Origin of the sequence: Brevundimonas vitisensis, assembly GCF_016656965.1 — a bacterium.
Lineage (GTDB): Bacteria > Pseudomonadota > Alphaproteobacteria > Caulobacterales > Caulobacteraceae > Brevundimonas > Brevundimonas vitisensis.
The window spans coordinates 2647501-2760148 of the sequence record NZ_CP067977.1 but is presented as its reverse complement, the minus strand read 5'-3'; the positions used below and the strand labels follow the sequence as shown (position 1 = coordinate 2760148).

Sequence of the window (112648 nt, the reverse complement as noted above, 5' to 3'; positions counted from 1 at the left end):
CCGAGCGTCAGAGCGAAACCGCTGCCGGACAGAGGGTGTCGTTCTCGTTCGACGCCAGGCGGATTTCGGAAACCGACAGCGTCACGGCATCCTCGGCTCGCAGTTGGAACGGGATTTCGACGGCATTCAAGCTGGCCCCGGCATCGGCGAAGCAGGACAGCCGGACTTTGACCGTTTGCCATTCGCCCAACGGGGCGCCCTTCAGCAGGTCGGTGATGTCGACGCCGCCGCCATTCAGCGCCAGGACGACACGGCCCTGCGGCGTTTGATCGACGCGATAGCGGAAGCTCAGCGCCATTTCGCCGTTCGCCTGCCGCGTCAGGTCCACCCCGGTGCCCCAGATCTCGATGGTCGCAGGACCATTGCCCGAGAAGGCAAACTGACGCCCGCTTTCCTGGGCCAGGTCATCGATGACCCGCATCGTCACACCACCGCGCGGACTGACGGCCGAGGCCTCGGTGTTGGGCTTGTTCTGACCACCCGCATCGTTGAGCATCAGAGCCCAGGGCGCGACGAAGCGCCCGTCCACGAAATACCGGTCCACATTGGAGCCCATGTCGGTGACGCCGCTCTCTTCGGAGAGCACCGCCACTGTGCCGGGGCGCGCATAGCTCAGGCCATATCCATAGGCGAACTGGGGATCGTATCCCTCCTGCCCTCGGTTCAGCGGGGTGCCGGTCGCATCCTTGGGCCAGCTGAAGGAGAGGGTGCCCGTGAAGTCGTGACGCGGGCGTCCGTCGGCATCGCCGATCAGCACATCGGCCACGCCGCCGCCTTCACTGCCCGGCAGCCAGGCCGCGACGAAGGCGTCCGACTGGTTGATCTCGGGATTGGTCCACATCGGACGTCCGGACAGGAAGACCGCCACGGTGGGAATGCCCGCCGCACGCAGCTGCCGAAGCTGTTCCAATGGGCCGGTCGGCACAAAGTCCAGGGTGTCGATGTCGCCCTGGAACTCGGCATAGGGCGTCTCGCCAAATACGACGATGGCCACGTCGGGCTTTTCGGTGAAGCTGCCGTCGGGGCTCAGGGTCGCTTGACCACCGCCGGCCTCGACAGCCTCTTCGATACCGCCCCAGATCGACTGACCGTTGGGGAAGTCGGCATTGCTGTTGCCCGTCCCCTGCCAGGTCAGCGTCCATCCGCCCGAAGCCTGGCCGATGTCATCAGCGGCTGTTCCAACCACCAGGACCCGCGCGCCCGCGCGGATGGGCAGAACCTCGCCCTCGTTTTTGATCAGGACGAGCGACTTGCGCACCGCCTCGCGCGCCAGGGCGCGGTGCTCGGGCGAACCCAGATGCTGCAGTTGGCCCTCGACCGGACGGGCCTCCTCGAACAGGCCCGCCTTGACCTTGGCGCGCAGGATGCGGCGCACGGCCTCGTCGACCCGCGCCATCGGGATCTCGCCCGACCGCACCTGGGCCAGGGTGTTTTCATAGAGCGGCTTCCAGCTGTCGGGAGCCATCAGCATGTCGATGCCCGCGTTGATCGCCTGCGGGCAGCTTTCGTTCGAGCACCCCGCCAGCTGGCCGTGGGCGTTCCAGTCCGACACCACGAAACCATCGAAGCCCAGCGGGCCGCGCAGCACATCGGTCAGGATGGTGGCATTGCCCGAATGCTTGACCCCGTTCCAGCTGGAGAAGCTGGCCATGATCGACAGCACCCCCGCATCGATCGCTGCCGGATAGCCGCCCAGATGCACGTCGATCAGCTCACGCTCGCTGCCGACGAAGTTCCCCTGGTCCTTGCCGTCCTGCGTGCCACCATCGGCCAGGAAATGCTTGGCCGAGCCGGGGATGTGTCCAGGAGCCAGCGGCCCGTCGGCGCGCAGTTCGCCTTGCAGGCCCAGCGTCATCGGTCCGGCATAGGCCCGCGCGATCTCCGGATCCTCGCCATAGCCCTCATAGGCCCGGCCCCAGCGATCATCGCGCGGCACAGCCAGGGTCGGGCCAAAGGTCCAGTCGGCCCCCGTCACCGCGACTTCCAGAGCCGTCGCTACGCCGATGCGCCGGATCAGGTCCGGATCACGCGCGGCCCCCAGGCCGATGTTGTGCGGGAAGATGGTCGCGCCCACGACATTGTTGTGCCCGTGTACGGCGTCGATGCCATAGATCAGCGGCACCTGGGCCCCAGGACGGGCGGCGGCTGCGGCACGGAACTCGCGGGCCAGGTCGACCCAGTCCTGAGCCGAGGCGCGTTCATTGCCACCGGGCGAGGAGTTTCCACCCGCCAGGATCGAACCCAGCGGATAGGTCAGCAGGTCCTCGGGTTTGATCGAGGCAATATCGGCCTGAATGAGCTGGCCAACCTTTTCCTCGACCGTCATCCGGCTCATCAGCTCGGTGACAAAGGCTTCGGTTGCCGGGTCGCTCATGGCGTCGGGAGAGGAGGCTGTCGGCCATTGACTGACGTCGGCGCGGGCCGCCGGATCCTGTGCGGGCATGCTCTGCGCCGTGACCGGGCCTGCGGACCATGACGCGCAGGCTCCTCCGGACAGGGCGAAGGCGAGGACCAGCATGGATGACGTGCGACGCATGGGGGCAGCCTCATGAGAAAAAAAGCGCCGCTGCGGGGTGAGCGCGGCGGCATAAAGTTTAGTCAGGAGTTAGATCAAGGAGAGACGACACGAATGGGATCTTCGATCGTAACCATGCAGGACGACCGCTCTCGCACCAAGGCGAATTCCGGCCGTTCACACCATTCCGATCGCGTTTCCTAGGCGTGTCAGCCCGCCCTCACCCGGACTATTCCCCGTCAATGACAGCGCTGTCAAGTCAACGACATCAGATTGGGGCGTTCGGTCATTCGGCTGGCGGAGTGCCCGTCGAGGCCCGGACAATCAGAGCATAGGGTACCACGACAGCTTCGGCGGCCTCCCCTTGCGCCAGCGCCGCCCGCAAGGACGGGACCAGCCGCCGTGTAGCGGCCGCGGCCATCTCTGCTACGGGTTGCCGGATCGTGGTCAGGGACGGCGTGCTGAAAAGCGCGCTGGGCGTGTCGTCGAACCCAGCCACCGAAAGGTCGCCAGGAACACTGAGCCCCATGGCCGCCGCGCCTTGCAGGACGCCCAGGGCCATGTCGTCGTTCGCAGCAAAGATGGCGGTCACGCGCGGCTCGGCGGCCAACAGCCGTTCCGCCCCCGCCAGGCCCGATTGGAAGGTGAAGTCGCCATCGACCACCATCCCAGGCGCGATCGTCAGGCCCCGCCCCTTCATCGCAGCTTCGAACCCTGCCAGTCGCAGTCGGCTGGCTGAATAGCCCAGCGGCCCGGTGATCATGCCGATCCGGCGATGACCCAGGTCGATCAGGTGATCGGTGATGTCTGCCGCGGCCTGTTGCTCATCCATCGACACCCGGATGCCGCGATGGAAGTCGCTCTCGGGCCCGATCCGCGCATAGGGGATACCGGCTTCGTCCAGCACGTCCAGGACCACCGGATGGTCCGAGTTGGGCGGCGTCAGCATGACACCCGCGGGCCGGATCGAGGCCAGCAGCGACATCAGATCGCGTCGCAAATCCGGCGAGCCGTGATCCACCAGCTCGACCATCAGGTGAAAGTCCGCCTGACGGCACTCCATCAGCGCGCCCAGCTCCAGCCGGCTGAGATAGTCGTTTCCTCGGCCGCTGCGCCAATGCTCGATGGTCAGTTGGGCATCCACCAGGGCCGCGATCAGCGACGACGACGCTCCCGCCAGGGTCCGCGCCGACAGACTGCGGCGATAGCCCAGAGCCGCGACAGCCTTGTCGACCTTGTCCCGAAGTGCCTGGCTGACATTTGGCTCAGCGTTGAGGACGCGCGAGACCGACTTGATCGACACGCCTGCATGCGCCGCCACGTCATAGATGGTCGCCGTCGCCATTCTGTCCGATCGCCCCCCGGTTTTCCCCGCTGCGGTTGCTCCGACGCAACGGGCTCAATCGCCTGTCGCATCTTGCGAGGACCATCGCAACGCAGCGGCTGCGATTAGCGGGGCCGCAGCTCGACGCGGCGTGCCCCGACCGGAATCCGCAGTTCGCCCTCTGTCCAGTCCGCAGCGCGGCCGTCGATGCGGATACGTGCAGGCATCGTCTCCCCTTGCGGCCACTGGAGGACATAGCCGCCCGGCGGCGTCGCCCCGTCCCCCAAGGTCAGGACATAGGCCCCGCCTTCCCACCGGAAGCGATAGGTCAGAAGGCCGTGCGCGGTCCTCAAGTCCGTCACCCCGACGCCCGTTTCAGTCTCCAGCCAGGCCGTCGGCACGCCAGCGGCCAGCATGATCGCGCCGTCGGCATCACGCTCATAGGCGAACAGGTCCAGCGCCGAGCGGATATAATCCGAGCTGATCCAGGCATGAGGCATGTCGCCGATGAAGCGCGGCTCACGCTCGTCCCGGCCCACCACCTCGGCCCAGCCGTTCCACGCATAGGGCCGCATGTCGGCGAAGTAGAAGTCCAGAGCCCGCAGGGCCTCCTGCCGCCGCCCAAGACGGACCATGGCCCCGACATTCCGCAGTTCGTATGGCGTGTAGTCGCGCCAGCCCTGGCGGTTCTCCTGACGCGCCGTGAAATTCTGCCACCATTTCTCGAAGGTGCTGTTCAGAAGCTCCTCCGGCAGTTCGTCGATCAGACCGGCGGGCGACAGGGCGATGGTCGTCGAGGTGGCATCGAAATCGCCCCGGTCCGCCGCCCCCGCGATCCAGTCGATCCGGTGGAAGCTCGCGGTGGCCTCGATCGAGGCCATCAGGTCGTCGGCGAACTGCTCGCCCGCCGCCGCGATCCGCTCTTGCGCTTCGGTCTCGCCCAGCACCCCAGCGATGAAGGCAGCGTCGCGATAGCCCAGCAGCCCCCAGAAATCGTCCCAGTAGGAATAGGCGATCTTGTCCGAATAACCCTCGTGGCTGATCGTCGGCGGCAGCAGGCCATACAGATGGCGGGTCTGCGGCGTCTGGAACGCGGCCGTGCGCGTCTCGGCCCGCAATCCGTCCATGTAGCCGATGGCCCCCAGCACCTGGGGCCAGACCGATCGCAGCAGCGTCAGGTCACCGTTGTGGCGATAGGTTTCTGCCGCCAGGAAGATGAACTCCCCATGGCTGTCGTTCTCGGGCACCGGATCCGAGCCCCGGCTGTCGACGCAGCAGGGCACCTTGCCGTTCTCGAACACATAGGGGGCGTACCAGCGCAGATAATCCGCCGACAGGGCGACATGGCCCAAACGGTTCAGACCCTCGGCCATCATGGCCCCGTCCCGAATCCACGAGCGGTTATAGCTGCGCGTACCCGGCTGCAGGATCGGTCCCTGCCGCGACATCAGCATATGGGCCAGGGAAGCGCGCATCACGTCCTCGATCCGCTGCGCCTGGGGCGGCAGGATCAGGTCGACCCGGTCCACCTTGGCCCGCCAGTCGGCGGCGACGGCGGCCTCGGCCGTATCCAGCACGGCCTCGACAGCTCCGACCACAGGCAGATCTTGAGTCGCGCCTGCCAGCCTGGTCGCCACGCCGAAGGTGCGGGTCTGCCCCGGTTGCAGGGTCACATCATACAGCAGGGCCCCGGCCATCAGGGACGTTGCATCGGATTCCACCACCCGCTGATCGGCCGGTCGGCGATGCGCCGCCACGGCCAGCAGGCTCTGCGGATCGGCACCGCCGTCAAAGCCCGATACCGCCAGGCCGTCCGGCTGGACCAGGGCACTGATGCGGATCGCGTCGTTCAGGACCAGGGTCGACCCGTTCCAGTCGATCTGCTCGATCGGCCCGACACCGCCGGGCGTGGTCAGGAACTGCGACGGGCCGTTCACCTGAAATGGCCGTGCCATCAGGGCCAGCGTCAGGGTACGCGGCCTGTTCGAGGTATTGGTCAGGACATAGCGCCCCCATAGACGCGCCTGCTCGGGCGTGCCGTCGGCAAAGGCGGTGACGGCCAGCGTCCAGTCGTCGCTGGTCCAGGTCACTGTCGGGATCGGCAGGTCACCATCCTTCAGGCTCTGGGTCACGCTCACGTCGGCCCAGGTCACCAGTCGCCCGTTGTCGATCACGAACGGCTCGATCGACGGTCCGCCGCGCCGCAGCTCGATGGCACCGTCTTCACCGATCAGGCCGCTTTCGCCACCACCGTCGACCCCGACCAGGGTCCAATAGGGCTGCTCGCCCACGAAACCGCGCGGATAGAGGCCCCGCCGGCTCTCGCCCGCCACCGCAGTCACGAAGGTCGTCGCCGTATCGCCGAAGGACAGAGGCTCGATCTCGACCTCCGAAAGGCCATAGGCCCCCGTCGCCGCCGCGCCCAGCCGCTGGCCCGCGCCCGCCTGGCCAACCACCCCGCCCTCGTCCAGAGGCGCGATCATTTCGAGCCTCAGCCAGCGGGCCGAAGCCTCGGGCGTCCTCAGCCAGTCCACACCCCCATTGCCGCCGCTGACAGCGGTCAAGGCGCGCCAGTCGGTTCCGTTGGACGACACCGACAGCCGATAGTCGCGCGCCGCCATCCGCTCGGCCCAGCGCAGGGTCACCCCGCCAAACTCGCGCTCATAGCCCAGATCCAGTGTCAGGCTCTGTCCGCCTGCTCCTGCGCTGCGCCATGCGGTGGCGGGATCACCGTCCACGGCCCGCGCGGCGACATTGGTGCTGTCCGTGGTGCTGGCGTCGGCCACCGGGCGCGGCGGTACCGAGGGTTCGGGCGGCAGGGCGCGCAGCTCCAGCTGGTCCACCTCGATCCAGCCCTTGCCGCCCTGACCGGCGGTGATGACGAACTCGATCCGCTGGGCCCCGCGGAACTGCCGGTCCGGATTGGGGCCCCACGCCCAGACGATTTGGCGCGGCTTGATGACATAGCGAGTCCAGCCGCCGGGTGCCTGAAAGCGCTCGATCCGCCGCCAGTGGACGTTCTCGCCCGTGGCATCGGTCAGTTTGATCTCCAGCGTGTTGGGGTCCATCTCGCCCCGCAGCCAGAAGCTGATCTCATAGTTTTCCGGAACGCTCAGATCGATCGAGCGCGCGGCAAAGGCGTATCCGGACCGGCCGTTGAAGTCATAGTCCAGCCGCATCGCCCGGCCGTCCTGCCCGGCCACCGCCGACACTGCCGACGACACATCCGTAGAGGCCGCCGCCGACCAGGGGGCCAGGTCCTCGAACCTGTCCAGCACCTGCACGGACTGGGCCTGGGCAGGGACCGACACCAGGCCGATCAGAGCCGCGATGATGACTGCAAGTCTGCGCATGGCATCTCTTTCCGTTCGTCATCCTCGGGCTTGACCCGAGGATCAGATGTGGTGTCGCGAAGTCTATGGACCGGACCCGGCTACGGGGGTCATCCCGCGAACATCGGTGCCGGAACGTCCGATCCTCGGGTCAGGCCGAAGGTGATCAACTGCCGAGCGATCCAGGCCATACCCCTACCCCTTCACGCTCCCCGCCAGCATGCCGCGGATGTAGTAGCGTTGCAGCGCCAGGAAGAGGATCAGCACGGGCGCGACCGTGATCACGGCCCCGGCCATCATCATCTCCACATCCTGCACATGCTCGCGCGACAGGGCCGCCAGCGCTACCGGCAGGGTATAGTTGGACTGATCCGTCAGCACGATCAGCGGCCAGAGGAAGTCGTTCCAGCTGCCCAGGAAGACGAACAGGGCCAGGGTCACGATGATCGGCTGCAAGGCCGGCAGCACGATCCGGCGAAAGATCTGCCCCTCTGACGCCCCGTCCATTCGGGCGGCCTCCAGCATCTCGTCCGGGATCGACAGCGCATACTGGCGCACCAGAAACAGGCCAAAGATCGATGCCAGCCAAGGCACCAACGCCCCGGCGTAGGTGTTCACCAGCCCCATCGACTTCAGCATCAGGAACAGCGGCAGGGTGCCGATCTGGGCCGGTACCACCAGGGCCCCGACCAGGATCTGGAAAACCCGGTCCCGCCCCCGGAACGCCAGCTTGGCGAAGGCATAGCCCGCCGGAACGGTGAACAGCAGGGCCAGGATGGTCGCCAGCGTAGCCAGGGCCAGGCTGTTCCACATATACCGGCCCATGCCCTGGGTCACGAACAGGTCGCGGTAATGCTCCAGCGTAAAGGTCCGGGGCAGCAGCGGCGGCGGAAAGGTCGAGGCCTCACCCGTCGACATGAAGCTGACGGACACCATCCAGGCCAGCGGAAACAGCACGATCAGGGCGATGACCGCGACGCCCAGATTCAGAAGGACGGCGCGCAGCTTCATTCGTATGCCCCCATCCGTTTGGCCACGGCCAGCTGAACCAGGGTGATGGCCAGGATGCACAGGAACAGCACAAAGGCTACGGCCGAGGCGGAGCCCAGGTTCCACCATTTGAAGCCTTCCTCGTACATGAAATACAGCACCGTCACAGTCGACTGCGCCGGCCCGCCCTGGGTCATCACATAGGGTTCGGCGAACAGCTGGAAGAAGCTCGCCACCGAGATGATCGATACCAGCAGCAGCGTGGGCGCGATGGCCGGCAGGGTCACATGGCGAAACTGCTTCCAGACCCCGGCCCCGTCGATGCGCGCCGCTTCGTACAGGTCATCAGGCACGGTCTGAAGGACGGCCAGGAAGATCAGCATATTATAGCCGAACGTCTTCCACACCACGAACATCAGGATGGCCGGGATGGAGGTCGAGGGCTGGCCCAGCCAGTCCACGGCCGGCAGGCCGACCGAGGTGATGGCCCAGTTGATCACGCCGTATTTGGTGTGCAGCAGATAGTTCCACAGCACCGCCGTGGCGACCAGGGTGGTGACGAACGGCGCAAAGAACATGACCCGCCACAGCGCCCGCCATTTCACCACCCGCGCGTTCAGTATCACCGCCGCCGCCAGTGACGCCGCGATCGACAGCGGGACCCCCAGCAGGGCGAACAGGCCGGTGTTGCGCATCGCCCCCCAGAACAGCGGATTGCCGAACAGCCGCTCATAGTTCTGCAGGCCCACGAACCGCACATTGCCGATGTCGGCCAGGGCATAGATGTCGAAGTCGGTGAGACTGAGCAGAAGGGCCGCGAACACCGGCACGGCAAAGAAGACGGCGATCGCGATCAGGGCCGGAGCGACGAAGCCCCAGGCGGCGCGCTCGCGGCGGGTGATACCGACACTCATCCCGCCCTCCCCTGTTCGATCATCCAGCGGCGCTTTTCCAGCAGGCGGTCGGCGCGGCGGTCGATCTCGGCGGCAGCCGCCTTGGGCGTGAACTGGCCACGCACCATGCGCTCGGCCACGATCTGCATCTCGGTTACGATCCGCTCCCACTCCGGCACCTTCGGCACGGCCCTGGCCCGCGCCAGCTGGCCCTTGAAGGCGGCGATATAGGGGTCGCCCGACACGGCCGGGGCGGCCCAGGCGCTTTCGCGTGCCGGCAGGTTTCCGGTGATGCTGTTGAACCGCGCCTGCACGCCCGGCTCGGACAGATAGCGCACCAGCTTCCAGGCCGCCTCCTGATGCGGGGAATGGCGATAGACCACCAGCGACGATCCTCCCGGCGCCGAGGCTCCCGGTCCGGTCGGCCCCGGCACGCCCGCCGTCATCCAGCGCGTCGTCGGGGCCAGCCGCTGGCGGAAGTCGCCGATGCTCCAGGGCCCCGAGAAATAGAAGCTGAAATAGCCGCGCTCGAACTCGGTCCAGACGTTGGAAATCTGCGTCGAGGACGCCAGCGGTGCCAGCCCTTCGTCAAACAGACTCTTGTAGAATTCCAGCGCGGCGATGAACGACGGACTGGAGAAATTGCCCCGCGTGTCGCGATCCTTCAGCAGGGCCTCCTCGCCCTGAAGTCCGAAGGTCAGCAACTGCTCGAACTCGTTGACCGGCAGCAGGATGGCAAAGTTGCCCGGCCCCGCCACGCGCTTGACCGCATGCATGGCCGTCTTCCATCCATCCCAGGTCTGAGGGACGGCCTCAAATCCCGCCCGCTCCAGCAGGTCGGAGCGATAGAAGACCAGGCGGGTATCGACATACCAGGGGGTCGCCATCGGCTGGCCGCCGACCCGGTTCGTCTCCAGCACCGCCGGGAACTGGTCGGTCAGCAGGTCGGAGGCAGAGGCCGGCATGGGGCTGATCGCCCCGATGGCCGTCATCTCCGACACCCAGGTATTGCCGACCTGGCTGAGGTCCGGCAGCGACGACCCGGCATAGGCGGTCAGCAGCTTCTGGTGCGCGGCACTCCAGGGCAGGGCCTGGACGATCACCTTGATGCCCGGATTCAGCCGCTCGAACTCGGGCAGGATCTGCGGGACGTTGGACGCTTCCGACCCCATGGCCCAGAACCGCAGACGCGTCACGCCGTCGTTCCGGGGGCTGCACCCGGCCACGCCCGCCATCGCACCGCCGGCCAGCAGGGCGAGGGTCGCGCGGCGATCGGGTCCGGCTGGAATCATACGCTCGCGCCGCCCCAATCGTCAGGAGCCGCGTCCAGCCATCCGCCGGTGAAGCCCGCGCGGCGCAGGCCCCGGATGATGTTCGGCTCTCGCTGCATCGCCTTCCAGATCAGTTCGGACCGGTGGTTCTCGATCATCATCACGATCGGCCCCTGGTCGATGCCCAGATAGTCGCCGTCGACCCAGCCGATGCCCGGCACGATCTGCCCGTGCTGCAAGCGGCCGTCGAATGCCGTCAGCGTCGGGTTGAACGCATCCAGGAAACCGAAGCGGGTATAGATGGCCGAACCGTACCGGTCCTTCATCGCCTTCAGACAGGCGGTCACCGCATCCGGCGCAAACGGCATGGAGGCCAGGGCCGCCGTCGGCGCGATCGTACCGTCGTCCCGGTCGCCCGGCCCGCGCGCGGAATAGCTGAAGAACTCCCGCTCACGCCCGTCGATGACGACCCGTGCATCCACCGGTCCGTCACAGGCCGTCAGGCCCCAGACATCGGCCGAATAGCCGACCCAGCCCTGGGTGTTGTCGATGGCGTGCTTGCGCTGGGCCTCCACCGCTCGGACGCTGTTCTGGAAATAGTCGAAACCGGGAATTTCGGCCTGAACGCTGCGCATCCACGGGTCACGGATGCCGCGATAGTCGACAAAGGCGTGGCTGTACTGGTGCACAAACAGGGCGGCGTAGTGCAGGTATTTCGGGCCGAACCGGTCGGTGAAATTCTCCGGATATCCCGCGCACCACTCGGTCCATGCCGAGGGCGCGATCGGATGGGTCGGGCTGCCCATCGCCAGATGAAGCAGCAGCATCCCCTCGTTGTAGAAATGCCAGTCTGCGGCGATGAAGCCGGTCTCGGGATGCCAGCCCATGGACACCCGGTCGGGCCGGATCACGACCCAGTCCCACTCGATCCGCTCATAGATGGTCTGGGCCAGGCGGCGGATCTCCGCCTCCTCCTCATGGTCGCCGTCGAACCATTGGGCGGCGAACAGCATGCCCGCGACCAGCAGGGTGGTGTCGATGGTCGACAGCTCGACCCGTCCATGCCGATGGCCGGTCTGCATGTTCAGGAAATGGTAGAAGAAGCCCTTGTAGCCCCCGGTGCCGGAGGCTTCCGGCCCCTGCGGCAGGTCATGGAAGAAGCGCAGGGTGATCAGGGTACGTTCGCGCGCCTCGGCCCGGCTCATCCATCCCCGCTCGACCCCGATGGGCCAGACGGTCAACGCAAAGCCGACGGCGGCGACAGAGGCGAAAGACGGCGAGGGCCAGCGGTCGGGCGTCAGGCCGTTCTCGCGATTGGTGACATGGACGAACCAGTCGAACGTCCGCTTCTGCACCTCGTGCACAGCCGGATCGACATCGGTCGGGCCACCAAAGGCAGGCATTTCGAACCCTTGCAGAGGACCTGTGGAACAGGCCCCCAGGGTCAGCGCTGCGGCCCCGCTGGTGGACCCCATCAGAAACCGTCGACGATCCATGGGCTCCATCACTAAGGCAGTTTTACTGGGTAGGCGAAAAGAAATGGCCGCCCCCCGGGGGTCCGGAAGGCGGCCAAGGTCAGGAGGTCATCAGAACGAGTAGCGCATGCCGACCTGGAAGGTCCGCGGCGTGCCGATCACAGAGTTCGGGTTGCCGAAGTTCAGGTTGGTGCCGGTTTCCGGGATGAAACCGTCGTAACCGTTGAAGTTGTCGTAGTCGAAGACGTTGAACACTTCGCCGATCAGCTGCAGGTCGCCACCCGGAACCGCGATCGTCTTGGTCAGGCGCAGATCCAGCGACCGATAGGCGAAGGCGTTCGGAATGATGAAGCTGTAGCGTTCCGGCTGGCCGAAATTCCCCTGGCGGAAGTTCTGGAAGAACTCGGGGCCTTCATCGATCCGGCTGAAGTCGTTGACCCCGAACGGATTGCCCGAAGACAGCGTCAGGAAGCCCGACAGCTGCAGCTGCCACGGCAGGTCAACGATACCGCTGGCCACGATCTGATGCTCGACGTCCGCACCGTTCGGAACGAAGGGACGCTCCGAAGCCAGCGGGAAGTCGAAGTTGAACTCGTTGCGGTTCGTCTCCGCATCCGAGCCCGTATAGGAGAAGGTCACGCCCCACCCGCTCTGCGAGGTGTAGGGCTTCTCAGCCGTGACATAGAGACCGGTGAAGCGGGTCTCGCGGTTGTTCTCGGCCGCCACGATCGTGCCGAAGCCCGGAACGGTGAAGGCCACCATCCGCCCTTGGGCGTTCAGGGCGACGTTCCGGTTGATCGGATAGTAAGCGATCTCGTTCTTGCCGATCTGACGGATGATCGACACCGAGGTGTTCCAGTCGCCGAACTTCTGGCGCAGGCCGATCGAGAACTGATCCGTATAGGGCGGCTCCAGATCGTTCGGGATGACGCGCAGTTCCGAGTTGGGCGCGACACCAGAGGCAATCAGGCCGTCCAGACCGGCGCGGCTACGATAGCTCTCGTTCCACAGGATGGTCGCCTGACCGTTGCGCGGCAGACCATCCCGCGAGAACAGGAAGGTCCGGTTGGCGAACTGACGGAAGAGGCTTTCCTCGGCGGCATTACGGAACAGGGTCCGGTCATAGAAGCGACCGGCACCACCGAACACCACCGTCTGCTGGTCGGCGAAGACGTCATAGGAGAAGCCAACGCGCGGACCGAAGGCATTTTTGAAGCCGTCGCGGTTGTTACCCGTGGAAATGTAGCGGTCCGCTTCGAAATGCGTGCCGCCCTGGGCGCGAATGGTGTCTTCGGCAAACTGCAGGGCCGCAGCCGCAGCCGGCGAGGTCACGAACTTGTCGTTCTTGGCGTTGGTCTCATAGTCCCAACGAATGCCCAGGTTCAGGGTCAGGTGGTCGTTGACCTCCCAGTCGTCCTGGATGAACAGGCCGATCTGGGTGTTCTCGGCCGTCACCGTCGGCGCACCGACACCGTACACCGCCTGGCTGGGGAAGCTGTAGTCCAGGTTCTGCGACGGGGTCAGATTATAGGTGAAGGTCGGGTTGGTGTTCTGGCCGTTGAAGACGGTGAAGTCGGCGAACGACACCTTGCCGCCGAACTTGATCAGGTGCGACCCGCCCAGTTCGAACGGCTCGATCGTGACGTTGTTGCGGACCGTCAGGATCTCTTCGCGCACTTCCTGCGAGGTCGAGCGGCCACCGATCTGGATGATGCCGTTGAAGTTCTCGCCGACCAGATCGGGGTTCAGGATCGAGGGCCGGAACGAGGATTCACGATAATCGACCGACAGTTCGTTGAAGAACAGGTCGCTCTGGAAATCCCACTGTCCCTTGACGCTCAGGACTTCGTTGATGACGTTCTCGGCCCGCTCGAACGAGGTCTGGCCGCCGAAGCCGCGCACATCGTCTTCGTCACGATAGCTGACCTGCAGTTCCAGGGTCGAGGCGTCATTGGCCCGGAACGTCAGCTTGCCGAAGTAGATGTCCTGACGGAAGGGGCTGGCGAAGCTGCCCTCGTAGCTGGCGACGTTGACGCGCGCCGGCAGGGTGGTGCGATCGCCACCGCCCGCAACGACGTCGTTGTTGCGGACCTGGTCGTTGACCTCATAGGCCAGGAAGAAGTGCAGGCGATCCTGGATGATCGGGCCACCCAGCGACGCGCCGTACTGCTGGCGCTCCAGGGCCGGCGTTTCCTGACCGCGCAGGCGCTGGAAGTAGTTCCGCTTGGTGAAGTCCTCGTTCTGATAGAAGCCGAACACTTCGCCGGTGAACTCGTTGGTGCCCGAGCGGGTGATGGCGGTGATGATCGCCGTACCGGCCTGCTCGTACTCGGCCTTGAAGTTCGAGGTCGAGACGCGGAATTCCTGCACCGCCAGCTGGCTGAACGGGTTACCGCGGCTGGCGTCCTGACCGATCAGGCCGCCCTGGTTGACGTTGGATTTCAGGCTGACGCCGTCGATGAAGACGTTGACCTGGTTGGAGCTCAGGCCGCCACCGGCGTTGCCGCCCGAGGAGAAGTCACGGCGGAACTCGTCGGGGTTCAGTCGGATGCCGGGGGCCAGGGCCGCAAAGTTCAGGAAGTTGCGGTTGCTCTGCGGCAGGGTCGAGATCTGCAGCGCCGAGACGTTGGTGGCGATCTCCGAGGTGCGGACCTCGATGGCATTGCGGTTGCCGACGACGATCAGGTCCTCGACGTCCGTGGCACTGGGATCGCCGGCCGAGACGGTGGCGCCGACTTCCAGCGGCAGATAGGCCTGCTGGCCGACCTGAAGGACAACGGTCTGCTCATAGGTGTCGCCGTCCGCGGTCGAGACGTTCAGGCGATAGGTGCCGGGCCGCAGGTTCGGCAGGGCATAGTTGCCGTTGGCATTGGCCGTGGCGCGCGACACGAAGCCGGTGTTCACGTCGGTGGCGACGATGCTGGCTCCGGCCTCGGCCGTGCCGCCGTCGGTGACGACGCCGCGCACGGTGGCCGTGCTGGTCTGCGCCGAGGCCGCGCCTGCGGCTCCCAGCGACAGAACTATAGCGAGAGCGGAGGCCGCTCCCAGATAGCGTGAGTTCATCTTAGACATCCCTGACTTCCCCCAGTTGAGACGATCCCGTGGCGGTCGGCGCTCTGTTGGCCGCCGCCCTTCGGTCCGGTGTTGCCGCCTGCCCGGAGGACTGGCGGATGACGAGTTCCGGCCGCACGACGTCGCACGCGACATCGGCACCGGTGTTGGCTTCAATCAGCCCGACGAGGCGCTTCAGCGCACTGCGGCCGGTCTCGGCGATACGAATTCTCATGGTGGTCAGGGACGGCCGCACCAGTCCGGCGATCGGCACGTCGTCGAACCCGACCACGGCGATGTCTTCGGGACAGCGCAGACCCGCCTCCTGAAAGGCCAGCAGGGCTCCGACCGCCATCATGTCATTGCCGGCGAACAGTCCGTCCAGCGACTGTCCATCGGCGATCAGACGCGCCGCCGCCCGGTGGCCCGACGCCTGGGTGAAGTCGCCCTCGACGACGGTCGTCTCCAGGCCCGCGCGCGCCATGGCCTCGCCATATCCAGCCAGACGCGACTCAGCCTCAAGGTTGCCCGCGGGGCCCGCGATATGGGCGATCCGGGTCCGGCCGGTGTCCAGCAGATGCTTGACCGCCGTGACCGCGCCGCCGTGATTGTCCACCACGATCGAGGGCCGCCCTGCGTCCGTTGCCCCGCCGTTCATCAGCAGCACCGGCAGGCGCCCGGCCAGGCTGGCAGCCAGATTGGCGGCATCCATGTGCGGCGACAGCACGATCAGCCCGTCCACACGCCCGCGCATCGAGCGGATGGCGGCCGAAGCCTCGTCCGCGTCGTCGTGAGAGCTGGAGACGATCAGGTGATAGCCGTGTTCACGCGCCGCCACGTCCAGGCCGCGGATCAGCTCCGAGAAGAACTCCCCGAACAGGTCCGGCAGGATGACGCCGACGGTGTTGGTCTTGCTGGTCGACAGGCTGCGGGCCCCGCTGTGCGGCACATATTGCAGCGCCTCTACAGCCTCCAGGACCCGGCGGCGCGTCGGCTCCGCGACCGGTCCGGCTCCGTTCAGGACGCGCGAGACCGACGCGACGGACACCGTCGCGCGCAGGGCCACGTCACGGATGGTCGCGGCCTTCATCAGGCCGTGCCCTTCGTGCGCAGGAGGCTCCCGCAGATGATCAAAGCTGTTTCTCCCAGACCGGTCGCCGGTGCCGGCCCCCTTGCCGAGGGTCCGTCCATGCCATGGATCACTCGATCCCTGTAATCGGTTACATGACACACTAGCAATATGCCCCGCAAGTGCCGTAGTTTGGCCACACGACAACGGCCTCGGGGCTTTACTCCGCCCTCTCCGGCTGTAAGACGCCCGCTACACCCCTTCTCCCCCGCACGATCAGGGTCCGCCTCAATGACCGCTAACTATACGTTTCCAGAAGGTTTTCTGTGGGGCGCCGCGACGGCCGCCTATCAGATCGAGGGATCGTCGATGGCCGACGGCGCGGGCGAATCCATCTGGGACCGATTCAGCCACACCCCTGGCAATATGAAGGATGGCGACACCGGCGACGTCGCCTGCGACCATTACAACCGCTGGCGCGAAGACATCGAGATCATGAAGCGGCTGGGGCTGAAAGCCTACCGATTCTCGGTGAGCTGGAGCCGGGTCATGCCGGACGGCACCGGCCGTCTGAACGAGGCGGGCCTGCAGTTCTACGACAATCTGATCGACGGCCTGATCGAGGCGGGCATCGAGCCGCTCTGCACCCTCTATCACTGGGACCTGCCCGCCGCTCTGGACGACCGCGGCGGCTGGCTGAACCCCGACATCGCCGACTGGTTCGCCGACTATGGCCAGGTGCTGTTCGAGCGGTTCAAGGGCCGGGTCAAGACTTGGGGCACCATCAACGAGCCCTGGGTGATCGTCGACGGCGGCTATCTGCACGGGGCCCTGGCCCCCGGTCACCGATCGGCTTTCGAGGCGATGATCGCCGGCCACAACGTCTTGCGCGCCCACGGGGCTGCCGTCCGCCGTTTCCGGGAAGTCGGCGAGGGCCAGATCGGCATCGTCTTGAACATCGAGCCGAAATACCCCGCCAGCGACAAGCCCGAGGACGAGGCCGCCCGCAAGCGCGCCGAAGCCCAGATGAACCGCTGGTTCCTCGACCCCCTTATGGGCCGCGGCTATCCCGAGGAACTCAAGGACGTCTATGGCGAGGCCTACCGCGAGTTCCCCCAGAAAGACTTCGACCTGATCGCCACCCCCACGGACTGGATGGGGCTGAACTGGTACACCCGTTCGGTGCCCGAGAACGCGCCCGACGCCTGGCCGACCCGCTCGCGCCCCGTCAAGCAAGTCCAGCACGCCCACACCGAGACCGGTTGGGAAGTCTATCCCCCCGCACTGACCGACACCCTGGTGTGGCTGCACGAGCAGACGGGCGGCCTGCCGCTGATGATTACCGAGAACGGATCCGCCTGGTACGACCCGCCTCACGCCATCGATGGCCGGATCCATGATCCGATGCGGGTCCAGTATCTGAAAACCCACCTGCGCGCGGCCCATGACGCCATCGGCAAGGGCGTTGACCTGCGCGGCTATATGGCCTGGTCCCTGCTGGACAATCTGGAATGGTCGCTGGGCTATTCGAAGCGGTTCGGCATCACCCACGTCAATTTCGCGACCCAGGAACGCACGATCAAGGATTCGGGCCTGTTGTACGCCGACATCATCGCCTCGAACGGCGCCATCCTGTCGGAATAGATCAGGTTTTCAGGGATTGCGTGCGGTCGCGGCGGCCCATACCGTCAAGCCATGACACGCGCCCTGACTGCCCTCGCCGCTGCCGCCCTGACCCTGTTCGCCTCTGCCGCTGCAGCTCAGGAAGCGCGCCCCCATTCCACCCCGGCGGAGTGGGAGGCGGGCCAGGCCGCCTATCTGGCCTGGAGCGGGGCCCGGCGCGGCTGGACGACCACGGACTCTGGTCTGCAATACCGCCGCGAAGGACGCGCCAATCCGTCCGGTCGCCAGCCCGCGGCCACCGACACGGTCAAGGTCCACTATCAAGGCACGTTCATCGACGGGACTGAGTTTGACAGTTCCTATGGCCGTGGCGAACCGGCCGAGTTTCCGCTGAACCGGGTCATCAAGGGCTGGACCGAAGGGGTGGCCCTGATGCGCGAGGGCGAGACCTTCTGGTTCGTCATCCCCGCCGACCTGGCCTATGGCTCACGCTGGGTCGGAGGCGAGATCCCGCCGAACTCCACCCTCATCTTCAAGGTGGAACTGCTGGAGGTCAGGCCCGCCCGGTGATTCCGGTCACGGCCTCGGCCAGCTCGCCATAGGCATCGATCACACAGGTCCCGCCCAACTCACCGGCGGGCCGGTCGGTATAGCCGAAGCTGACCATCACACAGGGCACGCCCGCATTGAGGGCCGCCGCCGTGTCCGTGATGCTGTCGCCCACCATGATGGCGCGGGCCGGATCGCCCCCGGCCAAGGTCACCGCCTCGCGGATATGGGCCCCGTCGGGCTTGCGCGCGCTGACCGCATCGGGCCCCACGATGGCCGCGAAATGCCGTGTCAGACCCAAGGCCTCGATCAGGGCCACCGACAGATCCGTCCGCTTGTTCGTCGCCACGCACAGGATCGCCCCGCGCGCGCTTAGCGCGTCCAGGGCCGCCGCCACCCCGTCGAAGGCGTGGCTGTGATCAGCAAGATGCAGCCGATAGTCGGCGATGAACGCGTCCAGCAACTCAGGCGCCCGCGCCGCGTCCCATTCGGCCCCCGCCTCGCGGAACCCGTCCTTCAGCAGGGCCATCGCTCCATGGCCGACGAGATGGCGCGCCGCCTCCACAGGCCGCGTCGGCAATCCTTCCAGGACCAGTAGCCGGTTCAGCGTCCCGATCAGGTCCGGCGCGCTCTCGACCAGGGTCCCGTCCAGGTCGAAGGCGATGGTCCAGCCTTCCAGATCGCGCGTGACCATACCCATCTCCCGTTCGCCCCGCCGATGGGCTAGACCGCGCCGGAGCCCTAGCCGTCGGATCGATTCATGACCAGCCATAGCGCCCCCCGCGCCGCCATCATCCTTGCCGCCGGACAGGGCACGCGGATGAAGTCGCCCCTGCCCAAGGTTCTGCATCCGGTCGGGCGCCGTGCCATGCTGGACCACGCCATCGACGCGGCCCAGGCGCTGGGCTGCGACCCCATCATCGTCGTGGTGGGCGAGCATTCGCCGCAGGTTCGCGCCCATGTCGTGGCCCGGCTGGGTGAAGCGGCCATCGCCGTTCAGGACCCGCCCCAGGGCACCGGCCACGCCGTCCGCTGCGCGCAAGCGGCCCTGGCCGGGTTCGAAGGTCAGGTCGTGGTCACCTATGGCGACGTTCCGCTGCTGAAGGCTGCAGACATCGAGCCGGTCTTCGCCTCGGCCGACGGCGTCACCGTGATCGGCTTCGAGGCCCGGGACCCCGGTGCCTATGGCCGACTGGTCATGGAGGGCGACACCCTGGCCGCCATCACCGAGGCCAAGGAGGCCAGCCCCGAGGTCCTGGCCCTGACCGCCTGCAACTCTGGCGTCATGGCCGCCCCCGCCGCCCTGCTGTTCGACCTGCTGGGCGAGGTGCGCAACGACAATGCAAAGGGGGAATATTACCTGACTGACGTCGTCGCCCTGGCGCGTCAGCGCGGGGCCCCTACCCGCGCCGTCTTCGCCGCCGAAGACTCGGTCATGGGCGTCAATGCCCAGGCCGAACTGGCACAGGCCGAGGCCCTGTTCCAGTCGGTGCAGCGCGACGCCTTCCTGGCCGCCGGCGTCACCATGAGCGCCCCGGACACCGTCCATTTCGCCTGGGACACCCAGGTCGGTCCCGGCACGGTGATCGAGCCCTATGTCGTCTTTGGCCCCGGCGCGGTGATCGCGGCCAACGCCCGCATCCGCTCCTTCAGCCATATCGAGGGGGCCACCGTCGCCTCCGGCGCCGAGGTCGGCCCCTATGCCCGGCTGCGCCCCGGCGCGGCCCTTGGCGAAGACGTCAAGGTCGGCAATTTCGTCGAGGTGAAGAACGTCGCCATGGCGAAGGGGTCAAAGGCCAACCACCTGGCCTATCTGGGCGACGGCACGGTCGGGGCGGCGGCCAACATCGGCGCGGGCACCATCTTCTGCAACTACGACGGCGTGTTCAAACACCGCACGACGGTCGAGGACGGGGCCTTTGTCGGTTCCAACAGCGCCCTGGTCGCGCCGGTCACGATCGGGGCCGGAGCCATGGTCGGGTCCGGCTCGGTCATCACCCGCGACGTCCCCCCAGGCGACCTCGCCCTGGCCCGCGCCCCCCAGACCACCAAGCCCGGCTGGGCCACCCGCTTCATGGCGACGATGCGGGCGAAGAAGGCGGAGAAGTCCCGATGAGCGCCGACGATCAGAAACGCCGTGCTGGCGAAGCCGCCGCCCTGCATGTCGAACCGGGCATGGTCGTGGGCCTGGGTACCGGCTCAACAGCGGCCTGGTTCGTCAAGGCGCTGGCGGCGCGGGACCTGGCTGGCCTGCGCTGCGTCCCCACGTCGGAGGCGACGGCCGACCTGGCCCGCGAGCTTGGCCTGACCCTGTCGACGCTGGAGGACACGCCTCGCATCGACCTGACCGTCGACGGAGCCGACGAGATCGGGCCGGGTCTGGCCCTGATCAAGGGTGGCGGCGCGGCCCTGTTGCGCGAGAAACTGGTGTGGGAGGCGTCCAGCCGCTGCATCGTCATCGCCGACGCGGCCAAGGTGGTGCCGGTGCTGGGGGCCTTCCCCCTGCCGATCGAGGTCGTCGCCTTCGGCCACAAGACCACCGGCAACCGCATCGCCGACGTCCTGATCGACCACGACATCAGCCAGCCCGCCCGCCTGCGTCAGGCCGAGCGCGGCGTGGTGCGCACCGACGGCGGCAATGTCATCTATGACGCCCGCTGCCTGGCCATCCACGACCCCGCCCGCCTGGCCGACGACCTGAAGCTGATTACCGGCGTGGTCGAACACGGCCTGTTTCTTGATCTGGCGGATGAGGCGATCGTCGGCACCGACGACAACGGTGTGGAGCGGTTGCTGCCTTAAGGCCCCTCCCCTTCCCCACGCAGGCGGGGCCCAGTCCCGCTACCGTGAGATGCCCGCCCAGAAAGGTCTTGAACGCCTGCTGATTTTCGATCTGGAATAGAAGTCTCGCGCGCGCCTGCTCTTGCCGCGAAGCGAAGCGGCCCCTACCTCGCGGGTCACCCCACGCAGCCGGCTGACCTCCGCAAGCGGACTCAGTGGACTCAGTGGACTGTGTTTTTCACCGGACCCGCCATGACCACCTACGACTACGACCTCTTCGTCATCGGTGCGGGCTCGGGCGGGGTGCGGGCGGCGCGGCTGACGGCGCTGGACGGCAAGCGCGTGGCCATCGCCGAGGAGCACCGCGTGGGCGGCACCTGCGTGATCCGCGGCTGCGTACCCAAGAAATTCATGGTCATGGCCTCCGAGGTCAGCCACGCCCTGCATATCGCCGAAGGCTATGGCTGGTCGTTCGACAACGCCCGCTTTGACTGGCCCACCTTCCTCCAGGCCAAGGACGTCGAGATTGCTCGCCTGTCCGGCATCTATGCCGCCAATCTGGGCAAGGCGGGGGTCGAGCTGATCCACGGCCGCGCCGTGCTTCGCGATGCCCACACCATCGAGATCCTGGGCAAGGATCAGACGATCACCGCCGAACGCATCCTGATCGCCACCGGCGGCCGTCCCTGGGTGCCCGACAACCTGCCCGGCATCGAACACGCCATTACCTCGGAAGAGGCCTTCCACCTGCCCGAACTGCCCAAGCGGATCCTGATCGCGGGCGGCGGCTACATCGCGGTGGAGTTCGCGGGCATCTTCGCCGGCCTAGGCGTCGAGACCACCCTGATCTATCGCGGGCCCAACATCCTGCGCGGTTTCGACGACGACGTGCGTGCCCATCTGGCCGGCGAGATCGAGAAGCGCGGCGTCAAGGTCATCCTGGGCTGCCAGCACGAGAAGCTGGAAAAGACCGAAACCGGCATCGTCAACCACCTGGAAAACGGCATGGCGATCGAGACCGACGTGGTCATGTTCGCCACTGGGCGTGTGCCGCACGTCAAGGATCTGGGCCTAGAAACCGCCGGAGTGGCGCTGAACGACAAGGGCGCGATCCAGGTCGATACTTATTCAAGGACGACCGCCGACAATATCTGGGCCATCGGCGACGTCACCGACCGGATCAACCTGACCCCCGTCGCCATCCGAGAGGCGGTCGCCTTCCACCAGACCGTGTATCGCGACACCCCCACCGCCTTCGACTATGAGGCTGTGGCCAGCGCGGTCTTCAGCCAGCCGCCCGTCGGCGTAGTCGGCCTGACCGAGGCCGAGGCCAGGCACACCTGCGCCAAGGGCGTCGACGTCTATCTGACCCGGTTCCGCCCGATGAAATACGCCTTCACCGGCTCGGACGAGCGGGTGTTGATGAAGCTGGTGGTCGATGCCGAGACCCAGCGCGTGGTCGGGGTCCACATCGTCGGCCCGGAAAGCCCCGAGATGATCCAGCTGGCCGCCATCGCGGTGAAGGCCGGACTGACCAAGGCCCAGTGGGATGCGACGTGCGCCGTCCACCCGACCATGGCCGAGGAACTGGTCACCTTGAAGGACAAGCAGACCCCCGCCAGCATGTCGGCGGGTTGACGGGAGCGGTCGGGGCGATTTTGCCTCTTCGCCCGCCCCTTCCGACCTGCTAACCCCCGCCCTGCATGAAACCTGTCGCCAACATCCCCCGCATCGCCTGGGCCGCCTATGGCTTTGCCCTGGCCATCATCGTGATCGATCAACTGACCAAGGCCTGGGTCCTGGCAGGCGTCGATGCCAGCGTCAGCCAGATTCCCGACGGCTATCTACTGCACGAGGTGGCCCCGCCCCTGTTCAACCTGACTTTCGTGCTGAACGACGGCGTCAGTTTCGGACTGTTCGGCGGTGGTTCGGCACGCTGGGTGCTCAGCGTCTTTTCCCTGATCGTGGCCGGCGTCCTGGCCGTGTGGGCGACCCGCACCGATCGCCGCCTGCTGATCAGCGCCATCGGCCTGGTCATGGGCGGGGCTCTGGGCAATGTCATCGACCGCATCCGGTTTGGTGGCGTGGTCGACTTCCTCGATTTTTCGGGAACGGGTCTGTTCCCGTGGATCTTCAACGTCGCCGACAGCGCCATCACCGTCGGCGTGGTGCTGCTCATCCTGGACAGCCTTCTCTCGGAACGAGCGGCTAAGGTTGGCGCAGCCGTCGAAAAGTCGTAATCACCCTTTCCCATCCGTGTGTGCCCACCCTGCCGCACGTTCTCGGAGCCGACCGATCCCATGCGAATTCGCAGCCTTGCCACCCTGTCCCTGCTGACCCTGTCCAGCGCGTCTCTGGCGGCCTGTGGCGGCGGCTTTGGCCAAAGCATCGGCCTCAGCAAGATCACGCCGGATGAGTTCCTGACCGTATCCACCGCCCCGCTGTCGCTGCCGCCGGAATACGGCCTGCGTCCGCCGGCCCCCGGCCAGCCCCGGCCCCAGGAACTGGCCCCCGAAAGCGCCGCCCGCCAGATTCTGCTGGGTCAGCGCCAAGCCGTCACGCGCACGCCGGGCGAACAGGCTCTGGTGGCTCAGGCCGGTGCCGAACGCGCCGATCCTCTGGCCCGCTATGTCATCGACGACGAATTCGGTGACCTGGCGCACAAGGATGAGAACTGGGCTGATCGGGTCATGTTCTGGCGGCGCGACGACAGCGCCAGCCAGGCGGCCACGACGACGCCGGGTGCACAGGGTGCCGTCACCATCGACGCCACCACCGAGGCCGAACGTCTGCGCGCCCTGACCGGTGCCGAGACGGCCATCGTCATCGCCCCGCGCCGCTCGGGCGGTATCAAGCTCCCGGGTCTCTGAAGCCCGCAGGCCTTCGGGCGGTGGTGCGAGCGGCGGGGATCGAACCCGCATGACCGAGGCCGAGGGATTTTAAGTCCCTTGCGTCTACCAGTTTCGCCACGCTCGCGGCTGCACCAGACCTAAAGCGGTGCGCCGCCGCGTGCTAGAGGCTGCGCTGAACCAGCAGCAATTTCAGGGGTTCAATCCGCTCAAGGAGACGCCCAATGCGACATATTGCGATGACCGTTGCCGCCTTGGCGGCCCTGACCGCCTGCACGACAAACCCGGCAATCCGGTCGGATGTAGTGGTTCCAAGCGGCTTTACCCAGGCCAATGGCGAGACGTTCCGATGGCTGGCCACCCCCGGCGGTCGCGATCTTCTGGACGTCTATCCGCCTGCCGCCATGCAACAGGAACTTGAGGGGTATGCCGTCCTGGACTGCGTCTTCCTGGACACCGGCCGCATAGGCGATTGCCAGATCATTCAGGAAAGCCCGGTTGGGTCCGGCTTTGGGGCGGCCGCCCTGCGCCTGGTGGACCGCTACCGCTATGATCCGGTGCTGCACGCCGACATGATCGGCGCGCGTGGCCGCCAGACGGTGCGCTTCGTGCTGGGCTAGGGCGGGCTGGGCTATTCGGCCGGTCGCATAGCCCGGAAATCCACCTCAGAATCGGCGATCAGCCAGATCAGCCCAGCCCAGGCCGCGACGTTCTGGGTCAGCTGATCCGGGTCGATCTTGTCCAGGGTATCGTTGGCTGTGTGGTGCAGATCAAAATACCGCGTCCCGTCCTGCGCCAGGGTGAATACCGGAACACCGGCCCGGGCCAGAGGGCCGATGTCGACGCCGCCGCTCAGTTCGGGCGTGTTGGAGGCCAGAACGCCGATCGGGTACAGCACCCGGGTGGCCGCCTGCTGGAACGCCGATCCTTGCGCACCGGGCGGCAGACGTAGCGCATACACCCGGTCCGCGCCGAAATCGCTTTCGCCCGCCACCACATGGTCGGCCACCGCCTCGCCCAGGTTGCGCACATAGACACCGCCGCCGTCGCCGGTCGCAGCCGTGGGCTGGGCCACCTCCTCTGATCCGTACAGGATGACGCGAAGGGTGCGCGCAGGTCGACGTCCGCCCGCCTGGATCGTCAGGGCCGCCGCAAGGGTGATGGCCCCGCCCGCCGCGTCGTCGACCGCGCCGGTACCCAGATCCCAGCTGTCCAGATGCGAGCCCAGCACGATGATCTCGTTCGGCCGCGTCCGACCCGGCAGATCGCCCATCACATTCTGCGACGTCGTCTCATAGGTCCGGGCGCTCGAAAACAGCCGCACCGTGACCGGTTCTCCCATGACGATCAGTCGGCTGAGCTGATCCGCATCCGGGGCCGACAACGCAAAGGATGGCAGGGTCGGTCGCCCCTCGACATAACGCGTGGTGCCGGTATGCGGCATTCGGTCTTCATCGGTCCCGGCCGAGCGCATGATGAAGGCCACAGCCCCCTTGGCCGCCGCCACGGCGGGGGCCCCGCCCCGCACGCGGGTCTGAGGACCATAGCCCGAGCCGTCCTGCATGGGACGCATCTGGCCCATGTCGATGAAGACGATCTTGCCGCGAACCGCCGTCTCTGGTGCCGCCTGAAGGGCCTCCAGCGACGTAAACCGCACGACCTGGGCCTCCACACCTTCTGCGGGGGTGGCTGGAGAGTGGCCAAGAGCCGCCACGACCAGCGGCTGCGGCCGGGGTCCTGTGATGGCTCCGCCCTGCTCGCCGCGCTCCCAGCCGATCAGCGGGAAGGTCTCGATGCGGACGTTCTGGAACCCGTTGGCCCGCATATAGTCCGCAGCCCAGGCGGCGGCGGCCTGCTCGGCCTCCGACCCCGCCGGACGCGGACCGAACCGGGTGGTAATGTCGGTGACGATGGCCAGGGCCTGGTTTCCGGCCATGGCCCGGTCACGCAGCGCCTCGGCATGGACGATCGTCGCCTCGTCCTGCGCCCAGGCCGGCGCTGACATCAGGAACGCCATGGCCAAGGCACTCACGGCAAGGCGGCTCGCCGACGGACGCAGCAGGGACAAGGCGATCACTCCGATAGATTGTCGATTCCGTTCGGCAGAACGGACAGAGCCGTTCAGCCCTGTTTGAAGTAGGGCTCCACCGTCCCCTGCAGCTTAACCGTCAGGGCCTTGCCGCGACGGTCCACCCGCTTGCCGACCGCCAGCCGAACCCAGCCTTCGGAGACGCAGTACTCCTCGACATTGGTCTTTTCCTCGCCCTTGAACCGCACGCCGATATCGCGGGCCAGCACCTCGGCATCGTGGAAGGGGCTGTCGGGATCGACCGACAGGCGGTCTGGCAGAGTATCGGTCATGAGCAGGGCACTTCGAGACGAAACAGAAGGAGGCGGTGATACCTGTCCGCGTCGCCCCTGCCAATGGTGGGCGGCGCTTGGCTACTGCACCGACTGGCGAGGCTGGCTGGATGCCGGCCGGGGGGCCGATGCCGGCGGGGTGGCCGAGGGGGCCGGGGTCTGTGCCGTGGGCGTGGCTGGACGGGGCGTCTGAGCGGCCGGGCGGGCGGCGGGGCGGGCTGCCGGACGGGCCGCAGGCCGAGCAGCGGGGCGGCTTGCCGCCGGCCGGTTCGCTGCGGGTGTCGCCGTCGCCGCGCCAGCAGCAGGGGTCGCCGCAGCCGTGCTGGTCGGTGCCGGTGCCGGTGCCGGGGCATCACCCCCGGCGACGGCGGCACGTGCTGCCAGGGCTTGCGCCTGATACCGGCTTGCCAGTTTCTCGGTCAGTTCGCGCGCGGCGGCCGGGGGCATCTGAGCCAGGATGGCGGCCAGGGCGCGGGGCCGCATGGCCGCCGCCACCGGCAGGCGCACCGAATCGTCCAGGGTCACAAAGACTGCCGCAGCCTCGCGGGGCCGCATCGCCGAATAGACGGACACCAGCCGGTCAATCTCGGCCTGCTCGCGTTCGTCGACCTGACCCAGAAGGGTTTCCACCTCGCCCTTTATCGCGGCGAGGGCTGCGATCTTGGCGTCCAGTTTTTGTTCGGCCGCGACCATGAGCGGCAGCATGGTTGCGAAATCGGCGTCACGTGCGTCCAGCTCACCGCGACGCGAGGACAGCGACTGGATGATCTGCAGTTCCGCAGGCGAGATCCCGGCCTGATCCGCCAACTGCTCGGGCGTCAGGGCACAGACCGCTGCGGCAGCGGGCGTCGCGGCGGCTTCGGCCGGGACCGCCTCCTCGGCCCAGGCCACCGCGCCCTGGAACAGACCCGGTGCCACACCGACAGCACGAACCAGGACCACCCCGCCGATGGCGATGGCGATCAGGGGCAGAAGGCGGGGCAGCTTGCTCATCGTCTCATCAGTCCAGTGTCAGCTTGAGGGCCGAACGTCAGGCCGCAAAAAGGTCGGCATCCAGATTGCGCCGCGCCCGGCTAAGGCTCTCTTGCGCAGCTTGGTTAGCAGCCCGCAGTTGAGGGAAGGCCGATTGCGACGCCGGCGCAGCGGCCACCGGTGCGGACGGCTTCAAATCGCCCTGGATCCGCGCCGCCAGGGCCGCCATCCGCAGGGCCCGCTCCGCGTCTTCATCCTCCCTCCCCGTCATGGGGAGAATCGGCTGACGCGAAGCGTCGGCCGGGGTGGAATACAAAGGTCCAGACTCCGTCTTACGGACTTCCCCACCCGGATCGCTGCGCGATCGTCCCTCCCCCTGATGGGAAGGAAGAGAGGGAGCGCGCGCGATCAGCATCTCCAGCTCCTGCTTGACGGCACGAGCCTTCAGGATGCGGTCGTGCAGCATGTCGGTCTCGCCGCTGGCCGCACGCAGCGATCCCAGCGCAGCCTCGGCCCGGCCGGCTGCAGCGTTCAGTTCATTGACCGCACCGGCGAAGGCCAGTTGCCCCTCGCGCAGGGTTCGCAAACGCCGGTCCAGCCGAATCCCATAGGCCAGGGCCGCGACCAGCAGCAGCATAAGCACGGCATCGAGCACCACACCCGTCATCAGCGTTTCCCCCGAGCGACGCGCGTGGCGGCGTCAATGTTGATCGGCTCTTCGACCCGCACAGCGATATGCTGGCCCCGTCGTCCCATCTTTCCTGTCGTCAGCGGGATCGCGCCTGCCCGGATGGACACATTTGAGTCCGGCGTCGCATTCAGCATCAGGGTGTCGCCGACCTTGAGGTTCAGCACCGTGGACAGCGGCGCCTGCTGCTCATCCAGGACGGCCCGGACCTCGGTATCGGTGGTCCAGAGCTCGGTGGCCAGGTGGCCTTCCCAGATGTTGTCGCGCCCGAACTTCTCGCCCATGAACTGCTGCAGCAGCATCTTGCGGATCGGCTCCAGCGTCGCATAGGGCAGCAGCAGCTCGATGCGCCCACCCCGGTCTTCCATATCGATCCGCAGCTTCACCAGGATGGCCGCGTTGGCCGGGCGCGCGATGGCGGCAAAGCGTGGATTGGTTTCCAGCCGGTCCAAGTTGAAATGGACAGGAGTCAGCGGCTCGAACGCCTGACGGGCGTCGTTCAGCACCACCTCGACCATCCGCTGGACCAGCACCCGCTCGATCGTGGTATAGGGCCGACCCTCGATCCGCAGCGCCGCCGTGCCGCGCCGTCCGCCCAGCAGCACATCAACGATCGAGTAGATCAGGTTGGAATCGACCGTGAGCAGGCCATAGTTGTCCAGCTCCTCAGCTCGAAACACCGCCAGGATCGCCGGCAGGGGGATCGAGTTCAGATAGTCGCCGAACCGGATCGAAGAGATGTTGTCCAGGCTCACCTCGACATTGTCCGAGGTGAAGTTGCGCAGGCTGGTCGTCATCAACCGCACCAGGCGGTCGAATACGATTTCCAGCATGGGCAGTCGCTCGTACGACACCAGCGCCGAGTTGATGATGGCGCGGATGCCACTGCGCTCCGACCCGTCGTCGTCCCCCAGGTCAAAGCCCAGCAGACTGTCGATCTCGTCCTGGTTCAGGACCCGCTCGGGCATGGCCGAGCCGCGATCCTCGCTCAGGGCGCCGAACGGATCGGCCTCACCATCGGCAAAGGCGGCATCGGTCATTACTGAACCAGCATTTCTTCGATCAGCACCGCATCCACCTTGCCGGGGGCTGCGATCAGATTGACCCGGCGCAGGATTTCGGCCCGCAGCTGGAAGGTGGAGGCGGACCCGGTCAGTTCTTCAGGCCGAAGCTCGCGCAGGAAGCCCTGGAACATGTCGCGCATGCGCGGCATCTCGGCCTGCAGGTGATGCGCGACATCGGCGTCGTGCGTTTCCAGCGTCAGCCGCAGCTTCAGGTGCGTCGGTCGCCCGTCCCCGGCCTGCAGGTTCACCACCATGTCCGGCAGGGTGTAGAAGGTGACGCCGTCGGGGCCCTCGCTGATCTTGCCCAGGGTGGGGTCTTCCTCCCCCTCCTTGGCCCCGTGACCGCCGCCGCCCTTTTTGTCTTCCTTGCCGTGGCCGCCGGCCTTTTCCTCGCCGTGCTCACCGTCTGCGCCTTCGGCTGCGGCGGACTTGGGCTGCATCAGGAAGAAGGCTGCCCCGCCTCCCCCGCCCAGAACAAGCAGGGCCGCCGGGATGACGATGAACAGCAGCGGCAGTTTTTTCTTCGCGGGCGCGGCCTCGCCTTCGGCGCCTTCGGCCACCACGGGAAGACCTGCTTCCCCGTCCTTCGATTTTTTCTTGCCCAGCTTCAGCATGGTCGCACGCCCCGGAATCGACAACATCCACAAGAGCCGGGTTTGGTTAACGCCGCGTTTAGAACCGGCAAATCCTGCCGGGTCCAAAGGGGGTTCGCCCCCCTGAAACCCCCGCCGCACGGGGATTAACCCTGTTGGCACGGTCGTTGCGAAGACGGGTTGGACCAAGGAGCCCGCCGACCGTGGAAAACGCCGCCTACATCGGACTGTCCCGCCAGATGACCCTGCGCCGCGAGCTGGACATCGTGGCGAACAACATCGCCAATGCCGACACGACCGGATTCAAGGTCGAGCAGCTGATGGTCGGCACGGAGGTCGGGGCGCGCGCTCGAAACGACAACGTGCGCCCCAGCGTCAGCTTCGTCATGGATACGGGGGTCGGTCGCGACTACGGCCAAGGCGCGCTGCAGCAAACGGGGCGCACCCTGGACTTTGCCATCGAGGGCGAAGGGGCGTTCTTCAGCCTTCAGGACGGTGCGGGCGAAGCCTATACGCGCGACGGGGCCTTCACCCTGGATCCTGAAGGCCGGCTGACGACCCAGGGCGGCCTGCCGGTGCTGGCCGATGGCGGCGAGATCATCCTCGACCCTGCCCTGGGCGCCGTCTCGGTCTCTCCGGACGGCTCGATCAGCCAGAACGGCCAACCCGTCGGCCGCCTCAGCGTCGTGCGCTTTGAGACCCTGTCCGTGCTCGAGAAGGGCGGCGACGGCCTCTACCGCAACACCTCCAACGCTCAGCCGATGGAGGCCACCGACGCCCGCGTGCGTCAGGGCATGCTGGAGGGGTCCAACGTCAATCCGATCCTGGAGATCACCAATCTGATCGAGATCTCCCGTGCCTATGAGCGGATCACCAAGCTGATCGAACAATCGACCGACCTGTCCAAGCGCGCCGTCGAGCGCCTCGGGCGGGTGAACTAAGGGAGCACAGACTCATGCGCGCACTTCGTACGGCCGCCTCCGGCATGGCTGCCCAGCAGCTGAACGTCGAGGTTATCTCGAACAACATCGCCAACATGAACACGGTCGGGTTCAAGCGGCAGCGGGCCGAGTTCCAGGACCTGCTGTACCAGAACGTCGAACGCATGGGGGCCCAGTCGTCCAGCCAGGGCACGGTGGTGCCGACCGGCATCCAGATCGGTGCGGGCGTCAAGGCAGGCAGCGTCTATCGCATTACCGAACAGGGCACCCCGACCCAGACCGGCAACCGGCTGGACCTGGCCGTCGACGGCAAGGGCTATTTCCAGATCACCCTGCCGTCCGGCGAGCTGGGATACACTCGCGCGGGCAATTTCTCGGTCAATGGCGAAGGGACCCTGGTCACCGAGGACGGCTATGCGATCGAGCCGGCCATCACCATCCCGCAGGACGCCGTCGACGTCTCCATCTCCAAGTCGGGTCAGGTTCAGGTGATCACCGACGGCGCGACCGAGCCGGCCGTGGTCGGACAGCTGGAAATCGCCACCTTCTTCAATGAGGCGGGCTTGGAAGCCATCGGCGACAACCTGTTGCTGGAAACCGCAGCGTCCGGCCCGGCCAGCGTTGCCGCCCCCGGCGAGCCCGGCTTCGGCCAGCTGCTGCAAGGCTATACCGAAGCGTCCAACGTCGACGCCGTGGCCGAGATCAGCGCCCTGATCATCGCCCAGCGTGCCTATGAAATGAACTCCAAGGTGATCAGCACCGCCGACGAAATGCTGTCGGTTTCGGCCCAGGTGAAAGGCTGATGCGCGCGCTTCTGCTGGCAGCCCTGGCCGCCTTTGCCACCCCGGTCCTGGCCGATCCGGTCACCTTGTTTGCGGCCCCGATGGACGACGACGGCCGGGTCACACTGGGCGAGTTGTTCGAAGGCGCGGGATCCGCATCGGGCGTGGTGGTCGCCACCCGCACCGGCCCGACCGTGGTGCTGGATGCCGGCCTGCTCCAGGCAGCGGCGCGCCAGTCCGGGCTCGTCTGGTCCAATCCGCAGGGCCTGCGCCGTGTCATCGTGCGTCAGGGCGTCAGTTCGGGCGGCGCGTCCGCTGCGTCGCCCGCGGCTGCTGCCCGACGCGGCCAGACGGTCGAGGTCCTGACCTACGCTCGCAGCCTGGCCGCCGGCGAGGTGGTCCAGCCCGAAGACGTCGTCTGGACTACGGTCCAGGCCCATCAGGCGGCAGGGGCCGGACCCCAGGATGCCGAGACAGTCATCGGCCTGTCTGCACGGCGGGCCCTGCGCGCCGGAACCCCTGTGGCCATCCGCGACCTGACCGCGCCCCAGGTGATCGCACGAAACGACATGGTGCAGGTGTCCTTCATCGCCGATGGCGTGACCCTGACCGTGACCGGCCGCGCCACTCGCGACGCCGCTGCCGGTGAGCCTCTTCCCGTCCTGAATCTTCAGTCGGGCCGCACCATCGACGCGGTCGCGGTCGGTCCGGGCGAAGCCGTCACCGGCCCTGGTGCCGCCGCCGCCCGAGCCAACCCCAGTCTTTTCGCATCACGCTAGGATCCAGTTCCCATGCGCCCTGTCATCCAGAACGTCTCCATCCTGCTGATTTCCGCCATTTCGCTGGGGGCCTGTTCCACCGCGCTGGAGACCGTCCGCGGGCCCGAGCTGGCCCCGATCGGCTATCCGGCGGCACTGGTCCCGGTGCAGCAGACCTATCTGCCCGCGCCCGAGGATCGCCCGGCCAGCGCCAACAGCCTGTGGCGCACCGGAGCCCGCAGCTTCTTCGGCGACCAGCGCGCCCGCCGCGTCGGTGACATCCTGACCGTCAATATCGACATCGACGACCGCGCCCAGACCTCGAACTCGACCCAGCGCGCCCGCACCAACGAAATGTCAGGCGGCGTCACCAACTTCTTCGGACTTGAAAACAGCCTGGGGCAAGCCTTTCCGGGCGGCTTCGACCCGGCCAATCTGGTTGGACTGGAAGGCCAGTCCAATGCCGCCGGATCGGGCAGCGTCAGCCGGTCGGAGCGGGTCAGCCTGACCATCGCCGCCGTGGTCACCGCCGTGCTGCCCAACGGCAATCTGGTGATCCAGGGTCGGCAAGAAGTGCGCACCAACCGCGAAATCCGCGAGCTGACCGTCGCGGGCATCGTGCGGCCTGAGGACATCTCGTCGGGCAACACCGTCTCCCACACCCAGATCGCCGAAGCTCGCATCAGCTACGGCGGCCGCGGCGACATCAGCCGGATGCAGGCCACTCCCGCCGCCCAGTCCCTGGTGGAGCGCTTCAGCCCGTTCTGACGGGGGTGGCACGTCTCCTCCCCATCAGCGATGGGGAGGGGGACCACGAAGTGGTGGAGGGGTCCTTTCCCCAGCACTGGCACTGAAGACCCCCCTCCCCATCGCTACGCGACAGGGAGGAGACAGGGTCAGCGGGCGGCGTAGGCGTCGATCTCGGCCAGGCGAGCGATCTTTTCGCCGGGGCTCAGGAAGGCCCCTTCGAAACTGTTGCGGGCCAGCTGGGTCACCTGTTCGCGCGTCAGGCCGACCGCCGCCGCCAGGGCCCGGTAGTTGTCGTTCACATAGCCGCCGAAATAGGCCGGATCGTCCGAATTCAGCGTCACGTGCAGGCCCCGGCGCAGCATCTCCGGCACCGGGTGTTTGGCCAGGTCATCGACCACGCACAGTTTCAGGTTCGACAGCGGACAGACGGTCAGCGTCATGCCAGAGGCCGCCAGCCGCTGGATCAGGGCCTCGTCCTCCATGGAACGATTGCCGTGGTCCATCCGGTCGATCTTGAGCAGATCCAGCGCCTCCCACACATAGGCAGGCGGGCCCTCCTCTCCCGCATGGGCGACGCGCTTCAGACCCATGGCCCCGGCCCGATCGAAGACGCGCTGGAATTTGGAGGGCGGATGACCCACTTCGGACGAGTCCAGTCCAACCCCGGCAATCCGGTCCAGCCAGGGCTCGGCGGCACTCAAGGTGGCCTGGGCCGCGTCTTCGTCCAGGTGGCGCAGGAAGCACAGGATCAGCTGCGACGAGACATCCAGCTCGGTCCTGGCCGCGGCCATGCCTGAGGTCAGACCCTCGATCACCACCTGAAACGGAATGCCACGGTCAGTGTGGGTCTGGGGGTCAAAGAAGATCTCCGCATGGCGCACCCGGTCCGCCGCCGCGCGCCGGAAATAGGCCAGGGCCAGATCTTGGAAATCCTGTTCCGTCCGCAGGACCTCGGCCCCCGCATAATAGATGTCGAGGAAGTCCTGAAGGTTGGAGAAATCATAGGCGGCACGCACCGCCTCGACGGTGTCGAACGGGATGGCGACGCGATTACGCCGCGCCAGCTCGAACATCAGCTCGGGCTCCAGACTGCCTTCGATATGCAGGTGCAGCTCGGCCTTGGGCAGGTCGGCGATATAGGCGTCCATGGTCATCGGGGGCTCTTTCGTTCGGGCCCCTAATTGGACACCACCAGTCGTAGATGTCGAGGCTTGGACCCCGCAGGTGGCGGGCTGGGCGGCGGGGCGTCCAGGATCGGATCGCGCGGTCGCCAACTTTGGGGCCGCTCGACCCAGATGCGGCCGGACTTCACGCGGTCCGGCAGGGCGGCGCGTTCCAGCATGCGTCGCTCGATCGAAATCCTGTCGTCACACCACGGCAGGATCTGGCGGTTGTGATGACGGCCGGGCGGAGCGACGGTGATGACCCGCTTGTGCGGATACCCCTCCTTCAGGAACCGGGCGGTGGCGGCATGGTCGCCGTCCGTCGTCAGAATGTAGGCCACATCGAAGCGATCGGCGGCGGCGTCTGCGGCGACGGCCAGGGCCAGGTTCACGTCGCTCTGCTTTTCGGTGGCGTCCATCCACTGATGCCCGCAGGCATGGCAATGATCGCCGTGCAGGACGAAATGGCCCATCAGGCAGCGCACCCCCCGCCCCCGCAGCGCCTGCTCATAGGCGTATAGGGCGGTCATCCGGTCCCGCTTCTGGGGTCTGTGGGCACTGACCCAGACCGTGCCGACCAGCCGCTCGTTGCGCGCGATCAGCAACCGGCCCAGCGCCGACAGATCCAGCCACAGCAGCTCGCGCTGGCCCAGGTCCAGGATCGAATGATGCAGGTTGAACCCGTCGATATAGAAGGCGGCCCGCTTCTTCAGGAACGGCGGCGTCAGATCGGCCAGGACGAAGCCGTCCCGCCCGTCGCGCTTCTGCCCCGAACCCTTGACCGCCATGCCCAGCCCCTCTGCCCAAGGCAAAGGTTAACCAGACCTTGCGGCCGGAGTCCGTGACGCAAAAGCTACATCCGGTCGGGCACCGTGATCCCCAGCAGGTCCAGCGCCGTCTCCAACTGATGCAGCGCCGCCGCCGCAAGGGCCAGGCGGGAGGCTTTCACGGCCGCATCCGGCGCGACCAGGATCGGGCAGGCCGCATAGAATTTCGAAAAGGACTGGGCCAGCCGATAGGCATGCTCGGCGATCAGATGCGGGCTGCGCTTCTCATAGGCATCGGCGACCGCGGCATCGAAGGCATCCAGCGTCAGGGCCAGATCACGCTCGGCCGCCTCGGCTACGACGATCGGTCCGGGCGACAGACCCTGCTCCGAGGCCTTGCGCAGCAGGGATTTAATGCGCACCGCCTGGTACAGCAGATAGGGTCCGGTCCGCCCCTCGAAGCTCATGAACCGGTCCAGGTCGAAGACATAGCTGGTGGTTCGGCTGTTCGACAGCTCGGCGAACTTCAGCGCGGCCACGGCGACCTGATGGGCGATCGCCTCGAAAGCCTCGGGCGTCAGATCGGTGCCCAGCTGCGCTTCGGTCAGCCGTTCGCGGGCCTTTTCCAGAGCCTGGGTGATCAGGTCATGCAGTTTCAGCACGCCGCCCGCCCGGGTCTTGAACGGCTTGCCGTCGGCACCGTTCATCGTGCCGTTGGCCGCATGCTCCAACTGCCCCGGCTGGGCATAGCCGGCCAGATAGGCAGCGCGGAACACCTGTTCGAAATGGTCGCCCTGACGCTGATCGACGCAATACAGGATCAAGTCGAAATCGAACTGTCGGCGCCGGTCCAGGATGGTCGCTAGATCCGTCGTGCCATACATGGCCGACCCTTCAGACGACACGACCAGCAAGGGGTCGGGGCTGGGCCGCACCACAACGGTGCCGTCGTCCAGCTTCTTCTTCTTGGTCTCGCCTTCGCGCGCGACGTGGATCACCCGAGCGCCCTGGTCCTCGACCAGCAGGCCCTTGGCCTCCAGCTCGGCGACCATTTCAGGGATCAGGGGGTCGGCATCCGACTCGCCGTTCCACAGGTCGAAGGTTACACCCAGAGCCCCGAACTCGCGCTCCAGGGCCGTGCGGCTGACGGCCACGAAATGGGTCCACAACGCCCGATAGCCGGGACGCCCGGATTGCAGTTCTGCCGTCGCCTTGCGGGCGCGGTCACGGAATGCCGGGTCTTCCTTGGCGCGCGCGGCGGTCAGCGGATAGAGCCGCTCCAGATCGTCCAGGCTGACCGGGCTTTCGGCCGGGAAAGGGCCATCGCCTTCGACGGTGAAACCATCGGCCAGGCCTTCGTCGGCGCAGGCCACGATCAGCAGGCCCATCTGGAAGCCCCAGTCGCCGAAGTGGGCATCACCCCAGACGGTATCGCCACGGAACCGGAACAGCCGCTTCAGGCTCTCGCCGATGATGGACGACCGCAGATGGCCGACGTGCATCGGCTTGGCCACATTCGGCCCCGCATAGTCGATCACCACCCGGCGCGGCGTCTCGACCGCCGAGGCTCCTGCCAGGGCGGTGTCTTGCGCCACCTCGGCCGCCCGCGCCGACAGGGCGGTATCGGCGACCTTCATATTGATGAAGCCCGGTCCGGCGATCTCGACCGAAACCAGTTGCGGATCGCCTGCCAGTCGCTCGGCGATCTTTCCAGCCAGCTCACGCGGATTGGTGCCCAGGGCCTTGGCGGCGGCCAGGGCCCCGTTGGATTGAAAATCGGCCAGGTCCGGACGGTCGGATGCGCTCACGCGCGCCAGCGCCGTGGCCACGCCTTCGGCGGCGAAGGCGGCGCTGACCGCTTCGCTCAGAGACGATCGCAGGTCGGTCATTGGGCCGGGGGCGTGGCGGCGGGCGCGGGGCTTTGACCGGCGGTCACACGGAAGCGGCTGCCGCTGCGGTTGAACTCGGCCATTTCAGGCGTCACGTCGAAACCGACCAGAACTTCGAAATTCGCGCCGCTGGTCTCGATGCCGGCGCGAGGGATCACGATCACCCGCTCTTCGGTGACGGAGGTGCGGTCCGCACCTTCGAAAGTCACGGGCAGATCGAAATATTCCTTGGCGAGGACAGCGCGGTTCCGCTCCGTCACGGCGATCCAGTAGCGATAGGTCCGGCTGTCACCCTGAGCCTGCGGTCCGCGGCCCAGATTGAACAGCAGATCGACGTGCACGGTGATCGGCTCGTCGGACTGATAGGCGCAGCCGGACGACAGACCCTCGATCTCGCCGGTGTAGCCGATGTTCGAGGCCGCAGCGCGGCCATCGCCTGCGATCTCCACGAAGCGTGCCGCGTCGTACAGGATTTTGACATAGGGGCACGGCCCCGCGTTCGGCTGTCGGCGCAGCGGCGCGATACGGGGGGCCCGCGACCGCTCGGCGGGCTCGGCGTCCTGGGTGGGCCGGCCACGCTGGTCCGGCGTCTGGCCAGGGACCTGGGCCTGGGCAGCAGCAGGCAGGGCGGCCGCCACAGTCATCACGGCGAGGGAGGCGAAAAGGGCGCGACGCATCAAATCAGAATTCCGACAGCCAGGGACACGCGCACGGGGGTCGTCACGCCGTCCATACGCTCGCCGCTGATAGCGGCTAAAGCGAGGCGCGGCAAACACGCAGAACCTCATCTTGCACGCGCGTGAGCGGTGGCGATCGCCCGGCACAGCGACTAGGTTGTCGCCATGACCCTCCATGCACCGGCCTCCGTCTTTCCCAAGCGCAGCCTTACCGTGCGTCTGGCCACGCCGCGCGGCTTCTGTGCCGGGGTCGATCGCGCCATTCAGATCGTGGAGCGGGCGATCGCGAAATACGGCGCGCCGGTCTATGTGCGCCATGAGATCGTCCACAATCGCCATGTCGTGGAGCGGCTCAAATCGCTGGGGGCCGTCTTCGTGCGCGAGCTGGACCAGTGCCCCGATGATCGTCCGGTCGTCTTTTCGGCCCACGGCGTGCCCAAGTCGGTGCCCGATACAGCGCGTGCGCGCGACATGTTCTTTCTGGACGCCACCTGCCCCCTCGTGTCGAAAGTGCATGTCGAATGCGAGCGCCGTCATGCCGAGGGACGCCACATCATCCTGATCGGCCACGCTGGCCATCCGGAAGTGGTCGGGACCATGGGCCAGTTGCCGGCGGGGGCGATCACACTGGTCGAAACCGTGGAAGATGCCCAGACCTTCCAGCGCCCGGGCGATGCGCCCCTGGCCTATGCCACCCAGACCACCCTGTCGGTCGATGACACCGCCGAAATTCTGTCGGTCCTGCGCGCCCGGTTCCCCGAACTGCCCGAGCCGCACAAGGAGGACATCTGCTATGCCACCACCAATCGGCAGGAAGCGGTCAAGCGCCTGGCCGATGGCAGCGACCTGGTGCTCGTCATTGGATCGCAGAATTCCTCCAACTCGGTCCGCCTGGTCGAGGTGGCGCTGAAGGCCGGCGCGCGCGACGCCCGACTGATCGACGATGCCAGTCACATCGACTGGTCCTGGTTCGACGGTGTGGAAACCGTGGGTGTCACGGCCGGAGCCTCGGCCCCGGAGCGACTGATCGAAGATCTGATCGCCGCGATCCATACCCGGTTCGACGCCGAAGTGACCGAAGACGACGGCGCACGCGAGGCCGTCACCTTCAAACTGCCGCGCGTCCTGACGAACTGATCCTCGGGCGTTCCACCTGCGTCACTTCGTGTTTCGCCTCTGGAGGGTGCCCTTACCCGGCCGCTCAATCGTTGGCACAACGGCGGCTCGCATCACCTTGCCTTAACGGACCCGATCATGATCAGAGCCCGGCGCGCCCGCATCGTCGCCACACTGGGACCCGCCAGCCGGGCCCCCGGCATGGTCAAGGCCCTGGCCGAGGCCGGGGTGGATGTCTTTCGCCTGAACTTCAGCCACGGCAGCCACGATGACCATGCGGCCGCCCTGAAGGCTGTGCGGGGAGCCGAGATGGCCCTGCAGCGTCCGCTGGGCGTGCTGGCCGATCTGCAGGGGCCGAAACTGCGCCTGGGCCGGTTCGCCAACGTCGAGATCGACGTGAAGCCGGGCCACAAGATGCGCTTCGACCTGGACCCGACCCCGGGCGACGAGACACGCGTTCAGATGCCGCATCCGGAGATTTTCCGGGCTCTGCGGCCCGGCATGCTGCTGTTGCTGGACGACGGGCGTGTGCGGCTGCGCGTCGGCGAGCGGACCGACGAATGGGCAGACGTCACGATCGAGAGCGGCTCCAAGCTGAGCGACCGCAAGGGCGTGGCCGTGCCGGAAGCCGTCGTGCCGGTTTCGGCCCTGACCCCCAAGGACCGCGAGGACCTGGCCTTTGCCCTGCGGATCGGCGTGGACTGGGTCGCGCTCAGCTTCGTCCAGAAGGCCGAGGACATGGCCGAGCTGAAGCAGATCGTGAAGGGTCGCGCCGCCTGCCTGGCCAAGATCGAAAAGCCCCAGGCTCTGGCCGACCTGAACAGCATTCTGGACTATTGCGACGGGGTCATGGTCGCGCGCGGCGATCTGGGCGTGGAAATGAACCCGGAGGACGTCCCCGTCGCGCAGAAGGCCATCATCCGCGCGGCCCGCCAGCGCGGCGTGCCGGTGATCGTCGCCACCCAGATGCTGGAATCGATGACGGCGGCACCGGCGCCGACCCGGGCAGAGGCCTCGGACGTTGCCAATGCCGTCTATGAAGGCGCCGACGCCCTGATGCTGTCGGCCGAGACGGCGTCCGGCGACTATCCGCTGGAAGCGGTCGGCATCATGAACCGGATCATGGAGCGGGTCGAAGCTGACCCGCTGTGGCCCAGTCTGATGGATGCCGAGCATGCCGGCATGGATGACATCGACGCCGACGCCCTGGTCGCGGCAGCGCGCAAGGCGGGCGAGGCTCAGTCGACGGCCTGTATCGTCGTGTTCACCACCTTGGGCGGGACGGCGCGACGGATGTCACGCGAGCGACCGCTGCAGCCCATGCTGGCCCTGACACCCAAGCCGGAAACCGCGCGCCGACTGGCCCTCGTCTGGGGTCTGGAACCTCGTCTGGGCAAGGAGCCTGCCAGCCTGGAAGACGTCACTGATGACGCCGTCAGCGGGGCCATGACGTTTGGCCTGGCCCAACCGGGTCAGCGCATCCTGATCCTGGCCGGTACGCCTTTCGGGGCACCGGGGGCTGCGAATCTGCTGCGATTGGCTCATGCTCCGTCAAAGGCGAAGGGCGCCCGCAAAAGCTAACGGCACCGGATGATCAAATACATCGGCTCCAAGCGCGCCTTGCTGGGCCATGTCACAGGTGCGGTTCGCGACGTCCTGCCCGCGGGTGGCAGGGTCTGCGATCTCTTTTCCGGAACAGCTCGCGTCGGCCATGCGATGAAGGCGCAGGGTTATCGGGTGTGGTCGAACGACCACAATGCCTATGCCCACACCCTGGCCACGGCCTATGTCCAGGCCGATCGCGACATCTGGCTGGAACGCGCAGAGGCGGTGCTGGCCGAGTTGCGGCAGGTGCGCCCACAGGCGGGCTGGTTTACCAAGGCCTTCTGCGAGGACGCCCGATACTTCCATCCCGACAACGGAGCCCGCATCGATGCCATGCGTGACCGGATCGAGACGCTGGCACTGGAGCCTGAGCTGGAAGCGATCGCCTTGGTCAGTCTGATGGAGGCAGCCGATCGGGTCGACTCCACGGCCGGTGTCCAGATGGCCTATATGAAGACCTGGGCCGCGCGGGCTTTGAAGCCTTTGGAACTGCGCTTGCCCGAGCTACTGCCCGGCGTGACGACTGGGCCTTGCGTCGCGACCCAAGGCGATGCGGTCGATATGGCGGCACAGGTCGAGGCCGACCTTGTCTATCTGGACCCGCCCTACAACCAGCACTCCTATCTGGGCAACTATCACTGCTGGGAGAGCCTGGTCCTGTGGGACAAACCCGAGACCTATGGCATCGCCAACAAGCGTGTGGACGTCAGGACGCGCAAAAGCGCCTTTAATTCTCGGCGCGGCATCGGACCGGCTCTGCAGTCTGTCATTGATCGGCTGAAAGCCCCCAATCTGATCGTCTCATTCAACGACGAGGGCTATCTGGACCGTGAGACCTTGGTTCAGATGCTGGGCGCACGCGGCCATGTTCAGGTCGTCGAGATCGCCCGCCCCCGCTATGTCGGGGCCCGGATCGGCATTCATAATCCGAAGGGCGAAAAGGTCGGAGCGGTGGGTCGGCTGCGCAATGTCGAATATCTGTTTGTGGTGACGGACCGGCCTGTCGACTTGGCCGCCGCGGCCTGACGGGAACGACCCTGCGGCGATCGCCGTTAGGTCGTCATGTCAATGTCATCATCCACGCCCCACCGGCCCTCCTTGTCCGCGGCCAATGCCTTTGACGCCATCGCCTGGCGGTCGTCCCCGAGCCGCCAGTTCGAAACGATGACCCCGGTCGAGATGCCCCTGCCCCGTTGGGTCGTCGTCGTGGGTGGCGGCGTGATGGCCGCCCTGATGGGAGCCATGGTGGGCGGCGGACTGGCGATTTGATCTATTCCGGGATGTCCTGGAAGTTGCCGTAGCGGCCGTCGCGAGCCAGGTTACCGAAGCGGGTCGTGTTGTCGTCGAAGGCCAGTTTGACGATTCCGATGGGACCGTGGCGCTGCTTGCCGATGACGACCTCGGCCTGACCGTGGATTTCGCCCATCCTCTCGGCCCAGGTCACATATTCCTCCTTCTTCTCGTCGGAGGGCTTCAGGCGTTCGTGGTAGTAGCTCTCACGGTAGACGAACATCACGCAGTCGGCGTCCTGCTCGATCGAGCCGGATTCGCGCAGGTCCGATAGCTGGGGCCGTTTATCCTCCCGGTTCTCGACCTGACGGGACAGCTGCGACAGCGCCAGGATCGGCACGTCCAGTTCCTTGGCCAACGCCTTCAGACCGCCGGTGATTTCCGACACTTCCTGCACGCGGTTTTTCTGGCTGTTGGATTCGCCGGTCGTGATGAGCTGCAGATAGTCGACCACGATCAGGTCCAGCCCCTGCTCCTGCCGTTTCAGGCGCCGGGCGCGGGCGGCCAGCTTGGCGATCGACAGTCCGCCGGTGGCGTCGATGTACAAGGGACTGGCGGCGATCTCGTCCGCAGCCTCGCGGATCTGGCCATAGTCGGTGGCGTTCAGGTCGCCCTTTCGCATCTTGTCCGACGACACATTGGAGGCGTCTGCCAGGATACGCATCGCCAGCTGTTCGGCGCTCATTTCCAGCGAGAAGAAGGCGACGACGCCGCCGTTGACGGTCTTGCGGCCCTCCGGTGTCGGCTCCCACTGGTACCGGCGGGCGACGTTGAAGGCGATGTTGGTGGCCAGGGCCGTCTTTCCCATCGACGGACGTCCTGCCAGGATCAGCAGGTCGGACGGGTGAAGCCCGCCCAGCATGTGGTCCAGGTCGATCAGGTGCGTTTCCAGCCCCGCAATCTTGCCCTCTCGGCGATAGGCTTCCTCCGCCATTTCCAGGGCGCCGGCGACAGCGGTGGAAAAGGGCACGAAGCCCGATGAGGCCTTTCCGGTCTCAGCCAGATTATACAGCTGCTGTTCGGCCTGTTCGATCTGATCGATGGCCTTGGTCTCGGGATCGGGCGCAGCCTTGGCGATCTCGCCGCCGATGCGGATCAGATCGCGGCGCAGGGCCAGGTCATAGACGACGCGGGCATAATCCGGCGCATTGGCAGCTGGCGGGGCACGGTCGACCAGATCGGCCAGATAGCGCAGACCGCCGAACTCCTCGAACGCCGGATCCTGTTTGAACCGCTCCATCAGGATGGTCGGCTCAGCCAGCAGGCCCTGCCGGATGTGATCTTCGATCGCCGTATAGAGCCGCTGGTGGAACGGCTCGTAGAAGTGGATGCCACTCAGCCGGTCGCTGATCCGCTCGAAGACGGCATTATCGAACATCAGCGCGCCCAGCAGCGCCTGCTCGGCCTCCAGATTGTGGGGCATCGAGGTGATCGCGCCGGGGTCGAGGGGCGACGGAAAGGTCACAGGGGCATAGGCGTTCATTGCAGGAGGTCTAACCTTGAAGGCCCCCTGCGACACCTGCGGTCGTCCCATTCGCGGGGGACAAGACGTTAACGCTGTGGAACGCTGTCAATTCCGCAACGGCATCAAGCCGGGCAAGGATGCTGCGCTCGAAACCATTCGCGCACACCGTCGGCCACGGTCATGCGCTGACGTCGGCTCTGGGGGATGGCGTTCAGAAACCCGAGGAACTGGCGCGCATCCAGTGAGATCCGTTCGGGCGGGCAGGCCAAGAGCGTCCGGCCCGCGGCACGGGCCTCGCGGATTTCCCCCCTGACGGTGACGAAGGCTCGCTCGGCCTCGGTCTTCAGACGATGGGCGTCCGGCATCAGCATGGCGGTCGGGTTCAGCGGAATACGATTGGCCCGATTGACGAAGGCCTCCAGGGTCATGGGCGACTGGGCCTGAACAGCCCCGGCCATGATCGTCAGCGTGAGCCCAAGAGCCAGGGTTGCAGATCGCATGTCATCCCTCCTGAAAGGCTCAGCTTAGGCGTTCGTTTGCGGCCGTTTCAGGGAAGGATCGCAGCCGGATAAAGAAAGGGCGCGTCCGTTGCCGAACGCGCCCCACCTTGTTGATCTGACCCGGAGGACAGGATCAGTCTTCGCTGCCCAGTCCGTCCTGGCGACCGGCACCGCCCTCGAACATGTCGCGGGCCTGTTCCTCGGCAGCCTGGCGGTCGTCGTCATAGGCCGCCTTGATGACGTCCTCGCCGCGCGCCTGACGTTCGGCTTCTTCAGCCGAGCGGGCGACGTTGATCTTGACGGTGACCATGACCTCGGCGTGCAGGCGAACCGGCACGTCGTGGACGCCCAGCGTCTTGATCGGCACATTCAGGACGACCTGGCTGCGCTCGACCTTGCCGCCTTCAGCCTGAACGGCCTCAGCCACGTCGCGGGCGGCAACCGAACCATAGAGCTGGCCCGTTTCGCCGGCCTGACGGATCAGGACGTAGGTCTGGCCGTCGATCTTGTCGCCAACCTTGGCCGCATCGGCCTTGTTCTTCTCGTTGCGCGCCTCGATGGCAGCGCGCTCGACTTCGAAGGCCTTCAGGTTGTTGGCGGTGGCCCGGCGGGCCTTGTCGCGCGGCAGAAGGAAGTTGCGGGCGAAGCCGTCCTTAACGGTAACGACATCGCCGATGGCGCCGAGATTATCGACGCGTTCAAGCAGAACGACCTTCATATCACTTCACCACATAGGGCAGGAGGGCCAGATAGCGGGCACGCTTGATGGCCTGGGCCAGCAGGCGCTGCTTCTTCTGGGAAACGGCGGTGATGCGCGACGGGACGATCTTGCCACGCTCGCTGATGTAGCGTTGCAGCAGCTTGACGTCCTTGTAGTCGATCTTCGGCGCATTGGCACCCGAGAACGGGCACACCTTGCGACGACGATAGAAGGGACGGCGTCCGGCGGAGCCGGAGCCCGCGGGGGTCCCCGGAGTGTTGGCGCCCGAAGGGGCGGATGTGGTGTCAGTCATGATCCGGTTCCCTTAGACGGCTTCGACTTCATCGGCGCGGGGGGCACGATCGCGTTCGCGCTCACGTTCGCGCTCACGACGAGCCAGCAGGGGCGACAGTTCCAGGTCAAGTTCCTCGACCCGGACGGTCAGCCAGCGAAGGACGTCTTCGTTGATGCCCAGCTGACGCTCGACCTCGGCCATGGCGGCCGGCGGAGTGTCGATGGCGAGCAGAGAATAGTGTGCCTTGCGGTTCTTCTTGACCCGATAGGTCAGGTTGCGCAGACCCCAGTATTCGATCTTGGCGACGGATCCGCCGCCGGCCTCGATGATCGCCTTGATGGTGTCGTTCAGCGCTTCGGCCTGTTGCGCGCTGATATCCTGGCGCGTCATGACCGTGTGCTCGTAAAGAGCCATTCGGTAGTCTCCCTTGATGGACGTCGGCGCGGGCGGACCGGGTTAGAAGTCCTGTCCCACGATGGCTCCTGACGCGGCGGCCGGGATGGCTTCCCGAACCCTTTGATACTCCGCGCCAGGACCGAAGCCCTGGAAAGCCGGGCCGTATAGGGGAAAAGCCTCCCTCGGGCAAGCCGGAGCGCCTACCGGCTTTGGGAATGAGCATGTTTGCGCCGCTCAGCACGGCCGCGCGCGCTCCTACGCCCTCGACGGCAGGCATTTCTCCTCCCCATCCGGAATGGGGAGGAGATGGCACCTTTCGATAGGAAGGATGGCAGTCTAGATAGGAAGAATGGCAGTGCCGAAGGCACGCTTCAGTTCGTGGGCGGCAAACGTCTGGGCGGCTGCCGCATCCGGCACGACCAGAGCCATGCCGAAGAACTCGTGCGTGGAGCCGTGGAAGGTCTTGTGACGCACATCCACACCGGACTGTTCCAACCGCTCGGCCAGCAGTTCTCCCTCTGACCGCAGGGGATCGATCTCGGCCAAGATGATGGTAGCAGACGGCAGGCCGATCAGGTCCGCCTCGACAACATTGACGCGTGTGTCGGCAGTCTGGGCTTGGCTGTCGAAGGTTTGTTCAACAAACCATTCGATCATCGCCTTATTGAGTGGCTTAGCGAACTCGTTCTCGACATATGACGGCGTGTTCAGGTCGTTGCCGACCAGGGGATAGACCAGCACCTGATGCAGCGGAGCCTGCAGCCCTTGGTCGCGCGCGGCGATGGCGACATTGATGGCCAAGTTACCGCCTGCGCTTTCTCCCATCACTGCTACCTTCTGGGGGTCGCCATTGAAGGTCTGGGCATTGTCGAGCACCCATTTGTAGGCCGCGACCGCATCTTCGTGGGCGGCGGGGAATTTGTGCTCCGGTGCTTGGCGATAATGGACGGAGACCACGATGACATCGGCCATCTTCGAGACGCCGCGCGGGCCACCGTCATAGACGTCCAGATCGGCGATAACGAAGCCGCCGCCATGGAAATAGACCACAACCGGATGCAGCCGATCCTCGGAATGCTCATGCGGCTTGTAGATGCGGGCCTGGATGGGGCCGGCGGCGCCGGGAATGGTGATGTCGGCGGTTCTGACTCCCAGGTCGGCGGCCGGGTCCTTACCCGACTTGCGCAGCAGGGATTTGACCGCATCGGTCGGGGTCGGCTGAAGGCGGGCCTGCTCGGCGCCCAGGTTTTCGATCGGCTTGCCGCCGAGAGACGCCAGTTCGTCGAGGACCTTCTGCATCGGGCCATCGGCCTTGGCCGGAGAGGTGCGCGGCGCTTCGTCCTTACCGAGGATTTTGTCGAGGATAGACATGAGTATTCCTGAATGAGGTGACAGTGCGACGAGAACCCGCCGCCGCGGCAGGATGTTCCGTTTGGTCACGCTTGACTCAGGGCCTGACTCGGGGCCTTTGGACCTTGCTCTCGCGGGAGAGATCGGGGCCGTTTCGGCGGACCTCGGAGCCGAAGGCGCAACCGCCCCGGAAACGCTCAGGCAAACGGACCGCGAGGACATACGGACGCTGGAAAGTCGATCCAGGATCTTCGGATCTGGGGATCGCGCCGACGGAGCAAGGCCCGGATCGGATCCGAGCCGGAATCTCTCAGGCCTCACGGACAGCGGGGGCGCGAGGACGGCGGGCATCACCCGCTTCAACACGCGACTCTGAAAGTCTGGCCCGCATGACCGATCAAGCCTTGAAGACCACGCCGCTGAATGCCGCGCACCGCGCCCTGGGGGCCCGCATGGTCGGGTTCGGCGGCTATGACATGCCTGTGCAGTATGAGGGCGTCCTGGCCGAGCATCGCTGGACCCGCGAACACGCTGGCCTGTTTGATGTCTCGCACATGGGCCAGTGCAAGATCACGGGCGCGGACGCCATTACCCAGTTCCAGCGCTTCGTGCCCGGCGACTATGAAGCCCTGAAAGCCGGCAAACAGAAATACAGCCTGCTGCTGAATACCGAAGGCGGCATCATGGACGATCTGATGGCCGGAAAGCCCGACCACGACGGCCTTTATGTCGTGGTCAATGCCGGCAATAAGGATGCGGACTTCGCCTATCTGGACGCGCATCTGCAGGGCGACGCGACCCTGACCGTCCTGTCCGACCGCGCGCTGATCGCCATCCAGGGGCCCGAGGCGGCCGAGGTGATGGCGGCGCACGAGCCGGTCCTGGCCGAGTTCGGCTTCATGGACTGTGCGCGGCTGATGCTGTTCGGCGTCGACTGCTATGTCTCGCGCTCGGGCTACACGGGCGAAGACGGCTACGAAATTTCCGTGCCGAACGCGGATGCCGAGCGGATCTGGAACACCATCCTGGAGGACGCGCGGGTCAAGCCGATCGGCCTGGGCGCGCGTGACAGCCTGCGGCTGGAAGCCGGACTGCCGCTGCATGGCCACGACATCGATGCGACGACGTCACCGGTCGAGGCGGCCCTGACCTTTGCCCTGTCCAAGTCGCGCAAGGAAGCGGCCGACTTCAATGGTGCCGAGCGGATCCTGAAGGAACTGGCGGAAGGCACCGGTCGGGTACGCGTGGGACTGAGCGTCAAGGAAGGTGCCCCGGCGCGCGAGGGCGCAGAGATCGCGGATGAGGACGGCACGGTCATCGGCGCGGTGACCTCCGGCGGCCCCTCCCCTACCCTGGGTCGGAACATCGCCATGGGTTATGTGCCCGCCTCGCACGCGGCCCTGGGCACTGAGCTGAAAGTCATCGTGCGCGGCAAGGCCGCAGCCGCCGAAGTCATCGCCATGCCCTTCGTGGCACAGCGCTATCACCGCAAACCAAAAGCCTGAGGGATCGTCCGATGAAGTTCACCAAGGATCACGAGTGGGTCAGCCTGGACGGCGACATCGCCACCGTGGGCATTACCAAACACGCCGCCGACCAACTGGGCGATGTCGTGTTCGTCGAGGTTCCGCAGGTCGGCAAGACCGTGACCAAGGGCGACAGCTTTGCCGTCGTCGAGAGCGTCAAGGCCGCCTCCGACGTCTATGCGCCGGTGTCGGGCGAAGTGGTCGAAGCCAATGACGCCCTGTCCAGCGCCCCGGAAACGGTCAATGCAGCGCCCGAAGCCGATGGCTGGTTCGCCAAGATCAAGGTCGCCGATGCTTCCGGTCTGGACGCCCTGATGGATCAGGCGGCCTACGACCAGTACCTGACGACGCTCTGATAACCGCATGACCAACGAGCAACTCGCGGCCCAACTCAAAGATGATTGCGATCGCGCAGGCGATGGCGAGCGAGTGGTGACGATTCACCTGTTCGGCATTCGTCATGCGACGGATCTCAAGGGGCGCAACCTCCGAGAAATCGCCACGCTGGCCGGCATACCGGTCGATTATGGAACCGAGATCGGCAAGGGCGTGAAGCTCGCGTCGTACGTCGATATCAAACGCTAGATAGGCCTCCCCGCCATGCGCTACCTCCCCCTGACGCCCGATGATCGTACCGCCATGCTGGCGGCGATCGGTGCCAAGTCGATCGACGACCTGTTCGTGGACGTGCCGCAGAGCGCGCGTCTGGCTGAGCCGGTGGACCTGCCGCGCGTGGCGGGCGAGCTGGAGGTGGAGCGGGCGCTGAAGGCCCTGGCCGGCAAGAATACCGTCGCGGGCGATGTGCCCTTCTTCTGCGGGGCCGGAGCCTATCGCCACCATGTCCCGGCGACGGTGGATCATGTGATCCAGCGGTCGGAATTCCTGACCAGCTACACCCCCTATCAGCCCGAGATCGCCCAGGGGACGCTGCAGTACCTGTATGAGTTCCAGACCCAGGTGGCGAACCTGACCGGAATGGATGTGGCCAACGCCAGCCTCTATGACGGCTCGACCGCCATGGCCGAGGGCGTCCTGATGGCGACGCGGGTGACGCGCCGGAACAAGGCGGTCATCTCGGGCGGGGTTCACCCCCACTATGTCGCCGCGACCGAAACGGTCGTGCATGCGGTCGGGGTAGAGACGCAGGTCCTGGCTCCGGCCGTCGATGCCGAAGCCGACGTCATCGCCCAGATCGGGCCGGACACGGCCTGTGTCGTCGTCCAGACCCCGAACGTCTTCGGCACCGCCACCGACGTGACCAGGATCGCCGAGGCGGCCCATGCGGCCGGGGCTCTGCTGATCGTGGTCGTGACCGAGGCCGTGTCGATGGGCCTGCTGAAATCGCCTGGCGAGATGGGGGCCGACATCGTGGCCGCCGAGGGCCAGTCGATCGGCAATGCCCTGAACTATGGCGGTCCGTACATCGGCCTGTTCGCCTGCCGCGAGAAGCTGATCCGCCAGATGCCGGGCCGTCTGTGCGGCGAGACGGTGGATGCCGATGGCCAGCGCGGCTTCGTCCTGACCCTGTCGACGCGCGAACAGCACATCCGCCGGGATAAGGCGACGTCGAACATCTGCACCAACTCGGGCCTGTGCTCGCTGGCCTTCACCATTCACATGAGCCTGCTGGGCGAGACCGGCCTGCGCCGCATGGCTCTGCTGAACCACGAGAAGGCGCTGGCGACCCGCGATGCCCTGGCCGCCATTCCTGGGGTCGAGATCCTGACCGGCCGGTTCTTCAACGAGTTTGCCGTGCGCCTGCCCCGCAATGCCGCCGAGGTGGTGGATGCCCTGGCCGCGCACCGCATTCTGGCGGGCGTGCCCTACAGCCGTCTGGCCCCCAATGCGGGCATGGACGATGTCCTGCTGGTCTGCGCGACCGAGACGACACTGGATGCCGACATCAAGATTTTGGCGGGTGCGCTCGCCAAGGTCCTGGCGAACTGAGGAGCGGAACGATGAGCACCATGAACACCGTTGGCCGTCCCACCACGCCGAACGCCGTGGCCTCCAAGCCCGAAACCCTGAGCGGCGGCCGTGGCCTGCTGCAGAACGAAGCCCTGATCTTCGAGGGCGATGGATGGGGCAAAACGGGCGTCGATCTGCCCGAGCCCAAGGGGTCGGCATCCGATCTGGGCGACCTGGTCCGCAAGGATCCGATCGGCCTGCCCGGCCTGTCGGAGCCCGAGGCGATGCGCCACTATGTGCGTCTGTCCCAGAAGAACCACGCCATCGATCTGGCCCTCTATCCGCTGGGCTCTTGCACGATGAAGCACAACCCGCGCCTGAATGAGAAGATGGCGCGCCTGCCCGGCTATTCCGACATCCACCCGCTGCAGCCGGTCTCGACCGTGCAGGGGGCGCTGGAGCTGATGGATCAGTTGGCGCACTGGCTGAAGACCCTGACCGGCATGCCCGCGGTCGCCCTGTCGCCCAAGGCGGGTGCCCATGGCGAGCTGTGCGGCCTGATGGCCATTCGTGCCGCCCACGAAGCCAGCGGTCAGCACGAAAAGCGCCGGAAGGTTCTGGTGCCGACCAGCGCCCACGGCACGAACCCGGCCACGGCAGCCTTCGTCGGCTATACTGTCGTCGAGGTGGCCCAGACCGACGACGGCCGGGTGGATGTGGCGGACCTGGCCTCCAAGCTGGGCGACGACGTCGCCGCCATCATGGTGACCAATCCCAACACCTGCGGCCTGTTCGAGCGCGACATCCTGGAGATCAGCCGCCTGACGCATGAGGCTGGAGCCTATTTCTATTGCGACGGCGCGAACTTCAACGCCATCGTCGGGCGGGTGCGTCCCGGCGACCTGGGCGTCGATGCCATGCACATCAATCTGCACAAGACCTTTTCCACGCCGCACGGCGGGGGTGGTCCGGGCTCGGGCCCCGTGGTGCTGTCGGCGGCTCTGGCCCCGTTCGCCCCTGCCCCGTGGGTGGTCAATGATGGGGACGGCTTCAACCTGGTCGAGCGGGCCGAGGATGAGGCAGCCCAGGCGTTCGGACGAATGTGCGCCTTCAACGGCCAGATGGGCATGTTCGTGCGGGCCCTGTCCTACATGATGAGCCATGGCTCGGACGGCCTGCGTCAGGTGGCCGAGGATGCGGTGCTGAATGCCAATTACATCAAGGCACGGCTGTCGGACGTGATGAGCGCCGCCTTCCCAGACGGCCCCTGCATGCACGAGGCCCTGTTCGACGACAGCTGGCTGAAGGGTACCGACATCACGACCCTGGACTTCGCCAAGGCCATGATCGACGAAGGCTTCCACCCCATGACCATGTACTTCCCGCTGGTCGTGCACGGGGCCATGCTGATCGAGCCGACAGAGACGGAGTCCAAGGCCGAACTGGACCGCTTCATCCACGCCATGCGCCTGCTGGCCGAGGCCGCCAAGGCCGGCGACAGCGAACGGTTCAAGGGGGCTCCCTTCCACGCCCCGATGCGCCGCCTGGACGAGACACGCGCGGCGCGTTCGCCCCGCCTGCGCTGGACCGCGCCCGAAGGGTCGAATATCGCGGCCTGATCTGCCCGGCTTTATGGCGACTTCGCAGTCGCCATATCGCATTTGCTAAGCACAGGAGTGTGAACGCCCGTCGTCGAAGACGGGCGTATGCTTGCCCTCGCGTTATCAGCACGGAATCCAGCGTTGGGAGGCGCTGTCGTCATGATGTCACGCGTAAAAATGGGTATGCTTGCCGGACTGGCCTCGACCACAGCGATCTTTCTGCTTGAAGCGGTCAATCTGTTGCTGGGACCTTGGGTCGTCAGCTTTCCCCGACTGTTGTCAGTCACCTTGCAGATGCCAGACAATGTTGCGCTGGGCTGGATCGCCCACGCCATCGCCGGGACCCTGGTGCTGGGGCCGCTGTTTGCCTTGATGTACAAGTCCATCCCGGGCCAGACACCCGAGGCCAAGGGCATCACCTTTAGCGTCGCGGCCTTCGTGGTGCTCAGCCTGACCGTCGCGCCGCTGGCGGGGGTCGGCATGTTCTTCATGCGGGCCGGATTTGTGGCCCTGGCCTGGATGATTCTGACTCACGCCCTGTTCGGGGTGGTGCTGGGCAATGTCATGGCCCGGCTGATGGCTCGCGAGAAGCGCGGGCCGGTCGTTATCGGCGGAGCGGCCGTCCACTGACGGACGGCCGCTCCCGTCCCGATCAGTTCAGGCGCGCGGCGATCTGGGCAATGGCGGCGTCGGCCTGGGGGTCGCCTTGGGCGGCCAGACGCGCGGCCAGGATGTCTTCAGCGGCACGCACGGCCTGATCGGTCGCGGCAGCACGGACGTCGGCGGTCGCCTGGGCCTCGGCCTGGGCGATGCGCCGCTCGGCCAGTTGCTGGCGGCGGGCCATGTCCTCTTCCAGCTTGACCTTGGCTTCAGCTTCCAGACGGCGGGCGTCGGCCTCGGCGGCGGCGAGCATCTCGGCGGCCTGGGCCTCGGCTTCGGCCTTCTCCTGACGGATCTGGGCCAACAGGGCCTCGGCCTCGGCGCGCAGGCGCGCGGCCTCGTCCAGCTCGGCCTGAATCTTGGCGGCCTTGGCGTCCAGCACGCCGGCGACCAGCTTGGGCACGCCCGCGAGCAGCAGAATGCCGAAGAACAGCAGCAGACCGATGCCGACCCACAGCTCCGGGTTGGCCAGGTCATACATGTGGGGATCGAGGAAATGCGGCATCAGGCGGCTCCCTCGCCGGTCTCGGTCTTGGTCACGATCGGCAACTCGATCTCAGCGGTCTTCTTGCCCATGCCACGCGGGCGCTTGGCCACGACGTCGGCCGCGATCGTCTCGGCTGCCGTCGGGATGGTCAGGCGGGCGACGATGGCGTCGGCGGTCTCGGCGGCGATGGCGGCGACGTGGGTCATGGCCTGGTCGCGGGTGACGGCGATCTGGGCCTCGGCGGCCTCGATGCGGGCGTTGACCTGGGCTTCTTCGGCGGCGCGGCGCGTTTCGGCCTCAGCGGTGACGCGGGCCTTGGCCTCGGAGGCGACGCGGCGCGAGGCAGCACGGGCCTGATCGACCTCGGCCTTGGCGGCGGTGGCCTGGGTGGCGGCCTCGGCCTGGACCGTACGGGCGGTCGCCACGGCGGTGGAAATGGTATCGGCACGTTCGTCGATCACGCGGCGCAGGCGCGGCGCGAACACCTTGCTGATCAGCAGGTAGAGAACGACGAACAGGAACAGCAGATAGACGATCTGCCCACCCCAGACCGAGGTGTCGAACTGGGGCAGGCCCCCGGCTTCGGCTTCAGTCGTGGCGTGGGTTGCGCCGTGCTCGTTGGATGTTTCAGGAGCGGCCATGGCGTCCGTCTGCGGGAAGGAAAAACAGGACGACGGCGCTTCCCCACGGGGAGGAAGCGCCGCCGGTAGTCACTGTGGCGGCGTGGGCCTTAGCCCAGCCAGGCCAGGATACCCAGCACGAAGGCCAGAATGCCCAGGGCTTCGACCAGGGCGGCGCCGACGAACAGGTTACCGACTTGCGAAGCGGCAGCCGACGGGTTGCGCAGAGCACCGGCCAGGAACTGACCGAAGATGTTGCCCACGCCGATGCCGGCGCCGAGCATGCCCAGGGTGGCCAGGCCAATACCGAAGTACTTGAAGGATTCAGCTTCCATGATGAAGTTCCTATGCAGTCAGGGTTGGAAATAAGGGTTTGTCGGCTGAACCGCTGGCTTAGTGCCCGTGGCCCAGGTTGACCACATCATTGAGATAGATGCTGGCCAGAACGGCGAAAACGAAGGCTTGAAGGAAGGCCACGAGGAACTCCAGCGCGGTCAGACCCACAACCATGCCCATGGACAAGGCCGCCACGGGCAGCCCCAGCCAGCCCAGACCACCGGCGGCCACCAGACCGCCCATCGAGACGACGAAGCCGGCGAAGATCTTCAGCGCAATGTGACCGCCCAGCATGTTGCCGAACAGACGAAGTGCCAGGGTGATGGGGCGCAGGAGGAAGGAAAGAAACTCGATCAGACCCACGATCGGGCGGATCGCAAACGGCGCACTGGTCGGCCAGAACAGCAGGAAGAACTTCAGGCCGTGCTTGGCAAAGCCGATGCCGATCACCAGCAGGATGGTGATCAGGGCCAGGGTCAGGGTGACCGCCAGCTGCGAAGTCGCCGTGAACGTCAGGAACATCCCCAGCAGGTTCATGCCCAGGACAAGGGTGAACAGGGTGAAGACGAACGGGAAATACTTGCGGCCCTCGTGACCGATGATCGAATCGGTCACGCCATCGATCATGCCGAACAGGGTCTCGCCCGCAGACTGCAGGCGACCCGGAACGACCTTGGCACCAGACGTCACCAGGGTGAGGAACAGCACAACCAGACCGAAGGCGATGGTCATGGCGACGTGCGAGTTGGTCACCGCGATCTGCTGAGTTCCCAGGATCGGCAGAGTGACCTCGCCGAACTCCAGGCCCGGGATCGGATGCACCGCAAACTGTTCGATCGGATCGGCCAAGGCCTATCGCTCCTCGTCTTCTTCATCGTCGAACGGGATGGACTTTGGGACCACCCCGGCGGCATCGGCTTCGGCCTGCAGACGTTTGGTCGTCTGCCACGCCATCCAAATTGAAACGGCGAACCCAAAAAGGACGCCGCCTATCAGTCCCCAGGGCGTCGTTCCGGCGAAGCGGTCAACGACGAATCCCAGCGCCAGACCCACCAGGACACCGCCGATCAGCTCGGCGATGATCCGATAAGCCTTGCCCGCCACGGCCTGCGCGACGACGTCGGCGGACTTGTCGGACGTGGTCCGCGCCTCCAGGTCGGATGCGCTTTGGTTGAGGCGTGCGATTGCCTCTTCGCGCGATTCCGGTGTCGGTGACATGGCCCTGCTGGATCAGCGTCCCCGGACAGGCAAAACTGTCCCGGAACGGGGTCTGAATTCGGCGCGGAACCTATAGGCGCGACCCGCATCGGTCAAGGCGCGTCTGGTCATCAGCAAGGCACTGAAAACCCTTCACTTTCGCCAATGTGTCGCTCCGGTGTGGCGAAGCGTCGCCCGCGAGGTCAGCCCAGGGCCTCGAACTGGTCCACCAGGCGCTCCAGCCGGCGGCAGCCGATCTGCCAGAAGGCCGGGTCGCGGGGATCAAGGCCGAACGGAGCCAGGGCCTCGCCATAGGTGCGGGTGCCGCCCCCGGCCAGCAGGTCGCGATACAGCGGCGTAAAGGCCTCAGGATCCTTGGCCCGGGTCTCCATCAGCGCCGCCACCAAAAGGTCGCCGAAGGCATAGGCATAGACATAGAAGGGCGAGTGGACGAAGTGGCTGACATAGCTCCACCAGTGCTCATAACCCGGATTGAGGGTGACCGCCGGGCCGAGCGAGGCCCCCAGTTCCTCCAGCCAGATCTGACCGATTCGCTCGGCCGAAACCTCTCCGCCCGCCCGCTCGTCATGGAACCGCGTTTCGAACCGGTGAAAGGCGATCTGGCGCACGACCGTATTCAGCCCATCCTCGATCCGCCCGGCGAGCAGGCCGCGCTGTTCGGACCGGGGCGCGGTGGCCAGCAGCCGATCGAAGGTCAGGCCCTCGGCGAAGATGGAGGCCGTCTCGGCCAGCGTCAGGGGGGTATCGGCCAGCAGGGTGCCGCGATCAGCGGCCAGGGTCTGATGCACGCCATGGCCCAGTTCGTGAGCCAGGGTCAGGACGTCACGCCGCTCTCCCATCCAGTTCAGGAAGACATAGGGATGGCGGTTGGCGGTGACGGGATGGGCATAGGCCCCCGACTGCTTGCCCGGACGGGCACGGCCGTCGATCCAGGGCCGGTCGAAGAAGCCCCGCGCGCGGTCGGCGAATTCGGGCCCCAGGTCGGCGAAACTCTCCAGCACCAGCGATCGGCCCTGGCTCCAGTCGAAGGCACGCGGCGCAGAGGTGTCGAGGGGCGCGTTGCGGTCCCACTGATCCAGCCGGTCCTTGCCCATGGCCCGCGCCTTCAGCGCATAATAGCGGTGCGACAACTTCGGATAGGCGGCGGCGACCGCCTCGGCCATGGCGTCCACGGCCTCACCGTCGACCTCATTGGCTAGGTGCCGGCTGTCGGCGGGACGTTTGAAGCCGCGCCAGCGATCCTCCATCGCCTTGTCGGCGGCGACGGTGTTCAGCACCAGGGCCATGGTCTGGACCCGGTCGCCCAGCGCCTGTGACAGGCCCTCGGCCGCCGCCTTGCGGCGAGCGCCGCGGGGATCCGACAGCTGGTTCAGGGCCTGGGCCAGGGTCAGGCTGTCCTTGCCCGCCTTGACGCGCAGGGCGGCCAGGGTTTCGTCGAACAGGCGCGGCCACTGGGCGGAAATGGGCGCCCGCTCAGCGATGAAGGTTTCCAGCTCGGCCGACAGCTCATGCGGCTTCATCGCCCGGACCCGGCGCAGCCAGGGGGTCCAGCGGGCGGCGGCGGGATGGGCGGCCAGGGCGGCGTCGATCTCTGCATCCTCCAGCTGGTTGACCTCCAGCGTCAGCCAGACCGTCGGCGTGGCAATGGCGGTCATCTTCTCGCGGATATCGGCCTCAAACCCCTGGGCCGCCGCATCGTCGCGGGCGGTGGAGGCCGAGAGGAAGGCATAGGCCCCGAGGCCCCCCAGCACATCGGTCGCCTGTTCATACAAGGCGATGGCGCGGTCCAGATCGCGGCCCAGGGCGGCAGGCTCGGCCCGCTGGGCGACCAGACGGCCTTGCAGGGCATTCAGCTCTGCCACCCGCGCGCGCCCTGCTTCCAGATCGGCGGCGATGCGCGGATCGGTCGGCGAGGCATAGAGATCGCCAAGATCCCACAGGGGGGCTTCGGTCGAGGGAGCAGGCGGGGCTTTGAAGGGGGCGTTCATGTCTCTGTTGTGGGGTGGCGGTGACCGGGGCGCAACCGGCGTCGTCGCTTCCCAAGGTCGCAGATTTCAGGTCTGATGACTTGTCGGGGCGGGGAAGCGGACATGACGATCTTTGGTGCCAATGAGACCGCACCCCGCGACGGGGCGGACCGATCCAGCCTGGGGGTCGAGAACCAGCGGGCCATGGCCGTCGCGCGGATTGCCATCGGCGTGACCCAGGGCCTGGTGCTGTATCTGCTGTATCGCACCACCGAGGATCAGGGAATCGGGCGGGCCATGATCTGGCCGGCGACGGTGCCGGGCCTGTTCGGGCCTCTAATGCTGGTCGCCCTTTATCTGCCGGTCGTGCTGTTGGCGGGGGTCGGGCGGTTGCGGCCGATGACCCTGGCGGTCTGGGCGGGGATCGCAGCGGTGGTTCTGGGCCTGCTGGGCTGGCACGATGTGGTGCGGCAGGCGGTGGGGAACGGACCGGATGAGGCCCCCTATCTGGACCTGCCCCTGTTTCCCTTTGCGGCGGTGGCCCTGTTCATCGCCCATCACCTGATCGTGCCAGCGGATCAAGAGCGGCGGTGGATCGCCAGTTTCGCCGCCTATTTCGACACAGCGTGGAAGGCAGGGGTTCAGCTGGCGCTGTCGATCGGCTTCACCGTGGCCTTTTGGTTGCTGCTGTTCCTGGGCGCAGCCCTGTTCAATGTGATCGGTCTGAGGTTCCTGGGCGATCTGATCCAGGAGCCGTGGTTCGCCATTCCCGTGACGACGCTGACCTTTGCCGTGGCCGTGCATCTGACCGATGTGCGCGACGGGCTGATCCGGGGCGTGCGGTCGGTGGCGCTGATGCTGCTGTCGTGGCTGTTGCTGGTCATGACGGTGCTGGTGGCCGGCTTCATGGCCGCCCTGCCCTTCACCGGGCTGGACGGGCTGTGGGCGACGGGCAGTGCGACAGCCCTGGTGCTGGCAGCGGCGGGGGCCCTGATCGTGCTGATCAACACCGCCTATCAGGATGGACGGCCAGAGAATGCGCCGCCCGCCGTGCTGAAGATCGCGGTTCGGGTGGCGGCCCTGCTTCTGACGCCGCTGGTGGTGCTGGCGATCTGGGGCCTTGCACTGCGGATCGGCCAGTATGGCCTGACGCCCGACCGGATCATCGCGGCGGCCTGTGCCGTGGTCGGAGGCATTTACGCCGTCGGCTATGGGTATGCGGCCCTGCCCGTCCATCGCGCCGGGTGGATGCAACCGCTGGAGCGAACCAATGTCGGCGCCGCCGTGGCGACCGTCGCCACCATCCTGGTCCTGTTCAGCCCACTCGCCGACCCGGCCCGGCTGTCGGTCGCCGACCAGATGGCGCGGCTGGAGCGGGGGGCGGTCAGCCCCGAGGCCTTCGACTATCGCTTCCTGCGCTTCGAAAGCGGGCGAGTGGGCGAGAAGGCGCTGGCGCGTCTGGCCGCTTCATCCGATGCGGCAGTGGCGACCCGGGCCAAAGAGGCCCAGGCCGCAGAGAGCCGTTATGAAATCGAGCCCCCTTCGGTCCTGTCTCAGGTCGTGATCGAAGCCTATCCGGCCGGAACGGCATTGCCGCAGGGGTTCGCGGTACCCGTAATGTCGTCCGATATTCGTGCCACCTGCGACACGGCTGGCAAATGCCTGGCCCAGAGCCTGGACATGAACGGCGACGGGCAGGTTGAGGTCCTGCTGGCAAATCCCTGGATGCTGATGCTGTTCCAGCAGGCCGATGGAGCCTGGGTCGAGGTCGGCACCGTCGATCTGGCTCGCTGCGGCGGGCCCAGGCAGGATCCCCGAGAGACGATGCGATCCGGTGGCCTGCGCCCCGTTCCCTCCCCCTGGGCCGATCTGGAAGTGGCTGGCGTCGTCAATCCCATCAACCGCAGTGCCGATTGCGAACGCGCACAGGCCGTCGCCAAGCCCCCCGTGGCCGCACCGGCACCGCCCCGTTAACCCTGCGCTCACCACGCCCCCCAACCTGATCTTCACCGCGTCCGGCCTAAAGCCGTCCCGAAACGAGGCACTCCGCGACCTGGCGGAGCGCCCCAACCGGTGAAGACGAAGGTGCCCCGCATGGCCAAGACCGTTCTGGTCGTCGATGACGATCCGACCCAACGCCGCCTGATCCAGGCGGTGCTCGACCGCGAGGGCTTTGTCGTGGTGCATGCCGAGAGCGGCGGCGAGGCGATCGACCGGCTGACCAAGGGCGGCGGGGCCGATGTCGTGCTGCTGGACCTGGTCATGCCCAAGATGTCGGGCATGGAGGCCCTGGCCGAAATCCGTTCGGCAGGGGTCACCACGCCGGTGATCGTGCTGACCGGAAACGGGGGCATCGAGACGGTGGTCAAGGCCATGCAGGCCGGGGCGCAGGACTTCTTCGTCAAGCCGGTGGCGGCCGAACGCCTGCTGATCGGGGTCCGCAACGCGCTGCAGCTGACGCAGCTGACCGCCGAGGTCGGGCGGCTGAAGAAGCATGTTGCCGGGCGCGCCACCTTCGATGACCTGGTCGGTAACAGCGGCCCGATGCGGATGGTCAAGGCCCTGGGCGCGCGCGCGGCCAAGTCCACGATCCCGGTCCTGATCACCGGCGAGAGCGGCGTTGGCAAGGAAGTCATCGCCCGCGCCCTGCACGGGGCGTCCGACCGGGCGGGCAAGCCCTTCGTGGCCGTGAACTGCGGAGCCCTGCCGGTCAATCTGGTCGAGTCCATCCTGTTCGGCCACGAGAAGGGCAGCTTCACCGGGGCCAGCGACAAACACCTGGGCAAGTTCAAGGAGGCCGACGGCGGCACCCTGTTCCTCGATGAAATTGGCGAGCTGCCGCTGGACATGCAGGTCAAGCTGCTGAGAGCCTTGCAGGAAGGCGAGATCGATCCGGTCGGGGCCAAGCGGCCGGTGCGTATCGATGTGCGAATCGTCTCGGCGACCAATCGCGACCTGGGCCAGCAGGTGGCAGACGGGGCCTTCCGCGAAGACCTGTTCTATCGGCTGAACGTGTTCCCGATCGAGGCGCCATCCCTGCGCGACCGGCGTGAGGACGTGCCGGCCCTGGTCGAGCATTTCGTGGCCCGGTTCAATGTCGAGGAAGGAAAGCGGATCGCCGGTTGCGCGCCCGAGACCCTGGCCATGCTGCAGGCCTTCGACTGGCCCGGCAACGTCCGGCAGCTGGAGAATGCGGTCTATCGCGCCATCATCCTGGCCGATGCGCCGTTCCTGCAGCCGCACGACTTCCCGGCCATCTCGGGTCAGGCCGCCCCGATCGAAGCCGAGCCGGACCGGTCCGCCGCCGTAGCCTCCTATGCCGACCTGCCGCCCCTGCCCGACACGCCGATCCGCATCCTGGACGAACGGGGCCATCTGCGGACCCTGGAAGAGATCGAGCACGACCTGATCCAGCATGCCATCGAGGTCTATGCCGGCCACATGAGCGAGATCGCGCGCCGCCTGGGGATCGGCCGATCGACCCTTTACCGCAAGGTGCGTGAACAGGGCCTGGAAGGGCAGTTGAAAGAGGTGGGGTAAGCCCCCTCCACCACTCCACGGCCCCCTCCCCCTCGCTGCGCGGCGGGGAGGAGACATTCAGTCCTTGGGCTTGCGGCCCCAGCGGCGCTTCGGCTCCTCGCCGTTGGCCTTGCGGGTGATTTCCTTCAGCTTGCGGCCCTGCATGGCCGACAGAGCTTGGCCGGGCGCACCCTTTTCAGGATCGCCGAAGGCGCGGCCGTGGGTCTGGATACGGTCGGAGACGGAGGCGATGAACTCGCCCTCCCATTCGGACAAGGGGATGCCCGCCTTGTCCGCAGCGCGCTTGGCCCGCTTCAGCGCATTGAGCGCCGCGCGCTGATTGGCCTTTCTCTCAGCCTCGAAGGGAGAGACGCTACCGCCCTTTGGGCTGCTTGAGCGCGTGAGTCCGCCGCTACCGCCCTTCGGGCTGCTTGAGCGGGTGAGGGACGACGTTCGGGGCGGCGTGTCGCCGCCCCCCTTGAACCCGGACGAGAACCCCGTCCGCTTCAGTGTCAGATCTCGCCGAGGGCCGAGAGGTAGAGGTCCAGGATGGCATCCTCTTCCTGACGCTTGGCCTTGTCCTGCTTGCGGATGCGGATGACCTTGCGCAGGATCTTGACGTCGTAGCCCTCGCCCTTGGCCTCGTCGAAGACCTCCTTCATGTCAGCCATGACGGCGGCCTTGTCTTCTTCAAGACGCTCGATCCGCTCGATGATCGTGCGCAGGCGGCCCTGGGCGGCCGAGGTCAGGACGTCGGGACTGGCGTCAAACGCCGCATCATCAGCCATGGTGTTTCCTTTGGGGCGCTATGCTCGGCTCGCGGAGCCTCGCGACTTGAGCGCGATTTGAGTCTGTCGGTCGAGACGCTAACCATGCCGGATCGACAGGCTCAACGTCGGACACGAAAAAGGCCGCGGACAACCGTCCGCGACCTGTGGATGGCTGGACCAGGCGCGCCCGTCGGACGCGCCGCCAATCAGCCCTGCTTCGCCTTGAAGCGCGGGTCCGTCTTGTTGATCACGTAAACGATGCCCTTGCGGCGCACGACCTTGCAGTCGCGGTGGCGGGTCTTGAGCGACTTGAGCGAGCTGCGGACCTTCATGGTCGAATCCTTGATGCGCTGGCACTCACCACGCAGCCACTCGATCCTTGAGCACCCGCGAGGCAAAACAAAATGAAAGAGCCGCGGGGACGAACCTCGCGGCGGAGCGGTGCGTATAGAGACGACAGCCGAAAGCGTCAACCGCCAAGGCAAGATACGACTGGCACAATCCTTGATGGGCCTTTCACGAGGCCAGGGCAACGATTGCAGCCCTCGCACGCTTGTGATTGCGGCATTCAGCCGGGGGACGGTAGCCTAGACCTATGCGTATCAGCCTTCGCCTACTTCTGATCGGGTCCGTCGCCGCATGCGCGCCGATGCTGCCCGAACCCCCGGTCATGACCGGGCCCGGCACGCCGCCCCCCGCAGCCGTGCCTCCGTATCAGCCTGCGACGCCCGGCCAGACCACGCCGGCACCGGGCACCGACGTCTTTGACGAAGCGGGCTTCGAGGGCTGGAAACAGGGCTTCCTGAACCGTCACGGCGGAGCGCGCCGGGCCGCCTATGAGCGCGAGCTTCAGGGCCTGACGCCCGATCCGTCGGTGATCCGCCTGGATCGCAATCAACCCGAGTTCAGCCGCCCTGCCGGTGCCTATGTCCAGAATGCCGTCAGCGCGTCACGCGTGGCCCAGGCACGCCAGCGGATCGGTGCCGTACCGTGGGAGGTCGTCCAGCGATTCGGCGTGCCATCCGAGATTCTGGTCGCCATCTGGGCCCAGGAAAGCGCGTTCGGGGCGGTTCAGGGCGATCAGGACGTGATCCGGTCCCTGGCCACCCTGGCCTATGACGGACGCCGCCGGGACTGGGCCGAGGATCAGCTGAGAAACGCCCTGGATATTGTCGTCGACGGTCGTCGCGAACGCAGCGGCCTGAAGGGCAGCTGGGCCGGGGCCATGGGCCAGACCCAGTTCATGCCCGACAACTATCTGCGGCTGGGTATCGACCAGACCGGCGACGGCAAGGTCGACATCTGGGGCTCGGACGCCGACGCCCTGGCCTCGGCCGCCAATCTGCTGGCCCAGGCGGGTTGGAAGCGCGGTCAGGGTTGGGCCTATGAAGTCGTCCTGCCTGCCGGGTTCGACTATTCACTGGCCGAGGCTGACCGCCAGCCCTGGAGTTATTGGGCGCAGCGGGGCGTGGCCCTCGCCCACGGTGGCTCACTCAGTCCTGCCGAGGCCGCAGAAGGGGCCACCATCCTGTTGCCGCAGGGCGCGCGGGGACCAGCCTTCCTGGCCCTGCCCAACCATTATGTGATCCGGCGCTACAACAACTCGGTCTCCTATGCCCTGGCCATCGGCCTGACGGCTGATGGGGTCATGGACAAACCGGGCTTGGTGGCGACCTGGCCCAATGATGCGCCCCTGTCGCGCGAGCAGAGGATTGGGGCACAGTCCGCGCTGACGCGGCTGGGTTACGACACCCAGGGCATCGACGGTGTGGTCGGGGCCAATACGCGCAACGCCCTGCGGCGCTGGCAGGCCGCAACCGGACGGCTGGCCGACGGCTATCTGACTGCCGAACTGGCCGACGAACTGATCCGCATCGCGCAATAGGTCGGCCCGGGCCCGCCCTGCTGTCTCCTGCCTGTCGCGCAGCGATGGGGAGGTGGCGCGGCTTCGCGCCGTGACGGACGGGGCGCTTCGGAACCCGCCCTACTCTGCGATACGCGCCAGACTGGGACGCTGGTCGCGCTGAGATGACGCCACGGCTTCGACGGCACGCATCACGCGCAGCAGATTCTCGCCCGCCAGCTTGCGGATGTCGGCCTCGGACCAGCCGCGCCGGATCAGTTCGGACAGCAGAGCAGGATAGGTCTCAACGCCTTCCAGACCGATCGGCAGGGAGTCCACGCCGTCGAAGTCACCGCCGATGCCGACGTGGTCGATCCCGGCGACGTCTCGGACGTGCTCGATGTGATCGGCAACATCGGCCAGGGTGGCGGTGGGCAAGGGATGAGCCGCATTCCAGGCGGCCATGCCGGCCGTCACAAAATCCGGCGCGCCGGGGTTCAGGGACTTCAGCCGAGCCTCCTCGGCCGCGCGGGCAGCGTTCCAGCTGCGGACCTCCTCGCTGACAAAGCCTGGCACGAAGGTCACCATGACGATGCCGCCGTCCTCTGCCATCAGGCGAAGCACGCTGTCGGGGACGTTGCGGGGATGGTCCGTCACCGCCCGCGCAGAGGAGTGGGAAAAGATCACGGGCGCAGCCGACACCCGCATGGCGTCCAGCATCGTCTCTTCGGACACATGGCTGAGGTCGACCATCATGCCCAGGCGGTTCATCTCGCGGATCACCTCTTCGCCAAAAGGCGACAGGCCGCCCCACTTCGGGGCGTCAGTGGCGCTGTCGGCCCAGGTCGTGGTGCGCGAATGGGTCAGGGTGATGTAGCGGGCCCCGGCATCATAGAACTCGCGCAGCAGGCCGAGGGAATCGGCGATCGAATAGCCCCCCTCCATGCCGATCAGGCTGGCGATCCGGCCGGAGCGATGGATGCGCACCACATCGTCGGCGGTATAGGCCAGGGCGAAGACGTCGGGATGGGCGGCCACGATCCGCTTGACCGTGTCGATCTGTTCGAAGGTGGCGACGGCGGCATCGGGCGGGCTGAGGCTGGCCGGCACATAGACTGACCAGAACTGTCCCCCCACACCCCCGGCGCGCAGGCGCGGGATGTCGGTGTGCAGATCGGTGCCTGCGTCCAGATTGGTCGTCAGGTCCACGGCGTGGGGGTCGTTGCCGTGGCTCTGACGCAGGGCCCAGGGCAGGTCGTTGTGGCCGTCGATCAGAGGGGTGCGGCTGAGGATACGGCGAACCCGCTCCTGTCGCGCGGCATCCTCGGCATCCTGGGCCAGGGCAGGCGCGGCCAGGGCCATGACAGATGCGGCGGCGAGCAGGGTACGGATCATGAGACAGCCTCGAAGGGGTGGAGGCGCGACTGTGGCAGACCTGAAGGCGGAGACAAGGTTGTCGCTGCTTACTCCGCCTTAACCGTGACGATTCACCATGGCGGTTCAAGCTGTGCAGGGCCGCGTTCGTGACTGATCTGAAGACCTCTCCCCTTGCGACCAATGTCGTCCACCGGGGCGACTGCATCACCGTGCTGAAGGGCCTGCCCGATGCGTCGGTCGACATGGTGTTCGCCGATCCGCCCTATAATCTGCAGCTGGGCGGCGACCTGCTGCGGCCGGACAACAGCGTGGTCGATGCGGTCGACGACGACTGGGACAAGTTCGACAGCTTCGCGGCCTATGACGCCTTTACCCGGGCGTGGCTGACGGAATGCCGCCGCGTGCTGAAGCCCGAGGGCTCACTGTGGGTGATCGGCAGCTATCACAACATTTTCCGCCTTGGTTCGGCCATGCAGGACCTGGGGTTCTGGGTGCTGAACGACATCATCTGGCGCAAGACCAATCCGATGCCGAATTTCAAGGGCACGCGGTTTACCAATGCCCACGAGACGCTGATCTGGGCCGCGCGGTCGCGCGAGCAGAAGCGCTATACCTTCAACTACGATGCCATGAAGGCCTTCAACGAGGATGTGCAGATGCGGTCCGACTGGACCCTGGCACTGTGCACCGGCGAGGAGCGGATCAAGGGCGAGGACGGCAAGAAGGCCCATCCGACCCAGAAGCCCGAGGCCTTGCTGCACCGGGTCATCATGGCCGCGAGCCGCCCCGGGGACGTGATCCTGGACCCCTTCTTCGGCACCGGAACGACGGGGGCCGCCGCCAAACGCCTGGGCCGGCATTACGTCGGCATCGAACGTGACGAGACCTATGCCAAAGTGGCCGAGACGCGGATCGCCGCCGTCATTCCCGCTGCGCCTGAGGACCTGAAGGTCATGGGGTCCAAGCGGGCCGAGGTGAAGGTGCCGTTCGGCGCCCTGGTCGAGGCCGGGCTGCTGGCACCCGGCGACCGGCTGTATTCGCCCAAGGGCGACCGCGAGGCCCGGGTCCGCGCCGACGGCTCGCTGGTGTCGGGAGAGTTCACCGGCTCGATCCACAAGCTGGGCGCGCTGCTGGAAAACGCCCCCGCCTGCAACGGCTGGACCTACTGGCGCTTCAAGACCGACCAGGGCTTCAAATCCATCGACGCCCTGCGCTCGGAAATCCGCGCGACGATGTAGTGGATCGGTCGGGCGACCCCGAACAATTACAGGCACTTCATTTGACCTGACTGCCTGGGGGCGGCACGGTCGGGGGATGCTGGGGGATAGCCTATGACGGACGCCGCGCTGGAGCTTCGGGCTCTGCGGAAGACTTTCACGCGGGTGGCGGTCGATGACCTGGATCTGACGGTCCGGGCGGGCGAACTCTATGCCCTGCTTGGCCCGAACGGTGCGGGCAAGACCACGACCCTTCGGATGACGGCGGGCCTGACCAAGCCGGATTCGGGCACCATCCGGGTGTTCGGGGTCGATGCCCTGGCCGATCCGGTGGCAGCCAAGCGATTGATCGCCTGGCTGCCCGACGAGCCGATGCTGTACGACAAGCTGAACCCGATGGAATATCTGGAGTTCGTGGCCGGGCTGTGGGGCGTCCCCGGCAAGGTGGCGCGGGCGCGGGCGCAGGAACTGCTGGAATGGCTGGCCCTGTGGGAGCATCGCCGCGAGCGGTGCGAGGGCTTTTCGCGCGGCATGAAGCAAAAGGCGGCCCTGGCCGGCGCCCTGATCCATGACCCCAAATTGCTGATGCTGGACGAACCCCTGACCGGGCTGGATGCGGCCATGGCGCGGCAGGTCAAGGACCTGTTGCAGGACCGGGTAAGGGCTGGGGCCACGGTCATCCTGACCACCCACATCCTTGATGTTGCCGAGCGCATGAGTGACCGCATCGGCATCATCCAGCACGGCAAGCTGCTAGCCGAAGGCACGCTGGACGAGCTGCGCACGCGCTCGGGCAAGGCCGGCATGACGCTGGAGGACGTCTTCCTGGACCTGGTGTCCGCGCCCGCCCCGGCCCCGGCCGTATGATGCGGTTGTTTCCGGCGGGCTCGGTGCCCTGGCTTCTGGCGCATGAGATGCGCCTGGGCTGGCGCGGCATGGGATCGCGGCCCCGTGACGGCACAAAGAAGCCCACCGGGTCGATCGGCAAGGTCGTGCTGTGGCTGCTGGCGGCCATCGGCATCGGCGCTGTGGTGCTGGGCGGCGTCAGCCTGGGCTTTCTGGCAGGGCGGTTTCCCCTGCCCCGGACCGAGATGGTCACCCTGATCCTGACCGGCGGCGGGCTGGTGCTGCTGACGCTGCTGCTGTCGCAGACGATCAATATGAGCGTGCAGGCGCTCTACGAGCGGCGGGACCTGGACCTGTTGCTGTCGTCGCCGCTGAGGCCCCGCGTCGTCCTGACGGTGCGGGCCATCGCCATCGCCCTGGTCACCGGCGTCCTCTACATCGGCATCGTCACCCCGTTCATCGTTACGGCGACGCTTCTGGGCCGGCCCGAGTGGCTGGGCCTTTATGGGTTGCTGGCGGGCCTGACGCTGCTGGCGGCAGCGCTGGGGATGGTGCTGACCCTGGCCCTGTTTGCCGCGATCGGACCGCGCAAGACGCGAACGGTGGCGCAGATCCTGGGCGGGCTGGTCGGCGGCGCGGTCTTCCTGGCCAGCCAGGCCTATAATTTTACCCGTGGGGATGATGGCGAAACCACCGCCCTGACCAACGCCTATCAGAACGCTTTGGCCGGTGGAGCCTTTCAGCCCGACGGTCTGCTGGGGTGGCCCCTGCGGGCGGTGACGGGTGATCTTCTTGCGGTCAGCGTGGTGACCCTGGCCGGACTGATCCCGTTTGCCCTCGCCGTCGTAGCACTTGGGCCCTATTTCGCGCGGGCCGCAGCCGGTGCGGCGGGCAATACAGCCAGCCCGAGAAACAAGGCGTTGCGTGGCAGCGACAGCGATTTCGCTGACGGTCTGCACCGGGCCATGGTTCGCAAGGAACTGCGGCTGCTAGCGCGCGATCCCCAACTGATCAGTCAGATTCTGCTGCGGCTGCTGTATCTGCTGCCGCTGGGTTTTGTGCTGTACCGCAACGCCGACAGCCTGGGTGGGATCGCCTTTGGTGCCGGGGCGGTGGTCATCATGGCCGGGCAGTTGGCGGGAAGTTTTTCCTGGATCACCCTGTCGGCTGAAGATGCGCCCGATCTGCTGGCCGCAGCCCCCATCGACCGGACGGCGGCTGACCGGGCCAAGCTGACCGCAGCGCTCATCCCGACCCTGGCCCTGACGGCCCTGGCGCTGGCCGGGATCGCCTGGCTGGCCCCTCTGGCAGCGATCGTGGTGTTTGCGGGCTGCATCGCCTCGGCGGTGTCGTCCGGGCTGATCAATCTGTGGCAACAGGCCCCGGCCAACCGCAAGGCGTTCAATCAGCAGAAGCGCGGCAACTGGTTCGTCGGCCTGGCTGAGTTCCTTGTGCAGACCCTTTGGGCGGCGGCAACAGGGATGGCTGTCGCAGGCTGGACCTGGGGCGGCGCAGCGGCGGTGGTGGCGGTTCTGATCACCCTGATGCTCAGGCGATCGCCCGAGCGTCGGTACGCTGCCGCACAGTAGAAACGGCTCGGGAACAGACGCTCGATTGCGTTGTTACATGGGCGATGCGCGAACCTGTCAGACGCGCCGGAGCCCAACATGAAAATCGCCCAGATCACCCCGTTGTATGAGGCTGTTCCCCCTCGGCTTTATGGCGGGACCGAACGGGTGGTCGCGCACCTGACCGACGCCCTGGTCGATCTGGGTCACGACGTTACTCTGTTCGCCAGTGCCGATGCCCACACCAAGGCCCGGCTGGTGCCCGTGCGCGATCAGGCGATCCGCCTGGATCCCGCGCCGTTCAAGTCGGACCTGGCCGCTCATATGGTGATGCTGTCCCAGGTCCTGGATCGGGCCGAAGAGTTCGACGTCATCCATTTCCACACCGACATGATCCAGTTCCCGATGTTCGAGCGCTGGGCCGACCGGACCCTGACCACCCTGCACGGGCGGCTGGACATGAAGGATATCGGCGGCGTCTATGAGCGCTGGAGCCAGTTCGGACTGGTGTCTATTTCGGATGACCAGCGCCGTCCCCTGCCCTTCGCCAACTGGCGTGCGACCGTACATCACGGAATGCCCGGCGATCTGTACACCTTCTCGCCGCAATCGGACGGCTATTTCGCCTTCCTCGGCCGCATCTCGCCGGAGAAGCGCCCCGACCGGGCCATCGAAATTGCTACAAAGCTGGGTCGCCGCCTGAAGATGGCGGCCAAGGTCGATGCGGCGGACAAGGTCTATTGGGAGACCAAGATCAAGCCGATGATCGAGGGCAACCCCTTGATCGAGTTCATTGGCGAGATCGGCGATCACCAGAAGTCGGCCTTCCTGGGCGGGGCAGAGGCGCTGCTGTTCCCGATCGACTGGCCCGAACCCTTCGGCCTGGTGATGATCGAGGCGATGGCCTGCGGGACGCCGGTGATCGCCTTCCGTTGCGGTTCGACGCCCGAGGTGATCGAGGACGGGGCGACCGGCTTCCTGGTCGATACGCTGGAACAGGCCGTGGCCGCCGCCGATCGCGCCCGTACCCTGGACCGAGAGGCCATCCGTGCCCGTTTCGACCTGCGCTTCTCGGCCACGGCCATGGCGCGGCGCTATGTCGATGTCTATGCGGACATGACGGCCAAACGCCCCTTCGCAGAGGCTCCCCTGGCTGATGTGGTCATGCCGCTTCGGCCCATCGAGGAGCCTCGCAGCTTCGGCATGGTGGGATAAGGCCAAGCTGAGGCGGAAACCGCTGTCGCCATCATGCGTTCGCGTTGCGATGCGAAGGAGCCCCGATGGACGACGCCTATTCCGTACAGACCACCGCCCTGGAAGCCGGAGGAGAGCCTGAGGCTCTCGACCAGCTTCAGGCGCTCAAGGCAGGCGACACCTTTCTGGTCGCCGATGGCTGGGGCGACCTGAGGGGCGGGGCCGATGGCCTGTTTCACAACGACACCCGGGTCCTGTCGCGGTTGATCCTGACGGTCGGCCAGGCACGTCCGTCTCGGTTGAGCTCGGGCGTGTCCCGGGACAATGTGTATTTCACAGCCCACTCCACCAACCGCCCCCTTCCGCCGATCGGAGGCCGGTCGGCCCCAGCAGGCGTGATCCACATCGAGCGCCGCCGCTTTTTGTGGGACGGGCGGCTGTTCGAACGCGTGCGGATGTCCAACCACGGCATCGAGGACGTCCTCCTGCCCCTGGCCTATGAATTCGGGGCCGATTTCGCCGACATCTTTCAGGTGCGTGGCACGCGGCGCGACAAGCGCGGCACCCTGCATGCCCCTACTCACGACGGGCGGCGCGTCACCTTTGCCTATGACGGACTGGATGGCGTCCGGCGGGCCAGCTGCCTGGCCTTTTCCGAACCACCGGCCAGGATAGGGGCCACGCGGGCGGAGTTCATGTTCAGCCTGCCGCAGGGCCGACGGCTGGACCTTTATCTGGAATGCGGCGTCGGGGCCTGCGACGCGCCATCCGGCGAACGCTGGCGGTGCAATGCAGTCGCGGCGCGCCTGGACATGCGGACCAAGCGTCGGCGCGGGGCGTCGGTGCGCGGGCCGCGTAGTCCGCGCTTCAATGCCTGGCTGGATCAGTCGCGGGCCGACGTCGCCCTTCTGACCACGGATCTGCCGACCGGCCCCTATCCCTATGCCGGGACGCCCTGGTTCTCGACCCCATTCGGGCGGGACGGCATCATCACGGCCTGGCAGATGCTGTGGCTGGACCCCAGCCTGGCGCGCGGTGTGCTGACCTATCTGGCGGGGCGTCAGGCCACCGAGGTCTCGGCCTATCGGGATTCCCAGCCCGGCAAGATCATGCATGAGACGCGGGGCGGCGAGATGAGCGCCCTGCACGAAGTCCCGTTCGGCCTGTACTACGGCGGGGTCGATACGACCTGTCTGTTCGTGGCTCTTGCCGGTGCCTATGCGCGCCGGACGGGTGATCTGGACCTGATCCGGCGCCTGTGGCCCAACCTGATCGCGGCCACCGACTGGATGACCCAGTATGGCGACAGCAATGGCGACGGCTTGATCGACTATGCCCGGGCCGCCGAGACGGGCCTGTCGAACCAGGGCTGGAAGGACTCCGAGGATTCCATCTTCCATCGCGACGGCCGGTTCCCGACGGGGCCTGTCGCCCTGCTGGAGGTCCAGGGCTATGCCTTTGCCGCCTGGCAAGCGATGGCCGATCTGGCGATGCTGACCGGCGATGACCGGGCGACCGAATGGGCTGCACGGGCCGAGCGTGTCCGCGTCCTGGTCGAGGACCGGTTCTGGATGGAGGACGAGCAGTTCTATGCCATCGCCCTGGACGGCGAGGGGCAGGCCTGCCGCTCGATCGCGTCCAACGCCGGCCATCTGTTGTTCAGCGGCCTGCCCTCGGCGGCGCGGGCGCAGGCGGTGACACGGCGGATGCTGTCGGCCGAGTTTCGCTCCGGCTGGGGCCTGCGGACCCTGGCAAAGGGTCAGGCCCGCTATAACCCGATGAGCTATCACAACGGCTCGGTCTGGCCGCACGACACGGCCATGGCGGCGGCGGGCATCGCCCGATATGGCGAGCGGGGCCCGGTGGCCATGTTGCTGGGAGAGATTTATTCCGCCGCCTCGCATTTCTCGATGCGTCTGCCCGAGCTGTTCTGTGGCTTTGAGCGCCAGCCGGGGGAACCGCCGATCGCCTATCCGGTCGCCTGCCTGCCCCAGGCCTGGGCGGCGGGGTCGGTGTTTCTGATGCTGCAGGGCGTGCTGGGGGTGAAGATCGACGCCATCGAAGGCACGGTCGATGTCGACACCCCTGCCCTGCCCGAGGGTATCGAGCGGCTGACGGTATCGAACCTGTCGGTCGGCAATGCCGTGCTGGACCTGGCCTTCCAGCGCATCGACCACCACGTCGTCGCCATGCCCCGTAAGCGCGGCGGAACGGTCAGGGTGCGGTCGCTGCGTTAGGCTCCCAACCCCCGCGTCAGCGCCTTGGAAAAGACGGTGGGCAGGGCCTTCAGTGCCTCTTTGGGGGCCATCCAGATGTAGTCGCCCTCCCCTTCCGCGGTTCGCACCGCCAGCGTCAGGGAAAAGTGGGTGAAGACGTGTTCGATGGCCCCGGCCTCGGTCCAGGGGCCGGACAGCGGCGGATTGTCGGTGGGGGCCGTCTCGCTCCAGTCGCTGGTGGGCAGTCCGACCATGCCACCCAGCAGGCCCTTGTCAGGCCGCCGGACCAGGGCGACCTGTCCTGACGCGTTGCGGATCACCCAGGCGATGCCCTGCCGGTGGGGGCGCTGTGCCTTCGAGCTCTTCAGCGGATAGCGGCCGGGATCGCCCTCGGCATAGGCGGCGCAGTCGATCCGGATCGGGCAGGACGGGCACAGCGGTGACTTCGGACGACAGACGGTGGCCCCCAGATCCATCAGCGCCTGGGGCCAGTCGCCAGGACGGTCGTCGGTCACATAGGCAGCGGCCAGACGTTTCAGCTCGGGCCGCGCGGCGGGCAGCGGCGTCTGGACCGCATGCAGCCGGGCCATGACCCGCTCCACATTGCCGTCGACCACATTGGCGGCGCGGCCGAAGGCGATGGCGGCAACGGCGGCCGCCGTATAGGCCCCGACCCCCGGCAGGGCCAGCAGACCCGCCTCCGTATCCGGAAAGACGCCGTCATGATCGCGCGCGACCGCCCGGGCGCAGGCCAGCAGATTGCGGGCGCGGGCGTAGTATCCCAGCCCCGCCCAGGCGGCCATCAGATCGCTGTCCTGCGCATCGGCCAGATCGACGACCGTCGGCCAGCGGGCGGTGAAGGCCTGAAAATAAGGGGTGGCATGGGGCACGGTGGTCTGTTGCAGCATCACCTCGGACAGCCAGACCCGATAGGGGTCCGTCCGCGCCGCGCCGGGGGCGGCTCGCCACGGCAGGGTCCGGCCATGGGCGTCATACCAGGCCAGCAGACGGCGGCGGACGGCGGAGGGGGTGTCGGGCATGGCAGCACTCCTACGACAGTTGCAGGCCGATGCCATCTGCGCCGCCTGTCGCACATTACGCGGGGCCGACAATGGGCTATGGTCCGCTCATGCGCCGCCCCCTGCCGACCGAGGCCGAAGCCCGCGAGATCCTGGCTCGCCGCCGGACACGCCCCGTGCCGCGCCCGACCCCGCGCGCCGGTAAAGCTCTGAGCAGCGTGATCCGCGACCTGGACCAGAAATACGGACGCGGCGTCCAGGCGCTGGAACCGCGCTGGGCCGAGATCGTGGGGGAACAGGACGCCCGCATCACCCGCCCCATCAAGCTGACGCGCGGGCGCGGTGCCTCTGGCGGGGTGCTGGAACTGCGCGTGCCCGGGGCGGCGGCCCTGCTGGTCCAGCACAAGTCGGCGGACATACTGGCGCGGGTGAACCTGTTTCTGGGGACCGGGACGGTCGAACGTCTGCGGATCACCCAGGGCCCCATACGCCCCCTGTCCAGCGTCAGCGTGGCCCGACCAGTGCCCCCGCCCCCCCTGCCCGCCGCCGTCGAGGCCGAACTGAAGGCGTCGCTGGAACAGTCGCCCGAGCCCATCCGCGAGGCCCTGCTGCGCCTGGGACGCGCCGTCCTGGGCGAGGATCGGACGCGGCGGCGTTGACAAAACTTCGCCGCACCTGTTCTCGACAAGGGATGGGCGCGCGTTTCGCGGGGAATCGCGCGATCCTCACTGTTCTCACCGCACAAGGACCTGCCTGATGCGCGACAACCGTTTCCGTTTCGCCTCCATGAGCCGCCGCGCGGCGCTGACCGGAGCGGCCCTGGCCTCCATGGCGGCCTTGGCCGGCTGCGGCGAAAGCGCAGGGGCAGCCGGTGCGGCCCAGGGCGACATGGCCCTGGGGGCCGCCGAGGGTGCCAAGGTCACCGTGGTGGAATATGCCTCGGTCACCTGCGGCCATTGCGCCGCCTGGCAGGAGCAGGTCTGGCCGCAGTTCAAGGCCAAGTATGTCGACACCGGCAAGATCCGCTATGTCTTCCGCGAGTTTCCGACCCCGCCGCAGGACGTGGCCGTGGCCGGCTTCCTGGTCGCCCGCTGCGCCGGCGAGGACAAGTATTTCGACGTCGTCGACGCCATCATGGCCAGCCAGAAGGAATGGGCCGCCGGGGTCCAGCCTGCCGATAGCGTCCGCACCATCGCCACCGGTGCCGGCCTGAGCCAGGCCGAGTTCCAGGCCTGCGTCACCGACACCGAGGCGGTGAAACAGATGGAAGCCCGCATTCAGGCTGCCCAGGGCATGGGCATCACCGGCACCCCGACCTTCATGGTCAATGGACAGCGCGTGACCGACATCACCCTGGACGGCCTGTCCACGGCGATCGACGCCGAACTGGCCAAGAGCTGAGCGACCTCATGACCCGGTTCAAACTGCTGTTTCTGGCCCTGTTGCTGTCGCTGTCGGCCCCGGTCGCGGCCATGGCCCAGATCGCGCCTGAAACGGCCCAGGACCGGGTCGTGGGTTCGGCCTCTGCGCCGCTGACCCTGACGGTCTATCTGTCGACGACTTGCCCGCATTGCGCACGCTGGCATCTGGACGTCTATCCGCTGATCCGGTCGGCCTATGTCGATCGGGGTCTGGTGCGGGTGGTCTATCGCGACCTGCCGACCTCGCCTCAGCGCGTGGCTTCCGCCGGAGCCGTGATCGCGCGCTGCGCTGCCGAAGACCGCTATGAGGACGTGATGGACGGCCTGTTCCGCGATCAGTCGCGCATGCGGGCGCAGGGTGATGTGGACGCCTGGCTGATCGCGGGCGGCACGGCGGGCGGGCTGGATGTGCTGGCCATGAGTGCCTGCCTGGCGGATCCGGCCAACTTTGCCGCGATCGAAGCCGCCGCCACCCAGGCCCTGTATGACGGCGTTCAGGGCACTCCGGCCTTCTTCCTGAATGGTCGCCGTATCGACGCTGACAATATCGAAGCCTTCGACGCTGCTGCCCAGCCCTTGCTGGCGGGGCGCTGATCGCGCGGCGATGCAGTTCCAGCGCCTTCGGCTTGTCGGGTTCAAATCCTTCGTCGACCCGGCCGAGGTGCATATCGAGCCGGGCCTGACCGGCATCGTCGGCCCTAACGGCTGCGGCAAGTCCAATGTCCTGGAATCCATGCGCTGGGTCATGGGCGCCAACTCGGCCAAGGCCATGCGCGGCACGGGCATGGACGACGTCATCTTCGCCGGTGCCGCAGGCCGACCGCCGCGCAATCACGCCGAAGTCCAGCTGACCATCGACAATGCCCAGCGCCGCGCCCCCCAGCCCTTCACCGACAGCGCCATCATCGAGGTGTCGCGCCGGATCGACCGGGGCCAGGGCTCGACCTATCGCATCAACGGTAAGGAAGTCCGGGCGCGGGACGTGCAACTGCTGTTCGCCGATGCGTCGACGGGCGCCAACTCCCCTGCCCTGGTGCGTCAGGGGCAGATCAGCGAACTGATCGCGGCCAAGCCCCAGAACCGGCGCCGCATCCTGGAAGAAGCGGGCGGCGTCGCAGGTCTGCACACCCGGCGCCACGAGGCCGAACTGCGACTGAAGGCGGCCGAGACCAATCTGGAGCGTCTGGACGACATCGGGCGGGAGCTGGAAACCGCCCTGACCCGGCTGAAGCGCGAGGCGCGGCAGGCCGAGAAGTACAAGAAGATTTCGGCCGAGATCCGGGCTCTGCAAGCAGCCCTGCTCTATGTCCGCTGGAACGATGCGCGGCTGGCCGCCGAGGCCGCGACCGAGGAACTGCGTGCCGCCGACCGGGCCGTGGCCGAGGCCACCGCTGCAGCGGCCCGGGCCCAGACCGCCGCCCTGTCGGCGCAGGAGGGGCTGAAGCCCGCGCGTGAGGAAGACGCCGTGGCCGCCGCCCTGCTGCATCGCGCCACCCTGGAGCGGGACCGGCTGGATATGGCCGAACGCCAGGCACGGGCCGAGGTCGAGCGTCTGACGGCCGAACGCCAGCGTATCGCCAACGACACGGAGCGAGAGATCGCGCTCGCTGGCGATGCCGACAGTGAACTGGCCCGGCTGACGGCGGAACGCGAGGCCCTGTCCGCCGAGATCGCCGCCGCGCCGCAGCGGCGGCCTGAGCTGGAACGCGCGCTGGAAGAGGCAGAGGCCGCGCGCCGGGCCGCTGACGCCGAGGTGGAGCGGGTAGCCGGTACGCTGGCGGCGGTCGAAGCCAGGGCCAATGCCGAAACCGCCCGCAAGCGTGACGCCGAGGCGCGCGTCGCCCGTGCCGAAGCCGCCCTGAGCAATGCCCGCCGCGAGCGTGAGGCCCTGGGGCCCCTCGAGACGCCCGATCTGATCGCTGCGCGCGAGGCCCTGGAGACGGCAACCGCCGCCCTGGCCGCTGCCCGTGCCGAGGTCGAGGCGGCCGAGGCGCGCCGCAGCGACCTGGCCCGAGCCGAACAGGAAGCCCGGTCCGAAGCCCGCGCCGCAGAGGACCGCCTGGGCCGTTTGCAGACCGAGGCGCGCGGGCTGGCAGCGCTGCTGGTCTCGACGCGCCGCGACCATCCTCCGGCCCTGGACCGGGTGTCGGCGGCCAAGGGCTATGAGGCCGCGCTGGCAGCGGCCCTGGGCGACGATCTGGATGCCGCGCTGGATCGCCGCGCGGCGGCCCATTGGGGCGGGGCCGACGTGCCGACGCCGACGTGGCCGCAAGGGGTCGAGCCGCTGGCCGAACACGTCAGCGCGCCGCCGGAACTGTCCGCGCGTCTGGCCCTGTGCGCTATCGCCGCTAGAGCCGATGCGCCGCGTCTGGCCCAGGCATTGCCGCCCGGTGCCCGGCTGGTCACGCGCGAGGGCGACCTGTTCCGCTGGGACGGCTTTGTCAGTCGCGCCGAGGCCCCCCGGCCCGCTGCCGTGCGACTGGCCCAGCGCACGCGGCTGTCGGAACTGGAAGCCGATATCGACCTGGGCAAGCCCATGCTGGAAACAGCGCAAGCCAGGCTGAAAGCCGCGACCGAGGCGTTTCGCGTGGCGGAAGAGGCGGTCAAGGCGGCGCGTCTGCTCCCCTTTGCCGCCGACAAGGCCGTGACGGGCGCGCGCGACCGGGTCGAGAGCCTGGCGCGCGATCAGGCCCGCCGCGAAGCCCGCGCCCAGGCCCTGGACGAGACACTCGGCCGGCTGTCCGAAGAGGTGACGGCCGCTCAGGCCGCCCTGACAGAAGCTCTTTCAGTCGAGGCGCCGTCCGAGACTCTGGAAGGGCTGAAGGCCGAACTGGGCACTGCCCGCGCCGCCGCCGACACAGCCCGTGCCACCTCGGCCACCGCCCGCGCCGACCGCGATACCGAGGCGCGGAACCGCGCAGGGCGCGAGGCGCGTCTGGCGGCTCTTACGCGCGAGGCCGAAGGCTGGACCGCTCGCGCCCGGGACAGCGCTGCCCGGATCAAGGCGCTGGAGACCGAGGCTACCAAAACAGGGGCCCTGCTGGCCCAGGCGGCGGATGCGCCGGACGCACTGGCGGCTCAACGCTCCCGGTTGCTGGACACCCTGACGACGGCCGAAACGCGCCGCAAGGCCGCCGCCGATGCCCTGTCGCAGGCCGAAAGCGAGGCAGGCGAGGCGGATCGGGCGTCGCGCGCCGCCGATGCGGACGCGGCATCTGCCCGCGAAGCCCGAGCCGGTCTGGCCGCCCGCGCCGAAGCCACCACCGAACGGTTGGCCGAAGCCGAAGCCAATGTCCGCGAAACCGCCCAGATGTCGCCGCAGGACTTGGGCCAGAAGCTGATCGACGACGCTGTGGCGCGTCCTGCCGATGCGGCGGGGGCGGAAAGCCTGCTGTACGGTTTGGAACGGGAGCGCGAGCTTCTCGGTGCGGTCAATCTGCGCGCCGAGGACGAGGCCGAAGAATACGGCGAGCGGCTGAACACCATGCGGGTCGAGCGCTCGGACCTGACGGGGGCCATCGCCAAGCTGCGTGATGGGATCGACGAGCTGAATGCCGAGGGCCGCGAGCGACTGATCGCCGCCTTCGACATCATCAACGACAACTTCAAGAGCCTGTTCGAGGCCCTGTTCGGGGGCGGCCAGGCCGAACTGAAGCTGGTGGAATCCGATGATCCACTGGAGGCCGGGTTGGAGATCTTCGCCTGTCCGCCCGGCAAGCGTCTGTCGGTCATGAGCCTGATGAGCGGGGGCGAACAGGCGCTGACGGCCGCCGCACTGATCTTTGCGGTCTTCCTGGCCAATCCGGCACCGGTCTGTGTGCTGGACGAGGTCGACGCGCCGCTGGACGATGCCAATGTGGACCGCTTCTGCCGGATGCTGAACGAGATGCGGAACCGCACCGACACCCGCTTCATCGTCATTACCCACAATCCGGTCACCATGAGCCGGATGGATCGCCTGTTCGGTGTCACCATGCCCGAGCGCGGCGTTTCTCAACTGGTCAGTGTGGACCTGAAGCAGGCCGAAACCCTGGTGGCGTAAAGCCGCCATTCTGCCCCCATCGGGGGAGGGATACTCAGCGCCTTGCCAAGGCCGCGCGGATATCGCGCATGGCCGGACCGATCAGGAACCAGGGCTCGATGCAATAGCGGGTGAACAAGCGGCCGGGGTCGGCGACCAGCCGAAACAGCCATTCCAGGCCCAGCTGACCGATCCAGCGCGGTGCAGCGCTTTGCACTCCCGCCTCATAGTCGAAGGCCGCCCCGACGCTGAAGACCACGCAGTCCGGCAGGGATGCATAGACATCCGCGATCCACTTTTCCTGACGCGGCATGCCCATGCCAACAAACAGGATGTGGGGGTCGAAGGCCCGCACGGCATCGACCACCTGGGCATTCTCGGTCGACCCGGGATCGGCATCGAAATAGCCGGAGCGGGTCGCGATCACGGCATGGGGATAGCGGACGGTCAGGTTCTCGGCGGCGGTCGCAGCCACGCCGTCGGCGCCGCCGATGTACATGACCCGCCACCCCCGTCGATTGGCGACGCTCCAGAAATGGTGACGCCAGTCCAGATAGGTGCAGCGATGAAAGGATCGATTGGCCAGGCCCACCAGCCGTCCGAACCAGACCAGCGGCGTGGAATCCAGTTCGACCATGTCGGCCAGATCGTAGAAGCGTTTCAGCGACGGATCGCGGCGCAGCAGATACAGGCTGTGCAGATTGTGATTGGCGACCAGAGCCTTCTGGCCCTCGGCAACCCAGTGTTGGACATGATGCATCACCTCTTCGCAGCGAACGAGGTCGATCGGCTGACCCAGCAGGGTGACGCGCTCGGTCGCGCGGCGCTGCATCCGATAGGGCGTACGCGGCCGGCGGCGCCGGTCGGGCTCGGCGGCGGCAAGATCGAATCCGGCGCGTTCGTGATACATGGCGAACCGATAGCGTGCTGGCGCTGAAGGTCGGGTTTGCAGATGCGGTTAATGAGTCTTGTCCTGTTCGGGCTTGCCCTGTCGGGCTCGGCCCAGGCCCAGGACGCGCACCGGTTCGTCATGACGGGTGTCGGACGGTTCGCAAACTTTGCCGACACGGCCAGCATCGTGGCCACGCCGGAGGGAGGCCGGATCCGGGCCTTTCAGGTGGTGGAGCCCGACTTTCGTGCGGGCGACCGGGCCTATTGGGGTGGATGGTCGTGGTGGGCGTTCGACTGCCAGGCGGGCACGATGGACCGGCTGGACTTCGCTGCCGTGCGCGAGACTGGCGAGGAAGGCCCCGCCACCCCTGACACGGAGCCGGGCCATGTCGCCGCCCAGGGCGGGGATGCCTTCGAACTGCTGGTCGCAGCCTGCAACCCGGACGACTATGACACCGATGCCGTAATGCTGCGCGAGGCGGTCATCCTGGGGCGGTCGAACCTGGCGGCGTATTGATCCGATCCAGCGCGAGGCGGTCCTTGGGAAGAGCCTCGGGGCACTGATCGCGCATGAAGGCCAGCATCTTCTCGCGGATTTCGCATCGCAGGTCGAACGCGGTCGGAGCATTCCGTGCACTGGCCAGACAGCGGACCTGGGCCACCCGGTCGGTGATCTCCGTCACCTGCAGATTGACCACATCGCCGTCCCACAGGGGGCTGTCGCGGCAGATGCGCTCCAACTCGGCCCGCAGCCGGTCGATCGGGGCCTCATAGTCGACATAGAGGAAGGCCGTGCCGATCAGACGCGCCGTCTCTCGGGTCCAGTTCTGGAACGGCTTGGTGATGAAGTAGGTCAGGGGCAGGATCATCCGCCGCCAGTCCCACAACTTGACCACCACATAGGTGGAGGTGATCTCCTCGATCACGCCCCATTCCCCCTCAACGATGACGGCGTCATCCAGACGGATCGGCTGGTCCGTCGCGATCTGGACCCCGGCGATCATATTGGTCAGCAGGGGCTGCAGGGCAAAGCCGGCGATGATCCCCACCACGCCGGCCGAGGCGAGCAGGCTCATGCCCCATTGGCGCACCGCCCCGATGGTCAACAGCGCCAGCCCCAAGGTGACGATCCCGATCAGCAGGGCCGCAATCCGCTGCAGGATGCGAGCCTGCGTCACATGTTTTCGCGCGAGCAGATTGTCTTCGGTCGCCATGTTGAAGCGGCGCAGATAGACCACCGCCCACATGTCGGACGCCCCGATCAGCATCCAGCCCATCACCAGGATGAAGACAAAGACCAGGGCCTGGCGGATCGTCTCGGACGGCCCAGGGTCGAGCGGCGATACGGTCACTGCCAGCGCCAGGGCGACGATCATCACCGCGATCCGGACCTTCAGCCGGGCCCGACCGACGATGCCGCGCCAGAACAGGTCACGCTTTCGCACCAGCCATTTCAGCAGACCAAAGACCACCTGGTTCGCGGCCCAGCCGATCAGAACGAAGGCGGTGACGATGAGCGCTACCACCGCCCATTCCGGCAGCCAGTCGAAAGTCTGCCACAGGCGGAAAATCTCGCGGCTCAGGTCAGTGACGAACTCGGGCATGGCCACAACCTAGGGAGCGGGACGGCCCTGCGCCACTGTCATCTCTGGTCAGGCTGGCATCGTGGGATGGCTCGGCCTAGTGTGTCGAAACACTCGTCTCGGAGCCTGATCCATGTCCCGCCTGCCGCTCGCTGTCGCTGCCTCTGCCCTGATGATCTTGGGCGTCGCCTCGCCGGCGGCCGCCGCGCCCCAGGAGGTCGTCAGCCTGGAAGACCACATCGCCTGCGCGGCCATCTTCTATGCTCAGTCGGCGACCTCGACCGATCAGGAACAGATAGATGCTTTCGAGGCCGCGACGGGCCTGATGCTGAGCCGCGCGGCGCCGCTGGGCGAGCGCCAGGGCTTTACCAGCGATCAGGTCATCGATCGGGCGGCGGCGGAGGCGGACCTGATCCTGACCCGGACCAATGCCGCTCCCGCCGATCAGCGCAACCAGATCATCTGGAACTGGGGTATCGGCATGGACCGCTGCATCACTGCCGCCCTGGGCGAGTAACCGAAAAACGTCAGAAGCCGTCAGAGGGGCGCAAAGCCAACCTAAGCTACGCTGACCCTCCAATCCGATGAGGGCATCATGGCTGTTCGAACTCTGGGTCTGGCGATCGCCGCCACTTTCACGATCGGTGCAGGTCCCGCGCTGGCGCAGGACCCTGCCCCCCTGACGATCGACGACTCTATCCTGTGTGCCGGGCTGTTCTTCGCCCAGTCGAAACTACCCGAAAATGCCAGCTACCCTGAGGGCGTCGAGGTCTATCGCGAGTTTACGGCCACCTTCATGCGGCGGGCCGAGATTCTGTCGGAGCGCCAGGGCCTTCCTACCGACACCATTATCGAACGGATTGCCGAAACTTCGGTCTCCCTGACCGCGATGGTGGACGAAGCCGAGGGGCCCATGGCGCGGATGGACGTCATCAACGGCTGGAGCGCTGCCGAGAAGGAATGCGTCGACGGCGGCCTGCGGCCGGTTTAGCGCGCCGCTGCCTCGACCAGATCGGCCAGACGCTCCGCAGCGTCTGGAATGGCGACCGATCGAGCGGCGGCGGACATGGCGGCCAAACGGCCCGGATCGCCCAGCACCTCGGCCAGGGCGGCCCGCAGCCGATCAACCGTGACATCGTCCTCCAGGATCATCACCGCCGCCCCGGCCTCGACCAGACCCTTGGCATTCAGTCTCTGGTGGTCGTCGGTGGCGATCTTCAGCGGAATCAGGATCGACGGCAGGGCCGCCACGGCCAGTTCGGCGCAGGTCGAGGCACCGGAGCGGCCGACCACCAGATGGGCGGCCGCCAGACGCGCGGCCATGTCGCGGAAGAAGGGAGCGACCTCGGCCTCGATCCCCGCTTCCAGATAGATCTGCCGCGCCGCCTCCAGCGTCTCGGGCCGGGACTGCTGCTGGACGCGCAGGCGGGAACGCAGGGACTGGGGCAAGGCTGCCAGGGCGCGCGGCGTGGTCTCGGACAGAATGCGTGCACCCTGACTGCCGCCCGTGACCAGCACATGGATGGGACCATCGGCTGAGGGGGGAGCGTAGGCCCGGTCCATCAGGCTGCGAATTTCCGCCCTGACCGGACTGCCGACCAGTTTGGCGCGCGTCAGGGCCGCGAACGAACCGGCCACCGTGCCGACGAAGGGAGCCAGGATACGGTTGGTCCGGCCCAGGACGGCATTCTGCTCATGGATCACGGTCGGCCGACCCTGGGTGATGGCCGCGACCAGAGCCGGGGCCGAGGGGTAGCCGCCGAAGCCGACCACGACGTCAGCGCCCCGTGCCGAGAACTCGCGCCGGGCCTGGGCGACGCCCCTGGCGATGGCGATCCCGGCCTTGATCAGGCCCAGAGGACCCGACCCCGTCGCGGCATCCAGCGCCAGCCGATGTTCCGCCAGAAAGGCCTGGGCATACTGCTCGCCGCGGTGATCGCTGGCCAGAACCACATGCCAGCCGCGCGCGATCATGGCTCGGGCCAGAGCCTCGGCCGGGAACATATGCCCACCGGTTCCACCGGCGGCGACGACACAGGTTCTGGTCTTCATGATCGATCCTCAGGGCAGCAGCCGCCCGCCAGGCCAGGCGCCGGCCCCGGGCTCATAGGCCCCAGGCCGCTTGCGCGTCAGGGCCAATGCAAAGCCCATGGTCAAACCCATGGCCAGCATGGACGAGCCGCCATAGCTGATGAAGGGCAATGTCATTCCCTTGGTCGGGATCAGGTTCAGGTTCACTGCCACATTGATGCAGGCCTGAAGTCCGATCAGCATGAACAGGCCCGCCGCCGCCGTCTGGGCGAAACTGTCGCTGAGCTTCATCGCCCGGCTCATGCCGCGCACGACGATGAAGGCATAAAGGCCGATCATCAGCAGAGACAGGATCAGGCCAAACTCCTCGGCACCGACCGAATAGATGAAGTCGGTATGCAGGTCGGGCACATGGCGCTTCATCACGCCCTCGCCCACGCCCCGCCCGACCAGGCCCCCGGCGCGGATGGCCTCGGACGCGCGATCGATCTGATGGCTGTCCTCGGCACCGGGGTTCAGGAAGACGGCGACCCGGTCACGAACATGGCCGAACAGGGCATAGATGGACACGATCCCGGCCACGCCTACCGTGCCGATCACCGCCATCCATTTCAGCGGCACACCCGCCATGAAGAAGACCGCGATGAAGGTGGTGGTGATCAGCAGGGTCTGGCCGATATCCGGCTGGATCACCAGAAGGCCGACCGTCAGGGCGTAGACGCCAAAGGCGATCGACACGCCGGGCACCCCCTGCCCCTTCTGGGCCTCGGCGAACATCCAGGCGGCGAAGACGATCAGGGACGGCTTGGCGAACTCACTGGGCTGAAGGCTGAACGGACCCAGGTTGATCCAGCGTGCCGCCCCCTTCACCTCATCGCCGATGAAGGGCAGCAGGGCCATGACGGCGATGGCCAGCAGCAGGGCCACCACTGCAATGCGTCGCACACCCTTGGGCGACAGCAGCGAGGTCAGCAGCATCAGCCCCACCCCACCGCTGGCCCAGACCAGCATCCGCCAGGAATAGTGGAAGGGGTCGGCGATGGAATCGTCCGCGGTGATGGCCGCTGGGCTCGAGGCGAAGCTGAGCGCCACGCCGATGGCCATCAGGCCCAGGGCCGCGCCGAGCAGGCCACGATCGACGGTCCAGAACCAGGTCGCGATCGGACCCTTGTCATTGCGCGAAAACGTGGGGGCGTAGGAGCTGCTCATACAGGGTCTCCCGGGACGGTGCCGGTGGACTCGGCCTGGGGCGGCTGGGTCCCCAGGGCCAGGACGGCGGCGCGGAACGCTTCGCCCCGGGCCTCGAAATCCGGATACTGGTCGAAACTGGCAGCTGCGGGCGACAGCAGGACGACCTCGTCGCCGCCGGTGGCGGCAGCGGCCTCTGCGGCCTGTTGCACGGCACTGGCCATGTCCCCGCTGATGCGATGCGGCGTCTGGCCGAGGGTCGCCGCAAAGGGTTCGGCCGCCTCGCCGATCAGAAAGGCCTGGGCCACGCGCGGGAATAGGTCCGAAAGGTCGTCGATACCGCCTGCCTTGGCCCGCCCGCCGGCGATCCAGAAGCTGCGGTCATAGCTGGCCAGGGCCTGACGCGCCGCATCGGCATTGGTGGCCTTGGAATCGTTGACGAAGCGCACTCGGCCCAGTGTGCCGACGTGCTCCATGCGGTGGGCCAGACCGGGGAAGGTCATCAGGCCGTCGACGGCCGCATCGTGACCGACGCCCACGGCACGCGCAGCGGCATAGGCGAAGGCGGCGTTCTGGGCGTTGTGACGACCGGGCAACGAGCGGGCACAGCTCAGATCCGCAATGCGCACACTGTCCGCCGACAGCAGGCCCCCCGTCGCATCGACGATGATGAACCGCCCCTGCTCAAACGCTGGAAGGCTATCTGGCCTTTGAGCAGCCAGGTCCTCGACCGGGATGGCGTTGCGGTGCGGCCCGCCTCCGGCGTCCGGCGTCCGTGTCGTGATCGTGGAGACCCGCAACTTCCGGGCATTCAGATCGGACACGACCTGCCAGCCCCAGTCGTCATCCACGCCGATCAAAGCCACGCGACTGGGCGTCATGCGCTGAAACAGCCGTCGCTTCGCCGCGACATAGCCGTCCATCCCACCGTGGCGGTCCAGATGATCAGGACTGACATTGGTCAGGATCGCCACGTCCGGCGCAAAGGTCGTCGTCAGGTCCAGCTGATAGCTGGACACCTCGATCACATAGACGGCTTCGGGGGTCGGAGCCGGAAGGGCCAGCACGCCGATGCCGATGTTGCCGCCGACATGGACGGTCATCCCTGCCCGGTTCAGCACCCAGCCGATCAGGGCGGTGGTGGTCGATTTGCCATTGGTGCCGGTGATGGCGACGACTTGGGGCCGCTGGTCTTCCGGCAAGGCTGCGATGGCACGGGCGAACAGTTCGATATCGCCGATGATCTCGATCCCGGCCGCCGTCGCCTTGTCCACGGTCCAGTGGGGCTTGGGGTGGGTCAGGGGCGCACCGGGCGACAGGACCAGGGCCGCGAACCCGGACCAGTCGGCGCCGGTCAGGTCCTCGATCACAAACCCCTCGGCCTGGGCCTGCATCCGGCCAGAGACGCTGTCGTCCCACAGGATGGGCACGGCTCCGCCGGCCTTCAGCGCGCGCGCCGCCGTCAGTCCCGACCGGCCCAGGCCAAAGACCGCGACGCGCTGCCCCTCAAAGCCCGGAACAGGGATCATCTATCGCAGCTTCAGCGTGGCCAGGCCCAGCAGCGCCAGCATGGCCGAGACGATCCAGAACCGGATCACCACCGTCGATTCCGGCCAGCCCATCTTCTCGAAATGATGGTGGATCGGGGCCATCAGGAAGACGCGCTTACCCGTCGCCTTGAAATAGGCGACCTGGATCATGACCGAGGCGGCCTCCAGCACGAACAGGCCGCCGACGATGCCCAGCACCAGCTCATGTTTGGTGGTCACCGCGACCGCACCCAGCGCTCCGCCGAGAGCCAGGGAGCCGGTGTCGCCCATGAAGATCTTGGCCGGAGGCGCATTGTACCAGAGGAAGCCCGTTCCCCCGCCGATGATGGCGGCCAGGAAGATGGCCAGCTCGCCCGAGCCCGGGACGTGGTGGATCTGCAGGTAGTCGGAGAAGACGAAATTGCCTGCCAGATAGGCGATCACCCCGAATGCCGCCGCCGCCATCATGACCGGCACGATGGCCAGACCATCCAGGCCGTCGGTCAGGTTCACGGCATTGGAGAAGCCCACGATCGTGAAGGCGGCGAACACGACGTAAAACCAGCCGATGTTCAGCAGCACGGCCTTGAAGAAGGGGAAGGCGATCGACGTCTCCAGACCCGGCGAGGTCGGCGACTGGGTCATCCACAGGACGGTCAGGACCCCGGCGATCACGGCCACCACGGTCTGGGCCACCAGCTTCTGGCGCGAGGACAGGCCGGCGGAGGTCTGTTTCGTCACCTTGGCATAGTCGTCGACGAAGCCCAGAACGGCAAAGGCCGCCGTCACCAGGCTGACGATCCAGATATAGGGATTGGTCAGGTCGCCCCACAGCAGGACCGCCACCGCGATCCCGGCCAGGATCATCAGCCCGCCCATGGTGGGGGTCCCGGCCTTGGACAGATGGCTGACGGGGCCGTCCTCGCGGATCGGCTGACCCTTGCCCTGACGCGACCGCATCCAGGCGATGAAGCGGCTGCCCATAGCCACCGCCACGATCATGGCCGTGGCCATCGCGAGAGCCACACGCACCGTCTGGTACTGGACCAGGTTCAGCAGGGGGTAATCCTGCGCCACGTCGGCGTAATAGAGATACAGCAGATAAAACATGTCAGACGCTCTCCATCGCGTCGGTTTCCAGGCGGCGTTCCAGGTCGGCCAAGGCCGCAGCGACCAGGGAGGCCTTTGATCCGTTCGAGCCCTTGACCATGACCACGTCGCCCGAACGGACCAGGTCCGGCGCGATGGCGGCCAGTTCGGCAGCGGTTTCGCGCCATTCGCCGCGCCGTTCGACAGGGAGGGCGTCGTGCAGGGCACGCATCTGGGGCCCGGCGGTGTGGACCACATCGATGGCGGCGGCGTCGATCCCCTCGGCCAGCCCTTCGTGCAGGGCGCGCGAATGATCGCCCAGTTCCAGCATGTCGCTCAGGACCACGACCCGCCGCGCGCCGGTGGCCACGGGACGCGCCCCAAGGCTCATGAACCCGGCCTTCATCGACAGCGGATTGGCGTTGTAGCTCTCGTCGATCAGGGTGAAGGCCCCGCCGTGGATGCGAACGGTCTTTTCCTGTCCCCGTCCGGCCAGGGGCTGGAACTCGGCCAGGGCTGCCAGGGCAATCTCGATCGGCACGTCCAGAGCATCCAGCATCAGGATGACGGCCAGACTGTTCAGACCCCAGTGAAAGCCCGACTGTTTCAGATCGAACAGATGGGTCCGGCCAAAGACCTCGGCCTTGACCCGCGCGCCGTCGGGGCCGGGGACAAAGTCGATCAGACGGGCCTCGTGCTCGGGGGCTGAGCCGAAGCTGACCACCCTCGCACCCGCCCGCAGGGCATGGGCCCGTAAGACCTCGGTCCAGGCATTGTCGCCATTGATGACCGCCACGCCGCCGGGGCCCAGGCCGTCGAAGATGTCGGCCTTTTCCCTCGCCACACCCGCCTCGCCATCGGCAAAGGCCTCGATATGGACAGGACCAACGGTAGTGACGCAGGCGGCGTGCGGCTGGACCATGCGTGACAGAGGCCCGATCTCGCCGGGGGCGTTCATGCCGATCTCGAAGACGGCCCGCTGAACCCCTATCGGCATGCGTGCCAGGGTCAGGGGCACACCGATATGATTGTTGTAGCTCTTGACCGAGGCATGGGCCGGGCCCGCCAGATCCAGCCCCGCCTTGATCGCCTGGGTTACGCTGGTCTTGCCGACAGAGCCGGTGACGGCCCCCCGGCGGATGTGCGGTGCCCGATCCCGCGCTGCTGCGCCCAGCGCCTCTAGGGCTTTCAGAGTATCGGGCACGACGATGCAGGGGCCGCCGTCGATCGGTCGCTCGACCAGGGCTCCGACCGCGCCGGCGGCGAACGCAGAGGCCACGAACTCATGCCCGTCGCGGGCGCCCTTGAGAGCCACGAACAGATCACCGGGCGCGGTCTCGCGGCTGTTGAACACGACCCCGGTCGCGTCAAAGGCTCCGCCCTCGATCCGGCCGCCGGTGGCCAGGGCAATATCAGTGGCTGTCCACAGGGCGGTGGGGACGGAATCAAGCATGGACGGCGAGGGCCTCGGTCGCTTCGGTGGCATCGTCGAAAGGATGAGTCGTCCCTCCCACGATCTGCCCCTGTTCATGCCCTTTTCCGGCGATCACCACCACATCGCCGTCACGCATCATCGACACGGCGTGCCGAATGGCCTTGCGCCGATCGCCGATCTCGACCGCATCCGGACAGCCCGCGCGGACGGCGCGCCGAATGGCGGCAGGGTCTTCGGAGCGAGGATTGTCATCGGTGACAATGGCGACGTCGGCCAGTCGCCCGGCGATCTCGCCCATCAAGGGCCGTTTGCCGGTATCCCGATCACCCCCCGCGCCGAATACCACGATCAGCCGCCCGGTCGCATGGGGCCGCAGAGCCTTCAGCACCGTCTCCAGGCCATCGGGCGTGTGGGCATAGTCGACATAGACCTCGCCACGACCCGGTCCCGGAATGCGCTGCATCCGCCCCTGCGCCCCCTTGATCGAAGCCAGGGCGGCCAGGACACGCTCGGGGTCCTCACCCGCCGCAATGCACAGGCCCGCTGCGACCAGGGCATTGGATGCCTGGAAGGCGCCGGCCAGGGGTAGCAGCACCCCATGGGTCGTGCCGCGCACGTCGACGCTCAGGCGCTGGCCCTCGGGCGTTGCGCGCCGTGCGACCAGGCTCAGGTCGCGGCCCCGCTCGCCCACGCTCATGATGCCCAGGCCGGACATCAGGCTGACAGCCGCGAAACTGGAGAAATCCTCGGAATCGGCATTCAGCACCGCCGTCCGCCCGCGCGGCAGCAGGGTCTCAAACAGCCGCAGCTTGGCCGCACGATAGGCGGCCATGTCGCCATGATAGTCGAGGTGATCCTGGCTGAGGTTGGTAAAGGCCGCCGCCTTCAATGTGACCCCGTCCAGGCGGCGCTGGTCGATACCGTGTGACGAGGCTTCCAGCGCCAGATGGGTCACACCCTGGGCTGCCAGCTCGGCCAGCATCCGCGCAGCGTCGGCCGGGTCGGGGCTGGTCAGACCCGGACCTGTCAGATTGGCCGTCTCCTGACCGCGCTGTGCGGTGACACCCAAGGTGCCCATGCTGGCGGCCTTGATCCCCAGCTGCGCCCATATCTGGCGGCAGAAGGCCGCCACGGACGTCTTGCCGTTGGTTCCGGTCACGGCGACGCAGGTCCGGGGCTGGGCTCCATAGAAGCCTCGCGCCGCCAGGGCATAGGCGCGCCGGATGTCGCCGGCCGTTACCATCAGGGGGGCGGTTCCCTGCGGCGTATCGTTGGGGGCCAGGACGGCCGCCGCGCCCCGAGCAAGGGCCTGCGGGATAAAGGCCCGACCATCCGCCACCGTGCCCGGCAGAGCCACGAACAGCGTGCCGGGCACAACCTTGCGACTGTCGGCGGTCACACCGGTGATGACGGGATCTGCGGGTACGTCGCGGTTCAAAAGTTCTGACAGACGCAGGGGGCTCATGGGGCCACCTCGTCGTCCGGTTGAGGAATGCGCCTGCCGTCGGCGGTGGACCAGCGGTCGGCACGGCGCTCGACCCCCAGGAAGGGCGCGATGCGATCCGCGATACGCCCCACGGCCGGTGCGGCCACGAAGCCGCCCGTGCGGGGATACGAGGACGGCTCGTCGATCAGGATCAGGATCGCATAACGTTTGGCGTTCAGCGGGCCGTCGGTGGGGAAGACGGCCGCAAAGGTGCCGACCGCATGCATCGGATCGTATCGTCCCTCGAACCACTTGTTGGCCGAGCCGGTCTTGCCGCCCAAGCGCAAGCCGGGGGCGACGGCCCGACCGCCCGAGCCCGCCGGTCGCACAACATTGCGTCGCATCAGGTCCAGCACGGTCAGGGACGTCTCCTCGGAGACGACCTGGCGCACCTGCGGCTGACGCGCCCCACCCTTGCGCAGGCTCAGCGGCAGGAACCGTCCCCCATTGGTCAGGGCCCCCATGGCGGCGACCATCTGGGCGGGCGTAATCGAAATGCCGTAACCGAAGGACAGAGAAGCCAAGGTTGAATCGGACCATTCGCGGGGCCGGATCGGGTGAGCGGATTCCTTGAGCTCGATCTGGGCCGCATCAAGGAAGCCCAGGCGACGGAAATAGTCCTCCATCACCACCGGTCCCATCTCGATCGCCAGCCGCGAAGTGCCGATGTTGGATGAGTGCAGATAGACGTCTTCCAGCGTCATGACCCGGTTCTGGGCGTGGAAGTCGTCGATCCGCCGATTGCCGATCATCAGGGTCTGCGACGCATCAAACAGGGTGTTCATGTCCGCCCGGCCGGTATCCAGACCCGCCGCGATGGTGATGCTCTTGAAGACCGAGCCCATTTCATAGTGGCCGGAAACAGCCAGGTTCTTGGACTGATCGAACGGCCAGCTGGCCATGCCCAGAACCTCGCCGGTCTGGACATCGGTGATGATGCCCACCGCCGCCTTGGCCCCGGTTTCAGCCGCTGCTGCCGCCAGTTCGGTTTCCAGCACCCCCTGAACCCGCAGGTCGATGGACAGGGCAAACGGCTCGCCGGTCGCACCGCCCGCCCGGATTTCGCTGTCGAATGCCAGTTCGGAACCGGAGATGCCGACCCCACCGGTATCGGCGCGGCCAATCACGTGAGACGTCGCATCCCCCAGCGGATAGGAGCGACGGTTTTCAGGCTCGAACGTCACGCCACCCAGGGCCAGGTTATGCACCGCCTCGCGCTGCGCCGGGGTCAGGCCGTTCATGACCACCAGGCGGCGCTTTCCAGCCAGCACCCGATCCAGGCGCTCGACCGGCACCTCGGGCAGAGCCCTGCGGATCTGACGGCGGGCCAGGTCCAGGTCCCAGACCTCGCGCGGGTCGATGTACAGCCCATAGTGCGTGATGTTGGTGGCCAGTATCTGTCCGTTGCGGTCGACCAGGTCGGCGCGGGTCAACTGACCCACTGACGAGCCAGGCGCCCCACCAGCCGGAACGAACAGGGCGGCGCGTCCGGCGAACACCGCCAGGACGGAAAAGACGACGCAGAACACCGTCATGATGAAGAAGATGCGGACGCGGGTGTCCTCTTCCGGGCGGGCCTCGGCCCTCGCCCGCTCGAACGCATGTTCGATACGCAGGATGCCTTCGGTCAGCCACCGCCAGGACGGCAGCAGGCGCAGCGCGCCGCTGACGCGGGGAGCCGGGCGATAGGTGCGCGGTGACGGATCGTGAACGGTCACAGATCGCCCTCCGCCACGACTTCGGGTCGAGCTTCGGGTTCGACAACGGGATCGGGTGCATCGACCACCGGCGGGGCCGCGACCGGCGCGGCTTTGGCGACTGCAGGTCCATCCCCGGAAGCCAGGGCCCCCAGCTGCTTTTCGTCCGATCTTTGAGCCACGCCGACCGGGCCCAGACCCACCTGCCGTGACAAGGCCTCCAACCGCCCGGGCTGTTCCAGACGGGCAACCTCGGCGCGGAGGAGGCGAACCCTCTCGCCGCTCTCGTCAATCTGGCGCTCGATCTCGGCGATCCGCGAGGTCTCACGCGCCGCTGCGGCCTTGGCCACATAGATGGAGGTGACCATGGCGGCGACCATCACGCCGCCAAAGATTTCGACCCAGCGAATGCCCCAGATTTTGCGATCCAGCAGGCTCAGGATACCGCTCATGCCGCCATCCTCCCCCACGCGGGGGCCGCGGTGCGGACTGCGGCCCGCAGCTTGGCCGAGCGGGCACGCGGATTGATCGCGCGTTCCGCATCGCTCGCCTCACGCGCACCCTTGAAAGCCAGGGTGAAGCTGGGCTTGCGCGGATCGATCGTCACCGGGGCGTGGCGCGACCCGGCCGGACTGTTGCCCGTGCGCTCGGTCAGGAAGGCCTTCACGATCCGGTCCTCCAGCGAGTGGAACGTCACCACCGCCAGCCGCCCACCGGGAGAAAGAGCAGCCTCAGCGGCGGCCAGACCGGCCGACAGCTCGCCCAGTTCGTCATTGACGGCGATCCGCAGGGCCTGGAACACGCGCGTGGCCGGATGGATCGGGGCGCCGCGACGTCCGCCTAGCGCCTTTTCGACCACTTCGGCCAGGTCCAGAGTTCGCGAAAAGGGACGCTCGGCACGCCGACGCAGGATCGCCGTGGCCACCCGGCCGGACTGACGCTCGTCCCCGTACAGTTTGAAGATATGGGCCATGGGCCCGTGATCCCAGGTGTTGACGATGTCGGCTGCCGTCAGCCCCTCGTCGCCCATCCGCATGTCCAGGGGACCGTCACGCATGAAGGAGAAGCCGCGCTCGGCCTGATCCAGCTGCATCGACGACACGCCGATGTCGAACACAGCCCCGTCCAGCCGGGGCACGCCGGCCACGGCCTGGGACAGGCCGGAGAAAGGCGTGCGGACCAGGCTGAAGCGGTCGGGAAAATCGGCGGCGACCGCATCGGCGAAAGGCTGGACCGTCGGATCCCGATCCAGGCCGATCACCTGCGCCCCGCGGGCCAGGATCGCCCGGCTATAGCCGCCCGCACCGAAGGTGGCATCGACGATGACATCGCCGGCGGTCGGGGCCAGGGCCTCGATAACCTCGTCAAGAAGGACGGGCGCGTGCGGGCTGGAGGATTGCAGGCTCATGCGCCGCCCTCGCCGTCCGAGGGCGAAACGACACGCAGGCCGGGGCGGCTGCGGGCCAGCAGACGCCCAGCCTCGCCGCGCTCCTTGACGGCCTGACGCGCCAGCAGGCGGCGCTCCTCGCGGCGCGCCTCCCAGCGTGCGCGATCCCAGATCTGGAACCGGCGACCGAGACCGGCGATGACCACGTCATCGCCCAGCCCGGCCTGACGGCACAGGCTTTCGGTCAGAGTGATCCGCCCGCCACTGTCATAGGCCAGCGGCTTCTGACCGGCATAGACGGTTTCTTCGAGCGCGGTGCGGTAGTCGTCGCCGAACGGCAGGTCCTCGATCATGGCCTCATACTCAGCCATCAGATGGTCGCCGCCCGCTTCCAGACAGTCGAACTGGATCGAGAGAAAGCAGAAGATTCCCGTTTCCGCGCCATTTTCGGCCGTGCGGAATTCCTGGGGGATCAGCAGGCGGCGCTTGCCGTCCAGTTGTTTCTCGAAGGTCGAGAGAAACACGCCCTGCCCATTCGGACCCTTCGGTCCGCCCCTGCTGTTCCGCGCGCCGAACGGGCCGCGCTCATCCCCAAATCATGCGATTGGGATAGCATGGGATGAAATGGGCCACAATGGGAATGGTTGACGCTTCTTAACTGTGTTGTCGTTTAGGTCGCGAAAGCAGTTCAGAGCGGAACATACACAGAACACATCAAGTATTAACAGGCTGTGGACCGATCATGGGCCGCCTTTCAGCCCAAGGGGTTAACCGCAGTCGATGGGCCGAAAAGAAAGGGTGCAGACCGCGATTGCGACCTGCACCCTCTGGGCATTTCTGGATCGGAGAGGATCCGATGACGTCTTAGTGGCGGTTGTCCTTCAGGGCGTCTTTGACGCCGCCGACCGTGTTCTGAACCTTGCCCTCGACCTGATCGGCGCGGCCTTCGGCTTTCAGCTTTTCGTCGCCGGTTACCTTGCCAGCGGCTTCCTTGATCTTGCCACCCATGTTCTTGGCGGCGCCTTCGACGCGGTCATGATCAGCCATGATGCAATCCCTTCGTTGGACACGGTCAGGGCGACCGCGCTTCGCCATAAAGAACCGGCAGTCTCGTCCACCGTTCCGTATGGCAGCGCTTGGTCAGCGTCTCAGCCACGCCGCCACGGCCCAGGCGTGGGCGTCGTGGCGCAGGCGGGCCAGGGCCTGGGCCGGGTCCAGCCAGACCAAGGCGTGGTCGTCCTCGACCTTGGCGGCGGGATCGATCGACACGCGGCGACAGGTCCAGAAGCCGCCGACATTGCGGACGGGCGAGCCGTCCGTCTTCAGAAAGGTCTGGGACGCCTCGGCAATGCGCGCGATCGGCTGAACGGTCATGCCCGTTTCCTCGACAAACTCGCGCACCAGGGCCTCAACCTCGGTCTCGTCCCCGTCGATGGCACCACCGGGCAGGTCCAGATACGTCCCCTCGCCCCGATCCACCTGGACGCAGGCCAGCAGGCCATACTCGATCACCAGGCCGAAGACGGCAGGCCGACGCAGATAGTCCAAGGCCGGATCAGGGGTGCCGAACGACAGCATGACGCCCTAGAGGTCGAATGCCAGCCGGGCGCGGACGCCCTTGTGCCCGGGATCGAACTCCACTGCCGAGCGCAGGCCGCTGGCCATGGCCGAAATGATCTTGCCGCCCAGTCCCGTACCCTTGGGCTTGCCCTCGCCCATGCCCGGCCCGTCGTCCTCGACCGTCAGCAAGGCGCGGCCGTCCGCGTCCGGGCGCAGGATGATACGGATTTCGCCCGCCTCGCCCGGCGCATAGGCATATTTCACGGCATTGGTGACCAGTTCGGTGACCACCACGCCCAGCGACACGGCCTGGTCGGTCGAGACGCGCATGGGCTCGACCTGCAAGGTCAGGCGGGGGCCGTTGGCCTCAGGCCCCAGCGACGCGCCCAATTCCTCGATCAGGCCTTCCAGATACTCGTCCATGGCCACGCTGCCCATCTCGCCCGAGGTGTAGAGGCGCCTGTGCACATGGGCGACCGCTTCGATCCGCGCCTGAGACTCCTTCAGGGCAATGCGAGCCCCTTCGTCGGCTAGATGGCGCAGTTGCAGCGACATGAAACTGGACACCAGCTGCAGCGAGTTGCCGACGCGGTGGTTGACTTCGCGCAGCATGGCTTCGGCCCGGTCGCGGGCCAGCCGGACCTCTTCTTGGGCCTCGTCCGCCTGGCGTTGCAGGCTACGGCGGATCAGAGCGTCCTCGATGGCGTTTCGCAGCAGGGCCGTGAAATCCTCGGACACGTCCTTGATGACATAGTCTGCAGCACCGGCCCGCAGGGCGGCCACGGCAATGCGGCCCTCCTGGGTTCCGGTCACATAGACGACAGGCGGCGCATCCTCGATCGCGAGGATGTCGGGCAGGACGTCCAGCCCCTCGCGGCCCGGCATGTAATGGTCCAGCGCACAGACATCGAACCCGCCGCCGCGCAGGGCCTCAAGGCCCGCATCGCCATCCGGTGCACAGGTCACCTCATAGCCGTGGCGGGCAAGCTCCTTCTGGACGAGGCGCGACAGACCGCGATCATCGTCGATGTAGAGCAGGCGGATGACCCGTTCGGGCTGGCTCACGCAGTCCCCTTCACTCGATATCGATCACTCAATGTCGGGGGCCTGGATCACCGACAAGAACAGACCCAGCTGCCGAATGGCACCGGCGAAAGACTCATAGTCCACCGGCTTGGTGATATAGACATTACAACCCAGGTCATAGCAGCGCTGGATCTCGACCTTGTCGTCCGTGGTGGTCAGAACCACCACCGGCGCGCGGCGCAGGCGCTCGTCCGCCTTGACCCGTTCCAGGATGTCCGTGCCGGACATGTCCGGCAGGTTCAGGTCCAGCAGGATCAGCATCGGCCCGTTGGCGCGCACCTCCTCGCTGAACAGATAGTCCAGAGCCGTACCGCCGTCGGCGAAATGCCGGATCTCGTTGTTGATATTGGCGCGGCGGATGTTCTTTTCGATCAGCTTGGCGTGGCCAAGATCATCCTCGACCATCACGATCTTAACGGCAGTGGTCATGTTAGGTCTCCAGCCTCTGACAGGATCAGGCGTTTGGGGAATTTGAGATGGAAAGTCGAGCCCTTGCCCAGTTCGGACTCCAGATCGATGGTGCCCCCCAGGCGACGCACGCTGTTACGGACAAAGGCCAGACCCACGCCCTCGCCCGAGCGGTCCTGCCGCCCCGAGCGCCGGAACAGTTCGAAAATCCGCTCGTGATCGCGCTCTGAAATACCACGGCCGTTGTCGACAACGCGATAGACCACCCATCCACCGGGGACCTCATGGCCTTCGATCACGATCCGGCCAGGGCGCGACGGCTCCAGGTATTTCACGGCGTTGTCGATCAGATTGCCCAGAATCTGTTCCATCGACAGACGGTCGCTTTCGATCGTCGGCAGCGGCTCGACCACGATTTCTGCGTCGGCCGCTTCGGTCTGGTGCCGCACGCTGTCGGCGATCTTGCCGACCATGGCGGTCACATCGAGAAGTTCCGGTGCCAGATTGCGACGCCCCTCGCGCGACAGCTTGAGAATGGCATTGATCAGCCGGTCCATCTTCTCGGTCGAGGCGCGGATGAAGCCGACGGCCTCAGGCATGTCCTCGCGCACGGCAAGGACGGCATCGCGCTCGATCAGATCCGGAGCCTCGCTCTCCATCCGGATGATCTGGCGATCGATGACCTTTCCGGCCTGTTCCAGCTCGGAGGTATAGCCCATCACGTTGACCAGGGGCGCGCGCAGATCGTGGCTTACGATATAGGCGAAACGCTGGATTTCCTCGTTCGCTCGGGTCAGGGCCCCGGTACGATTGCGGACCTCCTCCTCCAGCCCCGCATTGACGCGGTCCAGTTCATAGCTGGCGGCCTGGACGTCGGCGATATAGCGCCGGACCAGCCAGACGCTGATGGCGGCCAGCAGCAGCACAAGCACCCCAGCCAGGGCATTGATTCCCATGGTCAGCTTCGCGGCCAGTTCCGACTGCTGGGTCCGGGAGCTCAGGCGCTCCATCACGATCTGGTCGATGGCGGCGATCTCCGCCCGCATGGCGTCCATCGCCTCCTTGCCCTGGCCGCCGCGCACGATATTGACGGCCTCGCCCCCCCGCCCCGCCTGAGCCAGGGCGATGCTTCGCTCCATTACCACCAGACGCTGTTGCGAAAAGTCCCGGATACGCTCGACATGGCTCATCAGGACGGCATCGCCGGCAGCCAGCCGTTCCAGCTCATCGAAAAGCACGGGCAGTTCGCGGATCGCCTCGCCATGGATGGTCAGATAATCGCCCCGGCCGACCAGCAGAAAGCCTCGCTGACCCGTCTCGGCGTCAACCAGCCGCGCCAGGACATCCTTGGCCGTGACCCGGATTTCATTCCCGCGTTCGACCTCGTCGTTGAAGTCGGCGGTCCGCAGGATCATCACGAAGGTCGCCGCATTGACGATCAGCAGCAGGGCCAACGCCAGGGTGAGCATGCCGACCACCGTCCTGCCCAAGGTGGGGACACGTAAAAAACGGCCGATCGCAGCCAGCCCTTGGCGGATTTTGGAGATCATTCGGCGACGTTTACGGCACGTGCGCCGCAAGTCCAGTCGCGTCTGGGGTGAACATTCGACCCGCGAGGCGGAAGCGGTCTATGCTGGCGCAGGCTGTATGGAGGTTTTTGCATGATCTGGTGGTGGTGGATCCTTCCTGCTGTGGTCGGCGTGATCGGCGTGGTGTTCCTGGTCAGCGGTCTGGGCAGCCTGTTCCGAGGCCGTCTGTTCAGCGGGGCTTTGGGTGCGGTCGGGGGCGGTGGCCTGGTCGCCGGTGCCGTGATCGCGGCACTGGCCGGCATGAACATCCAGACCTACGCCCGCCTGACCTATGAGCGCCCGGTCGCCACCCTGCAGATCAAGAAACTGGGCCCGCAGTATTTCGAGGCCACCGTAACGCAACCGGGCCGGACCGAGACCGATCCGCCGCAAACCGTGGTCCTGCCCCTGCACGGCGACGAGTGGCGGATGGAGGCCCAGGTCCTGAAATGGAAGCCGTGGGCCAATGTCCTCGGCCTGGACAGCCAGTACCGTCTGGACCGACTGTCGGGGCGCTATCAGTCGATCGAACAGGAACTGAATGCCCCGCGCAGCGTGCATCCGCTGTCTGGCGGCGACCAGCCTCCAACGGTCATGGGGACGCCTCTGCCGTGGAAGGTCAGCGTGTGGGATGCCGCGCGCCGCTATCGCCACCGCGTCGATACCGTGGACACCCTCTACGGCAGCGCCGCCTATATGCCGATGGCCGATGGTGCCCGTTATGAGGTCTGGATCACCCAGTCCGGCCTGATCGCCCGTCCGGTGAACGCCCAGGCCCGCAACGCTTCGGCCGGCGGCTGGACCACGGTGAACTGAGGCGGCCCGGCGTCAGTCCAGGTCCCATTCCACGCTGGTTTCCCAGAAGTCGGGTCCTTCCGCGCTCACGGCGACGGAGGTGAACCGAAGGCTCTCGACGCCGGAATAGATCGCGCTTCGCCTGTTGGTCGCTACATAGCCCCGCGCCCGCCAGAAGCGCTCTGCCCTAGCGGCCAGATCGGCTTGTTCTCCGCCATTGTGACCCACCATACAGTGGACCACGCCGTCCAACGGACGCTCGATGCCCAACACCACCACCTGCCCCTGCTCGTCACGCAGACCGTGGAAGCCCGGCTCCAGCTGAGGAAAGCCTGCTGCCGTTGCGGACGAGGCCAGAGCGGCTTCGGCGCGCCCTGATCCTGCGATCCCCGCGCAAACATTCCACGCGTCCTCCAGCCTGGTGTGCTGGGCCTGGGCGGGCGGAGCCAGGGCAGCAACCGTTACGGCCAGCGCTGAAAACGTCAGGGATTTCAACAACAGACTCTCCGTCGGCAAGGGTGCCTACACTGACGTTCAGATCGCTGTTCGCCACCGTCGAAACCTGACGGGATCAGACCGTGCCGATGGTCCGCAGGCGGGCCTTGGGGTGGACCTCGTTCTGGCTCATCACCACCGTCTGGCCCCTGAACCGTTCGATGATCGAGCGGACATAGGGGCGGACCATGGGGCCGGTCAGCAGCACTGCCGTCTCGCCCGCCATGGCGGCGCGCTCGAACACGTCGCGGACGTTGCGGATGAAGTCCTGAAGCCGCGAGGGGGCCATGGCCAGCTGCCGGTCCTCGCCCTGACCGATCAGGCTTTCGGCAAAGGCGGCCTCCCATTCCGGCGACAGGGTCACGATCGGCAGAGCCCCGTCGTCGCCCCGGTGCTGCCAGCACAGCTGACGCGACAGCCGGGCCCGGACATGCTCGACCAGGGCGGTGACCGAGGTGGTGTGCGGCGCGGCTTCGGCCAGACCCTCCAGGATCGCTGCCAGATCGCGGATCGAGACCTTCTCGCGCAGCAGCGATTGCAGCACCCGCTGCAGGGTCGTGACCGTGACCACCGTGGGGATCAGTTCGTCGACCAGCTTCTTCTCTTCGCCGTCCAGTTCCTTCAGCAGCTTCTGCACCGCCGCGAATGACAGCAGGTCGGCCATGTTCTCCTTGAGGATCTCGGTCAAATGGGTGGTCAGGACCGTGGAGGGATCCACGATCGTGTATCCCCGGAATGTCGCCTCCTCGCGCAGGGACTCGTCGATCCAGGTGGCGGGCAGGCCGAAGGCCGGTTCCTTGGTGTGCTCGCCGGGCAGTTCGACCTGGCGACCGGCAGGGTCCATGGCGAGCAGCTGGCCCAGGCGCACTTCTCCAGCCCCGGCCTCCATCTCCTTGATGCGGATGGCATAGCCCTGGGTGCCCAGCCGCATATTGTCCAGGATGCGCACCGAAGGCATGACGAAGCCATACTCCTGGGCCATCGAGCGGCGCAGGGCCCGGACCTGATCGGTCAGGCGGCGCCCTTCCAGGTCGTTGATCAGGGACAGGAGTGAATAGCCCAGCTCGATCTTGACCTCGTCGATGGTCAGGGCGGTGCCGATCGGCTCTTCGACGTCTTCCTTAGGTTTGCCCGCCGATGCGGCGGCGGCGATCTCGGCCTCGGTCGGCTGAGGCTTGAGGCGGGCGCGGCCCAGACGCCACGCCATGAAGCCAGCCCCCGCGGCCAATGCCATGAACGGGATGATCGGCATTCCCGGGATCACAGCCAGGAAGGCGGATGCCCCCGCGACCACGCCCAGGCTGACGGGGTTGGTGGCCAGCTGGGAGACCAGGGCCTTGTCCGCCGATCCCTCCACCCCGGCCTTGGACACCAGGAAGCCGGCGGCGATCGAGATGATGATGGCCGGCACCTGGGTCACCAGGCCGTCGCCGACCGACAGCTGCACATAGGTGTTGGCCGCATCGCCGATCGGCAGGCCATGCTGGATGACCCCGATCAGGATGCCGCCGATCACATTGATGAAAACGATGATCAGGCCCGCGACCGCGTCGCCGCGCACGAATTTGGACGCACCGTCCATGGCCCCGAAGAAGGTGGATTCCTGTTCCAGCTCCTTGCGGCGCAGCTTGGCCTGATCCTCGGTGATCAGCCCGGCGGACAGGTCCGCGTCGATGGCCATCTGCTTGCCCGGCATGGAGTCCAGGGTGAAGCGGGCGCTGACCTCGGCGATCCGGGTCGAGCCCTTGGTGATGACCACGAAATTCACCACCAGAATGATGGCAAAGATGATCAGCCCGATGATGAAGCTGCCGCCCATCATCAGCGAGCCGAAGGCGGCGATCACTTGGCCGGCGGCATCGTGCCCTTCATGCCCGTGAGACAGAACCAGGCGCGTCGAGGCCAGGTTGAGACCCAGCCGGAACAGGGTCGAGACCAGCAGCACCGTCGGAAAGATGGCGAAGTCCAGCGGCCGCTTCATCATCAGGGCGGTCATCAGGATCAGCACGCTGGACACCAGCGAAATAGCCAGCAGCAGATCCAGCAGAAACTTCGGGATCGGCAGGATCAGCAGCAGAATCACGCCGATCACGCCGACCGCCATGCCGACCTCGCCGCGCATCAGCCAGCCGCGGATGTCGGCCCCGGACGGACGCGCCATCCCGTCCTTCAGCAAAGGGGCAGCAGGGATGTCGGTCATGTGATCCCCAGACCCGTCAGGGCCAGTCGCGTGGCCTCGGCAACGACGGCTTCCGCATCAGCCGTCCGGGTGGTGCGCTCGGCATGGAAGTAGATGGCGATCACGACCGGATCGCCCGACGGCGGATAGATCACACCGATGTCGTTGACCGGGCCATAGCCGCCGGTTCCAGTCTTGTGCGCCACACCCCAGCCGGTCGGCACCCCGGCCTTGATCCGGCCCAGCCCGGTCGGGCTATCGGTCATCCAGCGCGTCAGCAGGGCCTTCGAGGCCGTGTCCAGAGGCGTGTTCGGCGACACCAGAAGGCGGCTGATGTTGGTTGCCGACTGGATCGGGGTAATCGTGTCCTTGTCACCGTCGAGCCGGTTCATCTCGGGCTCCAGACGATCGACGCGGGTGACCGTGTCGCCGATGCCGCGATAGAAGGCACCGAAGGCCTCCAGCCCGCCCATCTCGCGGATCAGTATGTTGGCGGCCGGATTGTCGCTGACCTCGACCGTGCCCTGCATCAGTTGGGACACCGTCAGGGCGCCGCCCACGGCGGGCTCGGTGACCGGAGCATGAACGATCATGTCGGCGGCCGTAATCGGGATGGCCCGGTCCAACCGCTCCTGACCTGCCTGGACGCGCAGCAGGGTGGCGGCGGCCAGAAACATCTTGAAGGTCGAGCAATAGACGAACCGCTCGCCGCCTCTCCATGTCACGCGGCCGTCGTCGTTGAAGGCGGACAGACCGATACGCCCGCCATGGCGGGCCTCCAGCGCGGACAGGTCCAGCGTTGTGTCGAACGGTGTGACCCGCACGTCGCTGAGCGGCGCGCGGTCGCATCCGACCAGTCCGAGACCCGCCAATCCAGTCAGAACGCTTCTGCGGTCCGCGCGCATGCCCATGGATCAGGCCGCCGCATAGCCGCTGGCGGCGATTCCGCTCTGGGGCGCGGGGATGACCGTGCCTTCGTCGGCGTATTCGTTGAGCTTGTTGCGCAGGGTGCGGATCGAGATGCCCAGGATGGTGGCGGCATGCGTCCGGTTGCCGAGGCAGTGGCTGAGCGTGTCCAGGATCAGGGTCTTTTCCATCTGGGCGACGGTCTGGCCCACGGCGGCGCGCGACACGGTGTCGGCCGTCTGGGCCGCGCGGCCGGCCGGGCCGGCATCATACGGGCTGATCCCCCCGCTCAGCGGCTGGCCGTCCGGCAGGCGGATGGCCTCCACGTCGATCTCCGGGCCCACGGCCAGCAGCACCGCCCGGTGCATGGCGTTCTCCAGCTCGCGGACGTTGCCGTTCCACCGATGAGCGACCAGAGCCCGGTGCGCCTCGGGCGACAGCGGACGGGGCGGCACACCGTTGGCGGCGGCGTATTTGCGCACGAAATGATCGGCCAGCACGGCGATGTCGCCGGGTCTCTCGCGCAGCGACGGCAGGCGCAGGTTCACCACGTTCAGCCGATACAGCAGGTCTTCGCGGAAGGTGCCCTCGGCCACCGCCTTGGCCAGGTCGCGGTTGGAAGTGGCAATGATGCGGATGTTGACGGGCACCGGCTTGGAGCCCCCGACCCGGTCGATTACCCGCTCCTGGATGGCGCGCAGCAGCTTGGCCTGCAGGCGGGCGTCCATCTCGCTGATTTCGTCCAGCAGAAGCGTGCCGCCGTCGGCCTCCTCGAACTTGCCGATGCGGCGGGCGACGGCGCCGGTGAAGGCCCCCTTCTCGTGGCCGAACAGCTCCGACTCTAGCAGGTTGTCGGGAATGGCCGCGCAGTTGACGCTGATGAAGGGACGCTCCGCGCGCCGCGAATTCTGGTGCAGATAGCGGGCCATCACCTCCTTGCCGACGCCGCTTTCGCCGGTGATCAGGATGGAGGCTTCGGAGCGGGCGACCTGATCGGCCAGTCCGATCACCGCCTTCATCGCCGGGTCGGCCGAGATCATGGGCCGGTCGTCGTCGGCCACGGCCGCCAGCACCGCCGCGATCAAATCCGCATCCGGCGGCAAGGGGATGAATTCCTTGGCTCCGGCCTTGATGGCCGCAGCCGCCTCTGCCGCTGCCGCATCGACGCCGCAGGCCACCACCGGCACATGGATCCGCTCGGCCTCGTTCGCTGCGATCAGGGCGGCGATGTCGATACGGTAGTCGACCATCAGAAGGTCGGCCCCCTGCCCGCGGCGCAGTTGCTCCGTCGCCTGATCGCCGCGCTCGACATGCTGGACCTTGGCACCGTGCGCCATGGCCATTTTCACCGCCGAAGCGAGCTGTCCGCTCAGTCTGCCGACCACCAGAAGCCGCATGGGTCTTCTCCCTTAATCCGTACTCAGGATGCGGACGCCTAGGCGCCCGTGTCCTCGGTCTTGATGATTTCCGTCATGGTCACGCCCAGGCGATCCTCGACGACGACGACCTCCCCGCGGGCGACCAGGCGGTTGTTGACGAAGATGTCGATGGCCTCGCCGACCTTTCGGTCCAGCTCCAGCACGCTGCCCTTGTTCAGCTTCAGCAGCTGGGCGACGGTCATGTGGGCCTTGCCCAGCACAGCCGAGATGTTCACGGGCACGTCGAAGACCGGCGCGAGATCGGACGCCGTCTTGTCGTGGCCGTCATCGGTCGTCGCCAGGGCGGTCGAGGAGGCGAACTCCTCCAGGGGCATGTCGGCAGCCATCAGTTTCGAGTCCCATTAGGAAAGGGTTCGGCGTGTCCAGCTTCGGCAGCGAGCGCAGAGGCCAGGGCCTCGGCAAGCCGGTCTGCGGCGGCTTCGGGATCGTATTCGGCCCGCCCGTCCGCCCATTCCAGGCAGAAGGCGGCGACGGGCATGCCCGGCTCCTCCCGGAAGGCCACGGCTCCGGTAAAGCCGGCTTCCGAACACAGACGCTCGATATCGGCACGACCCGCCTCGTCCAGCGTTCGGCTGCGGATCGTCAGGCGCGGCGATGCGTCGACCTCCTGCGCCAGGCTTTCCAGCGCCGCCTGCAGGGGTCCGGTCGGCAGACGATCCAGGGCGGCGGAGGCGATCACGCGCGCAGCGGCCAGGGCCAGCTCGGCCGACTGTTCCCGATGCGCCCGCGCAACCTCGGCCAGGGCCGGCAGGCCGGTCGCCAAGGCCTGGCCGATCGTGCTGAAGGCCATGGAACGCAGACTGTCGGCCTCGGCCAGGGCGGCCTCGCGGCCCTCCAGCCGGGCCTGCGCGACCAGGGCGTCTACCTCGGCTGGCAGATAGGATCGCTTGGCCGGACGGAACGAGGAGGCGCGAACGACATCGCCGACGCCGTCGAACTCGGTGTCGAAAACGAAGGGTCGGCTGAGAATGGGGACAGGGGTGCTCATGTCAGTAAATCAGCTCGTCATCGCCGCCCTGGCCGGCCAGCATGATCTCGCCCTTGGCCGCCAGATCCTTGGCCACCTGGACCATTGCCATCTGGGCCAGGTCGACGTCCTTCAGACGGACCGGGCCCATGCTGTTCATGTCCTCGCGCATGATCTTGGCGGCGCGCTCGCTCATGTTGGAGAAGAACATCTCGCGCAGCGTCTCGGACGCCCCTTTCAGGGCCAGGCCCAGCTGGTCCTTCTCGACCGCCCGCAACAGGGTCTGGACGCCGCCGGGGTCCAGTCGCGACAGGTCTTCGAACACGAACATCAGGGCGCGGATACGCTCGGCCGCCTCGCGGTTGCGCTCTTCCAGGGCCCCGATGAAACGGGCCTCGGTCTGACGATCGAAGCTGTTGAAGATGTCCGCCATCATCTCGTGGCTGTCGCGCTTGGAGGTGCGCGCCAGATTGGACATGAACTCGGTCCGCAGGGTCTGTTCGATCTTGTCCAGGATCTCGCGCTGGACCGGCTCCATCCGCAGCATCCGCTGGACGCACTCCAGGGCGAAGTCTTCGGGCAGGCTGGTCAGCACCCGCGAGGCGTGGTCGGGCTTGATCTTGGACAGGACCACCGCGACCGTCTGGGGGTATTCGTTCTTCAGATAGTTGGCGAGGACCGCCTCGTTCACATTGCCCAGCTTGTCCCACATGGTCCGGCCGGCCGGTCCGCGGATCTCCTCCATCATCGACTCGACCCTGTCGACCGGCATGAAGGAGGCCAGCAGCTTCTGCGTCTGTTCGAAGCTGCCCATGACCGCGCCCGAGCCGCTCATGCCCGAGACGAACTCCAGCATCAGATCCTCGACGGCCTGGGCGCTGACCGTGCCCAGGGTCGCCATGGCCTGAGAGATTTCCTTGATCTCGTCCTCGTCCAGCCCCTGCCACAGGCGGGTGTGCTCCTCGCCCAGCGCCAGCAGGATGACGGCCGCCTTCTCCGGCCCTGTCAGCTTGCGGGCATCGTCGATCGCCGGCTTCTTGGAGACCAGTCGCGCCATCAGCCTTCATGCACCCAGGTGCGGAGGATAGAGGTGGATTCCTCCGGATGCTTCTCGACGAAGTCCGCCACCTTCTTGACCGAGGACGCCTTCACCTGTCCCTCGATGCGGGCGATGTCCAGCCGCTGCTCCATGTCGCTTGGCCCCATCAGCTGGCCTGCGGGCCCCGCCAGCATGCCGGCCGCTGCCCCGCCAACGGGCGAGGTCTGCAAGGTCGTGACCGACATTCCGCCGGGCCCGGCAACCATGCCCTGAGCCCCTGCGCCGGACGCGGTCTTCAACAGCGGACGCAGCACGAAGAAGATCAAGAGCAGGCCGGTGATCAGCAGAACCAGAAGCTCCACGCCGCGCATGATGTCGGCTCGGCCGAAGTCGAACATCGAAGAGCCGCCCTCGCCCGCCAGGGCCGGAGCCGCATCGCGGTTGAAGCGCACATTCAGCACCTCGATCTTGTCGCCCCGCGCCGGATCGATGCCGACGGCGGCAGCGACCAGGGCCTTGATCTGCTCGATCTCCTCGGGCGTGCGCGCCGCATAGGTGGGCTCACCCTCGCCGTTGGCCGCAGGGGTCCAGCGGCCATCGACCGCCACCGAAACCGACAGCTTCTTGACCTCGCCCGGCTCCTTTACCGTCGTGGTCGTGGCGTTGGAGATTTCGTAGTTGATCGTCTCGGTCTGGTCCTGGGAGGTCGAGCCCGCCACGGCCGCACCGGGCGCTTCGCCGCCGGGAATGTTTTCGGCCGCCGTCACACCGCCATTGGGCACGCCGGTCGTGTCCTGAGAGGTGGATCCATTGCTCGAGGTGGAGCGAACCACCTGGCCATCCGGATCGAACTTCTGCTCCTGCGTGGTCGAGCGGCTGTGGTCGATCTCCGCTGTGACCTGCACGCGGGCCGCGCCAGCACCGACGACACCCTCGACGATATCCTTGATGCGGGCCTGCAACTGGCTCTCGGTCGTCGCCTTCGCCTCTTCGGCAGAGGCGGACGTAAAGCCCTCGTCTTCGGCACCGGCGGCCAAGGTGCGGTTGGTGTCGTCCACCACGGTCACGCGGTCCGGCTTCAGGTTCGGCACGGACGAGGCGACGACGTTTCGAATGGCGCGCACCTGATCGCCCGTCAGGTCGCGACCGCCCAGGCCCACCACCACGGCGGCGGTCGGATCGGCAGCTTCGGACTGAAACAGCGCCCGCTGCGGCATGGCGATGGACACGCGCGCCGAGGTGATACCGCGCATCGACATGATCGTGCGCTGCAACTCGCCCTGCAGAGCACGCTGGGCGTTCAGGTTCTGCTGGAACTCGGTCTGACCCAGGACCGACTGGTTGTCGAATAGCTCGTATCCGACCGATCCGGACGTCACCAGACCCTTGCCGGCCAGCATCAGCCGGGCCTCTCCGACCTGGTCGCGACTGACGAAGATCGTCGAGCCGTCCCCCTTGGATGAATATTTGATACCGCCGGCGTCCAGGGCGGCGGTGATTTCCGACGCCTCGCGCAGGTCCAGATTGGAATACAGCAGGGCGTCGGGGGCCTGGCCCACACGCATCATCAGAAAGATCAGAACGGCCGTGACGCCAGCGGCCACGCCAAGGATGGCCGCCAGGCGACCGATCCCGAACCTCTGCAATGCCCCCGTGAAGCCGCCCACGCGTCCCCGCCAACTCTACTGACGAAGCTGCCGACCTGCCCCGCTAGGCAGAAACTGCCGCCCCCATGGTAAACGTGGCGTTAAGGAAGGGTGTTCGGCCTCAGATGGTCTCTGATCCGTTCTGGATCAGACGCAGCAATGTCCCGTCCGGATCGATCAGGGCACCGACCCGGCCGCCCCAGGGTTCGGTCCGGGGCGGATGCAGGCGCGGACGCCCCAGGTGGGTCTCGGGCAGACCCGTCGCCTTGCAAACGGCATAGAAACTGTCGAGGTCGTCCAGCCGCAGGCAGCAGCTGAACGAACTCGTCCGCGGGTCGATGTCCGGATAGGGAAAGAACTCCAGCACCAGATCCCCGCGGGTCAGGATCATCCAGCCCTTATCGCGCCAGCCTTCCACAAACCCCAGGGGAGCATAGAAGGCGAACGTCCGGTCGAAGTCGCTGGACGGCAGATTCGGCGTGGCATGGTCGGCCATGGTCGGCCCCTCGAAGCGAAGGGGCGACCCTATCGGATCAGGCGGCCAGCTTCATAGCCTCGGCCGCATGAATGCGCCCCTCGGCCACGGCGTCGGCGACCTGATGGGTCGGCATGCGCTGGCTGGCCGAGCGATCCAGAATCTCCTCGAAGGTCTCGATCAACCGGGCCAGCTTGGCCTCGACCCAGGCCGGATCGTAGGCCGTCCCCGTCTGGCGCGCCCGCAGTTCGGACGCCACATTGATGATACCGCCGCCATTGACGACATAATCAGGGGCATAGAGGACGCCACGTTCGAACAGGGCCTGGCCGATCTCGGCCGTCGCCAGCTGATTGTTTGCGGCACCGACCACGGCCTTGACCGACAGGCGATCCAGGGTCGTCGCATTCAGCGTCGCGCCCAGGGCGCACGGCGCATAGATATCGGCCGGCACGTCATAAATGGCGTCAGGAGCCACGATCCGGGCACCGGTCCGCGAGGCGACCTCGGCCAGCAGGCCCGCATTGACGTCGGTCATCACCAGCTTGGCCCCCGCCGCCGCCAGCTTGTCGGCCAGGTAGCCGCCGACATGGCCGATCCCCTGGATGGCCACGGTCAGACCGGTCAGATCGTCCTGCTTCCAAAGACGCCGCACGACCGCCAGGGTGGAGCGATAGACGCCCTCGGCCGTCACCGGGCTCGGGTCGCCCGAGGCTTCAGGACCATCCTTGAGGCCCAGGACATAGGCCGTCTCCTGGCGTGCCACGGCCATGTCGGCCACCGACACCCCGACGTCCTCGGCTGCGTAGTAAACGCCGCCCAGGCTTTCGACGGCACGACCGAACGCCTGGAACAGCTCGGGCGTCTTCTGGGTGCGGGCGTCCCCGATGATGACCGACTTGCCGCCCCCCATCTCCAGATCCGCCACGGCATTCTTGTAGCTCATGCCCTTGGACAGCCGCAGCACATCCTCCAGCGCCTCGGCTGAGGAGGCATAGTTCCACATCCGCGTGCCACCGCAGGCCGGTCCGCGCGCGGTCGAATGGACCGCCACGATCGCCTTGAGACCGGTCTTGTCGTCATAAAAGGCGTGCACGCCCTCATGATTCGAAAAAGACGGCGAATCGAACAGCGTCATGCCCATAGCAGGCGTCTCCCTGGGTATTTTTTTGTTGGAAGATGATTAGGCCCGGGCGTCTAACACGGCAAGCGTGGCGGTTTCGCGTCAGCGCGACCTCAGGGCCTCAAGAACAGGTGGCGCGGCCGACGGCAGCGGCGCTGACGGGTCCCTGACGAACGCCGCAACATCGCGATAGACGACCTCTGCCTGCAGATCACGGTTCAGGATGTGATAGCCATCGGCGTAATAGGCCGTGCGCAGCGTCGGCGGCGCGCCGGCACGCTCCAGGGCGCGACGCATGGGCCCGGCCTGGATGATCTGATCGTCGGCACCATACATCAGCAGCGTCGGCACGGGGACCCGGCCGAGGCTGATGCTGGCCGTCTCCATCAGCCCGACCAGACCGGACAGGGTGTCAAACCGCGTGGACAGGAGGCTGTCAGGATCACGGCCGTTGCGGATCAGTTCGACTGTATTGTCCGATGACACGATCCGCCGGACGGCCCATTCCGGCGCCTCGACCGCCCTGTCGCCCAAGGCCCGGGCCGCGACCCACAGGCTGACGCGATTCAGGGGCGACTGACTGGACCAGCCCCAGACGGCCGGCGCGAGCAAGACCACCTGGTCGGCAGTGGGGGCCCGGTCCGAGGTCATGGCGGCGATCGCCACCGCCCCGCCCATGCTTTCGCCCACAATGGCCACCCTGGCACCAGGATGCCGCGCCCGAACCAGGGCCACGATCGTGCGCAGGTCCTCCAGCAGCAACGCGCCGGCCCACTCGCCGCGCCCTGGGGCTTGGCCGAACCCCCTCTGGTCATAGGCATAGGTCGCGATACGCTGCTCGGCCCACCAAGGCCCCGCCAGCCGGTATGAGGCCTTGTGATCGTTCATCCCGTGCAGGGCCACGATCACGACGGCGGGCTCTACCCCTTGCGGTGCCCAATACAGGAAGGGCAGCCGGGCCCCGTCCTGCATCACGAAGGCGCGGTCCGCGATCTGCGGGCCGGCAAAGTCCGGCGGCGGGGTCAGGGCCGCTTGAACGTGCGGCGTGGCGCAGCCGACCAAGGCCAGGGCCAACGCCAGAACCGGGCCGATCGAGCGAAGCGCTGGTCTAAGCATCGGCACGGAGGATACCGCCGACCCTGTCCCGGAGATAGGGCAGGATCTCTTCCTCAAACCACGGATTGCGCCGCAGCCACGCCGTGTTGCGCCACGACGGATGGGGCAAAGGCAGGATCGACGGACCGTAATCGCGCCAGGCCCTTACGGTGTCGGTCATCGTCCGTTTCACCCGGTCGCCCAGGGCCCAGGCCTGGGCATAGCCGCCGACGAGCAGCGTCAACTCCATCCGCGGCAGCGCCGCCAACAGACGTGGCCGCCATAGTTCGGCGCAGCGTCTGGGCGGCGGATAATCCCCACCCTTCACCGCCGTGCCCGGATAGCAGAAGGCCTGCGCCGCCACGCCAATGCGTCGGTCAGCATAGAAGGTGGCATAGTCGACGCCCATCCAATCGCGTAGCCGGTCGCCGGATGGATCAGTGAATGGCAGACCGCTTTCATGCACCCGCCGCCCCGGGGCCTGGCCACAGATCAGCAGGCGCGTCTGGTGAAAGACCCGGACGACGGGGCGCGGCACATGCGGCAATTCTCCGGCACAGGCGCGGCAAGCGCGGATGTCGGCCAGGACGTCATCCAGATCCGATGAACGATCAGGCGAAGTCGTCATCGTCCGCAGTGGCGGTCGGAAGGGCGGCGAGAGCCGCCGCCGTCTCGGCCTCGGTCGGCAGCCGCAGACGGATCACGCCTTTGACGCTGGACGGATCAACTGCCTTGCCCTTCTTGGTGATGGTCAGCCGGCCCTGACGCATCAGACCCAAGGCGACGGCCTTCACCCTGGGCAGCATGCGCTGCCATTGTTCAGGCTGCAGAGCCTTGGCCACCTCGGCAGGCTCTATGCTCTTGCCGCCGACGCCTTTTGGATCGGCTGCTGATAATTTTTCGAAGATGGCTGTTTCGATGGGGTCGCTCATCGCCCCTATATGCTGCATTGCGAGACAGATAAGAAGTCCGCACGATTCAAGAGGCAAAAGGCGAAATGGTCGGCACGATCACGGTGACGGAAGGTGAGTTCGCCGGCTGGCTGACCTGGGACCTGAAAGGGACGTTCGATCAAACCGTCGGCCCCTTCTATTTCCGCATCGAGGAGGACGGACGGGCCCGGTCCGCATTCCGCGCTGAGCCGCGCCACATGAATGCGGGTGGCCGCATGCATGGCGGAGCCTTGATGACATTCGCCGACATCGCCCTGTTTCAGACAGCCTATAACGAGATGGAAGGACGCAGTGGCGTGACCATCCAGCTGGATTCCAACTTCATCGACGGGGCCTATGCTGGCGAACTCGTGGAGGCGACGGGTGAGGTTGTGCGTGCGGGCGGCAGCCTGGTTTTTGTGCGGGGTCAGATTACGGCGTCCGGGCGAACGCTGATGACCTATTCGGGCATCATCCGCCGCTTCAAGCCGAAGGAGTGAGGGGGATCACCGGGCACCATGCACCGGCTGGCGGGCGGGCGCTGTGCACGGGCACAGACGACCTGGGATCCGGGCAACAAAAAACCCCGCAGCGAGGCTGCGGGGTTGATTTTGGGTGCGGGAGCAGGATTTGAACCTGCGACCTTCAGGTTATGAGCCTGACGAGCTACCGGGCTGCTCCATCCCGCGGCAAACGGTAGTAAGTGAAGGAAGAGGGTTCGAGGGAGACATTCTTATGTATCTGGTAGACCCGGCGGCGACCTACTCTCCCGCGCCTTGAGACGAAGTACCATTGGCTCTGGAGGGCTTAACGACCGAGTTCGAAATGGGATCGGGTGGGGAACCTCCGACATAGCCACCAGGTCAACCGGATACATAAGAATGAGAAGACATCGTCGCGATATTTATCGGCAAGTAGAACCGAATGAGTTTTGCTGAGAAACGATCAAGCCGATCGGATTATTAGTACCAGTAAGCTTCACGCGTCACCGCGCTTCCACACCTGGCCTATCAACGTGGTAGTCTTCCACGATCCTCAGCGAAGCCTTGTTTTGAGGTTAGTTTCCCGCTTAGATGCTTTCAGCGGTTATCTATTCCATACATAGCTACCCTGCTGCGCGGCTGGCGCCACGACAGGTCCACCAGAGGTATGTCCATCCCGGTCCTCTCGTACTAGGGACAGATCCTCTCAAGCTTCGAACACCCACGGCAGATAGGGACCAAACTGTCTCACGACGTTCTGAACCCAGCTCACGTACCACTTTAAATGGCGAACAGCCATACCCTTGGGACCTGCTCCAGCCCCAGGATGTGATGAGCCGACATCGAGGTGCCAAACTTTGCCGTCGATATGGACTCTTGGGCAAAATCAGCCTGTTATCCCTAGAGTACCTTTTATCCGTTGAGCGATGGCCCTTCCACGCGGGACCACCGGATCACTATGGCCGACTTTCGTCTCTGCTCGACTTGTCAGTCTCGCAGTCAGGCGGGCTTATGCCATTGCACTCGACGACCGATTTCCGACCGGTCTGAGCCCACCATCGCGCGCCTCCGTTACACTTTAGGAGGCGACCGCCCCAGTCAAACTACCCACCACGCCATGTCCCGGGACCGGATAACGGCCCTCGGTTAGACGTCAACGACAGTAAGGGTGGTATTTCAAGGATGGCTCCACCAGAGCTGGCGCCCCGGTTTCATAGCCTCCCACCTATCCTACACATACGGTCGCTAACGCCAAGGCGAAGCTATAGTAAAGGTTCATAGGGTCTTTCCGTCTGACCGCGGGAACCCCGCATCTTCACGGGGAATTCAATTTCACTGAGCCTGTGCTGGAGACAGTGGGGAAGTCGTTACGCCATTCGTGCAGGTCGGAACTTACCCGACAAGGAATTTCGCTACCTTAGGACCGTTATAGTTACGGCCGCCGTTTACCTGGGCTTCAGTTCGACGCTTTCACATCTCCCTTTAACCTTCAGGCACCGGGCAGGCGTCAGACCCTATACGTCGCATTGCTGCTTCGCAGAGCCCTGTGTTTTTGCTAAACAGTCGCTACCCCCTGGCTTGTGCCACTCATTTCCGGTTGCCCGGAGTGAGTCACGCTTATTCCGAAGTTACGCGTGCAATTTGCCGAGTTCCTTCAGCACAGTTCTCTCAAGCGCCTTGGTATACTCTACCTGACCACCTGTGTCGGTTTCGGGTACGGTCTCTGCTAGAGTTATTTCCAGGGACGACGCCACTGCCGGGAACAATCCAATAAGCCCCGACAACTTATGCCATCCGTCACTTCTAGCTGGTGCAGGAATATTTACCTGCTTCCCATCGACTACGCTTTTCAGCCTCGCCTTAGGGGCCGACTAACCCTGCGCAGATTAGCTTTACGCAGGAACCCTTGGTCTTTCGGCGACAGTGTTTCTCACACTGTTTATCGTTACTCATGTCAGCATTCTCACTTCCGATACCTCCAGCCAACCTCGCAGTTGACCTTCACCGGCTTACGGAACGCTCCGCTACCGCATGCACATAGTGCACACCCATACCTTCGGCGAACGGCTTAAGCCCCGTTACATTTTCCGCGCAGGATCGCTTGATCAGTGAGCTGTTACGCTTTCTTTAAAGGATGGCTGCTTCTAAGCCAACCTCCTGATTGTCAAAGCAATCCCACATCGTTTCCCACTTAGCCGTTACTTGGGGGCCTTAGATGATGGTTAGGGTTGTTTCCCTTTTCACGACGGACGTTAGCACCCGCCGTGTGTCTGCCCGATAGTTCTCTTGGGTATTCGGAGTTTGGTTAGAATTGGTACCGCTCGCGCAGCCCGCATCCATCCAGTGCTCTACCCCCCAAGGAATACGTCGGACGCTCTACCTAAATAGATTTCGCGGAGAACCAGCTATGTCCAGGTTTGATTGGCCTTTCACCCCTATCCACAAGTCATCCCAGAATTTTTCAACATTCACGGGTTCGGACCTCCAGTAAGTGTTACCTTACCTTCATCCTGCTCATGGATAGATCACCTGGTTTCGGGTCGTCATACGTCGAACTTGTCGCCCTATTCAGACTCGCTTTCGCTACGCCTACACCTAACGGCTTAAGCTTGCTCGACACATGAAGTCGCTGACCCATTATACAAAAGGTACGCCGTCACCCCGCTTGGGGGCTCCGACTGCTTGTAGGCTTCCGATTTCAGGATCTGTTTCACTCCCCTTGTCGGGGTGCTTTTCACCTTTCCCTCACGGTACTTGTTCACTATCGGTCGCAGAGGAGTACTTAGGCTTGGAGGGTGGTCCCCCCATGTTCAGACAGGATTTCACGTGTCCCGCCCTACTCGAGTCTCTTGCTGTTTTACGGCTACGGGGCTGTCACCCACTATGGCCGACCTTTCCAGGTCGTTCGCCTTTATGTCACAAGAGCACTGGCCTGGTCCCGGTTCGCTCGCCACTACTA

106 protein-coding genes, 2 tRNA genes, 2 rRNA genes and 2 riboswitches (1 of these 112 cut by a window edge) are annotated in these 112648 nt (G+C 66.5%); of the genes, 39 read left to right on the top strand and 71 right to left on the bottom strand.

The window, feature by feature from the left end:
• Positions 1–7 precede the first annotated feature (7 nt).
• The 9 genes from JIP62_RS13900 to JIP62_RS13860 form a co-directional block, all read right to left on the bottom strand.
• The gene (locus JIP62_RS13900) at positions 8–2536 is read right to left on the bottom strand and encodes a glycoside hydrolase family 3 protein (RefSeq protein WP_201102738.1); all 2529 of its coding nucleotides are present in this window, start codon (positions 2534–2536) and stop codon (positions 8–10) included.
• Between the two features lie 265 nt (positions 2537–2801).
• Positions 2802–3860, bottom strand: coding sequence for a LacI family DNA-binding transcriptional regulator (locus tag JIP62_RS13895; RefSeq protein ID WP_201102737.1), 1059 nt, complete (start codon positions 3858–3860; stop codon positions 2802–2804).
• A 104-nt stretch (positions 3861–3964) separates the two neighbouring features.
• Positions 3965–7192 (bottom strand): discoidin domain-containing protein, encoded by a 3228-nt coding sequence (locus JIP62_RS13890; protein WP_201102736.1) that lies wholly within the window; start codon positions 7190–7192, stop codon positions 3965–3967.
• Positions 7193–7366: 174 nt separating this feature from the next.
• The gene (locus JIP62_RS13885) at positions 7367–8182 is read right to left on the bottom strand and encodes a carbohydrate ABC transporter permease (protein WP_201102735.1); all 816 of its coding nucleotides are present in this window, start codon (positions 8180–8182) and stop codon (positions 7367–7369) included.
• Entirely contained in the window at positions 8179–9075 is an 897-nt protein-coding gene (locus JIP62_RS13880; protein ID WP_201102734.1) for a carbohydrate ABC transporter permease, read from the bottom strand. Before JIP62_RS13880 ends, JIP62_RS13885 begins: the two co-directional genes overlap by 4 nt.
• Positions 9072–10346, bottom strand: a complete 1275-nt coding sequence (locus tag JIP62_RS13875; RefSeq protein ID WP_201102733.1) for a sugar ABC transporter substrate-binding protein — start codon at positions 10344–10346, stop codon at positions 9072–9074. Before JIP62_RS13875 ends, JIP62_RS13880 begins: the two co-directional genes overlap by 4 nt.
• Positions 10343–11821, bottom strand: coding sequence for a glucoamylase family protein (locus JIP62_RS13870; RefSeq protein ID WP_201102732.1), 1479 nt, complete (start codon positions 11819–11821; stop codon positions 10343–10345). The genes JIP62_RS13875 and JIP62_RS13870 overlap by 4 nt, the downstream gene beginning before the upstream one ends.
• Positions 11822–11911: 90 nt before the next feature.
• A complete protein-coding gene (locus tag JIP62_RS13865; protein WP_201102731.1) occupies positions 11912–14863 on the bottom strand; it encodes a TonB-dependent receptor in 2952 nt (983 codons plus the stop codon).
• A gap of 1 nt (position 14864) precedes the next feature.
• The gene (locus JIP62_RS13860; RefSeq protein ID WP_201102730.1) at positions 14865–15941 is read right to left on the bottom strand and encodes a LacI family DNA-binding transcriptional regulator; all 1077 of its coding nucleotides are present in this window, start codon (positions 15939–15941) and stop codon (positions 14865–14867) included.
• 270 nt (positions 15942–16211) lie between these two features.
• Between JIP62_RS13860 and JIP62_RS13855 the strand changes: the two genes are divergently transcribed.
• Both JIP62_RS13855 and JIP62_RS13850 read left to right on the top strand, forming a co-directional pair.
• Complete coding sequence (locus tag JIP62_RS13855) at positions 16212–17564, top strand: GH1 family beta-glucosidase (RefSeq protein ID WP_201102729.1); 1353 nt, start codon at positions 16212–16214, stop codon at positions 17562–17564.
• Positions 17565–17615: 51 nt separating this feature from the next.
• On the top strand, positions 17616–18113 hold the full coding sequence (locus JIP62_RS13850; protein WP_201102728.1) for an FKBP-type peptidyl-prolyl cis-trans isomerase: 498 nt from the start codon (positions 17616–17618) through the stop codon (positions 18111–18113).
• On the opposite strand, the gene JIP62_RS13845 is transcribed toward JIP62_RS13850, so the two are convergent.
• A complete protein-coding gene (locus JIP62_RS13845) occupies positions 18097–18786 on the bottom strand; it encodes an HAD-IA family hydrolase (RefSeq protein WP_201102727.1) in 690 nt (229 codons plus the stop codon). The genes JIP62_RS13850 and JIP62_RS13845 overlap by 17 nt on opposite strands.
• A 66-nt stretch (positions 18787–18852) precedes the next feature.
• Between JIP62_RS13845 and glmU the strand changes: the two genes are divergently transcribed.
• From glmU to JIP62_RS13820, 5 genes are all read left to right on the top strand, one after another.
• Complete coding sequence (gene glmU / locus JIP62_RS13840) at positions 18853–20208, top strand: bifunctional UDP-N-acetylglucosamine diphosphorylase/glucosamine-1-phosphate N-acetyltransferase GlmU (RefSeq protein WP_201102726.1); 1356 nt, start codon at positions 18853–18855, stop codon at positions 20206–20208.
• Positions 20205–20894, top strand: a complete 690-nt coding sequence (rpiA, locus tag JIP62_RS13835) for a ribose-5-phosphate isomerase RpiA (protein WP_201102725.1) — start codon at positions 20205–20207, stop codon at positions 20892–20894. The genes glmU and rpiA overlap by 4 nt, the downstream gene beginning before the upstream one ends.
• A gap of 231 nt (positions 20895–21125) precedes the next feature.
• Positions 21126–22511 (top strand): glutathione-disulfide reductase, encoded by a 1386-nt coding sequence (gene gor, locus JIP62_RS13830; RefSeq protein WP_201102724.1) that lies wholly within the window; start codon positions 21126–21128, stop codon positions 22509–22511.
• Between the two features lie 65 nt (positions 22512–22576).
• On the top strand, positions 22577–23113 hold the full coding sequence (gene lspA / locus JIP62_RS13825) for a signal peptidase II (protein ID WP_201102723.1): 537 nt from the start codon (positions 22577–22579) through the stop codon (positions 23111–23113).
• 60 nt (positions 23114–23173) lie between these two features.
• Positions 23174–23743 carry a DUF3035 domain-containing protein gene (locus JIP62_RS13820; RefSeq protein WP_201102722.1) on the top strand — a complete coding sequence of 190 codons (570 nt, stop codon included), beginning with the start codon at positions 23174–23176 and terminating at the stop codon, positions 23741–23743.
• Between the two features lie 21 nt (positions 23744–23764).
• Here JIP62_RS13820 and JIP62_RS13815 read toward each other — a convergent pair.
• A tRNA-Leu gene (locus JIP62_RS13815) sits at positions 23765–23849 on the bottom strand.
• A 97-nt stretch (positions 23850–23946) separates the two neighbouring features.
• On the opposite strand from JIP62_RS13815, the gene JIP62_RS13810 reads away from it, so the two are divergent.
• Complete coding sequence (locus tag JIP62_RS13810; RefSeq protein ID WP_201102721.1) at positions 23947–24342, top strand: energy transducer TonB; 396 nt, start codon at positions 23947–23949, stop codon at positions 24340–24342.
• An 11-nt stretch (positions 24343–24353) separates the two neighbouring features.
• Here the strand turns inward: JIP62_RS13810 and JIP62_RS13805 are convergent, their stop codons facing one another.
• The 6 genes from JIP62_RS13805 to JIP62_RS13780 form a co-directional block, all read right to left on the bottom strand.
• Positions 24354–25754: a M28 family peptidase gene (locus JIP62_RS13805; RefSeq protein WP_230974769.1), complete on the bottom strand. Its 1401-nt coding sequence runs from the start codon at positions 25752–25754 to the stop codon at positions 24354–24356.
• A gap of 89 nt (positions 25755–25843) precedes the next feature.
• A complete protein-coding gene (locus JIP62_RS13800) occupies positions 25844–26083 on the bottom strand; it encodes a DUF3297 family protein (protein WP_201102720.1) in 240 nt (79 codons plus the stop codon).
• An 81-nt stretch (positions 26084–26164) separates the two neighbouring features.
• Entirely contained in the window at positions 26165–27076 is a 912-nt protein-coding gene (locus JIP62_RS13795; RefSeq protein ID WP_201102719.1) for a MotE family protein, read from the bottom strand.
• Between the two features lie 37 nt (positions 27077–27113).
• Positions 27114–27722 carry a DUF6468 domain-containing protein gene (locus JIP62_RS13790; RefSeq protein ID WP_201102718.1) on the bottom strand — a complete coding sequence of 203 codons (609 nt, stop codon included), beginning with the start codon at positions 27720–27722 and terminating at the stop codon, positions 27114–27116.
• Positions 27722–28783, bottom strand: coding sequence for a flagellar motor switch protein FliM (gene fliM / locus JIP62_RS13785; RefSeq protein WP_201102717.1), 1062 nt, complete (start codon positions 28781–28783; stop codon positions 27722–27724). The genes JIP62_RS13790 and fliM overlap by 1 nt, the downstream gene beginning before the upstream one ends.
• On the bottom strand, positions 28783–29421 hold the full coding sequence (locus JIP62_RS13780) for a flagellar basal body-associated FliL family protein (RefSeq protein ID WP_201104784.1): 639 nt from the start codon (positions 29419–29421) through the stop codon (positions 28783–28785). The genes fliM and JIP62_RS13780 overlap by 1 nt, the downstream gene beginning before the upstream one ends.
• 182 nt (positions 29422–29603) lie before the next feature.
• Here JIP62_RS13780 and flgF point away from each other — a divergent pair, with 182 nt between their 5' ends.
• Genes flgF through flgH form a run of 4 tightly spaced genes read left to right on the top strand, consistent with a single transcriptional unit; the run spans position 29604 to position 32649 of the window.
• Positions 29604–30341 carry a flagellar basal-body rod protein FlgF gene (gene flgF, locus JIP62_RS13775; RefSeq protein ID WP_201102716.1) on the top strand — a complete coding sequence of 246 codons (738 nt, stop codon included), beginning with the start codon at positions 29604–29606 and terminating at the stop codon, positions 30339–30341.
• Between the two features lie 14 nt (positions 30342–30355).
• The gene (flgG, locus tag JIP62_RS13770) at positions 30356–31144 is read left to right on the top strand and encodes a flagellar basal-body rod protein FlgG (RefSeq protein WP_201102715.1); all 789 of its coding nucleotides are present in this window, start codon (positions 30356–30358) and stop codon (positions 31142–31144) included.
• Positions 31144–31902: a flagellar basal body P-ring formation chaperone FlgA gene (flgA, locus tag JIP62_RS13765; RefSeq protein WP_201102714.1), complete on the top strand. Its 759-nt coding sequence runs from the start codon at positions 31144–31146 to the stop codon at positions 31900–31902. The genes flgG and flgA overlap by 1 nt, the downstream gene beginning before the upstream one ends.
• Positions 31903–31914: 12 nt before the next feature.
• A complete protein-coding gene (gene flgH, locus JIP62_RS13760) occupies positions 31915–32649 on the top strand; it encodes a flagellar basal body L-ring protein FlgH (RefSeq protein ID WP_201102713.1) in 735 nt (244 codons plus the stop codon).
• 128 nt (positions 32650–32777) lie between these two features.
• Here the strand turns inward: flgH and JIP62_RS13755 are convergent, their stop codons facing one another.
• The 4 genes from JIP62_RS13755 to JIP62_RS13740 form a co-directional block, all read right to left on the bottom strand.
• Complete coding sequence (locus JIP62_RS13755; RefSeq protein ID WP_201102712.1) at positions 32778–33785, bottom strand: adenosine deaminase; 1008 nt, start codon at positions 33783–33785, stop codon at positions 32778–32780.
• 23 nt (positions 33786–33808) lie between these two features.
• On the bottom strand, positions 33809–34582 hold the full coding sequence (locus tag JIP62_RS13750) for an NYN domain-containing protein (protein WP_201102711.1): 774 nt from the start codon (positions 34580–34582) through the stop codon (positions 33809–33811).
• Between the two features lie 65 nt (positions 34583–34647).
• Positions 34648–36450 (bottom strand): arginine--tRNA ligase, encoded by a 1803-nt coding sequence (argS, locus tag JIP62_RS13745; protein ID WP_201102710.1) that lies wholly within the window; start codon positions 36448–36450, stop codon positions 34648–34650.
• The gene (locus JIP62_RS13740; protein ID WP_201102709.1) at positions 36447–37127 is read right to left on the bottom strand and encodes a Tat pathway signal sequence domain protein; all 681 of its coding nucleotides are present in this window, start codon (positions 37125–37127) and stop codon (positions 36447–36449) included. Before JIP62_RS13740 ends, argS begins: the two co-directional genes overlap by 4 nt.
• A 165-nt stretch (positions 37128–37292) precedes the next feature.
• On the opposite strand from JIP62_RS13740, the gene ispH reads away from it, so the two are divergent.
• From ispH to JIP62_RS13720, 4 genes are all read left to right on the top strand, one after another.
• Positions 37293–38264, top strand: coding sequence for a 4-hydroxy-3-methylbut-2-enyl diphosphate reductase (ispH, locus tag JIP62_RS13735; RefSeq protein WP_201102708.1), 972 nt, complete (start codon positions 37293–37295; stop codon positions 38262–38264).
• 117 nt (positions 38265–38381) lie between these two features.
• Complete coding sequence (gene pyk / locus JIP62_RS13730; protein WP_201102707.1) at positions 38382–39824, top strand: pyruvate kinase; 1443 nt, start codon at positions 38382–38384, stop codon at positions 39822–39824.
• A 9-nt stretch (positions 39825–39833) separates the two neighbouring features.
• Positions 39834–40874, top strand: coding sequence for a DNA adenine methylase (locus JIP62_RS13725; protein WP_201102706.1), 1041 nt, complete (start codon positions 39834–39836; stop codon positions 40872–40874).
• 72 nt (positions 40875–40946) lie between these two features.
• A complete protein-coding gene (locus JIP62_RS13720) occupies positions 40947–41117 on the top strand; it encodes a hypothetical protein (RefSeq protein ID WP_201102705.1) in 171 nt (56 codons plus the stop codon).
• A gap of 1 nt (position 41118) precedes the next feature.
• On the opposite strand, the gene JIP62_RS13715 is transcribed toward JIP62_RS13720, so the two are convergent.
• From JIP62_RS13715 to JIP62_RS13690, 6 genes are all read right to left on the bottom strand, one after another.
• On the bottom strand, positions 41119–42621 hold the full coding sequence (locus JIP62_RS13715) for a replicative DNA helicase (RefSeq protein WP_201102704.1): 1503 nt from the start codon (positions 42619–42621) through the stop codon (positions 41119–41121).
• A gap of 104 nt (positions 42622–42725) precedes the next feature.
• Positions 42726–43103, bottom strand: coding sequence for a hypothetical protein (locus JIP62_RS13710; protein ID WP_201102703.1), 378 nt, complete (start codon positions 43101–43103; stop codon positions 42726–42728).
• 133 nt (positions 43104–43236) lie between these two features.
• Positions 43237–43821 carry a 50S ribosomal protein L9 gene (gene rplI, locus JIP62_RS13705; protein WP_201102702.1) on the bottom strand — a complete coding sequence of 195 codons (585 nt, stop codon included), beginning with the start codon at positions 43819–43821 and terminating at the stop codon, positions 43237–43239.
• A gap of 1 nt (position 43822) precedes the next feature.
• Positions 43823–44116: a 30S ribosomal protein S18 gene (gene rpsR / locus JIP62_RS13700; RefSeq protein ID WP_201102701.1), complete on the bottom strand. Its 294-nt coding sequence runs from the start codon at positions 44114–44116 to the stop codon at positions 43823–43825.
• A 12-nt stretch (positions 44117–44128) separates the two neighbouring features.
• Positions 44129–44512, bottom strand: coding sequence for a 30S ribosomal protein S6 (gene rpsF, locus JIP62_RS13695; protein ID WP_201102700.1), 384 nt, complete (start codon positions 44510–44512; stop codon positions 44129–44131).
• Positions 44513–44830: 318 nt separating this feature from the next.
• A complete protein-coding gene (locus tag JIP62_RS13690) occupies positions 44831–45865 on the bottom strand; it encodes an alpha/beta hydrolase (RefSeq protein WP_201102699.1) in 1035 nt (344 codons plus the stop codon).
• Between the two features lie 103 nt (positions 45866–45968).
• Positions 45969–46067: riboswitch (glycine riboswitch) on the top strand.
• 4 nt (positions 46068–46071) lie between these two features.
• Positions 46072–46173, top strand: a riboswitch (glycine riboswitch).
• Between the two features lie 60 nt (positions 46174–46233).
• Between JIP62_RS13690 and gcvT the strand changes: the two genes are divergently transcribed.
• The 6 genes from gcvT to JIP62_RS13660 all read left to right on the top strand — a co-directional run bounded on the left by gcvT (position 46234) and on the right by JIP62_RS13660 (position 51509).
• Positions 46234–47349 (top strand): glycine cleavage system aminomethyltransferase GcvT, encoded by a 1116-nt coding sequence (gene gcvT, locus JIP62_RS13685; protein WP_201102698.1) that lies wholly within the window; start codon positions 46234–46236, stop codon positions 47347–47349.
• Between the two features lie 11 nt (positions 47350–47360).
• Positions 47361–47726: a glycine cleavage system protein GcvH gene (gene gcvH / locus JIP62_RS13680; RefSeq protein ID WP_201102697.1), complete on the top strand. Its 366-nt coding sequence runs from the start codon at positions 47361–47363 to the stop codon at positions 47724–47726.
• A gap of 7 nt (positions 47727–47733) precedes the next feature.
• Positions 47734–47955 carry an HTH-like domain-containing protein gene (locus JIP62_RS13675; protein WP_201102696.1) on the top strand — a complete coding sequence of 74 codons (222 nt, stop codon included), beginning with the start codon at positions 47734–47736 and terminating at the stop codon, positions 47953–47955.
• A 15-nt stretch (positions 47956–47970) separates the two neighbouring features.
• Positions 47971–49317, top strand: a complete 1347-nt coding sequence (gene gcvPA, locus JIP62_RS13670; RefSeq protein WP_201102695.1) for an aminomethyl-transferring glycine dehydrogenase subunit GcvPA — start codon at positions 47971–47973, stop codon at positions 49315–49317.
• A gap of 11 nt (positions 49318–49328) precedes the next feature.
• Positions 49329–50897 carry an aminomethyl-transferring glycine dehydrogenase subunit GcvPB gene (gene gcvPB / locus JIP62_RS13665; RefSeq protein WP_201102694.1) on the top strand — a complete coding sequence of 523 codons (1569 nt, stop codon included), beginning with the start codon at positions 49329–49331 and terminating at the stop codon, positions 50895–50897.
• Between the two features lie 159 nt (positions 50898–51056).
• Entirely contained in the window at positions 51057–51509 is a 453-nt protein-coding gene (locus tag JIP62_RS13660) for a DUF6789 family protein (protein WP_201102693.1), read from the top strand.
• Between the two features lie 22 nt (positions 51510–51531).
• Here the strand turns inward: JIP62_RS13660 and JIP62_RS13655 are convergent, their stop codons facing one another.
• The 6 genes from JIP62_RS13655 to JIP62_RS13630 all read right to left on the bottom strand — a co-directional run bounded on the left by JIP62_RS13655 (position 51532) and on the right by JIP62_RS13630 (position 56188).
• Positions 51532–52044, bottom strand: a complete 513-nt coding sequence (locus JIP62_RS13655) for a F0F1 ATP synthase subunit B (RefSeq protein WP_201102692.1) — start codon at positions 52042–52044, stop codon at positions 51532–51534.
• Complete coding sequence (locus JIP62_RS13650) at positions 52044–52667, bottom strand: F0F1 ATP synthase subunit B family protein (protein WP_201102691.1); 624 nt, start codon at positions 52665–52667, stop codon at positions 52044–52046. Before JIP62_RS13650 ends, JIP62_RS13655 begins: the two co-directional genes overlap by 1 nt.
• A gap of 89 nt (positions 52668–52756) precedes the next feature.
• A complete protein-coding gene (locus JIP62_RS13645; RefSeq protein ID WP_029416762.1) occupies positions 52757–52981 on the bottom strand; it encodes a F0F1 ATP synthase subunit C in 225 nt (74 codons plus the stop codon).
• 58 nt (positions 52982–53039) lie between these two features.
• Entirely contained in the window at positions 53040–53831 is a 792-nt protein-coding gene (locus JIP62_RS13640; RefSeq protein WP_201102690.1) for a F0F1 ATP synthase subunit A, read from the bottom strand.
• A 3-nt stretch (positions 53832–53834) separates the two neighbouring features.
• Positions 53835–54200, bottom strand: coding sequence for an AtpZ/AtpI family protein (locus JIP62_RS13635; protein WP_201102689.1), 366 nt, complete (start codon positions 54198–54200; stop codon positions 53835–53837).
• Positions 54201–54382: 182 nt separating this feature from the next.
• Positions 54383–56188: a M3 family oligoendopeptidase gene (locus JIP62_RS13630; RefSeq protein ID WP_201102688.1), complete on the bottom strand. Its 1806-nt coding sequence runs from the start codon at positions 56186–56188 to the stop codon at positions 54383–54385.
• A gap of 102 nt (positions 56189–56290) precedes the next feature.
• Here JIP62_RS13630 and JIP62_RS13625 point away from each other — a divergent pair, with 102 nt between their 5' ends.
• A complete protein-coding gene (locus JIP62_RS13625) occupies positions 56291–58141 on the top strand; it encodes a DUF4153 domain-containing protein (RefSeq protein WP_201102687.1) in 1851 nt (616 codons plus the stop codon).
• 120 nt (positions 58142–58261) lie between these two features.
• Positions 58262–59707, top strand: coding sequence for a sigma-54-dependent transcriptional regulator (locus JIP62_RS13620; RefSeq protein ID WP_201102686.1), 1446 nt, complete (start codon positions 58262–58264; stop codon positions 59705–59707).
• A gap of 57 nt (positions 59708–59764) precedes the next feature.
• Here the strand turns inward: JIP62_RS13620 and JIP62_RS13615 are convergent, their stop codons facing one another.
• The 3 genes from JIP62_RS13615 to ykgO all read right to left on the bottom strand — a co-directional run bounded on the left by JIP62_RS13615 (position 59765) and on the right by ykgO (position 60788).
• A complete protein-coding gene (locus JIP62_RS13615; protein ID WP_201104783.1) occupies positions 59765–60004 on the bottom strand; it encodes a hypothetical protein in 240 nt (79 codons plus the stop codon).
• A gap of 194 nt (positions 60005–60198) precedes the next feature.
• The gene (gapR, locus tag JIP62_RS13610) at positions 60199–60474 is read right to left on the bottom strand and encodes a nucleoid-associated protein GapR (RefSeq protein WP_201102685.1); all 276 of its coding nucleotides are present in this window, start codon (positions 60472–60474) and stop codon (positions 60199–60201) included.
• 188 nt (positions 60475–60662) lie between these two features.
• Positions 60663–60788, bottom strand: a complete 126-nt coding sequence (ykgO, locus tag JIP62_RS13605) for a type B 50S ribosomal protein L36 (RefSeq protein WP_201102684.1) — start codon at positions 60786–60788, stop codon at positions 60663–60665.
• 263 nt (positions 60789–61051) lie between these two features.
• On the opposite strand from ykgO, the gene JIP62_RS13600 reads away from it, so the two are divergent.
• Positions 61052–62341 (top strand): lytic murein transglycosylase, encoded by a 1290-nt coding sequence (locus JIP62_RS13600; RefSeq protein ID WP_201102683.1) that lies wholly within the window; start codon positions 61052–61054, stop codon positions 62339–62341.
• Between the two features lie 99 nt (positions 62342–62440).
• Here the strand turns inward: JIP62_RS13600 and JIP62_RS13595 are convergent, their stop codons facing one another.
• The gene (locus JIP62_RS13595) at positions 62441–63694 is read right to left on the bottom strand and encodes a dipeptidase (protein WP_201102682.1); all 1254 of its coding nucleotides are present in this window, start codon (positions 63692–63694) and stop codon (positions 62441–62443) included.
• Positions 63695–63822: 128 nt separating this feature from the next.
• Here JIP62_RS13595 and JIP62_RS13590 point away from each other — a divergent pair, with 128 nt between their 5' ends.
• From JIP62_RS13590 to JIP62_RS13570, 5 genes are all read left to right on the top strand, one after another.
• Positions 63823–64914, top strand: a complete 1092-nt coding sequence (locus tag JIP62_RS13590; protein WP_201102681.1) for a site-specific DNA-methyltransferase — start codon at positions 63823–63825, stop codon at positions 64912–64914.
• 93 nt (positions 64915–65007) lie between these two features.
• Positions 65008–65760: an ABC transporter ATP-binding protein gene (locus JIP62_RS13585; protein ID WP_201102680.1), complete on the top strand. Its 753-nt coding sequence runs from the start codon at positions 65008–65010 to the stop codon at positions 65758–65760.
• The gene (locus JIP62_RS13580) at positions 65757–67328 is read left to right on the top strand and encodes a putative ABC transporter permease subunit (RefSeq protein ID WP_201102679.1); all 1572 of its coding nucleotides are present in this window, start codon (positions 65757–65759) and stop codon (positions 67326–67328) included. Before JIP62_RS13585 ends, JIP62_RS13580 begins: the two co-directional genes overlap by 4 nt.
• Positions 67329–67406: 78 nt before the next feature.
• Positions 67407–68522: a glycosyltransferase family 4 protein gene (locus JIP62_RS13575; RefSeq protein WP_201102678.1), complete on the top strand. Its 1116-nt coding sequence runs from the start codon at positions 67407–67409 to the stop codon at positions 68520–68522.
• 65 nt (positions 68523–68587) lie between these two features.
• Positions 68588–70738, top strand: coding sequence for an amylo-alpha-1,6-glucosidase (locus JIP62_RS13570; RefSeq protein ID WP_201102677.1), 2151 nt, complete (start codon positions 68588–68590; stop codon positions 70736–70738).
• Here JIP62_RS13570 and mutY read toward each other — a convergent pair.
• The gene (mutY, locus tag JIP62_RS13565; RefSeq protein ID WP_201102676.1) at positions 70735–71757 is read right to left on the bottom strand and encodes an A/G-specific adenine glycosylase; all 1023 of its coding nucleotides are present in this window, start codon (positions 71755–71757) and stop codon (positions 70735–70737) included. The two genes, JIP62_RS13570 and mutY, sit on opposite strands and share 4 nt — an antisense overlap.
• 89 nt (positions 71758–71846) lie before the next feature.
• Between mutY and JIP62_RS13560 the strand changes: the two genes are divergently transcribed.
• The 4 genes from JIP62_RS13560 (at position 71847) to smc (ending at position 77199) form a co-directional block, all read left to right on the top strand.
• A complete protein-coding gene (locus JIP62_RS13560) occupies positions 71847–72395 on the top strand; it encodes a DUF721 domain-containing protein (RefSeq protein ID WP_201102675.1) in 549 nt (182 codons plus the stop codon).
• A gap of 97 nt (positions 72396–72492) precedes the next feature.
• Positions 72493–73137, top strand: coding sequence for a DsbA family protein (locus JIP62_RS13555; protein ID WP_230974768.1), 645 nt, complete (start codon positions 72493–72495; stop codon positions 73135–73137).
• A gap of 8 nt (positions 73138–73145) precedes the next feature.
• Positions 73146–73751 (top strand): thioredoxin domain-containing protein, encoded by a 606-nt coding sequence (locus tag JIP62_RS13550; RefSeq protein ID WP_201102674.1) that lies wholly within the window; start codon positions 73146–73148, stop codon positions 73749–73751.
• A 10-nt stretch (positions 73752–73761) separates the two neighbouring features.
• Entirely contained in the window at positions 73762–77199 is a 3438-nt protein-coding gene (gene smc, locus JIP62_RS13545; protein ID WP_201102673.1) for a chromosome segregation protein SMC, read from the top strand.
• Between the two features lie 34 nt (positions 77200–77233).
• Here the strand turns inward: smc and JIP62_RS13540 are convergent, their stop codons facing one another.
• A complete protein-coding gene (locus JIP62_RS13540; protein WP_201102672.1) occupies positions 77234–78088 on the bottom strand; it encodes a WecB/TagA/CpsF family glycosyltransferase in 855 nt (284 codons plus the stop codon).
• 51 nt (positions 78089–78139) lie between these two features.
• Here JIP62_RS13540 and JIP62_RS13535 point away from each other — a divergent pair, with 51 nt between their 5' ends.
• Positions 78140–78586, top strand: coding sequence for a hypothetical protein (locus tag JIP62_RS13535; protein ID WP_230974767.1), 447 nt, complete (start codon positions 78140–78142; stop codon positions 78584–78586).
• On the opposite strand, the gene JIP62_RS13530 is transcribed toward JIP62_RS13535, so the two are convergent.
• A complete protein-coding gene (locus tag JIP62_RS13530) occupies positions 78552–79673 on the bottom strand; it encodes a mechanosensitive ion channel family protein (RefSeq protein WP_201102671.1) in 1122 nt (373 codons plus the stop codon). The genes JIP62_RS13535 and JIP62_RS13530 overlap by 35 nt on opposite strands.
• A gap of 112 nt (positions 79674–79785) precedes the next feature.
• Here JIP62_RS13530 and JIP62_RS13525 point away from each other — a divergent pair, with 112 nt between their 5' ends.
• Positions 79786–80169: a hypothetical protein gene (locus JIP62_RS13525; protein WP_201102670.1), complete on the top strand. Its 384-nt coding sequence runs from the start codon at positions 79786–79788 to the stop codon at positions 80167–80169.
• 78 nt (positions 80170–80247) lie between these two features.
• Positions 80248–80643, top strand: coding sequence for a hypothetical protein (locus JIP62_RS13520; RefSeq protein ID WP_201102669.1), 396 nt, complete (start codon positions 80248–80250; stop codon positions 80641–80643).
• On the opposite strand, the gene murG is transcribed toward JIP62_RS13520, so the two are convergent.
• The 15 genes from murG to JIP62_RS13445 form a co-directional block, all read right to left on the bottom strand.
• A complete protein-coding gene (murG, locus tag JIP62_RS13515; protein WP_201102668.1) occupies positions 80640–81704 on the bottom strand; it encodes an undecaprenyldiphospho-muramoylpentapeptide beta-N-acetylglucosaminyltransferase in 1065 nt (354 codons plus the stop codon). The genes JIP62_RS13520 and murG overlap by 4 nt on opposite strands.
• 9 nt (positions 81705–81713) lie before the next feature.
• A complete protein-coding gene (ftsW, locus tag JIP62_RS13510) occupies positions 81714–82892 on the bottom strand; it encodes a putative lipid II flippase FtsW (RefSeq protein WP_201102667.1) in 1179 nt (392 codons plus the stop codon).
• Positions 82889–84400, bottom strand: coding sequence for a UDP-N-acetylmuramoyl-L-alanine--D-glutamate ligase (murD, locus tag JIP62_RS13505; protein WP_201102666.1), 1512 nt, complete (start codon positions 84398–84400; stop codon positions 82889–82891). Before murD ends, ftsW begins: the two co-directional genes overlap by 4 nt.
• Complete coding sequence (mraY, locus tag JIP62_RS13500; protein ID WP_201102665.1) at positions 84401–85510, bottom strand: phospho-N-acetylmuramoyl-pentapeptide-transferase; 1110 nt, start codon at positions 85508–85510, stop codon at positions 84401–84403. It lies immediately after the preceding gene.
• A gap of 1 nt (position 85511) precedes the next feature.
• Entirely contained in the window at positions 85512–86942 is a 1431-nt protein-coding gene (locus tag JIP62_RS13495; RefSeq protein ID WP_201102664.1) for a UDP-N-acetylmuramoyl-tripeptide--D-alanyl-D-alanine ligase, read from the bottom strand.
• Positions 86935–88389, bottom strand: coding sequence for a UDP-N-acetylmuramoyl-L-alanyl-D-glutamate--2,6-diaminopimelate ligase (locus JIP62_RS13490; RefSeq protein WP_201102663.1), 1455 nt, complete (start codon positions 88387–88389; stop codon positions 86935–86937). The genes JIP62_RS13495 and JIP62_RS13490 overlap by 8 nt, the downstream gene beginning before the upstream one ends.
• Positions 88386–90068 (bottom strand): peptidoglycan D,D-transpeptidase FtsI family protein, encoded by a 1683-nt coding sequence (locus JIP62_RS13485; protein ID WP_230974916.1) that lies wholly within the window; start codon positions 90066–90068, stop codon positions 88386–88388. Before JIP62_RS13485 ends, JIP62_RS13490 begins: the two co-directional genes overlap by 4 nt.
• Positions 90069–90124: 56 nt before the next feature.
• A complete protein-coding gene (gene ftsL / locus JIP62_RS13480; protein ID WP_201102661.1) occupies positions 90125–90559 on the bottom strand; it encodes a cell division protein FtsL in 435 nt (144 codons plus the stop codon).
• The gene (rsmH, locus tag JIP62_RS13475; protein ID WP_201102660.1) at positions 90556–91515 is read right to left on the bottom strand and encodes a 16S rRNA (cytosine(1402)-N(4))-methyltransferase RsmH; all 960 of its coding nucleotides are present in this window, start codon (positions 91513–91515) and stop codon (positions 90556–90558) included. The genes ftsL and rsmH overlap by 4 nt, the downstream gene beginning before the upstream one ends.
• Positions 91512–92018 (bottom strand): division/cell wall cluster transcriptional repressor MraZ, encoded by a 507-nt coding sequence (locus JIP62_RS13470; RefSeq protein WP_201102659.1) that lies wholly within the window; start codon positions 92016–92018, stop codon positions 91512–91514. Before JIP62_RS13470 ends, rsmH begins: the two co-directional genes overlap by 4 nt.
• Before the next feature lie 340 nt (positions 92019–92358).
• On the bottom strand, positions 92359–92541 hold the full coding sequence (locus tag JIP62_RS13465; RefSeq protein WP_201102658.1) for a CsbD family protein: 183 nt from the start codon (positions 92539–92541) through the stop codon (positions 92359–92361).
• 93 nt (positions 92542–92634) lie between these two features.
• Positions 92635–93072 (bottom strand): NUDIX domain-containing protein, encoded by a 438-nt coding sequence (locus tag JIP62_RS13460; protein WP_201102657.1) that lies wholly within the window; start codon positions 93070–93072, stop codon positions 92635–92637.
• Positions 93073–93078: 6 nt separating this feature from the next.
• Positions 93079–94119 carry a sensor histidine kinase gene (locus JIP62_RS13455; RefSeq protein WP_201102656.1) on the bottom strand — a complete coding sequence of 347 codons (1041 nt, stop codon included), beginning with the start codon at positions 94117–94119 and terminating at the stop codon, positions 93079–93081.
• A gap of 24 nt (positions 94120–94143) precedes the next feature.
• A complete protein-coding gene (locus JIP62_RS13450) occupies positions 94144–94569 on the bottom strand; it encodes a response regulator (RefSeq protein ID WP_201102655.1) in 426 nt (141 codons plus the stop codon).
• Positions 94566–96017: a sensor histidine kinase gene (locus JIP62_RS13445; protein WP_230974766.1), complete on the bottom strand. Its 1452-nt coding sequence runs from the start codon at positions 96015–96017 to the stop codon at positions 94566–94568. The genes JIP62_RS13450 and JIP62_RS13445 overlap by 4 nt, the downstream gene beginning before the upstream one ends.
• A 192-nt stretch (positions 96018–96209) precedes the next feature.
• Here JIP62_RS13445 and JIP62_RS13440 point away from each other — a divergent pair, with 192 nt between their 5' ends.
• A complete protein-coding gene (locus tag JIP62_RS13440; protein WP_201102653.1) occupies positions 96210–96932 on the top strand; it encodes a hypothetical protein in 723 nt (240 codons plus the stop codon).
• A 12-nt stretch (positions 96933–96944) separates the two neighbouring features.
• Here JIP62_RS13440 and JIP62_RS13435 read toward each other — a convergent pair whose 3' ends face one another.
• The 13 genes from JIP62_RS13435 to JIP62_RS13375 all read right to left on the bottom strand — a co-directional run bounded on the left by JIP62_RS13435 (position 96945) and on the right by JIP62_RS13375 (position 109207).
• Positions 96945–97406 carry a hypothetical protein gene (locus JIP62_RS13435; RefSeq protein WP_201102652.1) on the bottom strand — a complete coding sequence of 154 codons (462 nt, stop codon included), beginning with the start codon at positions 97404–97406 and terminating at the stop codon, positions 96945–96947.
• Between the two features lie 76 nt (positions 97407–97482).
• Positions 97483–99606, bottom strand: a complete 2124-nt coding sequence (gene flhA, locus JIP62_RS13430) for a flagellar biosynthesis protein FlhA (protein ID WP_201102651.1) — start codon at positions 99604–99606, stop codon at positions 97483–97485.
• Entirely contained in the window at positions 99603–100490 is an 888-nt protein-coding gene (bla, locus tag JIP62_RS13425; RefSeq protein WP_201102650.1) for a class A beta-lactamase, read from the bottom strand. Before bla ends, flhA begins: the two co-directional genes overlap by 4 nt.
• 9 nt (positions 100491–100499) lie before the next feature.
• Positions 100500–101888, bottom strand: a complete 1389-nt coding sequence (flbD, locus tag JIP62_RS13420) for a sigma-54-dependent transcriptional regulator FlbD (RefSeq protein ID WP_201102649.1) — start codon at positions 101886–101888, stop codon at positions 100500–100502.
• Positions 101889–101926: 38 nt separating this feature from the next.
• Entirely contained in the window at positions 101927–102256 is a 330-nt protein-coding gene (gene fliN, locus JIP62_RS13415; RefSeq protein WP_201102648.1) for a flagellar motor switch protein FliN, read from the bottom strand.
• A complete protein-coding gene (locus tag JIP62_RS13410) occupies positions 102256–102918 on the bottom strand; it encodes a FliH/SctL family protein (protein ID WP_201102647.1) in 663 nt (220 codons plus the stop codon). The genes fliN and JIP62_RS13410 overlap by 1 nt, the downstream gene beginning before the upstream one ends.
• A gap of 1 nt (position 102919) precedes the next feature.
• Positions 102920–103954, bottom strand: a complete 1035-nt coding sequence (gene fliG, locus JIP62_RS13405) for a flagellar motor switch protein FliG (protein ID WP_201102646.1) — start codon at positions 103952–103954, stop codon at positions 102920–102922.
• The gene (fliF, locus tag JIP62_RS13400; RefSeq protein ID WP_201102645.1) at positions 103954–105603 is read right to left on the bottom strand and encodes a flagellar basal-body MS-ring/collar protein FliF; all 1650 of its coding nucleotides are present in this window, start codon (positions 105601–105603) and stop codon (positions 103954–103956) included. The genes fliG and fliF overlap by 1 nt, the downstream gene beginning before the upstream one ends.
• 100 nt (positions 105604–105703) lie before the next feature.
• Positions 105704–106078, bottom strand: coding sequence for a bleomycin resistance protein (locus JIP62_RS13395; RefSeq protein WP_201102644.1), 375 nt, complete (start codon positions 106076–106078; stop codon positions 105704–105706).
• Positions 106079–106115: 37 nt separating this feature from the next.
• Positions 106116–107195 (bottom strand): Glu/Leu/Phe/Val family dehydrogenase, encoded by a 1080-nt coding sequence (locus tag JIP62_RS13390; protein ID WP_201102643.1) that lies wholly within the window; start codon positions 107193–107195, stop codon positions 106116–106118.
• 87 nt (positions 107196–107282) lie between these two features.
• Positions 107283–108296 carry an alpha/beta fold hydrolase gene (locus JIP62_RS13385; RefSeq protein WP_201102642.1) on the bottom strand — a complete coding sequence of 338 codons (1014 nt, stop codon included), beginning with the start codon at positions 108294–108296 and terminating at the stop codon, positions 107283–107285.
• Complete coding sequence (locus JIP62_RS13380) at positions 108289–108903, bottom strand: uracil-DNA glycosylase family protein (protein WP_201102641.1); 615 nt, start codon at positions 108901–108903, stop codon at positions 108289–108291. The genes JIP62_RS13385 and JIP62_RS13380 overlap by 8 nt, the downstream gene beginning before the upstream one ends.
• Positions 108887–109207: a DUF3253 domain-containing protein gene (locus tag JIP62_RS13375; protein WP_201102640.1), complete on the bottom strand. Its 321-nt coding sequence runs from the start codon at positions 109205–109207 to the stop codon at positions 108887–108889. The genes JIP62_RS13380 and JIP62_RS13375 overlap by 17 nt, the downstream gene beginning before the upstream one ends.
• Positions 109208–109272: 65 nt before the next feature.
• Here JIP62_RS13375 and JIP62_RS13370 point away from each other — a divergent pair, with 65 nt between their 5' ends.
• Entirely contained in the window at positions 109273–109707 is a 435-nt protein-coding gene (locus JIP62_RS13370) for a PaaI family thioesterase (RefSeq protein ID WP_201102639.1), read from the top strand.
• A 112-nt stretch (positions 109708–109819) separates the two neighbouring features.
• Here JIP62_RS13370 and JIP62_RS13365 read toward each other — a convergent pair.
• The 3 genes from JIP62_RS13365 to JIP62_RS13355 all read right to left on the bottom strand — a co-directional run.
• Positions 109820–109896 (bottom strand) — tRNA-Met (locus JIP62_RS13365).
• A 59-nt stretch (positions 109897–109955) separates the two neighbouring features.
• Positions 109956–110070, bottom strand: a 5S ribosomal RNA gene (gene rrf, locus JIP62_RS13360).
• 78 nt (positions 110071–110148) lie between these two features.
• A 23S ribosomal RNA gene (locus JIP62_RS13355) occupies positions 110149–112648 on the bottom strand; it runs 288 nt beyond the window's last position.

Bases quoted from the DNA above. Each gene is read 5' to 3' on its own strand.
- JIP62_RS13900 (WP_201102738.1), bottom strand. From the start codon at position 2,536: ATGCGTCGCACGTCATCCATGCTGGTCCTCGCCTTCGCCCTGTCCGGA.
- JIP62_RS13895 (WP_201102737.1), bottom strand. From the start codon at position 3,860: ATGGCGACGGCGACCATCTATGACGTGGCGGCGCATGCAGGCGTGTCG.
- JIP62_RS13890 (WP_201102736.1), bottom strand. From the start codon at position 7,192: ATGCGCAGACTTGCAGTCATCATCGCGGCTCTGATCGGCCTGGTGTCG.
- JIP62_RS13885 (WP_201102735.1), bottom strand. From the start codon at position 8,182: ATGAAGCTGCGCGCCGTCCTTCTGAATCTGGGCGTCGCGGTCATCGCC.
- JIP62_RS13880 (WP_201102734.1), bottom strand. From the start codon at position 9,075: ATGAGTGTCGGTATCACCCGCCGCGAGCGCGCCGCCTGGGGCTTCGTC.
- JIP62_RS13875 (WP_201102733.1), bottom strand. From the start codon at position 10,346: ATGATTCCAGCCGGACCCGATCGCCGCGCGACCCTCGCCCTGCTGGCC.
- JIP62_RS13870 (WP_201102732.1), bottom strand. From the start codon at position 11,821: ATGGATCGTCGACGGTTTCTGATGGGGTCCACCAGCGGGGCCGCAGCG.
- JIP62_RS13865 (WP_201102731.1), bottom strand. From the start codon at position 14,863: ATGAACTCACGCTATCTGGGAGCGGCCTCCGCTCTCGCTATAGTTCTG.
- JIP62_RS13860 (WP_201102730.1), bottom strand. From the start codon at position 15,941: ATGAAGGCCGCGACCATCCGTGACGTGGCCCTGCGCGCGACGGTGTCC.
- JIP62_RS13855 (WP_201102729.1), top strand. From the start codon at position 16,212: ATGACCGCTAACTATACGTTTCCAGAAGGTTTTCTGTGGGGCGCCGCG.
- JIP62_RS13850 (WP_201102728.1), top strand. From the start codon at position 17,616: ATGACACGCGCCCTGACTGCCCTCGCCGCTGCCGCCCTGACCCTGTTC.
- JIP62_RS13845 (WP_201102727.1), bottom strand. From the start codon at position 18,786: ATGGTCACGCGCGATCTGGAAGGCTGGACCATCGCCTTCGACCTGGAC.
- glmU (WP_201102726.1), top strand. From the start codon at position 18,853: ATGACCAGCCATAGCGCCCCCCGCGCCGCCATCATCCTTGCCGCCGGA.
- rpiA (WP_201102725.1), top strand. From the start codon at position 20,205: ATGAGCGCCGACGATCAGAAACGCCGTGCTGGCGAAGCCGCCGCCCTG.
- gor (WP_201102724.1), top strand. From the start codon at position 21,126: ATGACCACCTACGACTACGACCTCTTCGTCATCGGTGCGGGCTCGGGC.
- lspA (WP_201102723.1), top strand. From the start codon at position 22,577: ATGAAACCTGTCGCCAACATCCCCCGCATCGCCTGGGCCGCCTATGGC.
- JIP62_RS13820 (WP_201102722.1), top strand. From the start codon at position 23,174: ATGCGAATTCGCAGCCTTGCCACCCTGTCCCTGCTGACCCTGTCCAGC.
- JIP62_RS13810 (WP_201102721.1), top strand. From the start codon at position 23,947: ATGCGACATATTGCGATGACCGTTGCCGCCTTGGCGGCCCTGACCGCC.
- JIP62_RS13800 (WP_201102720.1), bottom strand. From the start codon at position 26,083: ATGACCGATACTCTGCCAGACCGCCTGTCGGTCGATCCCGACAGCCCC.
- JIP62_RS13795 (WP_201102719.1), bottom strand. From the start codon at position 27,076: ATGAGCAAGCTGCCCCGCCTTCTGCCCCTGATCGCCATCGCCATCGGC.
- JIP62_RS13790 (WP_201102718.1), bottom strand. From the start codon at position 27,722: ATGACGGGTGTGGTGCTCGATGCCGTGCTTATGCTGCTGCTGGTCGCG.
- fliM (WP_201102717.1), bottom strand. From the start codon at position 28,783: ATGACCGATGCCGCCTTTGCCGATGGTGAGGCCGATCCGTTCGGCGCC.
- JIP62_RS13780 (WP_201104784.1), bottom strand. From the start codon at position 29,421: ATGCTGAAGCTGGGCAAGAAAAAATCGAAGGACGGGGAAGCAGGTCTT.
- flgG (WP_201102715.1), top strand. From the start codon at position 30,356: ATGCGCGCACTTCGTACGGCCGCCTCCGGCATGGCTGCCCAGCAGCTG.
- flgA (WP_201102714.1), top strand. From the start codon at position 31,144: ATGCGCGCGCTTCTGCTGGCAGCCCTGGCCGCCTTTGCCACCCCGGTC.
- flgH (WP_201102713.1), top strand. From the start codon at position 31,915: ATGCGCCCTGTCATCCAGAACGTCTCCATCCTGCTGATTTCCGCCATT.
- JIP62_RS13755 (WP_201102712.1), bottom strand. From the start codon at position 33,785: ATGACCATGGACGCCTATATCGCCGACCTGCCCAAGGCCGAGCTGCAC.
- JIP62_RS13750 (WP_201102711.1), bottom strand. From the start codon at position 34,582: ATGGCGGTCAAGGGTTCGGGGCAGAAGCGCGACGGGCGGGACGGCTTC.
- argS (WP_201102710.1), bottom strand. From the start codon at position 36,450: ATGACCGACCTGCGATCGTCTCTGAGCGAAGCGGTCAGCGCCGCCTTC.
- JIP62_RS13740 (WP_201102709.1), bottom strand. From the start codon at position 37,127: ATGCGTCGCGCCCTTTTCGCCTCCCTCGCCGTGATGACTGTGGCGGCC.
- ispH (WP_201102708.1), top strand. From the start codon at position 37,293: ATGACCCTCCATGCACCGGCCTCCGTCTTTCCCAAGCGCAGCCTTACC.
- pyk (WP_201102707.1), top strand. From the start codon at position 38,382: ATGATCAGAGCCCGGCGCGCCCGCATCGTCGCCACACTGGGACCCGCC.
- JIP62_RS13725 (WP_201102706.1), top strand. From the start codon at position 39,834: ATGATCAAATACATCGGCTCCAAGCGCGCCTTGCTGGGCCATGTCACA.
- JIP62_RS13715 (WP_201102704.1), bottom strand. From the start codon at position 42,621: ATGAACGCCTATGCCCCTGTGACCTTTCCGTCGCCCCTCGACCCCGGC.
- JIP62_RS13710 (WP_201102703.1), bottom strand. From the start codon at position 43,103: ATGCGATCTGCAACCCTGGCTCTTGGGCTCACGCTGACGATCATGGCC.
- rplI (WP_201102702.1), bottom strand. From the start codon at position 43,821: ATGAAGGTCGTTCTGCTTGAACGCGTCGATAATCTCGGCGCCATCGGC.
- rpsR (WP_201102701.1), bottom strand. From the start codon at position 44,116: ATGACTGACACCACATCCGCCCCTTCGGGCGCCAACACTCCGGGGACC.
- rpsF (WP_201102700.1), bottom strand. From the start codon at position 44,512: ATGGCTCTTTACGAGCACACGGTCATGACGCGCCAGGATATCAGCGCG.
- JIP62_RS13690 (WP_201102699.1), bottom strand. From the start codon at position 45,865: ATGTCTATCCTCGACAAAATCCTCGGTAAGGACGAAGCGCCGCGCACC.
- gcvT (WP_201102698.1), top strand. From the start codon at position 46,234: ATGACCGATCAAGCCTTGAAGACCACGCCGCTGAATGCCGCGCACCGC.
- gcvH (WP_201102697.1), top strand. From the start codon at position 47,361: ATGAAGTTCACCAAGGATCACGAGTGGGTCAGCCTGGACGGCGACATC.
- JIP62_RS13675 (WP_201102696.1), top strand. From the start codon at position 47,734: ATGACCAACGAGCAACTCGCGGCCCAACTCAAAGATGATTGCGATCGC.
- gcvPA (WP_201102695.1), top strand. From the start codon at position 47,971: ATGCGCTACCTCCCCCTGACGCCCGATGATCGTACCGCCATGCTGGCG.
- gcvPB (WP_201102694.1), top strand. From the start codon at position 49,329: ATGAGCACCATGAACACCGTTGGCCGTCCCACCACGCCGAACGCCGTG.
- JIP62_RS13660 (WP_201102693.1), top strand. From the start codon at position 51,057: ATGGGTATGCTTGCCGGACTGGCCTCGACCACAGCGATCTTTCTGCTT.
- JIP62_RS13655 (WP_201102692.1), bottom strand. From the start codon at position 52,044: ATGCCGCATTTCCTCGATCCCCACATGTATGACCTGGCCAACCCGGAG.
- JIP62_RS13650 (WP_201102691.1), bottom strand. From the start codon at position 52,667: ATGGCCGCTCCTGAAACATCCAACGAGCACGGCGCAACCCACGCCACG.
- JIP62_RS13645 (WP_029416762.1), bottom strand. From the start codon at position 52,981: ATGGAAGCTGAATCCTTCAAGTACTTCGGTATTGGCCTGGCCACCCTG.
- JIP62_RS13635 (WP_201102689.1), bottom strand. From the start codon at position 54,200: ATGTCACCGACACCGGAATCGCGCGAAGAGGCAATCGCACGCCTCAAC.
- JIP62_RS13630 (WP_201102688.1), bottom strand. From the start codon at position 56,188: ATGAACGCCCCCTTCAAAGCCCCGCCTGCTCCCTCGACCGAAGCCCCC.
- JIP62_RS13625 (WP_201102687.1), top strand. From the start codon at position 56,291: ATGACGATCTTTGGTGCCAATGAGACCGCACCCCGCGACGGGGCGGAC.
- JIP62_RS13620 (WP_201102686.1), top strand. From the start codon at position 58,262: ATGGCCAAGACCGTTCTGGTCGTCGATGACGATCCGACCCAACGCCGC.
- gapR (WP_201102685.1), bottom strand. From the start codon at position 60,474: ATGGCTGATGATGCGGCGTTTGACGCCAGTCCCGACGTCCTGACCTCG.
- ykgO (WP_201102684.1), bottom strand. From the start codon at position 60,788: ATGAAGGTCCGCAGCTCGCTCAAGTCGCTCAAGACCCGCCACCGCGAC.
- JIP62_RS13600 (WP_201102683.1), top strand. From the start codon at position 61,052: ATGCGTATCAGCCTTCGCCTACTTCTGATCGGGTCCGTCGCCGCATGC.
- JIP62_RS13595 (WP_201102682.1), bottom strand. From the start codon at position 63,694: ATGATCCGTACCCTGCTCGCCGCCGCATCTGTCATGGCCCTGGCCGCG.
- JIP62_RS13585 (WP_201102680.1), top strand. From the start codon at position 65,008: ATGACGGACGCCGCGCTGGAGCTTCGGGCTCTGCGGAAGACTTTCACG.
- JIP62_RS13580 (WP_201102679.1), top strand. From the start codon at position 65,757: ATGATGCGGTTGTTTCCGGCGGGCTCGGTGCCCTGGCTTCTGGCGCAT.
- JIP62_RS13575 (WP_201102678.1), top strand. From the start codon at position 67,407: ATGAAAATCGCCCAGATCACCCCGTTGTATGAGGCTGTTCCCCCTCGG.
- JIP62_RS13570 (WP_201102677.1), top strand. From the start codon at position 68,588: ATGGACGACGCCTATTCCGTACAGACCACCGCCCTGGAAGCCGGAGGA.
- mutY (WP_201102676.1), bottom strand. From the start codon at position 71,757: ATGCCCGACACCCCCTCCGCCGTCCGCCGCCGTCTGCTGGCCTGGTAT.
- JIP62_RS13560 (WP_201102675.1), top strand. From the start codon at position 71,847: ATGCGCCGCCCCCTGCCGACCGAGGCCGAAGCCCGCGAGATCCTGGCT.
- JIP62_RS13555 (WP_230974768.1), top strand. From the start codon at position 72,493: ATGCGCGACAACCGTTTCCGTTTCGCCTCCATGAGCCGCCGCGCGGCG.
- JIP62_RS13550 (WP_201102674.1), top strand. From the start codon at position 73,146: ATGACCCGGTTCAAACTGCTGTTTCTGGCCCTGTTGCTGTCGCTGTCG.
- smc (WP_201102673.1), top strand. From the start codon at position 73,762: ATGCAGTTCCAGCGCCTTCGGCTTGTCGGGTTCAAATCCTTCGTCGAC.
- JIP62_RS13540 (WP_201102672.1), bottom strand. From the start codon at position 78,088: ATGTATCACGAACGCGCCGGATTCGATCTTGCCGCCGCCGAGCCCGAC.
- JIP62_RS13535 (WP_230974767.1), top strand. From the start codon at position 78,140: ATGAGTCTTGTCCTGTTCGGGCTTGCCCTGTCGGGCTCGGCCCAGGCC.
- JIP62_RS13530 (WP_201102671.1), bottom strand. From the start codon at position 79,673: ATGCCCGAGTTCGTCACTGACCTGAGCCGCGAGATTTTCCGCCTGTGG.
- JIP62_RS13525 (WP_201102670.1), top strand. From the start codon at position 79,786: ATGTCCCGCCTGCCGCTCGCTGTCGCTGCCTCTGCCCTGATGATCTTG.
- JIP62_RS13520 (WP_201102669.1), top strand. From the start codon at position 80,248: ATGGCTGTTCGAACTCTGGGTCTGGCGATCGCCGCCACTTTCACGATC.
- murG (WP_201102668.1), bottom strand. From the start codon at position 81,704: ATGAAGACCAGAACCTGTGTCGTCGCCGCCGGTGGAACCGGTGGGCAT.
- ftsW (WP_201102667.1), bottom strand. From the start codon at position 82,892: ATGAGCAGCTCCTACGCCCCCACGTTTTCGCGCAATGACAAGGGTCCG.
- murD (WP_201102666.1), bottom strand. From the start codon at position 84,400: ATGATCCCTGTTCCGGGCTTTGAGGGGCAGCGCGTCGCGGTCTTTGGC.
- mraY (WP_201102665.1), bottom strand. From the start codon at position 85,510: ATGTTTTATCTGCTGTATCTCTATTACGCCGACGTGGCGCAGGATTAC.
- JIP62_RS13495 (WP_201102664.1), bottom strand. From the start codon at position 86,942: ATGCTTGATTCCGTCCCCACCGCCCTGTGGACAGCCACTGATATTGCC.
- JIP62_RS13490 (WP_201102663.1), bottom strand. From the start codon at position 88,389: ATGAGCCCCCTGCGTCTGTCAGAACTTTTGAACCGCGACGTACCCGCA.
- ftsL (WP_201102661.1), bottom strand. From the start codon at position 90,559: ATGAGCGGTATCCTGAGCCTGCTGGATCGCAAAATCTGGGGCATTCGC.
- rsmH (WP_201102660.1), bottom strand. From the start codon at position 91,515: ATGAGCCTGCAATCCTCCAGCCCGCACGCGCCCGTCCTTCTTGACGAG.
- JIP62_RS13465 (WP_201102658.1), bottom strand. From the start codon at position 92,541: ATGGCTGATCATGACCGCGTCGAAGGCGCCGCCAAGAACATGGGTGGC.
- JIP62_RS13460 (WP_201102657.1), bottom strand. From the start codon at position 93,072: ATGCTGTCGTTCGGCACCCCTGATCCGGCCTTGGACTATCTGCGTCGG.
- JIP62_RS13450 (WP_201102655.1), bottom strand. From the start codon at position 94,569: ATGACCACTGCCGTTAAGATCGTGATGGTCGAGGATGATCTTGGCCAC.
- JIP62_RS13445 (WP_230974766.1), bottom strand. From the start codon at position 96,017: ATGCTCACCCTGGCGTTGGCCCTGCTGCTGATCGTCAATGCGGCGACC.
- JIP62_RS13440 (WP_201102653.1), top strand. From the start codon at position 96,210: ATGATCTGGTGGTGGTGGATCCTTCCTGCTGTGGTCGGCGTGATCGGC.
- flhA (WP_201102651.1), bottom strand. From the start codon at position 99,606: ATGACCGACATCCCTGCTGCCCCTTTGCTGAAGGACGGGATGGCGCGT.
- bla (WP_201102650.1), bottom strand. From the start codon at position 100,490: ATGCGCGCGGACCGCAGAAGCGTTCTGACTGGATTGGCGGGTCTCGGA.
- flbD (WP_201102649.1), bottom strand. From the start codon at position 101,888: ATGCGGCTTCTGGTGGTCGGCAGACTGAGCGGACAGCTCGCTTCGGCG.
- fliN (WP_201102648.1), bottom strand. From the start codon at position 102,256: ATGGCTGCCGACATGCCCCTGGAGGAGTTCGCCTCCTCGACCGCCCTG.
- JIP62_RS13410 (WP_201102647.1), bottom strand. From the start codon at position 102,918: ATGAGCACCCCTGTCCCCATTCTCAGCCGACCCTTCGTTTTCGACACC.
- fliG (WP_201102646.1), bottom strand. From the start codon at position 103,954: ATGGCGCGACTGGTCTCCAAGAAGCCGGCGATCGACGATGCCCGCAAG.
- JIP62_RS13395 (WP_201102644.1), bottom strand. From the start codon at position 106,078: ATGGCCGACCATGCCACGCCGAATCTGCCGTCCAGCGACTTCGACCGG.
- JIP62_RS13390 (WP_201102643.1), bottom strand. From the start codon at position 107,195: ATGACGCTGTTCGATTCGCCGTCTTTTTCGAATCATGAGGGCGTGCAC.
- JIP62_RS13385 (WP_201102642.1), bottom strand. From the start codon at position 108,296: ATGCTTAGACCAGCGCTTCGCTCGATCGGCCCGGTTCTGGCGTTGGCC.
- JIP62_RS13380 (WP_201102641.1), bottom strand. From the start codon at position 108,903: ATGACGACTTCGCCTGATCGTTCATCGGATCTGGATGACGTCCTGGCC.
- JIP62_RS13375 (WP_201102640.1), bottom strand. From the start codon at position 109,207: ATGAGCGACCCCATCGAAACAGCCATCTTCGAAAAATTATCAGCAGCC.
- JIP62_RS13370 (WP_201102639.1), top strand. From the start codon at position 109,273: ATGGTCGGCACGATCACGGTGACGGAAGGTGAGTTCGCCGGCTGGCTG.